At 47.0% G+C, this 115,343-nt stretch carries 106 protein-coding genes, 1 pseudogene and 2 riboswitches (2 of these 109 cut by a window edge); of the genes and pseudogenes, 78 read left to right on the plus strand and 29 right to left on the minus strand.

Features of this window, described 5'->3' with window-relative positions; genetic code table 11:
* The 3 genes from E8L90_RS24540 to E8L90_RS24550 form a co-directional block, all read left to right on the plus strand.
* On the plus strand, positions 1–751 hold the 3' portion of the coding sequence (locus E8L90_RS24540; protein WP_137031729.1) for a TRAFAC clade GTPase domain-containing protein. It extends 515 nt beyond the left edge of the window; 751 of the gene's 1,266 nt are visible here — the last part of the coding sequence; its start codon lies beyond the left edge, outside the window; it ends in the stop codon at positions 749–751.
* A complete protein-coding gene (locus E8L90_RS24545) occupies positions 751–3,249 on the plus strand; it encodes a GAP1-N2 domain-containing protein (RefSeq protein ID WP_137031730.1) in 2,499 nt (832 codons plus the stop codon). The genes E8L90_RS24540 and E8L90_RS24545 overlap by 1 nt, the downstream gene beginning before the upstream one ends.
* Before the next feature lie 206 nt (positions 3,250–3,455).
* Positions 3,456–4,190 (plus strand): MBL fold metallo-hydrolase, encoded by a 735-nt coding sequence (locus tag E8L90_RS24550; protein WP_137031731.1) that lies wholly within the window; start codon positions 3,456–3,458, stop codon positions 4,188–4,190.
* Between the two features lie 118 nt (positions 4,191–4,308).
* On the opposite strand, the gene E8L90_RS24555 is transcribed toward E8L90_RS24550, so the two are convergent.
* A complete protein-coding gene (locus E8L90_RS24555) occupies positions 4,309–4,929 on the minus strand; it encodes a cupin domain-containing protein (RefSeq protein WP_137031732.1) in 621 nt (206 codons plus the stop codon).
* A gap of 129 nt (positions 4,930–5,058) precedes the next feature.
* Here E8L90_RS24555 and E8L90_RS24560 point away from each other — a divergent pair, with 129 nt between their 5' ends.
* A complete protein-coding gene (locus E8L90_RS24560) occupies positions 5,059–10,974 on the plus strand; it encodes an AAA family ATPase (protein ID WP_137031733.1) in 5,916 nt (1,971 codons plus the stop codon).
* 50 nt (positions 10,975–11,024) lie between these two features.
* On the opposite strand, the gene E8L90_RS24565 is transcribed toward E8L90_RS24560, so the two are convergent.
* Positions 11,025–11,381: a response regulator transcription factor gene (locus E8L90_RS24565; RefSeq protein ID WP_137031734.1), complete on the minus strand. Its 357-nt coding sequence runs from the start codon at positions 11,379–11,381 to the stop codon at positions 11,025–11,027.
* Between the two features lie 336 nt (positions 11,382–11,717).
* Here E8L90_RS24565 and E8L90_RS24570 point away from each other — a divergent pair, with 336 nt between their 5' ends.
* The 5 genes from E8L90_RS24570 (at position 11,718) to E8L90_RS24590 (ending at position 16,477) form a co-directional block, all read left to right on the plus strand.
* Positions 11,718–12,482 (plus strand): DUF4097 family beta strand repeat-containing protein, encoded by a 765-nt coding sequence (locus E8L90_RS24570; protein ID WP_137031735.1) that lies wholly within the window; start codon positions 11,718–11,720, stop codon positions 12,480–12,482.
* Positions 12,483–12,730: 248 nt separating this feature from the next.
* The gene (locus tag E8L90_RS24575) at positions 12,731–13,684 is read left to right on the plus strand and encodes an ABC transporter permease (RefSeq protein ID WP_137031736.1); all 954 of its coding nucleotides are present in this window, start codon (positions 12,731–12,733) and stop codon (positions 13,682–13,684) included.
* On the plus strand, positions 13,681–14,622 hold the full coding sequence (locus E8L90_RS24580) for an iron chelate uptake ABC transporter family permease subunit (protein WP_137031737.1): 942 nt from the start codon (positions 13,681–13,683) through the stop codon (positions 14,620–14,622). Before E8L90_RS24575 ends, E8L90_RS24580 begins: the two co-directional genes overlap by 4 nt.
* Positions 14,619–15,377, plus strand: coding sequence for an iron ABC transporter ATP-binding protein (locus E8L90_RS24585; RefSeq protein ID WP_137031738.1), 759 nt, complete (start codon positions 14,619–14,621; stop codon positions 15,375–15,377). The genes E8L90_RS24580 and E8L90_RS24585 overlap by 4 nt, the downstream gene beginning before the upstream one ends.
* 110 nt (positions 15,378–15,487) lie before the next feature.
* Positions 15,488–16,477, plus strand: coding sequence for a siderophore ABC transporter substrate-binding protein (locus E8L90_RS24590; RefSeq protein WP_137031739.1), 990 nt, complete (start codon positions 15,488–15,490; stop codon positions 16,475–16,477).
* An 86-nt stretch (positions 16,478–16,563) separates the two neighbouring features.
* Here the strand turns inward: E8L90_RS24590 and E8L90_RS24595 are convergent, their stop codons facing one another.
* From E8L90_RS24595 to E8L90_RS24625, 7 genes are all read right to left on the minus strand, one after another.
* Positions 16,564–17,220, minus strand: a complete 657-nt coding sequence (locus tag E8L90_RS24595; RefSeq protein ID WP_137031740.1) for a DJ-1/PfpI family protein — start codon at positions 17,218–17,220, stop codon at positions 16,564–16,566.
* A gap of 205 nt (positions 17,221–17,425) precedes the next feature.
* Positions 17,426–18,292, minus strand: coding sequence for an ABC transporter ATP-binding protein (locus tag E8L90_RS24600; RefSeq protein ID WP_137031741.1), 867 nt, complete (start codon positions 18,290–18,292; stop codon positions 17,426–17,428).
* A 176-nt stretch (positions 18,293–18,468) separates the two neighbouring features.
* Entirely contained in the window at positions 18,469–18,762 is a 294-nt protein-coding gene (locus E8L90_RS24605; protein WP_137031742.1) for a YxcD family protein, read from the minus strand.
* A complete protein-coding gene (locus E8L90_RS24610) occupies positions 18,750–19,184 on the minus strand; it encodes a hypothetical protein (protein WP_137031743.1) in 435 nt (144 codons plus the stop codon). The genes E8L90_RS24605 and E8L90_RS24610 overlap by 13 nt, the downstream gene beginning before the upstream one ends.
* A gap of 149 nt (positions 19,185–19,333) precedes the next feature.
* Positions 19,334–19,996 (minus strand): methionine ABC transporter permease, encoded by a 663-nt coding sequence (locus tag E8L90_RS24615; protein WP_137031744.1) that lies wholly within the window; start codon positions 19,994–19,996, stop codon positions 19,334–19,336.
* Positions 19,996–21,033 carry a methionine ABC transporter ATP-binding protein gene (locus E8L90_RS24620; protein WP_137031745.1) on the minus strand — a complete coding sequence of 346 codons (1,038 nt, stop codon included), beginning with the start codon at positions 21,031–21,033 and terminating at the stop codon, positions 19,996–19,998. Before E8L90_RS24620 ends, E8L90_RS24615 begins: the two co-directional genes overlap by 1 nt.
* Positions 21,034–21,075: 42 nt before the next feature.
* Entirely contained in the window at positions 21,076–21,906 is an 831-nt protein-coding gene (locus E8L90_RS24625) for a MetQ/NlpA family ABC transporter substrate-binding protein (RefSeq protein WP_015893854.1), read from the minus strand.
* 102 nt (positions 21,907–22,008) lie between these two features.
* Positions 22,009–22,111: riboswitch (SAM riboswitch) on the minus strand.
* A 220-nt stretch (positions 22,112–22,331) separates the two neighbouring features.
* On the opposite strand from E8L90_RS24625, the gene E8L90_RS24630 reads away from it, so the two are divergent.
* The 11 genes from E8L90_RS24630 (at position 22,332) to fumC (ending at position 35,468) form a co-directional block, all read left to right on the plus strand.
* A complete protein-coding gene (locus E8L90_RS24630; protein WP_173610495.1) occupies positions 22,332–22,688 on the plus strand; it encodes a Na-translocating system protein MpsC family protein in 357 nt (118 codons plus the stop codon).
* 197 nt (positions 22,689–22,885) lie between these two features.
* Entirely contained in the window at positions 22,886–23,959 is a 1,074-nt protein-coding gene (locus E8L90_RS24635) for an ABC transporter substrate-binding protein (protein ID WP_137031747.1), read from the plus strand.
* 75 nt (positions 23,960–24,034) lie between these two features.
* The gene (locus E8L90_RS24640; protein WP_016739577.1) at positions 24,035–24,964 is read left to right on the plus strand and encodes a nucleoside hydrolase; all 930 of its coding nucleotides are present in this window, start codon (positions 24,035–24,037) and stop codon (positions 24,962–24,964) included.
* A 26-nt stretch (positions 24,965–24,990) separates the two neighbouring features.
* On the plus strand, positions 24,991–25,812 hold the full coding sequence (locus tag E8L90_RS24645; RefSeq protein WP_015893850.1) for an ABC transporter permease: 822 nt from the start codon (positions 24,991–24,993) through the stop codon (positions 25,810–25,812).
* Between the two features lie 5 nt (positions 25,813–25,817).
* Complete coding sequence (locus tag E8L90_RS24650) at positions 25,818–26,606, plus strand: ABC transporter permease (RefSeq protein WP_137031748.1); 789 nt, start codon at positions 25,818–25,820, stop codon at positions 26,604–26,606.
* A 15-nt stretch (positions 26,607–26,621) separates the two neighbouring features.
* Entirely contained in the window at positions 26,622–27,683 is a 1,062-nt protein-coding gene (locus E8L90_RS24655) for an ABC transporter ATP-binding protein (RefSeq protein WP_137031749.1), read from the plus strand.
* A gap of 18 nt (positions 27,684–27,701) precedes the next feature.
* Complete coding sequence (locus E8L90_RS24660) at positions 27,702–29,411, plus strand: adenine deaminase (RefSeq protein ID WP_137031750.1); 1,710 nt, start codon at positions 27,702–27,704, stop codon at positions 29,409–29,411.
* Between the two features lie 234 nt (positions 29,412–29,645).
* Positions 29,646–31,130 (plus strand): lytic polysaccharide monooxygenase, encoded by a 1,485-nt coding sequence (locus E8L90_RS24665; RefSeq protein WP_137031751.1) that lies wholly within the window; start codon positions 29,646–29,648, stop codon positions 31,128–31,130.
* A 136-nt stretch (positions 31,131–31,266) separates the two neighbouring features.
* Complete coding sequence (locus tag E8L90_RS24670; protein ID WP_137031752.1) at positions 31,267–32,622, plus strand: MATE family efflux transporter; 1,356 nt, start codon at positions 31,267–31,269, stop codon at positions 32,620–32,622.
* 155 nt (positions 32,623–32,777) lie between these two features.
* Entirely contained in the window at positions 32,778–33,473 is a 696-nt protein-coding gene (locus E8L90_RS24675; RefSeq protein WP_137031753.1) for an MgtC/SapB family protein, read from the plus strand.
* A gap of 606 nt (positions 33,474–34,079) precedes the next feature.
* Positions 34,080–35,468, plus strand: a complete 1,389-nt coding sequence (gene fumC / locus E8L90_RS24685; protein WP_137031754.1) for a class II fumarate hydratase — start codon at positions 34,080–34,082, stop codon at positions 35,466–35,468.
* A gap of 62 nt (positions 35,469–35,530) precedes the next feature.
* On the opposite strand, the gene E8L90_RS24690 is transcribed toward fumC, so the two are convergent.
* The gene (locus E8L90_RS24690; protein ID WP_137031755.1) at positions 35,531–36,298 is read right to left on the minus strand and encodes an SDR family oxidoreductase; all 768 of its coding nucleotides are present in this window, start codon (positions 36,296–36,298) and stop codon (positions 35,531–35,533) included.
* A gap of 165 nt (positions 36,299–36,463) precedes the next feature.
* On the opposite strand from E8L90_RS24690, the gene E8L90_RS24695 reads away from it, so the two are divergent.
* The 6 genes from E8L90_RS24695 (at position 36,464) to E8L90_RS24720 (ending at position 44,041) form a co-directional block, all read left to right on the plus strand.
* Positions 36,464–37,153 carry a response regulator transcription factor gene (locus E8L90_RS24695; RefSeq protein ID WP_217366319.1) on the plus strand — a complete coding sequence of 230 codons (690 nt, stop codon included), beginning with the start codon at positions 36,464–36,466 and terminating at the stop codon, positions 37,151–37,153.
* The gene (locus tag E8L90_RS24700) at positions 37,143–38,252 is read left to right on the plus strand and encodes a sensor histidine kinase (protein ID WP_137031756.1); all 1,110 of its coding nucleotides are present in this window, start codon (positions 37,143–37,145) and stop codon (positions 38,250–38,252) included. Before E8L90_RS24695 ends, E8L90_RS24700 begins: the two co-directional genes overlap by 11 nt.
* Before the next feature lie 114 nt (positions 38,253–38,366).
* A complete protein-coding gene (locus E8L90_RS24705) occupies positions 38,367–39,191 on the plus strand; it encodes a D-alanyl-D-alanine carboxypeptidase family protein (RefSeq protein ID WP_137031757.1) in 825 nt (274 codons plus the stop codon).
* Entirely contained in the window at positions 39,184–39,729 is a 546-nt protein-coding gene (locus tag E8L90_RS24710; RefSeq protein ID WP_137031758.1) for a VanZ family protein, read from the plus strand. Before E8L90_RS24705 ends, E8L90_RS24710 begins: the two co-directional genes overlap by 8 nt.
* Before the next feature lie 394 nt (positions 39,730–40,123).
* A complete protein-coding gene (gene recQ / locus E8L90_RS24715; RefSeq protein WP_137031759.1) occupies positions 40,124–41,899 on the plus strand; it encodes a DNA helicase RecQ in 1,776 nt (591 codons plus the stop codon).
* Between the two features lie 153 nt (positions 41,900–42,052).
* Entirely contained in the window at positions 42,053–44,041 is a 1,989-nt protein-coding gene (locus tag E8L90_RS24720) for a bifunctional metallophosphatase/5'-nucleotidase (RefSeq protein ID WP_137031760.1), read from the plus strand.
* Positions 44,042–44,116: 75 nt separating this feature from the next.
* Here E8L90_RS24720 and lplT read toward each other — a convergent pair whose 3' ends face one another.
* The 4 genes from lplT to E8L90_RS24740 form a co-directional block, all read right to left on the minus strand.
* A complete protein-coding gene (lplT, locus tag E8L90_RS24725) occupies positions 44,117–45,307 on the minus strand; it encodes a lysophospholipid transporter LplT (protein ID WP_137031761.1) in 1,191 nt (396 codons plus the stop codon).
* Between the two features lies 1 nt (position 45,308).
* A complete protein-coding gene (locus E8L90_RS24730) occupies positions 45,309–47,417 on the minus strand; it encodes an AMP-binding protein (RefSeq protein ID WP_137031762.1) in 2,109 nt (702 codons plus the stop codon).
* Between the two features lie 116 nt (positions 47,418–47,533).
* Positions 47,534–48,172 (minus strand): response regulator, encoded by a 639-nt coding sequence (locus E8L90_RS24735; RefSeq protein WP_137031763.1) that lies wholly within the window; start codon positions 48,170–48,172, stop codon positions 47,534–47,536.
* A 19-nt stretch (positions 48,173–48,191) separates the two neighbouring features.
* Positions 48,192–49,571: a HAMP domain-containing sensor histidine kinase gene (locus E8L90_RS24740; RefSeq protein WP_137031764.1), complete on the minus strand. Its 1,380-nt coding sequence runs from the start codon at positions 49,569–49,571 to the stop codon at positions 48,192–48,194.
* Between the two features lie 200 nt (positions 49,572–49,771).
* Here E8L90_RS24740 and E8L90_RS24745 point away from each other — a divergent pair, with 200 nt between their 5' ends.
* From E8L90_RS24745 to E8L90_RS24780, 8 genes are all read left to right on the plus strand, one after another.
* Complete coding sequence (locus E8L90_RS24745) at positions 49,772–52,450, plus strand: sigma-54-dependent transcriptional regulator (RefSeq protein ID WP_137031765.1); 2,679 nt, start codon at positions 49,772–49,774, stop codon at positions 52,448–52,450.
* A gap of 201 nt (positions 52,451–52,651) precedes the next feature.
* A complete protein-coding gene (locus tag E8L90_RS24750) occupies positions 52,652–52,954 on the plus strand; it encodes a PTS sugar transporter subunit IIB (RefSeq protein WP_137031766.1) in 303 nt (100 codons plus the stop codon).
* A gap of 7 nt (positions 52,955–52,961) precedes the next feature.
* Positions 52,962–54,311: a PTS cellobiose transporter subunit IIC gene (celB, locus tag E8L90_RS24755; protein ID WP_137031767.1), complete on the plus strand. Its 1,350-nt coding sequence runs from the start codon at positions 52,962–52,964 to the stop codon at positions 54,309–54,311.
* 21 nt (positions 54,312–54,332) lie between these two features.
* Positions 54,333–55,079, plus strand: a complete 747-nt coding sequence (gene chbG, locus E8L90_RS24760; protein WP_137031768.1) for a chitin disaccharide deacetylase — start codon at positions 54,333–54,335, stop codon at positions 55,077–55,079.
* Between the two features lie 12 nt (positions 55,080–55,091).
* The gene (locus E8L90_RS24765; RefSeq protein WP_137031769.1) at positions 55,092–55,418 is read left to right on the plus strand and encodes a PTS sugar transporter subunit IIA; all 327 of its coding nucleotides are present in this window, start codon (positions 55,092–55,094) and stop codon (positions 55,416–55,418) included.
* Entirely contained in the window at positions 55,415–56,737 is a 1,323-nt protein-coding gene (locus tag E8L90_RS24770; protein ID WP_137031770.1) for a 6-phospho-beta-glucosidase, read from the plus strand. Before E8L90_RS24765 ends, E8L90_RS24770 begins: the two co-directional genes overlap by 4 nt.
* A 13-nt stretch (positions 56,738–56,750) precedes the next feature.
* Positions 56,751–57,590, plus strand: coding sequence for a Cof-type HAD-IIB family hydrolase (locus E8L90_RS24775; protein WP_137031771.1), 840 nt, complete (start codon positions 56,751–56,753; stop codon positions 57,588–57,590).
* A 50-nt stretch (positions 57,591–57,640) separates the two neighbouring features.
* Positions 57,641–57,904 carry an HPr family phosphocarrier protein gene (locus E8L90_RS24780; RefSeq protein ID WP_137033594.1) on the plus strand — a complete coding sequence of 88 codons (264 nt, stop codon included), beginning with the start codon at positions 57,641–57,643 and terminating at the stop codon, positions 57,902–57,904.
* A gap of 65 nt (positions 57,905–57,969) precedes the next feature.
* Here E8L90_RS24780 and E8L90_RS24785 read toward each other — a convergent pair whose 3' ends face one another.
* Positions 57,970–60,141 (minus strand): sensor histidine kinase, encoded by a 2,172-nt coding sequence (locus E8L90_RS24785; protein WP_137031772.1) that lies wholly within the window; start codon positions 60,139–60,141, stop codon positions 57,970–57,972.
* Entirely contained in the window at positions 60,119–60,811 is a 693-nt protein-coding gene (locus E8L90_RS24790) for a response regulator transcription factor (RefSeq protein ID WP_137031773.1), read from the minus strand. Before E8L90_RS24790 ends, E8L90_RS24785 begins: the two co-directional genes overlap by 23 nt.
* A 181-nt stretch (positions 60,812–60,992) precedes the next feature.
* Between E8L90_RS24790 and E8L90_RS24795 the strand changes: the two genes are divergently transcribed.
* Positions 60,993–61,607: a class I SAM-dependent methyltransferase gene (locus E8L90_RS24795; RefSeq protein WP_137031774.1), complete on the plus strand. Its 615-nt coding sequence runs from the start codon at positions 60,993–60,995 to the stop codon at positions 61,605–61,607.
* An 18-nt stretch (positions 61,608–61,625) separates the two neighbouring features.
* On the plus strand, positions 61,626–63,359 hold the full coding sequence (locus E8L90_RS24800; protein WP_137031775.1) for a DEAD/DEAH box helicase: 1,734 nt from the start codon (positions 61,626–61,628) through the stop codon (positions 63,357–63,359).
* A 58-nt stretch (positions 63,360–63,417) separates the two neighbouring features.
* Here the strand turns inward: E8L90_RS24800 and E8L90_RS24805 are convergent, their stop codons facing one another.
* Positions 63,418–63,768, minus strand: a complete 351-nt coding sequence (locus E8L90_RS24805; protein WP_137031776.1) for a DUF779 domain-containing protein — start codon at positions 63,766–63,768, stop codon at positions 63,418–63,420.
* A gap of 3 nt (positions 63,769–63,771) precedes the next feature.
* On the minus strand, positions 63,772–65,292 hold the full coding sequence (gene adh, locus E8L90_RS24810; RefSeq protein WP_137031777.1) for an aldehyde dehydrogenase: 1,521 nt from the start codon (positions 65,290–65,292) through the stop codon (positions 63,772–63,774).
* Between the two features lie 295 nt (positions 65,293–65,587).
* On the opposite strand from adh, the gene E8L90_RS24815 reads away from it, so the two are divergent.
* The 3 genes from E8L90_RS24815 to E8L90_RS24825 all read left to right on the plus strand — a co-directional run bounded on the left by E8L90_RS24815 (position 65,588) and on the right by E8L90_RS24825 (position 68,026).
* Positions 65,588–65,788, plus strand: a complete 201-nt coding sequence (locus E8L90_RS24815; RefSeq protein WP_047070021.1) for a helix-turn-helix transcriptional regulator — start codon at positions 65,588–65,590, stop codon at positions 65,786–65,788.
* An 8-nt stretch (positions 65,789–65,796) separates the two neighbouring features.
* On the plus strand, positions 65,797–66,186 hold the full coding sequence (locus E8L90_RS24820; protein WP_106779201.1) for a hypothetical protein: 390 nt from the start codon (positions 65,797–65,799) through the stop codon (positions 66,184–66,186).
* A 106-nt stretch (positions 66,187–66,292) separates the two neighbouring features.
* On the plus strand, positions 66,293–68,026 hold the full coding sequence (locus tag E8L90_RS24825; protein WP_137031778.1) for a sigma-54-dependent Fis family transcriptional regulator: 1,734 nt from the start codon (positions 66,293–66,295) through the stop codon (positions 68,024–68,026).
* Positions 68,027–68,115: 89 nt separating this feature from the next.
* Here E8L90_RS24825 and E8L90_RS24830 read toward each other — a convergent pair whose 3' ends face one another.
* Positions 68,116–68,862 carry a hypothetical protein gene (locus E8L90_RS24830; RefSeq protein ID WP_137031779.1) on the minus strand — a complete coding sequence of 249 codons (747 nt, stop codon included), beginning with the start codon at positions 68,860–68,862 and terminating at the stop codon, positions 68,116–68,118.
* 181 nt (positions 68,863–69,043) lie between these two features.
* Here E8L90_RS24830 and tnpA point away from each other — a divergent pair, with 181 nt between their 5' ends.
* Positions 69,044–69,442, plus strand: a complete 399-nt coding sequence (gene tnpA, locus E8L90_RS24835; protein ID WP_137031780.1) for an IS200/IS605 family transposase — start codon at positions 69,044–69,046, stop codon at positions 69,440–69,442.
* Between the two features lie 11 nt (positions 69,443–69,453).
* On the plus strand, positions 69,454–70,563 hold the full coding sequence (locus tag E8L90_RS24840; protein ID WP_137031781.1) for an RNA-guided endonuclease TnpB family protein: 1,110 nt from the start codon (positions 69,454–69,456) through the stop codon (positions 70,561–70,563).
* Between the two features lie 299 nt (positions 70,564–70,862).
* On the opposite strand, the gene E8L90_RS24845 is transcribed toward E8L90_RS24840, so the two are convergent.
* The 4 genes from E8L90_RS24845 to E8L90_RS24865 all read right to left on the minus strand — a co-directional run bounded on the left by E8L90_RS24845 (position 70,863) and on the right by E8L90_RS24865 (position 73,282).
* Positions 70,863–71,174, minus strand: a complete 312-nt coding sequence (locus E8L90_RS24845) for an N-acetylmuramoyl-L-alanine amidase (protein ID WP_162309019.1) — start codon at positions 71,172–71,174, stop codon at positions 70,863–70,865.
* Positions 71,056–71,352, minus strand: coding sequence for an N-acetylmuramoyl-L-alanine amidase family protein (locus tag E8L90_RS31450; protein WP_137031783.1), 297 nt, complete (start codon positions 71,350–71,352; stop codon positions 71,056–71,058). Before E8L90_RS31450 ends, E8L90_RS24845 begins: the two co-directional genes overlap by 119 nt.
* 105 nt (positions 71,353–71,457) lie before the next feature.
* The gene (locus E8L90_RS24855; RefSeq protein WP_137031784.1) at positions 71,458–71,994 is read right to left on the minus strand and encodes a hypothetical protein; all 537 of its coding nucleotides are present in this window, start codon (positions 71,992–71,994) and stop codon (positions 71,458–71,460) included.
* A 448-nt stretch (positions 71,995–72,442) separates the two neighbouring features.
* Positions 72,443–73,282, minus strand: a complete 840-nt coding sequence (locus tag E8L90_RS24865) for a leucine-rich repeat domain-containing protein (RefSeq protein ID WP_162309119.1) — start codon at positions 73,280–73,282, stop codon at positions 72,443–72,445.
* A 254-nt stretch (positions 73,283–73,536) separates the two neighbouring features.
* On the opposite strand from E8L90_RS24865, the gene E8L90_RS24870 reads away from it, so the two are divergent.
* The 6 genes and pseudogenes from E8L90_RS24870 to E8L90_RS24895 all read left to right on the plus strand — a co-directional run bounded on the left by E8L90_RS24870 (position 73,537) and on the right by E8L90_RS24895 (position 80,933).
* A complete protein-coding gene (locus tag E8L90_RS24870) occupies positions 73,537–75,165 on the plus strand; it encodes a formate--tetrahydrofolate ligase (protein WP_137031786.1) in 1,629 nt (542 codons plus the stop codon).
* Positions 75,166–75,301: 136 nt separating this feature from the next.
* Positions 75,302–75,401, plus strand: a riboswitch (cyclic di-GMP riboswitch).
* Positions 75,402–75,473: 72 nt separating this feature from the next.
* Positions 75,474–77,447: a methyl-accepting chemotaxis protein gene (locus tag E8L90_RS24875; protein WP_137031787.1), complete on the plus strand. Its 1,974-nt coding sequence runs from the start codon at positions 75,474–75,476 to the stop codon at positions 77,445–77,447.
* Between the two features lie 116 nt (positions 77,448–77,563).
* Positions 77,564–78,421, plus strand: a complete 858-nt coding sequence (locus E8L90_RS24880) for a transporter substrate-binding domain-containing protein (RefSeq protein WP_137031788.1) — start codon at positions 77,564–77,566, stop codon at positions 78,419–78,421.
* 252 nt (positions 78,422–78,673) lie between these two features.
* The gene (gene cshA, locus E8L90_RS24885) at positions 78,674–80,215 is read left to right on the plus strand and encodes a degradosome RNA helicase CshA (protein WP_137031789.1); all 1,542 of its coding nucleotides are present in this window, start codon (positions 78,674–78,676) and stop codon (positions 80,213–80,215) included.
* Between the two features lie 134 nt (positions 80,216–80,349).
* Positions 80,350–80,586, plus strand: a pseudogene (locus tag E8L90_RS24890) (putative PEP-binding protein); the annotation flags it as partial.
* 89 nt (positions 80,587–80,675) lie between these two features.
* A complete protein-coding gene (locus E8L90_RS24895) occupies positions 80,676–80,933 on the plus strand; it encodes an HPr family phosphocarrier protein (protein WP_137031790.1) in 258 nt (85 codons plus the stop codon).
* 51 nt (positions 80,934–80,984) lie between these two features.
* Here E8L90_RS24895 and E8L90_RS24900 read toward each other — a convergent pair whose 3' ends face one another.
* Entirely contained in the window at positions 80,985–82,661 is a 1,677-nt protein-coding gene (locus E8L90_RS24900; RefSeq protein WP_137031791.1) for a sulfatase family protein, read from the minus strand.
* Positions 82,662–82,797: 136 nt separating this feature from the next.
* A complete protein-coding gene (locus E8L90_RS24905) occupies positions 82,798–83,874 on the minus strand; it encodes a YeiH family protein (protein ID WP_137031792.1) in 1,077 nt (358 codons plus the stop codon).
* 128 nt (positions 83,875–84,002) lie between these two features.
* Here E8L90_RS24905 and E8L90_RS24910 point away from each other — a divergent pair, with 128 nt between their 5' ends.
* Positions 84,003–84,899, plus strand: a complete 897-nt coding sequence (locus E8L90_RS24910; RefSeq protein WP_137031793.1) for a LysR family transcriptional regulator — start codon at positions 84,003–84,005, stop codon at positions 84,897–84,899.
* A 40-nt stretch (positions 84,900–84,939) separates the two neighbouring features.
* Here E8L90_RS24910 and E8L90_RS24915 read toward each other — a convergent pair whose 3' ends face one another.
* The 3 genes from E8L90_RS24915 to E8L90_RS24925 all read right to left on the minus strand — a co-directional run bounded on the left by E8L90_RS24915 (position 84,940) and on the right by E8L90_RS24925 (position 88,021).
* A complete protein-coding gene (locus E8L90_RS24915) occupies positions 84,940–86,478 on the minus strand; it encodes a HAMP domain-containing sensor histidine kinase (RefSeq protein WP_137031794.1) in 1,539 nt (512 codons plus the stop codon).
* On the minus strand, positions 86,468–87,145 hold the full coding sequence (locus tag E8L90_RS24920; protein ID WP_137031795.1) for a response regulator transcription factor: 678 nt from the start codon (positions 87,143–87,145) through the stop codon (positions 86,468–86,470). The genes E8L90_RS24915 and E8L90_RS24920 overlap by 11 nt, the downstream gene beginning before the upstream one ends.
* Before the next feature lie 201 nt (positions 87,146–87,346).
* Positions 87,347–88,021 carry a hypothetical protein gene (locus E8L90_RS24925; RefSeq protein WP_137031796.1) on the minus strand — a complete coding sequence of 225 codons (675 nt, stop codon included), beginning with the start codon at positions 88,019–88,021 and terminating at the stop codon, positions 87,347–87,349.
* Positions 88,022–88,351: 330 nt separating this feature from the next.
* On the opposite strand from E8L90_RS24925, the gene eutL reads away from it, so the two are divergent.
* The 21 genes from eutL (at position 88,352) to E8L90_RS25035 (ending at position 108,534) form a co-directional block, all read left to right on the plus strand.
* Complete coding sequence (gene eutL, locus E8L90_RS24930) at positions 88,352–89,002, plus strand: ethanolamine utilization microcompartment protein EutL (protein ID WP_017252519.1); 651 nt, start codon at positions 88,352–88,354, stop codon at positions 89,000–89,002.
* A gap of 35 nt (positions 89,003–89,037) precedes the next feature.
* Positions 89,038–89,523: a BMC domain-containing protein gene (locus tag E8L90_RS31145; protein WP_137031797.1), complete on the plus strand. Its 486-nt coding sequence runs from the start codon at positions 89,038–89,040 to the stop codon at positions 89,521–89,523.
* Positions 89,523–91,016: an acetaldehyde dehydrogenase (acetylating) gene (locus tag E8L90_RS24940; RefSeq protein WP_137031798.1), complete on the plus strand. Its 1,494-nt coding sequence runs from the start codon at positions 89,523–89,525 to the stop codon at positions 91,014–91,016. The genes E8L90_RS31145 and E8L90_RS24940 overlap by 1 nt, the downstream gene beginning before the upstream one ends.
* Positions 91,017–91,064: 48 nt before the next feature.
* Positions 91,065–91,352 carry an ethanolamine utilization microcompartment protein EutM gene (gene eutM / locus E8L90_RS24945; protein ID WP_007720104.1) on the plus strand — a complete coding sequence of 96 codons (288 nt, stop codon included), beginning with the start codon at positions 91,065–91,067 and terminating at the stop codon, positions 91,350–91,352.
* A 9-nt stretch (positions 91,353–91,361) separates the two neighbouring features.
* A complete protein-coding gene (gene pduL / locus E8L90_RS24950) occupies positions 91,362–92,138 on the plus strand; it encodes a phosphate propanoyltransferase (protein ID WP_137031799.1) in 777 nt (258 codons plus the stop codon).
* Between the two features lie 15 nt (positions 92,139–92,153).
* The gene (locus E8L90_RS24955) at positions 92,154–92,978 is read left to right on the plus strand and encodes a hypothetical protein (RefSeq protein WP_137031800.1); all 825 of its coding nucleotides are present in this window, start codon (positions 92,154–92,156) and stop codon (positions 92,976–92,978) included.
* A 4-nt stretch (positions 92,979–92,982) separates the two neighbouring features.
* Complete coding sequence (locus tag E8L90_RS24960) at positions 92,983–93,270, plus strand: EutN/CcmL family microcompartment protein (RefSeq protein WP_007720099.1); 288 nt, start codon at positions 92,983–92,985, stop codon at positions 93,268–93,270.
* A 2-nt stretch (positions 93,271–93,272) separates the two neighbouring features.
* Complete coding sequence (eutS, locus tag E8L90_RS24965) at positions 93,273–93,614, plus strand: ethanolamine utilization microcompartment protein EutS (RefSeq protein ID WP_007720097.1); 342 nt, start codon at positions 93,273–93,275, stop codon at positions 93,612–93,614.
* On the plus strand, positions 93,611–94,054 hold the full coding sequence (locus E8L90_RS24970) for a EutP/PduV family microcompartment system protein (RefSeq protein WP_137031801.1): 444 nt from the start codon (positions 93,611–93,613) through the stop codon (positions 94,052–94,054). Before eutS ends, E8L90_RS24970 begins: the two co-directional genes overlap by 4 nt.
* A 93-nt stretch (positions 94,055–94,147) precedes the next feature.
* Complete coding sequence (locus E8L90_RS24975; protein WP_137031802.1) at positions 94,148–95,608, plus strand: sensor histidine kinase; 1,461 nt, start codon at positions 94,148–94,150, stop codon at positions 95,606–95,608.
* Positions 95,574–96,170 carry an ANTAR domain-containing response regulator gene (locus tag E8L90_RS24980; RefSeq protein ID WP_425267120.1) on the plus strand — a complete coding sequence of 199 codons (597 nt, stop codon included), beginning with the start codon at positions 95,574–95,576 and terminating at the stop codon, positions 96,168–96,170. The genes E8L90_RS24975 and E8L90_RS24980 overlap by 35 nt, the downstream gene beginning before the upstream one ends.
* Positions 96,171–96,312: 142 nt before the next feature.
* Complete coding sequence (locus E8L90_RS24985; protein ID WP_137031804.1) at positions 96,313–97,773, plus strand: ethanolamine ammonia-lyase reactivating factor EutA; 1,461 nt, start codon at positions 96,313–96,315, stop codon at positions 97,771–97,773.
* Positions 97,774–97,793: 20 nt separating this feature from the next.
* Positions 97,794–99,155 carry an ethanolamine ammonia-lyase subunit EutB gene (locus tag E8L90_RS24990; RefSeq protein ID WP_137031805.1) on the plus strand — a complete coding sequence of 454 codons (1,362 nt, stop codon included), beginning with the start codon at positions 97,794–97,796 and terminating at the stop codon, positions 99,153–99,155.
* Between the two features lie 19 nt (positions 99,156–99,174).
* Positions 99,175–100,122 (plus strand): ethanolamine ammonia-lyase subunit EutC, encoded by a 948-nt coding sequence (gene eutC / locus E8L90_RS24995; RefSeq protein ID WP_137031806.1) that lies wholly within the window; start codon positions 99,175–99,177, stop codon positions 100,120–100,122.
* A 20-nt stretch (positions 100,123–100,142) separates the two neighbouring features.
* The gene (gene mdh / locus E8L90_RS25000) at positions 100,143–101,084 is read left to right on the plus strand and encodes a malate dehydrogenase (RefSeq protein ID WP_015893779.1); all 942 of its coding nucleotides are present in this window, start codon (positions 100,143–100,145) and stop codon (positions 101,082–101,084) included.
* Between the two features lie 476 nt (positions 101,085–101,560).
* Positions 101,561–102,931, plus strand: a complete 1,371-nt coding sequence (locus tag E8L90_RS25005; RefSeq protein ID WP_137031807.1) for a helix-turn-helix domain-containing protein — start codon at positions 101,561–101,563, stop codon at positions 102,929–102,931.
* 252 nt (positions 102,932–103,183) lie between these two features.
* The gene (locus E8L90_RS25010; RefSeq protein ID WP_137031808.1) at positions 103,184–103,474 is read left to right on the plus strand and encodes an aspartyl-phosphate phosphatase Spo0E family protein; all 291 of its coding nucleotides are present in this window, start codon (positions 103,184–103,186) and stop codon (positions 103,472–103,474) included.
* A 203-nt stretch (positions 103,475–103,677) separates the two neighbouring features.
* Positions 103,678–105,000 carry a helix-turn-helix domain-containing protein gene (locus E8L90_RS25015; protein WP_137031809.1) on the plus strand — a complete coding sequence of 441 codons (1,323 nt, stop codon included), beginning with the start codon at positions 103,678–103,680 and terminating at the stop codon, positions 104,998–105,000.
* Between the two features lie 79 nt (positions 105,001–105,079).
* Positions 105,080–106,432, plus strand: coding sequence for a helix-turn-helix domain-containing protein (locus tag E8L90_RS25020; protein ID WP_137031810.1), 1,353 nt, complete (start codon positions 105,080–105,082; stop codon positions 106,430–106,432).
* Between the two features lie 760 nt (positions 106,433–107,192).
* Positions 107,193–107,627, plus strand: a complete 435-nt coding sequence (locus tag E8L90_RS25030; RefSeq protein WP_208759444.1) for a hypothetical protein — start codon at positions 107,193–107,195, stop codon at positions 107,625–107,627.
* A gap of 25 nt (positions 107,628–107,652) precedes the next feature.
* Positions 107,653–108,534 carry a DUF4279 domain-containing protein gene (locus E8L90_RS25035; RefSeq protein ID WP_162309120.1) on the plus strand — a complete coding sequence of 294 codons (882 nt, stop codon included), beginning with the start codon at positions 107,653–107,655 and terminating at the stop codon, positions 108,532–108,534.
* An 810-nt stretch (positions 108,535–109,344) separates the two neighbouring features.
* Here E8L90_RS25035 and E8L90_RS25045 read toward each other — a convergent pair.
* The gene (locus E8L90_RS25045; RefSeq protein WP_137031813.1) at positions 109,345–110,307 is read right to left on the minus strand and encodes a hypothetical protein; all 963 of its coding nucleotides are present in this window, start codon (positions 110,305–110,307) and stop codon (positions 109,345–109,347) included.
* Positions 110,308–110,641: 334 nt separating this feature from the next.
* Between E8L90_RS25045 and E8L90_RS25050 the strand changes: the two genes are divergently transcribed.
* From E8L90_RS25050 to E8L90_RS25090, 9 genes are all read left to right on the plus strand, one after another.
* On the plus strand, positions 110,642–111,046 hold the full coding sequence (locus E8L90_RS25050; RefSeq protein WP_137031814.1) for an Rv0361 family membrane protein: 405 nt from the start codon (positions 110,642–110,644) through the stop codon (positions 111,044–111,046).
* Positions 111,047–111,115: 69 nt separating this feature from the next.
* Positions 111,116–111,577 carry a hypothetical protein gene (locus tag E8L90_RS25055; RefSeq protein ID WP_137031815.1) on the plus strand — a complete coding sequence of 154 codons (462 nt, stop codon included), beginning with the start codon at positions 111,116–111,118 and terminating at the stop codon, positions 111,575–111,577.
* Entirely contained in the window at positions 111,553–112,374 is an 822-nt protein-coding gene (locus E8L90_RS25060; protein ID WP_137031816.1) for a hypothetical protein, read from the plus strand. Before E8L90_RS25055 ends, E8L90_RS25060 begins: the two co-directional genes overlap by 25 nt.
* Before the next feature lie 22 nt (positions 112,375–112,396).
* Positions 112,397–112,708 carry a hypothetical protein gene (locus E8L90_RS31260; RefSeq protein WP_341870819.1) on the plus strand — a complete coding sequence of 104 codons (312 nt, stop codon included), beginning with the start codon at positions 112,397–112,399 and terminating at the stop codon, positions 112,706–112,708.
* A 69-nt stretch (positions 112,709–112,777) separates the two neighbouring features.
* Complete coding sequence (locus E8L90_RS31265) at positions 112,778–112,918, plus strand: hypothetical protein (protein ID WP_341870820.1); 141 nt, start codon at positions 112,778–112,780, stop codon at positions 112,916–112,918.
* A 198-nt stretch (positions 112,919–113,116) separates the two neighbouring features.
* Positions 113,117–113,572 carry a hypothetical protein gene (locus E8L90_RS25070; RefSeq protein WP_137031817.1) on the plus strand — a complete coding sequence of 152 codons (456 nt, stop codon included), beginning with the start codon at positions 113,117–113,119 and terminating at the stop codon, positions 113,570–113,572.
* Positions 113,573–113,932: 360 nt separating this feature from the next.
* The gene (locus E8L90_RS25080; protein WP_137031818.1) at positions 113,933–114,241 is read left to right on the plus strand and encodes an aspartyl-phosphate phosphatase Spo0E family protein; all 309 of its coding nucleotides are present in this window, start codon (positions 113,933–113,935) and stop codon (positions 114,239–114,241) included.
* Between the two features lie 305 nt (positions 114,242–114,546).
* Positions 114,547–115,089, plus strand: coding sequence for a DUF4309 domain-containing protein (locus E8L90_RS25085; protein WP_137033598.1), 543 nt, complete (start codon positions 114,547–114,549; stop codon positions 115,087–115,089).
* 87 nt (positions 115,090–115,176) lie between these two features.
* Positions 115,177–115,343, plus strand: the 5' portion of a protein-coding gene (locus E8L90_RS25090; protein WP_137031819.1) for a hypothetical protein. 286 nt of this gene lie beyond the right edge of the window; 167 of the gene's 453 nt are visible here — the first part of the coding sequence; the start codon lies at positions 115,177–115,179; its stop codon lies beyond the right edge, outside the window.

Raw genomic sequence — 115,343 nt, forward strand, 5'->3', positions numbered from 1 at the left:
CCGCAAGTTCCGGGAGAACTACGAGGCGCCTTTGTTTGAACGCGGACAGTTGCTTGATTCTACGCAAAAAGAAAAGCGTCAGGAACCGTTCATCTTCCAGTTCATTTTCAAGGATAGCGACAAGGCACCATTGATCCTGGTGTTTTTTGACGTAGCAGGCGAGGGAATGGTCGACCGCGAGTATTTGGAGCTGTATGCGTCGCATGTGAAAAACTCATCTGGCATCCTGTTCCTGGTCGATCCGCTGCAAATCAAGACGATTCGCGATCGGGTCATGCTGCAAGCAGGGGACGAGCCAGGGGAATTCACGGCAAGATACGACGAGCCGCGTGAGGTCGTCATTACGCTGTTTGAGAACTTCATCGGCTACCAGGAGCAGAGCAAGACCCATATTCCGACTGCTGTCGTGTTGACGAAAAGCGACATGCTGCATCTGATCAAGGAAGACGATGGTGAATACATCAAGTCGAACAGCAATGTTTTCCGCAATTTTGTCCATGAACAATATTTAAATACGGCTGAATTTGAGAACATCGATGGTGAAATTCGCCGATTCATCGAAAAGGTGGATAGACCGTTTAAAGACGCGTTGGATGTTTACTTTACGAATACGGCCTATTTCGCTGTATCTGCGCTGGGGAGCAATCCAGTCAATCAAAGGGTGAGCGGTGTCGTGACGCCGATTCGCGTCGATGAACCGTTTATTTGGTTGATGCACCAGCTTGATTACATCGAGGGGAGGGAGCGGTAGTGAGCAACCGTCAGCCCATTTTGCAGCAGTACTACACCCGCGGGCGACAAGGGGTTTTCCGTTCGAACGAAGGATACGATACTGTCGCCAAAACGCCAGGGCTGGATAACCAATTCATCAAGAAGGCGCTCCATCCATTTTGCGTTTACGATGCGCCGCGACAGCTTCAGGAGCGTGCGGAAAGCAATCTGGCGCTCTATCCAGAGGCGCTCGTCAGCTTTCAGTCCGAATCAGGTGAGATGGTTCTCGGTAGAAGTGTATTTGTCGGAGCGGACTTTACCGGGCAGCGTAATACGTTTTTTAGCCACAACTATGTTATTCCGGTAGCGCGCAGGGATGAGTTTATCAAGAACCCGGGCAAGATCTTCGGAGTGCGCACTTTTGCAGATCGCCACGACGATGCTGCGGGCAAGGAGCTTCCAACCGTCGATGACATCCCTTCAGAAAAAGGCTTGCCGCAAGACCGAAAACAACTGCTAGGGCAATTGGGAGTCGATCAGCGTTTATTCAAGCAGCTCCTCTTTGCGGTGATGTCCTCACTTGCAGCGAAAAAGAAGGTGTTCATCAGCCTGGATGTGGATAGTAGTGCCTCATCCAAGAGTGCTGCTCAATTGTTGGAGATTTTGTACAGTTGTCTGCCTTATGAGATGCGCAGACATTTTGGTTTTCTCACTTTTAGCCACGAGCCGCAAAGCAAGAAGCATATCCATGTCACATTTGTGGAAAAAGGAAGCATACGCCCAGGCGGAGGGCACAGCGACAAAGACTTTTTGTTCGATTTCTCCCTTGGTCGCGTTCAGAACGTCGATTTGCAGGACGGAGGACACGAATACCTCGACTTTGCCTGGGAGTATGTGAATGAGCCACGGATTCTGGATGCGTTCCACGAATTTTGTGAGGAAGTGCTGGCTGGAGCAGACCATGCACTGGCCTTGAACATACGCACGTACTATGAGCTGTGCGCCCTGTATTTGATTGAAAAGGGACGAACGTCCGTGTATGAGAGCAAGCGGGCGGGCGTTTGGCAGGCGTTGAACAGCTATTTGGGGCACAGCAGCTTGACCCGCAAGAAACGGCTGATCGAGCTTCAGGAAATGCTAATGCGGATCGAAGTAGAGGCGCTTTCGTCCAAACAGCTGCCTGACGGTGAGACTATCAAGCAAATGATTGAATCTTACCGTGTCACCAAGCAGGAACGCCTGCAAATGGATTTGATCCGCTTCTTGATGGACGTGTTGATGAAGGCCAAGACCGCAAGACAGAGTAGCTACGTCGCTGAGGTGTACAAGCATTTGTCCAGCAACCGGGAGCTGTTTGGCTTCATGATGCGGACGATTTTCGGCTATCCGCAGTTGGTGAAGCCGCTCTTTGAGGATTATATGACCGAGCGGGTAGCCGCCGTGACCAGCTTGGACCAGATGCTAAAGGAAATCCGGTTTTGGACGGAAACAGAACCGCAAGCTATGCGTAATGCTGTTTTTGTTTCTACCACGACGGAGAAAGTTCTGCGTCTATTTGCACGGGAACGTCAAAAGCTCGCTGCCGCCATTACTATCCACCAGTTCTTTGAAAGCATCGATGGGGCACGCAGCTATGCTGATGAGCTGTTGGATGAGCTGGACAAGTCCTTGATGAAGCTCGTCGCGCTAGACACGATAACCAAGGATGATTTCCAGGTTCTTATCGCCCTCTTGGAGGAGAAGCCACAGAGCTTTTTCGGAACGCTGGATATGGAGAGTCGCCACAAGCAAGAAATGCTCATGAATCTGGCGAAGCTGCATGAAGAGAGAAGCACGCCACACCCGGCAGAGTTTTTCCGGAAATGGGATCGGGAAGCGATTTCTGTGCAACAAAGAATGATCCAGAATATGTTGAGTAAACCGCTCCAGGCTGACGAGTTTCCGCAGGTGCCGCTGGTCTTTTATCAGGAGGATCATTTTGGTCAGGAAGGCTTCCAGTTTGCAGAATTGCTGGAGTATGTTCAGCAAAATGATGGGGAAGCCGTTACGTTGTCCTTTATCCAATGGACGATGAGCCAGCGGATGTTTTTCGAAGGAAAGTATTTGCTGCCTGCATACAGACAAGCATTGAAGGTCTTTTTCCTTGAGGAGAAAGGCAAGAGATTGCGGGATAAAGAATGGCGAAAACGGTGGTATGCGATCCGAAATGCTGATTTCCGCAAGCTTTTGGACGAGGTGCGCAGTAAAACAGCCAATCCGCTTGTGAAGCTGTTTCGGCACAAAGCAACAGTGATATGCAGCGCAGTTGTCTTGCTCGGTGCCGGAGCGTGGGGAGGCTATATGGTTTGGGGAGGTACGGCTGCGCACGTACAGCCACCTGAAACACAGCCTGAACCGATCCGCCCACCGGCTGTGTTCGTACCGGCTTATCGATTGATGGTGGACGAGCCTGACATCCAACCTGTTCGCCGCATTCTTGGGGAGCGAAGCCAAGATGCATCCACGGGTGGGCAGCCTGTTCAGACAACTACACCCTAAACTATGGTGATAATAGCGCCAACGCGGTTTGCTCTAGTTGGAGCGACCGCGTAATTCGGGTGTAATTGCTGTCAAAGAGACGTCTAAAATAATGGTTGACAAATATTTTTGTTTGTGTTATAATTAAATATTTTTATGTTGAACAATATCCTCGCTCCGTGATAAAAAGTAGTTGTGCGATAAAAAGGTGCGAGGAGGAATAGGGTATGAAAGCTAACACAGGTGTGAAAATGATTCCGTTACAAGGAGAGGCATTTGGCAAGCCGATGGTGATCTATCCCACCTTGCTTTGGGATGATGACCGAGCGGTATTAGTAGATACAGGAATGCCTGGTTCGTGGGAGACCATTTGTCAGGAGATGAGCCGTGCTGGCATACCACCTGAGCGTTTACAGGCTATCATTTTGACACATCAGGACCTTGATCATATCGGCAGTCTTCCAGCAATCGTTCGAGAGCTTGGTGGACGAGTTGAAATATATGCGCATGAGCTGGATCGGCCGTACATCGAAGGCACACGTCCTCTCCTCAAAGCAAATCCCAAAAGCATGGCGCCATTACTTGCGATGTTACCTGAAAAGGAACACGAGTACTTGCAATGGCTTTGCGAAAATCCGCCAAAGGCAATGGTGCACAAGACACTGGCAGACGGAGAGATTCTGCCTTATTGTGGGGGAATTCGCATCATTCATACTCCCGGACATACGCCGGGGCATATCAGCCTTTATGTAGAAGATAGCAAGGCCTTGATAGCAGGGGATGCTATGGTGTACATGAACGAAGTACTACGAGGACCAATTCCGCAAAACACGCTCGATATGGAAATAGCAGTAAATTCAATAAAAAAATTCGAGAACTTGGAAATTAATAGCATCATTTGTTATCATGGAGGCATGTGCCAAGACAACGTGCAAGAGCAGCTTTATGCTTTGATACGGTGAAGTGGTTGCATGATCTTGCACGTTAAAACAATGAATCCAGGTTGGTATATGTGGATATAAGAAGCGTGGAGGACACCAAAGTTGGAGTAATCCCTATGGTGTCTTTCGCATTTTATCCTTATAACGTCTTTTCCGCTGTTTGCTCGACTTCGGAATGGGAGATTGGTGCAGTTGGAGAGGTTTTGTAGTATTTCTCCAGCGACTTATCTGAGCCTGTCCAACGAGCCAATGCAGCCAACACAGCGAACATGCCTTTTTGCAGGAAGCGCGGTATGATTGGGAGGTAAAACTGTCCCATCTGAAAGATCGTTCCCAAGAGAAGAATATTTTTCGGGATATTTTGCTTGATAAACGGCAAATAAAAGCTGCGCCCGTCCGTGTCGAGCCCGTATCCACAGCGGACAAACGCTTCAAAAGTACCAGCCGGACGGATTTCGACATGGAAGCTGACGAATTCGTTAGAGGGATTATGAAAGCCATGAACCTTGTCTGTCGGTATGTTTAGCTTCTCTCCCGGCTTCAGGATTACTTTTTTTCCATCAAGGGTTACCTCTAAATTTCCAATTACACCTTCAAAGGTTTCGACAAGTTTTGTATGATAGTGTAGAAAAATCCCGTTATCCGGTGGAAGATCGGTACGGAATAACAAATATTCGCCATTCGTTTCTTCCGTTGTCTTTAAAAAGGTGACCACTTCATTATTGTGTGGGTTACTTACACTGCGACTTAGATTTGACAAAACTATACCTCCTTGAAAAATAGTAAAAAGAGATTATTTTAAGACAGAATATAGATTAAATATAGATTATTTGTTCCTGGGCAACAATTAAAAAGATAGGATGTTCTACCTAAAGATGGAGTGGATAGTATGAGCGGCATGATCGTGGTTCCAGGTTATAGGGTGGCAGAGTTTCTTTCCACTCATTCAAAATTGGGAATGTATCGGGGTTACAGAAATAACGACAATCTCCCTGTCTTATTCAAAGTACCGATAGAAGGACCTTCCCATAAAGAATCTCTGTGGAAACTGAAGCATGAATATCGCATTCTACAATCATTGGAATCCAATTCAGTGGAAACGATCATCGAACTCGTTAATCACAACCGTGAGACGGTCATGATTACGGAAGATTTCGGGGGAGTGCCGCTCTCCTTGCTTATGAAAATGAAAGGACTGTCGCTGAAGGAGATGCTCTTCCTTGCAGTTCGCATGGCTTCCTGCTTGAAGGAAATCCATCAGCACGGAATCATTCATAAGGATGTAAATCCCGATCATATCATGGTTCATCCTGAAACCTATGAGGTAAAGCTTGTTAGCTTTGGGTTGGCGACGAAATGCCACCAAGAATACCGAAGTGTGATGAATCCAAAAGAATGGAAGGGAAATCTTCGCTACGTCTCGCCGGAGCAGACGGGGAGAATGAATCGCACCGTCGATTACCGCTCCGATATTTATTCTTTTGGTGTCACGCTCTACGAGTTATTAACTGGAAAGCCGCCTTTTTTAACTTCGGACATGCTTGAACTCATACATGCTCATATGGCGAGAAAGCCGCTCGCTCCCTCCAGTGTAAAACCATCCGTTCCAGAGGTTCTATCGGACATTGTGATGAAGTGTCTGTCAAAAAATACAGAGGATCGCTACTTTAGCATGTCTGGCTTACTGGCAGACCTCCAGGGCTGTTACGACCAGCTTGAACAAAACGGTTTGATTACGCCTTTTCCGCTTGCTTTAGAAGACCGTGCTGATCACTTGCGGATTCCAGAGAGGCTGTATGGACGTGAGCAAGAAATCCAAATGCTCATCGATGCATTTGAGCAAGTCACGAACGGCGCTACGAGGATGGTTATCCTCAGTGGATCTGCAGGCGTGGGTAAATCTGCTCTCGTGCTGGAAGCGCAGAAAGCGTTTTTGAGGGGACGGGGACGTTTTGTTTCAGGAAAGTTCGATCAATATAATCAAGCCGCACCGTATTCAGCTATCATTCAAATCTTTCAGGATTTGATCAAACAGTTATTGGCAGGCCACGAACGCGAGTTGCTCGCTTGGCGAGAGATGTTACTAGACGCCGTGCAAGGACTTGGTCAAGTGATCGTGGATGTCATTCCACAGCTTGAAGCAGTGATCGGCAAACAGCCTGCCGTACCTGAGCTGCCTGCAGCGGAAGCAAAGAATCGCTTTCAATGGGTGATGCAACGCTTTATTCGGATTTGGGCACGACCAGACCATCCACTCGTTTTGTTCCTGGATGATTTGCAGTGGGCGGATTCTTCTTCGCTTTTCCTGATCCAAGAGATGGTTGCAGATATGCAGATCAGTCATTTTCTGTTGATTTGCGCTTGTCGTGAGCAGGATGGCAGTGTGATGAATCCGTTGATTGCCATTTTGACAGAGACAGGCCTCAAGAGCCGCATTTTGCGCCACTTCACGTTACTGCCGCTTCGAGAACACGAATTCAATGCGTTAGTAGCGGATACATTGCGTAGTGATCCGGACATGACGAAGCCGCTGGCTACGGTTATCATGCAAAAAACAGCTGGGAATCCGTTTTATGTAAGAGAATTCATTAAGACGCTGTATGATCGGGACTTGTTGTGGTATGGGAGAGAAGAACGGAACTGGCAATGGGATTTGGCCGAAATCGAGAAGCTGGGGACAACGGAAAATGTGGCCGATCTGCTCGTAGAAAAAATGAGAAGATTGCCTGATTCTACTCAGCAGCAGCTCGCTTATGCTGCTTGTCTGGGTAACTCGTTTTTGCTTCATTTGATAGCCAAGTCACGGAATCAAACGGAGTCCGAAGCCATCCAGCATATATCGCCTGCGATTGAGGAAGGTCTCATCTATCCGATTGAGGGAGCGGAATATCTGACTTACGCTGCGCTCGTGGAAGAAGAAGTGGCGTCGCAGATGAGAATTCGTTTCCGCTTTGTGCATGATCGAATTCAACAGGCCGCCTATTCGTTGTTAACAGAGACAGAGCGCGGACAGATTCACGTCAAGCTGGGCAGGATGATGTGGGAAATGTCCCAAGGAAGCGAATCGGGCTTTCTGTTCGAAATTTGCGATCATATGTATCGGGGCAAAGATCTACTGGAGGATCAGGCGGAGCGCATGCATGTAGCGCACAGTCATTTGCTCGCTGGACAAAAAGCGAAATCCTCTGCGGCATTTGAGTCGGCCTTGCAGTATTTCCAACGAGGTCTTGAGCTGGTGGGGGAAGAGGGCTGGCAGCGCAATCATGATCTGACCATGGAGTTGTGTGCGTTGTCTGCGGAGACGATGTACCTCTGTAACCAATTGGATGAGGCAAAGCAATTGTTTGAACGCGGGATGCAGCATGCCAAGACAGACCTGGAACGAGTTCGCATTTTGGAAATGGAAATTCGCATGTATACGCGACTGGCTGAATTCCCGCGTGTCATGGAGATCGCAAGCAAAGCCCTGGGGTTATTGGGTGTACCGATTCCGAAAAAGCCTGGCAAGCTCGATATCATTAAGGAAATGTTTCATATCAAGCGCCGCCTCAAAGGCAGAAAAATAGATGAGTTGCTGTATTTGCCGGATGTTCCCGATGAAAATTATCAGATGGCGATGAGTATCATCAGCTACGCCGGGCCATCTGCTTACTATGTCAATCTCAATTGGTTTGCTTTAACGATTTTGCGTGCCCTTCATCTGTCGCTCGTGCACGGAAACACGGTCGCCTCGGCAAATGGTTATACCGGTTACGGGATCGTACAAGCTGCTCAATTCGGAAAATATCGAGAGGCTTACGAATTTGGACAATTGGCTTGCCGTGTAGCAGATGGCTTCGCCGATCCGATAGCCATGACGAAGGCGTATGGCGCGTTTGCCTTGCTGATCAATCACTGGTGCGAGCATGCGCGGACGAACATCCCTCTCCTGAAAAAAGCGATTCAGCTCGGCTTGGACGGTGGTGGCAACATTTATGCTGCCTACAATGCCCATGGGCTTTTGGAGGCCATGCTCTATTGCGGCGTGCCAGTGGAAGAATTGGAGCAGCAAATCGAAGAATATAGCGATATGATTCAACAAATCAAGGTCGTGGATCACGATGATCGGCTCCTGTTATTGCGCCAGGCGCTGCATACTTTTACACGATGGACGGACGATGAACAAACGGCGTTTTGCCATGATGGCTTTGACGAAGTTGCCTATGTAAGCAACCTGCAAAAAGAAGGAAACAGCTACAAGCAGTACATGTACTACTACTATAAATCGATGGTCCATCTCATGTACGGGAACCACCTGCAGGCTGCCGAGCTGCTGGCTGAAGCTGAGCAATGGATGGATTCAGTAAGCGGACAAGTGCTTGTCAGCCAGCATGTTTTTATGCAAACACTGGCATTGACGGGGCTCTATGAGAACGCCAACCGACAGGAAAAATCGAAGTATGGGAAAAAAATCAAAGCAAATATCAAAAAGATGAAGGCGTGGGCAAAGGAATGCCCGGAAAATTTTCAGCACAAATGGTTGCTGATGTATGCGGAGTGGCTGCGTGTCACTGAGAAAAAACAAGAAGCAGGTCCTTTTTATGAACAGGCGGTTCAACTCGCCAAAAAAGATGTTTTCTTGCAAAACGAGGCAATGGCAAATGAATTGGCCGCCCAACATTACTTGGCCCTTGGACTTGAAACGATTGCGAAGGTATATATGACGGAGGCGCACGAGGTTTACATGCTATGGGGAGCAGTCGCCAAGGCACGAGAAATTGGGGAACGGTACCCTTATCTTTTGCAACGGGGAAGAAGCTTGGGAGCTTCCGCCGAGATTGCTACGACTGACCAGACAGCAGACCTCGTCGATTTAATGAGTGTCATCAAGGCGTCGCAAACGATTGCTAGCGAGCTCCGCTTGGAAATGCTGTTAGCGACGATGCTGCGCACGGTGATGAGCAATGCAGGTGCGGAGAAAGGAATCCTTCTGCTGAAAAAAGATGGTGACTGGCTCATCGAAGCTGCAGGCTCTGTCGATTTGGACGTGGAGATCATGCAGTCTGTCCCGTATGAGCAAAGTGGGATGCTCTCTGTCGCTGTCGTGAACTACACCATTCGTACAGAAGAGATGCTGGTGCTCCACAACGCTTCCGTTGAAGGCGTCTTTTTACGCGATGCGTACATTGCGAAGCACGAGCCGAAATCGATCCTATGCTCTCCGCTATGGCAGCAAGGAAAAATGATCGGCGTCATTTATTTGGAGAACAACGAGACGACACATGTGTTCAACGAAAAACGCTCAGAGCCGCTCAGACTGATCCTCTCGCAAATTGCGATCTTTATTGAAAATGCGAGGCTGTATCATCAATTGGAGCAGTGGAATCAATCCTTGGAAAAGATCGTGACAGAGCGTACCAATGAGATTCAGGCCCTTTTGCAGGCCAATAAAAATCTGTTAAACAATGCGGGACAAGGCTTCCTATCCTTTTCCAAAAACCTGCTGGTCCATTCCGAATACAGTCGGGAATGTCTACGGATTTTTGGCAGAGAACTGGCTGGGGTATCGGTCGCCGAGCTACTTTACCCAGATCGCTCAGAGGACAGTATGTTTATTCAATCCCTTTTGGAAAAGTACTTTGAAGCAAAGGACCAAGGGCAAAAAGAACTGTATCTCAGTCTATTTCCTACGGAAATCCAGATCAATGAAATGCCGTTGAAGCTGGCATGTAAGCCGATTTATGAAGATCGGCGAGATTCGCCAGAGGGCTTGATGCTGATCCTGACTGATATGAGTGAGCAACGGGCGCTCAAATCAAAGATGGAGCGAGAATGGCAAAGGTTGAATATGGTCGTAACCGTAGCGATTAGTCTCCCGCTCTTCCAAAAGGTACTGCGAGCTTTTGACGCTTTCTTTGAGGATGGGTGGAAGCAGGTCCTCGGGGAAGAGATGGCGGAATCCGAGAAGCTATTCAAATTGGTCGCTCAGATTCATCAGTTTAAAGGTGACTTCAGCCAATTACACTTGATTCATACACCGCAAAAGCTGCATGATTTGGAGTCATGGTTAATTCAATGGGCAAAATCCGAAGAACGCCTGTCCGGCGAGGATGTGCGCGCCCAGCAGACATTCGCAGGGGTTCAAGCTGCGATGCAGCAGGATTTGTCGATCATGCAGCACAAGCTAGGGGTCGGATTCCTGGATCATAATGAGCATGTGTACACTATTGCAAAAGAACGATGGGAAAGCTTCGAGCACGAGATCACCAGTCTAGTACAGGGGGAAGCTCAGCAGGAGCTGCTCCACCGCATCCGCAAGCTACGCTATCGTCCCGTGAAGGACATGTTGTCCCGTTATGAAGACTATGTAAGTGAGCTCGCCATCCGTTTAAATAAGACGATCGATCGGGTCGAATGGGATGCGGAAGAAGTGCAGGTCGATTCGGAGCGATTCGAGAATTTTGCGAGGAGCCTGGTTCACGTATTCAACAATGCCATCGACCATGGAATGGAAGAAGAGCAAGAACGATTGGCATGCGGAAAAGAACGCAGCGGCAAGATTCAATGCCGTATATGGCAAGAGGATACTTCCTTGTGCGTCACGATTCGTGATGATGGGCGTGGCGGAGATAGGGAAAAGCTAGAGTTAGCATTGGCTGAGTATGTCACGGTACAAGAACGTGCAAGTCTCGTATCGGGCAGAGGAATTGGCCTGTCCATTGTCAAACAAGAGGTTGAACAGTTGGGAGGAACCCTTGAGGTTCATACCCAAAAAGGAGAAGGCACCCGCTTTACTTTCCGAATTCCGTTGGAAGAAATTCGTTAGATCCATAGAAAAAACTGAGGCGACAGTGCCTCAGTTTTTTGTTTGATCGACTAATGAGAATTCGTAATAGAAGCCAAAAGTCGTTCTTCATCGATCGGTTTTAGAATGTAATGGCGCGCTCCAGCGTTGATTGCTTCAAAAACGAACGGTTTTAATCCGTTGGTGCTGACCATAATGATGTTGGCGTCGGGGAAGGTGTCGATGATTTTTTTGACAGTCTCTATGCCATTCATTCCTGGCATATTGATATCCATCGTCACCACGTCGGGGAGGTGGACCGCATACTTTTGATAGGCGTCCAATCCATTCGTCGCTTCTGCAATGACTTGATGGCCCGCCCGTTCCAAAATGATTTTCATGTAATCTCGTACGACAAGGGAGTCGTCTGCTATCAGTATACGAGCCATAAAACCTCCTGTTTCGAAACGGTTAGTGATTCTTAGTAAGTGAGCAGTCTACTTTTACCATAACACTAATAGGAAAAATGTAGCAATCATTTGATCATAAAAAGTGTGGATGAACATAAAAAAACAAACGAATTCCAGATTGTAACGAAACTGGATTTGTTTGTTTTATTTTCCAGTCTACTTGTAGTGTAGGGAAAGACGCGATCTCTACGATGGAATATCCGTCTGCGGACTGACGAGAGAACAACCCTGTAGCCTGATTTCCCTTTTACGCTGTTTTGCTATGATGTTATAGAACTTATCTTGTAAAAATAACCAAGTATCGAGGGGAAACAGATGAAACAGATGAAACAGTGGATAGGAATAGGGCTAATTGCCGTGGGAATCGGCTTGGCCGGATGCACGATCAACAATAACGTGATCAAGATTGACGAAGAAAAAAGACAGCTTGAATTGCCTGCGGAGTCCATCGAGGCGTTGAATATTGTGACGGATTCGGGCGATTTGATCGTCAAAGGTGATGAAAAAGCAACCGCGATTCATGTAGAGGCTGATATCAAATCGAAAAATGTTAAACCCGAGGAAATCATCATTACACTCGAGAAGGATGGGAATAACGCATCACTACGATCCGAAGTAAAGACAGATATCGGTTTAAACTATGTGGATATGACTTTAACAGTAATCGTTCCTGCCCAGCTACCGATCGCCCTTACCGATGGATCAGGAGATATTGAGATGACGAATCTAACAGGAAAACTCACGATTGAGGATGACTCTGGTGATATTCAATTAACGAATACGAACGGAGAGGTAGAGATTCGTGACCAGTCCGGTGATATCAAGATCAAGGACGCGTCGGCCCTCAAACTGATCGAAGACGATTCAGGTGAGATCGTTATGGAAAATACGGGTGGAAACGTAGCGATTCACGATCAATCCGGTGATATGTATATTAGGAAGCATAAGGGTGATGTTACGATATCGGACCAAAGCGGCGATATTGTCATTGATACAATCGAAGGAAATGTGCTGATTGAGAGTGACGGGAGCGGAGATCGGTTCGTTCAAAACGTAACAGGCTCGTACACAGCCAAATAATTAGGACCGTCAGGGTTTTTGCCCTGGCGGTTTTCTTGTTGTGGCGGTATTTTAACAGGTTGAGGGAAAAATTAGCCGACTAATGAAAAAAAGCTTTCCCTTCCGATAAAGAAGTGCTACTATAACAAAGGTAGTTCTAATTGAGAATGAATCTCTTTATTAATGATTATGAGAATTATTCTCTCCGGTAAATGCTCGAGTCAATACGGAACATTACTCCATGAAAAAGTAAGAAGAGTAGGGACGCGATGAAAAAGAGATATTTGGTTGTAGCACTTATTTTGCTATCGTTCGTTTCACTTTTTATTGGCGTGAAAGATATATCCCCGTGGGATCTGTTTAATCTCACAGATGACAAAGTGCAAGTGCTGTGGATTAGTAGGATTCCGCGTTTGATCAGCATTATCATCGCAGGGATCAGCATGAGTATCGCCGGATTGATCATGCAACAGCTGACCCGAAACAAGTTCGTTTCTCCGACGACAGCAGGGACAGAGGACTCCGTTCGATTCGGAATATTGGTTTCACTCTTGGTGTTCGCTGATGCGAGCTCTTGGGTGAAGCTACTCGTTGCTTTTGTATTTGCTCTCTTGGGAACCTTTGTCTTTATGAAGATTCTCGAAAGAATCAAATTTAAGGACTCCATTTTCATCCCGTTAGTGGGACTGATGTTTGGAAACATCGTCGGATCTATCACGACGTTTTTCGCCTATAAGAATGACCTGATGCAAAACATGTCTGCTTGGTTGCATGGAGATTTCTCCACCATTATGAAAGGCAGCTACGAGCTTTTGTACATAAGTATTCCGCTGGTGATTATCGCTTACTTGTATGCGAACAAGTTCACCATTGCGGGAATGGGTGAAGAGTTCGCCATCAACCTCGGGTTGAACTACAAGCATGTCGTCAACATTGGATTGGTCATCGTCGCTTGTGTAACTTCGGTAGTCATTCTCACGGTAGGGACAATCCCGTTTTTGGGGCTGATCATTCCCAACCTGGTTACGATCTACTTGGGAGATAACCTGAAAAAAAGCTTATCTCATACCGCTTTGCTTGGCGCGGTGTTTGTACTTGCTTGTGATATCCTGGGACGCCTCATCATCTTCCCATACGAGATTTCCATTGGCTTGATGGTTGGGGTCATAGGTAGCGGGATATTCGTGTACTTACTCATGAGAAGAAAGGCATATGAACAATGAAAGCGAAGATAGGTGCCCTGTCGATTGTGGCCATTGCTTTGATAGCCATTTTTATGATGATTGACGCCGGTGGCAACTGGGATTATGTCCTTCCTCGGCGGGCTAAGAAAATTCTTGCCATCATTTTAACCGGTTGCATCATCGCCTTCTCTACGATGATCTTCCAGACAATCACGAACAACCGAATCTTGACGCCTAGCATCATCGGCCTCGATTCGCTCTATATGTTCATCCAAACATTTGTGATCTTTGTGTTTGGCTCCACCCATTTCACCTTGATGAACAACAACGTGAACTTTCTGATCTCGACAGGTGGGATGGTGCTTTTCGCAGGCTTGCTCTACAAATTCCTGTTTAAGAGGGAAGGGCAAAACATTTACTTCCTGCTACTCATTGGATTGATCTTGGGCACATTGTTCAGCAGTCTGTCCACGTTCATGCAAGTGTTGATTGATCCGAATGAGTTTCTGGTTGTGCAAGACCGAATGTTCGCCAGCTTCAACAATGTAAAAACAGACCTGTTGATTACGAGCTTTGCTCTGGTCATCGGAATTATGATTTACTTCTGGCGATACATCAAGTACTTGGATGTGTTATCACTCGGTCGGGATCAGGCGATCAATTTGGGGATTCCGTATGATTTTGTCATTAAGCGGTTCCTCGTCGTCATTGCCATTCTCGTATCGATCGCGACAGCGCTCGTTGGACCGATTACCTTCCTTGGACTGTTGGTAGCGAATCTCGCTCATCAGTTTATGAAAACCTATCAGCATAAATACTTGCTGCTGGGCTCGGCTTTAATCAGTGTGATTGCACTGGTTGGCGGTTTGTTGATTGTGGAGCGTGTACTTGCGTTCTCCACGACGCTCAGTGTCATCGTCAACTTTATTGGTGGGGTTTACTTCATCTATCTTCTGTTAAAGGAGAATAAAGCGTGATAGAAGTCCGGAATGTCACAAAACAATATGGTAGCAAAAATGTCGTGGAAAATGTCTCTGTGAAGATTGCCAAGGGGAAAATTACATCTTTTATCGGACCCAATGGGGCCGGAAAAAGTACCTTGCTGTCGATGATTAGTCGCCTATTGACCAAGGATCAAGGCGAGGTTTTCATTGAGGGTCAGGAGATTGGTCAGGTAAAGAGCAGTGAGCTGGCCAAAAAAATCTCGATTCTCAAGCAATCGAACCACATAACGGTGCGGTTGACGATTCGTGAGCTGGTCAGCTTTGGTCGCTTCCCGTATTCACAGGGTAACCTGACAAAAGAGGATTGGAAGTATGTAGACGAGGCTATCCAATATTTGGAGCTTACGGACATTCAACACAAGTACCTCGACCAGTTGAGTGGGGGTCAGCGTCAACGTGCTTACATCGCGATGGTTGTCGCCCAAAATACGGAATACGTCCTCTTGGATGAGCCGCTCAACAATTTGGATATGAAGCATTCCGTCCAGATCATGAAAGTGCTGCGACGTCTGGTAGACGAAAGGGGCAAAACAGTTGTCATTGTCATTCACGATATCAACTTTGCTTCCGTCTATTCGGATTATATCGTCGCTCTCAAGGATGGCAAGGTCGTGAAGGAAGGCACTACAGACGAGATTATCACACGACCGATCTTGAAAGATGTCTATGACATGGATATCCATATCGAAGACATTGAAGAAAATAAAATCTGTGTCTATTTCGCGTAAGCTCCATCTTCCTATCGTTAAAATTTTGATGGCCTGCCGGGGATTTTATTTTTATCAGCAAGCTATCAATAATTTTATATACTTTTACATTCTACATAGAGGTGAGAGAAGTGAACAAAAAATTACTCATGCTGTTTATGGCAGTACTGTTGGCTGTATTCACAGCTGCATGCGGCTCCAATAACGCCGCTCCTGCAACACCTGCGGCAGACGCAACAAAAACACCTGAAGCTACACAAACATCCGAAGAAGTTACGATCAAGCATAAATTGGGTGAAGCAAAATTGAAAAAGAATCCAAAAACGGTTGTAGCATTTGACTACGGTGTTCTGGATTCCTTAGACAAATTGGGTATCGAAGTAGCGGGTGTTGCACAGTCTTCCAATATTCCTGCATACCTGGAAAAGTTCAAAGATGCGAAATACACAAACGTTGGTGGCTTGAAAGAGCCAGACTTTGAGAAAATCAACGCAATGAAACCAGATGTGATCTTCATTTCCGGTCGTCAACAAGATGCTTACGAAGAACTGAACAAAATTGCTCCAACCATCTTCATGGGTGTAGATAATGCGAAGTACATGGAAACTTTCAAAGAGAACATGAAAACATTGGGTACCATCTTCGGTAAAGAAGCACAAGTAGAAGAAGAGCTAGGCAAAATCGAAGCATCTATCAAGGAATTGAATGCAAAAGCAACAGCAAGCGGCAAGACTGCTCTGATCGTTATGGTTAACGAAGGCAAGCTGAACGCTTACGGCGCGGGTTCCCGTTTTGGTATCCTGCACGGTGAATTCGGATTCACACCTGTAGACAAAAACATTTCTGTAGAAAACCATGGTCAAAGCGTTTCCTTTGAATATATTGCAGAAAAAGATCCAGACTATCTGTTCGTAATTGATCGTGGTAACGCGATTTCCAAGAATAAAGAAGTGTCTACTTCTACACAGCAAACAGTAGAAAACGACCTGATTAAGAACACGAAAGCATTCAAAACTGGCAACATCATTTACCTGGATTCTAGCAACTGGTACTTGTCTGGTGGCGGATTGGTATCCACCGCTGGCATGACAGATGAAGTTCTGAAAGAAGTTAAGTGGTAAGAGGCTAGGAAAGACAGTGGCGACAGCCGAGGGGGAGTAAGACATACCCTGGGCTGTCGCCTTTTCATTTTTTAGAACCTGCTGATTTATACCCGGGGCTCCCGTTCTGCAAACTCCTGTAACCTCCCTCTTATTTGTTCTACCAATAAAGCGGGTGCCTTCTTAGGTGAACCCGAGTCAAATGGTGGCTGTGGATCGTATTCCAAAATCAATTGGACGCCTTTACTTCTATCTTCCCCCAATTCCCATGCCACTAATTGGAGCGCCATGTCGATACCAGAGGAAACGCCGGCGGCTGTAACGATTTTGCCTTGGCGAACGACTCTTTCCTCTGTTGGAATGGTTCCAAGTGATTGGAGCAGTTCGAAGGACCCCCAATGAGTGGTCGCTACGGCTCCTTGTAACAAGCCTGCGGCGCTCAAGATCAGAGAGCCAGTGCAAACAGACGTAGTCCATTTCGTCGTTTCATGTATGTGGCGAATCCACTGTAGGGTTTCTTCGTCATTCATAGAATTTTTATAATTGGGCGGACAGCAACCGGGAACAACAAGAATATCAGCGGAAGTAACTTCAGAAAAACTGTAATCGGCATGTAAATAACCCATATGGGAGTCAAGCTGGATTAACCCTTTTTTCTTAGCAACAAACTTCACTTCACATTTCAGCGTAGCAGCGAATACATCGTATGGACCAATTGCATCTAATGCGGTGATGCCATCGTAAAGCATGATTGCAACCTTCATGAGGATATCTCCTTTGAAATGGGGTATTTTTCCTGCAAACAAATAGTAACATACTTATACAGGGTATGTGTATGTTGGAGTTGTGACTATCTGTAAGGTTTTCGAAGCCCGTGTAATGAGGAGAGATAAGCAATCGGTATAGCAAAAAGCCGGTTACACCATAAAACATGGTGAAAACCGGCTTTTTGCGAGTCGAATCTAACAATTATCTGGCTCCAACCAGCTTACGCTCTTCCGCGTAAACAGGTTGGGAAGTGTTTTTTTCGTTTGGTTGCTTTTGATCGACAGCATGACACAGCTCATATGGGAGGCAGAGCGGTACACCCGTGCGAGGATCAATCAGGATGTCTGCTTCGATGTTGAATACCTTACGCAGCATCTCAGGCGTCATGACTTCAGTAGGGCTTCCCTCAGCAACGACGGTACCGCGAGAGATGGCAACCATGTGCTGTGCATAACGGGTTGCGTGGTTCAAATCATGGACGACCATGACGATCGTACGATTTTCTTCGTCATTCAGCTTTTGCAGGAGCTTGAGAACCTCTAACTGGTGAGCCATATCCAGGAAGGTCGTAGGCTCATCCAGGAACAGGATGTCTGTTCCTTGCGCCAGTGCCATCGCAATCCAGGCGCGCTGGCGCTGACCGCCGGATAGCTGGTCAACCGGACGATCATGGAAATCTGTCATGCCTGTCATAGAGATAGCCCAGTTTACGATCTCCTTGTCTTCCTTGCTCAAAGAGCCGAAGCCTTTTTGATGGGGGAAGCGGCCATAGGTAACGAGCTCAGACACGGTCAAGCCATCGGGTGCTGTCGGGTTTTGCGGCAAAATCGCCAATTGCTTGGCGACTTCCTTGGTCGATTGCTGATGGATCGACTTTCCGTCCAAAAATACTTGTCCGCCGGTTGGTTTCATAATCCGCGCGAGAGTTTTGAGGATCGTCGATTTACCAGAACCGTTTGCACCGACCAGGGCAGTGATTTTTCCAGAAGGAATGCTAATGTTCAAGTCTTTGACAATGGAAAGCTCACCGTATCCGATGTCCAGCTTTTGCGTGTATAAGCGCTCCACAATGGGCCAACTCCTTTTTATGAAAGTATGTACATGTATGATAAACACAGACAATGATAATCATTTTCACTAAAATAAAGTATATAACGGAATGAGGTCAAATTCAATATGAAAAAGCCAACCTGCTCACATGCGTGAACAAATTGGCCTTGGGTTAACTTACGTTTGATCAAGCGTTAGTAGGTGATATGAGCGATAATACCTTCTTCGTCGTCCAATACCAGCTCAATACCGGCCGAATAAGGGTTGCGCTGCATCTGAGTCTCCAGGTAGTAGCGAATCGCTTCAATCATATTAATCTCGACGAAGATTTGTTGGCGTTCCATCCAGTGTACCTCAGCAGAGAAGCCATACTCCTCGTCCCACATCAGCTCGACGGAGATGTCTTGTGGCTTCAACTGCTTTTTGTAAGCTGCATGAATGCAAATGGCATTAATGATATCTTGTTCTAAAAATGTTATCTTTTCCATGCGTTCAGTTCCTGTTCCTTCTCACGCTTGTTTTTGAAGTAGACGAACGCTTTGCGGATCAGAATAATCACAGCGAGGATCGCCATCAGGTTGATCATGAAGCCAAGGATGGAGCCCAGGATACCCATGTCACCGAACAGGGATCCGAACAGCAAACCAGCCAGACCACCAATCATGAGACCTTTCATGAATCCGCCGCTTTTGCTTGCTGTAGCAGCAGGGGGTGTTGTCGTGCCTTTATTGGTTGATGCGTTTACATTTGAATCGGCTTTGTTAGGTGTTTGTGTATTGGTAGGAGTCGTATTAGAGTTAAAAGATTTTTTCCCGGACTTATAGCCTTTCGCATCGGCATGATCAATGAATCCTCCAGCCGGCGCGAGTACGAGCATTACGGCAACCACCATCATGATGAGTTTTTTCATGTTATTTGAGTAGCCCCTCTCATTAAAATGACTTATGCATATAAGTCTACATGAATATCAAGCGAAATTCCAACGAGCTTTCAGGGATGATCGGTCTGAATACCTACAAAAAAGCCCCTGACAAGCGATCTCGTCAGGGGTTCTTCGATTTACGCGCTCTTTTTCAGTTTTCGGGCTGCCCAGTTACCCAACGATTGAATGAGCTGGACCAAGACGACGAGGATAATGACGGTAATGATCATGACTTCGATGTCCCATTGCTGGTAGCCGTAGCGCAAGGCGAGATCGCCCAGTCCGCCGGCACCAACTGCGCCCGCCATAGCAGTAGCACCGATCAAACCGATGGTCGCGATCGTCAGGCAGAGGACGATGCCAGGCCGTGCTTCACGCAGCATGATCCGAAAAATAATCTGCGTCCGGGATGCGCCCATCGCTTGGTATGCTTCGATCACGCCGCGATCTACGTCATGCAGGGCCGTTTCCATCAGGCGTGAGATATAAGGCGCCGTATAGACGATGAGCGGTACAATGGCTCCTTCAATCCCAATCGAAGTGCCCACGATCAACTCTGTAAAAGGAATGATTGCAACCATCAGGATAATAAAAGGCAACGAACGCACAATGTTGATGATCGTATTCAGGGTGTGATAAATGATTTTGTTCGGAAAAAGGTGGTTCGCCTGTGTGATGACCAACAAAATCCCGAGCGGAATCCCGATCAGTGTCGCAATGAATAACGAAAACCCAACCATGGTGACGGTCTCTTGCAGGGATTGCCCGAATACCGGAATCATTTCAATCAAACGCTCCATTAGCTACGCACCTCCTCTGGGGACACAATATCTACGCGGTAGACGGATTCACGCAAGAAGCGAATGCCATCTTGAATGGGCTGGTCTTCACCAGAAATGTGCAAAAGCAAAATGCCAAGCGCTGTTCCCTTAATGGTCGTAATCGAGCCGTATAACAGATTGGTGCTAATCGGAAAGCGTGCGGACAAGGTACCTAGAACAGGATCGAGAGCGGCATCCCCGCGAAAAGCAACGCGAACAATTTTGGAAACGGGTCCGGATTCTTTTATCTTGGACAAAATCTCCTGTGGTACCTGATCGTCAAAAACTGTTTTGATAAAATTACGGGTCGTTTGCTCTTGCGGATTGCTGAACACATCCAGAACAGAGCCTTGCTCGATGACGACGCCGTTTTCCATGATGGCTACTTGGTCGCAGATTTTCTTAATGACCTGCATTTCATGGGTAATCAGCACGATGGTCAGGTTGAACTTTTGATTGATGTCGAGCAACAGCCCCAGAATGGATTCGGTTGTTTGCGGGTCGAGAGCGGAAGTCGCTTCGTCACAGAGCAGGATTTCCGGATCGGTGGCAAGTGCACGAGCGATGCCCACCCGTTGCTTTTGTCCACCGGATAGCTGAGAAGGATAAGCGTTTGCTTTATCAGACAAGCCAACCAAGCCGAGAAGGTCTTCTACCTTGCGCTTTATGACATCTTTGGGGACGCGATTCATCCGCAAGATTTCCGCCACATTGTCAAAGACATTATAGGAAGAGAGCAGGTTGAAGTGTTGAAAAATAATCCCGATCTTTTTGCGAGCTTGCCGCAGCTCTTTTTCCTTGAGGGTCAGCATGTTCTGGCCATTGACGATCACAGAACCGCTGGTCGGCTTCTCCAACAGGTTGATGGTACGGAGCAGGGTACTTTTCCCCGCTCCGCTAAAGCCGATCACCCCGTAGATTTGCCCTTTTTCCACCTGCAGGGATACGCCCTTCAATGCTTCTACCTGCTTGTTTCCTACTTGATACGACTTATGAATATCGGTTAGCTGTATCATAACGAGTTCTCCTTGTTGTTCTTGATGTTCCTGGCGTCGATCTTACCAGGACGGCAGTACAGCTCCTTCAAAGCGTTCGTCGATGAATTTTTTCACTTCTTCTGAGCGGTAGATGTCCACCAGCTTTTTGACGGCGGGGTTGTCTTTGTTGGTTTCGTTGACTGCTAAGATGTTTACGTATGGAGAGTCAGCCGTCTCAGCGAAGATCGCGTCTTTTTTCGGGGAGTAGCCAGCTTCCATCGCGAAGTTCGTATTAATCGAAGCAACCTCTACGTTGCTCAGCGAGCGTGCCAAGAAAGCAGCCTCTAGCTCTTTGAATTGCAAATTTTTCGGATTTTCCACGATGTCCAGTGGTGTTGCGTTGTCACCCACGCCATCCTTGAGCTTAATCAAGCCCGCTGCCTGATAGAGCAGCAAGGCGCGTGCTCGGTTGGTCGGGTCGTTTTGAATGCCGACAACGCCGCCTGCCGGGATGTCCTCGACTTTTTTATGCTTGGTGGAGTACAGGCCCATCGGGTACGTCACGGTTTTTCCGACCTCGACGATCTTTGTCTTGTGATCTTGATTGAACTTCGCCAAGAACGGGATGGTTTGGAAGCTGTTTACATCGAGATTTCCTTTATCGAGCGCCTGATTCGGCTGTACGTAATCGTTGAAAACGATGACTTCGACGTCGAGCCCTTTGCCTTTGGCGACTTCTTTTACTTTGTTGAGAATCTCTTCGTGTGGGCCGCCAGTGACACCCACTTTGAGTGAGGTTTGTTCAGCAGCAGTGCCGCCGTTAGCAGGCGCAGCTTCTTGTTTGCCCCCGCAAGCCGTTACGAGCGATGCAGCGAGCAGTAGTGTAGTGAGTAGTAAACCAGTCTTTTTCATGAAAATACCCCTTTTCTCTGGATGTAAGATGGAAAAGAAAAAAGCCTCTTCCGACAGAAGAGGCGAAAACTGCAAGTATGTAACCACACTGCAACAATACCTCTCTTATCTGTCGGAATAAATTCCGCTGGATTTGGCACCGTATCGTTTGCGATAGGTTGCCGAGGTGTCATAGGGCCAGTCCCTCAACCTCTCTTCATAAGAGAATGTGCTATGAAATTATCATTCCAAACATTGTCGTTAATTCTTATTTGGATAGTTGGATTATAACGACTGATTTTTTCGGTGTCAACAGTTTTTGCAAACGAATGACTTGGTGGAAAAATGTGAAATTGATCTAAATACGAATATTCTATTGAAGAATGAAAAAATCATATGTATAATGAGAGCGAATGAACCCGATGCCAGCTATCGCAGGTGATGACATGACTCTCGTGGACTCCAATGAAACTAGAAAAAAGCTGTCTGCCATCTATAATGAGATAGCAAAAGAGTTGTTCGGATTTGGAACGACGTTGCTCCGAGTCACGATTGAAAACCAGATGATTACGTTCCAAGCCAAGCATCGCCGCTCTCCGCGCTCGCAAGCGTTGGAAGGAGAAGCACCGGCTCTCAAGCTCGAAGTCGATTTTCGCATGTCCCTTCTTTATAAGAAGAAACTGCGAGAGCGATTGGAAGAAGAGATGGGGTTGCCGTTGGAAGCTGTGCTACGGGACTATGATGCGCCTACGCAGTGGGCAATCACGAATGTTATTTTAGCTGAATCAGAACTGAATACCTGACGCAATCGTTCGGATTTTCTCTTTTGATCTATCTTAAGGGGGGACCGTAGACTTTGCGTAAAAACGGGTGTCACTTCTCTTTGTTTACGAAGAAAAGTGCTCTTGTTTAGAATGATACGTTCTAATCAAGGGTACTTTTCTTTTTATTGTATCACCATATTTTGTCATCAAATGAACCCAACTGGAGGAGAATTACGATGAAGAAATTACTTGCTGGAATTCTGTCTTTTTCTATGATGTCACTGGCACTCGCTGGCTGTGGCAGCAATGATCAACCACAAGCGGGGGGAGCTGGCGGCGAAGCCAAGGGCGAGCCGCAAAAGCTGGTCATCTCTACATGGGGCTTCTCCGAAGACTTTTTCCGCAAAGAAGTATACGAGCCGTTTGAAAAAGAACATAACGTGAAAATCGTGCTGGAAATCGGGAACAACGCAGAGCGTTTGAACAAAGTTCGCCAAGGAAGCTCCGATGTAGACTTGATCTACCTCTCTGACTACTATGCACAGCAAGGGATTGAGAGTGGCGCATTTGAAAAAATCGACCGCAGCCGCATCCAGAACCTGGATCAAATCTATGACATCGCCAAAGCACCACTGGGCGAGGAGTACGGTCCAGCTTACACGATTGGCCAATTCGGGATTGCCTACAATCCAAAGATCGTAAAAACTGAGATCAAGGATTGGAAAGATCTGTGGAACCCAGAGCTGACAGGCAAGCTGACACTGCCAAGCATTACGTCCACAACTGGTCCGATGGTTCTCGACAGTGCTTCTGCGGTCGCGGGCAGCAAGGAATTTAACGAGGATCAAGCCTTCGCGAAAATGAAGGAAGTCAACAAAAGTGTCGTGAAGTTCTACGATAAGACCTCCGAATACGTGAACATGTTTGGACAAGAAGAAATCGGCGTAGGACCGATCATGGAAATGTACTTCAAAGACATCAAAGCCGCTGTTCCAGAAGCTGTTTTCGTACAACCTGCAAGCGGTGGATATGCGATTATGAATACGGTTAACATCGTAAAAGGCTCGAAAAACAAAGCACTCGCAGAAGACTTCATCAACTACCAGCTGAGCAAGGAAGTTCAGGAAAAATCAGCAAAAGCAAAAATCGATTCCCCTGTAAACAAAACGGTTCAACTGACAGAAGAAGAAGCAAAAGGCGTAACGTACGGGGAAGAAACCGTAAGCAAGCTGCGTAAGCTGGACATGAAATTCGTAAACGAGCACTCCAAAGCATGGATTGACCGTTGGAATCGTGAAATCACGCAATAACGAACGATAGAAAAATAAGAGCGAGGGTATAGGCGTTTGCGAATATACCCTCGTTTTCATGAGGGAGGACTACTTGTGAAAAAGATCATTCTTGACGTGGATACGGGCATTGATGATGCGCTTGGCATTATTCTCGCTGTGAAGAGCGGGCAATTCGATCTAGTTGGCATTACTACGGTGAATGGCAACGTGTCGCTGCGAAAAGCCACAGAAAACACGTGCAAAATTCTCGACTTCTTGCAAGTCGGCGAGCAAATCCCTGTCATCTGTGGAGCGTCTGAACCGTTGTTGCGGCCGTTGTTTTTCGAGCATGCCGTACATGGTGAAGATGGCTTGGGGGGCGCCCTTGCCGGAGTTCCGATTTACAAGGAGCCGACTGCTGGCTTTGCTCCTGATTTCATCGTGGAAAACGTACTCGCTCATTCTGGAGAAATTACGCTCGTCATGACGGGGCCGCTGACCAATTTGGCTTTGGCGGTGAAAAAATGTCCGGAGCTTGTTCAACACGTCAAGGAAGTCATTTTCATGGGTGGAGTGGTCCGGGAGCATGGCAATGTGACGCCAGTTGCGGAGTACAACATGTACGTCGATCCAGAGGCAGCGAAGGTTGTATTTCATGCCGGATTCCCGCAATTGACGATGGTTGGTCTGGATGTGACGCGAAGAGTGCTGCTGAATGAGGAGCATATTCGCGGGCTAGGAGATACGCCGATGGGCGAGTACGTGAGACAGAGTACGTCAGATTACCTTCATCGCTATTTTCAGCGAAATGGCATCTATGCGTGCGCTATGCATGATCCGTTGGCTGTCGCGGTCGCACTCGATCCGAAGTTGGTGAAGACGCAGAAGTTATATGTAGATATCGAAACGAGAAGTGAGCTGTGTGATGGGCAAACGGTTTGCGACTTTCAAAACCGCCTGAAAAAAGAACCGAACATAAACGTCTGTCTGGACGTAGATGCAGATGCGTTCTTTGCGCGTTTTCTCGGCGCATTGAAAGCCTGACGATACCGTGAACAGGAGTTAATCAGATGAGAAAAACGGGTCTTTATTTATTGCTTTTGCCAGGTGTGCTGTTTTTGACGCTGTTCATGGTCATTCCGATCGTGATGACGATTGCATCCACCTTTTATCAAGAGGGTAGCTTTACGATCCAAGGATATCTTCAGTTTCTTACCGACGCGTACTTCCTGAAAATTATGCTGACAACGTTGCAGGTCAGTCTGGTCACGACGATTGCGTGTGTTCTGATCGGTTTTCCTGCCGCGTACTACATTTCCAAGCTCGGCCCACGCAAAAAAGGCATCCTGCTGGCATTGGCGATTTTTCCTTTGCTGACCAGCTCTGTCGTGCGGTCGTTCTCTTGGATGATTATTCTCGGAAAAAAGGGCTTATTGAACAGCTCGCTGCTTGCAATCGGGCTCATCGATAAGCCGTTGGAAATATTGTATACGCCGACTGCGATGATGATTGGTTTGATTCATTTGTTCCTGCCGCTGATCATTATTACGCTGGTAGGGGTGATGGAAAACATCGATCCAGATTTGCTGAAGGCGGCGGAGAGCTTGGGCGCTTCCAAGCTGACTGCCTTCTGGAAGGTCATTGTGCCACTTAGTGTACCGGGACTTATCATTGGTAGCATTCTGGTGTTTGTCGGAAGCTTGACGGCCTACACGACGCCTGCTCTGCTAGGTGGAAAACAGCGGGTTATCTCCACGTTCCTGTATCAAAATGCGATTACACTCAACGACTGGCATCTGGCCTCTGTCATTGCCACGATCATGATTGTCATTACATTTGTCGTCATCTACTTCATGAACAAGCTGGCGACGAAATTAAATCCGAAGGGGTAGAAGCTATGCAGGAGAAAAATCGCGGGTTGGCCCTGTTTACCTCTCTCGTCTTTCTGTTTTTGCTAGGGCCGCTCATTATCATTTCTTTTACGTCGTTTGAGCCGGGGAGCGTCTTGAAGTTTCCGCCGGAGGGCTTTTCCTGGCGGTGGTACGAAAACATTTTTAAGGTAGAAATGTTCATGACGACGTTCAAGACGTCGATGTTTGTTTCCTTGCTGGGCAATCTCTTGGCGCTCTTGTTGGGGATTCCGGCAGCTTATGCACTCAGTCGCTTTGATTTTCGCGGCAAAGGCATCTTGAATGGCATTTTTATCTCACCTGTCCTGATTCCGGGTATCGTGATGGGTTTTGCCATGCTGAAATATGTCATTGTCGTATATAATTTGCCGATTTATGCGGGACTTCTCGTCGGTCATACGGTGCTGATGCTTCCATTTATCATTCGCGTCATTGCGTCTTCCTTGTCCAACTTTGACTTCGCCATTGAAGAAGCGGCGCTGAGTCTTGGGGCAGGTCGCCTTGAAACCTTTTTCAAAGTCGTCTTGCCGAATATTCGCTCCGGGATTATTGCTGCGATTCTGATCGCTTTTCTGGAGTCGTTCAACAACGTAGATATCTCTGTTTTCATGACGGGACCAGGGGTAAGCACGCTGCCGATCCAGATGCTGACGTACGTAGAAAACAACTTCGATCCGACGATCGCCGCGATTTCCGTGCTGCTCATGATTTTTACGGCTATTCTCATGTTCATCATTGAACGTCTGATGGGGCTTTCCTACTTTACAAAACGATAACGGAGGCATCAACTCATGGCATTGCTCACGCTGGAAAACGTATCGGTTGCCTATGACAATCAATATATTTTGCAAAACTTCAATCTCAATATCGAAAAAGGACAGCTCATCTCTTTGCTCGGTCCGAGCGGTTGCGGAAAGACGACGACGTTACGCCTGATTGCGGGTTTTCTGGAAGCAAAAGATGGACGATTCATGTTTGAAGGAAAAGATTATACGCGCGTTCCGGTCAATAAACGCAACTTCGGGTTTGTGTTTCAGAGCTATGCGCTGTTTCCGCACCTTTCTGTTTTTGATAACGTGGCATTCGGTCTGCGCCTACGTAAGGTCAATGAAACAGAGGTAAAGAGTCGCGTACAGCAAATCCTCGAAGTCGTGAGTCTCGGCGGCTATGAAAAGCGTTTCCCGAAGGAGCTGTCCGGTGGTCAAAGACAGCGCGTGGCGATTGCACGGGCACTGGTGATTCAGCCTGACCTGCTGTTGTTCGATGAGCCGCTCAGTAACCTCGATGCCAACCTGCGGATCAACATGCGCGTAGAAATCCGTCGCATTCAGCAGGAGCTGGGAATTACGACTGTATACGTATCGCATGACCAGGAGGAGTGCTTCTCCATTTCTGATCAGGTGGCGATTATGAACAAGGGTGTGATTGAGCAGCTCGACGATCCAGCTACGATTTTTAAATACCCAAAGACGGAGTTTATCGCTCGCTTTATTGGTTTTACCAACTTCATCGACTTCGCAGAGCGTACCGAGCAGAACGGAGAAATTGGCTTGCGTGTCGGTGACCATCATTTTACCGCGTCCAAAAATCCGGGCACGGCGAATCCGTCCGGCAAAAAATGCGCAATGCGACCAGATGACCTCCTCGTGACGACAGAAGAGAGCGCCGAGCCGGGAATGAACCGTCTGCGCGGGACGGTAAAGGTAAGCACGTTTTTGGGACGCAGCTATCAATATGTCGTGGAAACAGAGCTGGGCGACTTCACGGTCAATCAGGAGATGGAGACGCCTTACAAGACTGGCCTAAACGTCAATCTGCTGTTTCCAAAAGACAAAGTGGTACTCGTGGACTAAAGACAGGAGGTTATTTTCGTGAAGGTCGATTTGTTGATTCAAGACGTTCAAGTGTTTAACAGCTATTTTAAAAAGTTCATCAAAGGAAACGTCGCTGTTTTGGATGAACGCTTCTTCTATATTGGTGAGCGGAGTACGGAAACATTCGAAGCTGCCGAGATCGTGGACGGACAAGGCCGCTACATGATTCCTGGTCTGGTCGATATCCACTTGCATATTGAGAGCACGATGGTGACGCCGGAGACGTTTTCCTATGGCTTGATTCAAAACGGAGTGACGACGATCGTACCGGAGCCGCATGAGATGGCCAATGTGTTCGGAATCGAAGGGATCAAAGAAATGATTCGTGCGAGCCGTGATTGTGTCGTTGATATGCTGTACGCGATCCCGAGCTCTGTACCAGCTACCTCAATGGAAACGACAGGTGGGTCTGTCGAGATTGCAGACATGGACGAGCTCTTGCGTTCCGAAGAGATCATTTGCCTCGGCGAAATCATGAATTACGTAGACATCATCAAGGACCCTGACTGCAAGACCAATCGCATCCTGGAGCATATCCGCAAGACATATCCAAAGCTCGTCATCGAGGGGCACGTCCCGAAATTGCTTGATTTGGACCTGCATCGCGTCATTTATGCGGGGGTGGACTCCGATCATACGCACCAGACGCGTGAGGGCATGGAAGCGAGAATTGCAGCAGGCATGTTTCTAGAGATTCAAGAAAAATCGATGACGGATGAAGTTATGGACTATTTGATCAAAGAAGATGTTTCCGAGCATTTTTGCTTTGTGACGGATGATGTGATGACCGATTCTTTGGTCAATCGTGGACATTTGAACCATATCGTGAAAAAAGCCATTCAAATGGGCATGCAGCCAGAACGCGCGATCTACGCAAGTACATTTACTCCAGCCAGACGTATGAACATGACGGATCGAGGGGCGATTGCTCCCGGCAAAATAGCGGACTTCCTGTTACTGTCTAATCTGCATGAGCTCAAAATCGAGCGCGTCTACAAAGATGGGAAGAAGGCTTACGACGTCAAGGAAGAGTACCGACAAGTAGTTAAAGAGAAGCAGTTTCCTGCGCATTTTTATGAGAGCATCAAGCTATCGCCGCTTACAGAGCAAGACTTCCATGTCACAGTAGATGCTCCGGACAATCGCTATCCATGTCGGGTCATGCTCGTTCAAAACGGTTCTACATTTACAGAGGATCACCGTGGAATCGCTGAGGTACGGGAAGGACAACTCTTGTGGGAGGAGAGCCCGTACGGCTTGATCGCCGTCTTTGAACGCTATGGCAAAAACGGCAACCGCGGTTACGGCTTGATCAGCGGTGATACGATCAAGCGAGGTGCGGTAGCTACCAGCTACTCGCATGACAACCACAATCTCTTGGTTGTCGGACACAATCCGCACGATATGATGGTCGCAGCCAATGAAGTCATCCGCAACCAGGGCGGCTTTTACGTAGTCGAGGATGGCAAGGTGATCGCGAGTCTTCATTTGCCAGTCGGAGGCATTTTGACAGAGGAACCATTGGAAAAGACTGCAAAGGAAGTCGAGCAGCTCCGCCGTGCTATGGAGTCGCTTGGTTACAATCACTACAACCCAATCATGTCGATCAGCACGCATTCCTTACCGGTCAGTCCAGCCTTGAAGCTGACAGATCTGGGGTTGATCGATGTAAATGACGGGAAAATAGTTCCGTTGCTGTTGATGTAAAAAAGTTGCTTGCTGAAAAGAAAGTTTTCGGCAAGCAATTTTTTTTGATCTAATAGTCCCGACAGAAGCATATAAATTTTCATGCATGGGTATACACTCCTGAATCCTCTCTATTTGCTGACTGGAATTCGGGCATTTGGTAGGTTTTAGTTTAGGTATTCAGAATCTGGGATACTGGGAAAATTTTCTGTAACATAGTATTCGATCCTAATCCAGAAAAGAGGAGATAAATAAATGGATAACGTAGGGTTGAGAAACAATCTGTTCAGTAAAGGGCTGTCGCTTTTGTTTATGCTGGCAATGATGCTGGTGGCAGGCGCAGCTACTCTCGTGTTCGCTGAGAAAGCTTCGGCTCACGGGTACATCGAATCACCAGCGAGTCGCTCTTACCTGTGTAAGACGGGGCAAAACAAAGGCTGCGGTCAAATCCAGTGGGAACCGCAAAGCGTGGAGGGCATTGGGTCATTCCCGCAATCTGGTCCTGCTGATGGTGAATTTACTGGTGGAGGTCGATATCCTGAGCTTTACGCACAAACAGCAGATCGCTGGACTAAGGTTACCTTGCAGGGTGGGCAAAATGCGTTTACTTGGAATCTGACAGCCCCGCATAGTACAGCGGAGTGGAAATATTACATCACGAAAAAAGATTGGAATCCTAACAAGCCGCTTGCCAGAGCGGATCTGGAACTGTTCTGCTCGTTCCAAGACGGAGGCAAAAGACCGCCACACACGGTAACGCATTCGTGCAATGTACCGACAGATCGTAGCGGTTACCACATTATTTTGGGTGTTTGGGAAATTGCTGATACGGGCATGGCTTTTTATCAGGCCATTGATGTGAATTTGATTAACACGGGAACAGGTATCGTTGAAAAGCCTACCGTTCCAGGCAATGTGACATCTGTATCACAAACAGCTACAAGCATTGACCTTAGCTGGACAAGATCCGTGGCATCTGAGGGTATCAAGCAATACGAAGTGTATCGCGATGGCAAATTCATCGCATCAACGAAAGAAACAGCTTACACGGACAAAAATTTGACGCCTGCTACAGCTTACAGCTACACCATTGTGGCAGTCGATGGCAAAGGGAAAGAGTCTAACGCGAGCAAAGCACTTACTGTTCGCACAAAAACAGAAGATATCGTGGATACAGAAGCACCGACTGCACCAGCAGGAATCATGACTCACCATCCAACGGAGACAGAAATCGACCTCATGTGGAGTCCTTCCCGTGACAATGTCGGCGTGGTGAAATACGAGGTGTACCGTGACGGTTCCCGCGTAGGGACAGTCGCGCAGCCTTCTTTTGTTGATAAAGGATTAACGGCAGGAACATCGTATACGTATACGATCAAGGCAGTTGATGCGGCAGGAAATATTTCCGAAGAGAGCGCACCTTTTGCTGCAAGCACAAAGGAGAAAAAGCCTGAAGTACCAGGTGAAATCGCTGAGTGGGATTCCTCTGCTGTGTATGTACAGGGCGACCGCGTCTTGTATGATGGGCTGGAATTCGTAGCAAAATGGTGGGTAACTGCGGAACAGCCAGACCGTTCTGATGCGTGGAAACTGGTAAGCGATGTCGTACTGTCGTGGGATTCCGGCAAAGCGTATGATGGCGGAGCGCAAGTGAACTACGAAGACAAGCTTTATAAGGCAAAATGGTGGACCAAGGGCGAAGAGCCAGGGAAAGCCGATGTATGGAAGCTGGTTAAATAATGTAGCAAAGCCCGGGTGATCTGCCTGGGCTTTTGTTAGTCTAAGTGCAGCTAGTATTTTGCTGATTCCTACTTGTTTTGCTATACTTATCATTTGAAAGATAAGGCCATCTTATAAGGTTAGAAGGAAATGAAAAATGAATGAAACCTATTCGCTAAAAGAAAAATGGCGACAGTTTTTGGCTGTTTTGCTTCCGATCTTGATATCACAACTTGCGCTGTTTTCCATGACATTCGCTGATACCATCATGTCTGGACATGCCAGTCCGACAGATTTGGCGGGGGTAGCGATTGGGGCTAGTTTATGGACACCTGTTCAAGCAGGCTTGACGGGGATTCTGATGGCTGTCATGCCGATGGTTGCCCAGATGGTTGGGGCTGGGAAAAAAGATCAGGTGCCTTACACGGTTATGCAAGCCTTGTATTTGAGTGTGGGGATTGCGGTCGGTGTCATCATCGTCGGTGGTTTGGTGCTCGATCCGATTCTGAACTGGATGCAATTGGAGCCTGTGGTACGTACGATAGCTCGTGGCTTCCTGCATGCAATCGCAATTGGAATTATTCCGATGTTTCTTTATACGGTGCTCCGTTGCTTTATCGACGCATTAGGACAAACACGGGTAACGATGTTCATTACCCTGCTTTCGTTGCCGATTAATGTCTTGTTGAACTACGCTCTTATCTTTGGTAACTTTGGCTTGCCCAGGCTGGGTGGAATCGGTGCCGGGCTTGCATCTGGCATCACATACTGGTGTATTTTGCTGATTACTCTGTTTGTCGTGAATCGCGTACACCCATTCGTTGAGTTTGGTTTGTTCACCAAATTTCATCGTATCTCGATGAAAGCATGGAACGAGTTGCTGAAGCTGGGGCTTCCTATCGGATTTTCGATCTTTTGCGAGGTTAGCATTTTTGCGGCCGTCACTTTGTTCATGAGTGAATACAGCACGATTACGATTGCTGCGCATCAGGCAGCGATGAACTTCGCATCATTCCTGTACATGGTGCCATTGAGCATATCCATGTCGTTGACGATTGTCGTCGGCTTTGAGGTGGGAGCCAAAAGGTTCCGGGACGCGAAGCAGTACAGTTATTTGGGGATAGGTATCGCTCTTGGTATCGCCCTTTTGTTTGGAATCAGCTTGCTGATGTTTAGCAAGCAGGTGGCTGGTTTTTATACAACCGACATCGAGGTGTTGGAGCTTGCCCAGCATTTCTTGGTGTACTCGATCCTCTTCCTGATCTCTGATGCCGTCGCAGCACCTATTCAAGGGGTACTGCGCGGGTACAAGGATGTGACCATTCCCTTTATCGTGGCGCTGATATCTTATTGGGTGATTGGCTTGCCTTTGGGATACATTCTAGCGAAATTCACTTCGCTTGCAGCATTCGGATACTGGATTGGTCTAATTACGGGATTGGCTGCCGGTGCCATCTTCCTTTTTGGACGTCTGCTGTCGTTACAAAAACGCATGATTCGCAGCCATTCATAAGGAAACAGATAAGCGGAAAATCCCTAGTGTGGGGGTTTTCCGCTTTTTGCATGAAGAATGAAAGCCCCGTTTACACTAGGTGAAAGACCAGATATACTTCTTATCATAGGCGATGGAAGATAACCTGACATCAAAGCAGATGGGGGGAGAGACTCATGTCACTCTCGGTATTCACGACATATGATTTTTTGCTAAAACTAGGAGTTGCACTATTTCTAGGCTTGATGATTGGTATGGATCGGCAGCTCAAGCACAAGCCGCTGGGTGTAAAAACCAGCATGGTTATTTCGGTTGCGAGCTGTCTCATTACGATTGTCTCGATTGAATCCGTGCATCGGTTCTCCTTGCCCGGACACACAAATATGGACCCATTGCGCTTGGCTGCTCAAATTGTGAGCGGAGTAGGTTTCCTTGGGGCTGGTGTTATTCTACGCCGGAGTAATGATGTCATTTCAGGTTTGACCACAGCATCGATGGTTTGGGCGGCTTCTGGACTTGGGATTGCAGTGGGAGCAGGATTTTATTTTGAGGCAGTGACCGCGACGATCCTCATTATTTTGGCGATTAATTTGTTCCCGATCATTCTTCGTTGGGTTGGTCCAGAATCACTCAGACAAAGAGATTTGTCGATCAAGATTGTGGTCGAAGGCGGGGGCGATTTGGATTTGGTGTTCAAGCAAATTAAGCACCTCGAACTGCAAGTGAAGCGGGTGAAGGTCAAAGACTTGGACAATAGTCTGCAAAAGCTGGAAATGATGATTACGGCATCGGAAAACACGTATACAACGGATATTTACAGTCTGCTGAAAGCGGTAGATCATGTCATTTCGGTAGAAGTAGAAAGCAGATAAAAAGGAATACTAGAAGACGGGGGCCATGTGTGGCTTTCGTCTTTTTTAGTTGCTGTCGTGAGGGAAGAAGCGCATTTCCAGTCTACGCTTCGGCCTACGCCCCGCAAGGAGGATTGACTGCACGCTTCGGAATAAATGGCGGGAGCGCTTCAAACGTAGAGTTTCGAGGAAGTCTCTCATAAGTGAAGCTGAAATTCCCCGCCATTTATTCCTGCGCTGGGTTGGGCTTCAGAGGCGCTTGGACTGGAAATGCGCTTCTTCTACGCGGCTTTTTGTTTCCACATTTGAAAGTGAACTCATGGAGTCCCCCTGAATCGCTTACAAAACGTTGTAAAAGCTCCTACTACACATAAGCTGTACGTAAGCACTGTCACATGTCTGGAAGGAGACCGCCCGAACAAAGAGAGGATACAGGCGACTGGAAGACATGTGGCAGGGCTTCCCCCGAGCCCAACCGTTTGAGGACAACATTCTTTTTCATTTTTCCCGAAAAAACACTTCACCCCTTGATAGCAAGAATGAAAATCATTATCATTTAAATGAAGAAGAACTGCTTCAGTTCCTTTTTGACAGGAGTAAAATGTTCGATATTGAGGAGGATGCGAGATGGAATTCAGAATTGAAAAGGATACGATTGGAGAAATCAAGGTTCCGGCGGATAAGCTGTGGGGCGCCCAAACACAACGCAGCTTCCAAAACTTTGAGATCGGCGAAGAAAAAATGCCACTTCCCCTGATTCGCATGTTTGCCATCCTGAAAAAAAGCGCTGCGTTGGCGAATCAAAAGCTGGGCAAGCTCGACAATGAAAAGGCAGAAGCGATTGTGGCGGCTGCAGATGAAGTGATCCAAGGAAAATGGGATGAGCATTTCCCGTTGGTTGTCTGGCAAACTGGCAGCGGCACGCAATCCAACATGAACGTCAACGAAGTCATTGCTCATCGCGCGAACCAATTGTTGCAAGAGAAGGGCAGCTCGGCTCGCATCCACGCCAACGATGATGTGAATAAATCGCAAAGCTCCAATGATACATTCCCGACAGCGATGCACATGGCTGGACTGGTCGCTATCGAGGAGCAAGTACTGCCTGCACTCCAGTTATTAAAGGCAACGTTGAAAGAAAAAAGCAAAGCGTATATGGATATCATCAAAATCGGCCGCACGCATTTGCAGGACGCGACTCCGCTGACGCTGGGCCAAGAATTCAGCGGTTGGGTACGCATGCTGGAAAAGTCCGAGAAGATGATCAAGGAGAGCAATGAGTACCTCCGGGAGCTGGCGATTGGCGGCACGGCAGTAGGAACAGGAATCAATGCGCATCCGCGCTTCGGTGAAATGGTCGCGGCAGAAATCAGCACGGAAACCCACCATCCATTCGTGACCGCAGAAAACAAGTTCCACGCGCTGACCAGCCATGACGAGCTCGTTCATGTACATGGTGCCCTCAAAGCACTGGCTGCGGATCTAATGAAAATTGCTAATGACGTGAGATGGCTGGCGAGCGGCCCGCGTTGCGGAATCGGTGAACTTATCATTCCGGCGAATGAGCCAGGTAGCTCCATCATGCCAGGTAAGGTGAATCCGACCCAAAGCGAAGCGATGACGATGGTCGTATGCCAAGTGATGGGCAATGATGCTGCGATTGGCTTTGCTGCAAGCCAGGGGAACTTCGAGTTGAACGTGTTTAAGCCAGTGATCATCTACAATTTCCTGCAATCCGCAAGATTGTTGGCAGACGCGATGAAGTCCTTCAACGACAATTGCGCAGTAGGCATCGAGCCTGATCTGACAGTGATCAAAGAAAACCTGAACAACTCGCTGATGCTGGTGACGGCACTGAACCCGCATATCGGCTATGAAAATGCGGCAGCCGTGGCGAAGCTGGCTCACAAAGAAGGCATCACACTCAAGGAAGCGGCGATCAAGAGCAATTTGCTGACCGAGGAGCAATTCGATCAAGTCGTGCGCCCTGAACAAATGATTCATCCAAAAGAATAGGATCTTCATAAATAAAACCGATGGTCCCACGTTTGTGGACATCGGTTATTTTTTTATGGCCATTACAGATGCGAACCGCCACTTGCATCAATCAATTGCCCGGTTACCCAACGGCTGTCCGAAGAAGCGAGAAAGGCGGCAATATCCGCTACATCACCAGGCTCTCCCCATCTGTTGAAGGTGGAAAGTCCAGCGGCGTACTTCTGCCCATCCGGATTATTTTGCAACGTACCAGCATTCATCTCGGTGTTAATAATGCCAGGCAGGATCGCGTTTACTGTAATATGACGGCTCCCCAGTTGTTTAGCTAGAGCTAGCGTTAGTGTGTTAACAGCCCCCTTCGATATGCTGTAAGTGAACACACTTGGGGAAGCTGCACGAGTCACAAAGGATGAGAGATTGATGATACGTCCTTCCTCTCTTAAGCGGGGCAAAGCTAGTTGGATCATAAAAAACGGCGCTTTGACATTGATGTTCATGACCTCGTCAAACGATTCTTCGGTAGCCTCTTCTAACGTTAAGATTTGTCCGATCCCAGCATTATTGACGAGAATGTCAAAACGATGATCTCCTGTACGTTTCTGTAGTGCTTCGTCCAATGTCGCATAGAAATCGCGAATGCCGTCAAGAGTACGCAAGTCTGTACCGATTGCGAATGCTTGGCCCCCAGTTCTTTCAATCTCACGTACGACTGCTTCTGCTTCTTCCTGTCTTCTTCCATAGTGTACGGCGACCAATGCGCCATCCTGCGCCAGACGTAATGCGATGCCACGACCAATCCCACGGCTTGCTCCGGTCACCAATGCAATTTTCCCTTTCAAATTACTCATGGTTTCATCTCCCTTGATTGAAATTCAAGTTAGTTATAACACAAGGGGATGTTTGAAATATTGCTCTCTCATTCGCTCGGTTGGTCTTACTTGCTTTACCTTTTCTTTAACAATTCTTGTTATAGTAATGCTATCTATATCTACTAAGAACGCGTTCGGAGGTGTTTGTCTGTGAGGATTTTGATTGTAGATGACGACAAAGAGATTGTAGAGCTGATGGCGATATATTTGAGCAACGAAGGGTATGAGATCGAAAAGGCCTTTGACGGTCTGGAAGCGATGGAGAGGCTGGAGCAGAAGCCCATCGACCTCGTCATTCTGGATGTCATGATGCCCAATCTGGACGGGCTGGAAGTTACCAAGCGAATACGAAAAAACTCGACCATCCCCATTCTGATGGCGAGTGCCAAAACGAATGATATGGACAAAATTCTGGGCTTGATGACGGGTGCAGACGATTATGTGGCGAAGCCTTTTAATCCGTTGGAAGTGATTGCGCGGGTCAAGTCTCTCCTGCGACGGTCGAACTACACGCAGGCAAGCAAACAGGATCATGTGATTGAGGCGGGGCCGTTAATTATCGACAAGCAAAGTCACTTCGTTCAGACAAAGGAAGGCACCCCGATCAAGCTGACTGCATTGGAATTTTCCGTCCTGCATCTTCTGGCAAGTCATCCAAATCGGGTATTCAGCTCGGAAGAAATTTTTGACCGTTGCTGGAAAATGGAGAATTTCGTTTCCTACAAGACAGTAATGGTTCACATCAGCAACCTGCGGGAAAAACTGGAGAAGGCGACCAATGGCGAAAAGGTGATACAGACGGTCTGGGGGGTCGGCTATAAAATTGAAGCTTAGAGCCAAGGATTTTATTCGCATCCTTTTTGATTTGCTGCTCGGCCTTATGGTCATCTATGCTGTTTTTCAAATGGCTGATTTTTTTGCCAACAACTATTTGTACACCATCCCGGAAATCAGAGAGTTCATCTGGAAGTTGCGGATCAACTTCGATATCGACTCCTTTAAAATCCCAATTATTTTGTTGGCAACCGGTATGTTTGCGGCGTGGTCGGTCGTTCGTATCCGCAAGTACCTGGAACAAAAGCAGATGGAGCAAATCATAAATGAGCTGCATTTTATTGCAAAAGGCAACTATCATCACCAGATTTCCATTCGTCCGAACGGCAGCTTGGGTCAAGTTGTCGATAGCATCCATGCTCTGGTCAAAAGCGCACTGGATGCGATGGAGGAGGAGCGGCGGCTGGAACAATCGAAGGATGAGCTGATCACCAACGTTTCCCACGATCTGCGAACGCCGTTAACCTCCATTATTGGCTATCTGGGACTGATTGAGCAGAACAAACACAAGGACGAGGAGATGCTCAAGCACTATGCTCATATTGCCTATGAGAAGGCCAAACAGATGAACGTGCTCGTCAATGATTTGTTTGAGTACACAAAGGTCCGCAATCGCGGGGCGTATTTAAACCGAACGGAGTTTGACTTAGTAGAACTAGTTGAGCAAGTCTCTGTCGGATTTCGGCTCGTGGCGAGTGAGGCAGGGCTGCGTTTAATCGTCGATACACCTGATCAAAAAATCGAAATGGCAGGAGATACCGACAAGCTCGTTCGCGTTCTGGAAAACCTCATTTCCAACGCTGTGAAATATGGACACGATGGTACAGAAATTATTATTCGCGTATTCCAGCAAGGAGAAGGTGTCGCGATTTCTGTCGCCAATAATGGAGCGCCGATCCCGGCTGAATATGTGCAGAACTTGTTTGAACGCTTTTTTCGGGTGGAGGGCTCACGTTCGAAAGAAACAGGAGGCTCCGGCCTTGGACTTGCTATCGCCAAGAGCATTATCGATCTGCACCAAGGCAGCATTTCCGCCGAAAGCACAAAGGAATGGACGACCTTCACGGTTTGGTTACCACGTACAATTTCAAGCCTTTGAGAAAAGCTTTACTTTTTCTTTACCTTTTGTTTCTGTTAATTTTAATCGAAAAGTCTATCCTGACTGCATGAAGGTTACAGCCTTTGTTTTGCAGGTGCAGGAGGGCTTTTTTATATGAGAAAACAAACATGGATTGTGCTTATGCTGACGCTATTCGTCGGTTTGACACTCATTCGCGATACAGAGTTGGTCGAGGCGGATTGGCAACTCAAAGGCCCGATCACGCTACAGGAGAAAACATACGAGAAGGTCGATGCACAGGCAGCTATTCTGATAGATAGCGGTACAGGAGAAATCTTGTACGCACAAAATGCCGATACGCCTTACCCGGTAGCAAGCATGTCAAAAATGATGACCGAATACATGCTCCTCGAAGCCATTAAGGAAGAGCGAGTCGATTGGGACGACAAACTCGTCGTATCTGAGAATGCGGCAGCGACTGGGGGATCACAGGTCCATCTTGTCGCAGGAGATACCTATCCGATAAAAGACCTGTATGAGGCCATGGTGATCAGTTCTGCAAACAATGCAGCGGTGGCAATCGGCGAATATTTGGCAGGTAGCACCTCGGCATTTGCGGAACAAATGAATTTGAAGGCAGCCGAGTTGAATCTGAGGTCATCCTCGTTTGTGAATGCGACCGGATTGGATTCTGGAAATGGACAAAATGAAATGACAGCTCGCGATGTAGGAATGCTCGCGTACCACTTGCTCAACGACTTCCCCGATCTTGTCAATTTGACGGTCGAGCCATCCAATACAAACCTCAAGCTCGACGGGCTCAAAACGGGTTATACCAACGCTGCGGGGTATTGCTTCACGGCTACAGCGAAGCGAGGGGACAAGCGGCTTATTTCCGTCGTGATGGGCGCTGAAGAAGATGCCACCCGTTTTACAGAGACAAAAAAACTGATGGAGAGAGGGTTTGACAATGGATAACGTGCAAAAAATGGAGAAACCGACAGAACTAATTGTTATTGCAGGTTATGCAGTGTTTGCCCTTTACTTGTTTCTCGTCGTGAAGATACTGCTGTTTAAATTCGGCAGCTTGGATAGTACCTTGCTAGTAGATCAGTGGAAAATCACTTGGAGCGATCCGTCTGTAATTGTGGAGCGGTTGCGCTACCGAAGTAATTTGGTGCCGTTTCATGAAATCGAAAACTATGTCAGATCGATTCGAAATAACCAAAGCTGGCATAGTGCGGTGAACTTCGTAGGCAACGTGATCGCCTTCATGCCGCTAGGATTTCTACTGCCACTCCTGTTTCCAAAAAAAGCCGGCTCACTGTTCCGAGTTATCCTGCTATCCCTGATGTTAAGCCTCGGTGTGGAGCTGACACAGCTCGTGATGAATGTAGGAACGTTTGATGTCGATGATTTATTCCTGAATACAACGGGCGGGATGATCGGATATATCGTGTACTTGTTCATTTGGGTAATACAGAAAAAACGGTTCATCTTGTCCGTCTCTTCATAGGCTACTTATTAGGCACCCATGTGGTGCTTTTTTTATTGTAAGAAAAGGTATGGATGAACCAACAAAGCCGGTGAGAAGAAAAAGCACAGGGCTCGCAGACCTTGACAACGCCTACCCAGTCGGAACTTAAAAAAGGGGACCACGCTTGTCGAACACTTCTTCCTTGAGAAACGTCCGCCCGTAGGGTGGCTTTGGCTCGACGGTCCCCTTTTTTAAGTGTAGACGGCCAGTGAATCCCTCCATGCTGGCGTGTCAGAGTCGAAGAGAACTGTGCTTTTTCTTCTCCTCCACCATGTTGACCCAAACACAGCAGCCCCCCTTGTTTTGTCCCAATCCCTATGTTTAAACTAGTAGAAACCCATTGAAAATCCGTCGAAAGAGAAGGTGATTCTCTTTGTTAGATAAAGCGCAAGAGATTCTACGAAAGTACTTTGGCTACGAATCCTTCCGAGAAGGCCAGAAGAAAATCATCACGAGCCTGTTAGCCGGACATGACACCGTAGGCATCATGCCAACCGGCGGCGGTAAATCCATCTGCTATCAAGTCCCAGCGATGCTCCAGGACGGCGTAACCATCGTGATCTCCCCACTCATCTCGCTGATGAAGGATCAGGTCGACGTGTTGGTCAGCATGGGCATTCCCGCCACCCAAATTAATAGCTCACTGGATTATAGCCAGGTTCGCGATCGACTACGTATGGCGGCGCGTGGAGAGTACAAGCTGCTGTATATCGCCCCAGAGCGTTTAGAATCCGAAACGTTCCAAAACCTGATTCAAGATGTTCCGATCTCGTTTGTGGCAGTGGACGAAGCGCATTGCGTCTCGCAGTGGGGGCACGATTTCCGTCCGAGCTATTTGACGATTGCCCGTTTTCTTCAATCCTTGCCCCAGCGTCCGCTCGTCGCAGCCTTGACCGCCACAGCGACACCGGAGGTAACCGAGGACATCAAGCGACAGTTAGAATTACAGGACGAACGCCTTTTTATCACAGGGTTTGGCCGGGACAATCTCATCTTGTCTGTACGCAAGGGGGAGAACCGTCGAGAATTCATCCAGGAGTACCTGCGGGCGAATAAGCAGCAGGCGGGTATTATTTATGCGGCAACAAGAAAAGACGTGGACGCCTTGCATGCAGATTTGGACAAGCGTGGCTTTGCTGTGACCAAATACCATGCAGGACTGACGGAGGAGGAGCGTGCGGCCAACCAGGAAGCATTCCTGTTTGATGACGTCCGTACGATGGTCGCGACTAACGCATTTGGCATGGGAATCGACAAGTCCAATGTGCGCTACGTCATTCATTACAACATGCCGAAGAACCTAGAGGCGTATTACCAGGAAGCAGGCCGTGCGGGACGCGATGGGGAGCCAAGTGAGTGTATCCTCCTGTTTCAGCCCCAGGATATCCAGACGCAAACGTTTTTCATCGAGCAGAATCAACTGCAAGACGAGCGCAAGGAGCTGGAGTACAAAAAGCTGTACGCGATGATCGACTATTGCCGGACGCCGCGCTGCTTGCAGCAAAACATCGTGCAATACTTCGGCGAAGCAGATGCTGTCGCGTGCGGACGCTGCGGGAACTGCACCGATGAGACCGAGCTGTCCGATATTACGCTCGAATCACAGAAGATTTTCTCCTGTGTAAAACGTATGAGAGAGCGCTTTGGTGCCGCACTCGTCGCGCAGGTACTAAAAGGCTCCAAAAATAAAAAGGTCACCCAGTTTTCCTTCGATCAGTTGCCTACGTACGGTTTGATGAAGGAATACAAGGAAAAAGAAATTGCAGACTTGATCCAGCTCCTCATTGCCGAGGGCTATTTACAAGTAACGGAGAGCCAATATCCAATTGTAAAGCTAGGGGAGCGGGCATTGCCTGTTCTGCGGGGCGAAGAGCGAGTCGTGCAAAAAATCTCGATACGCCCTGTGCAACTGACAGAGGATGACGAGTTGTTCGAGCACCTGCGCGCGTTGCGCAAGGAAATCTCGACGCGACAAAAGGTACCGCCATACGTGATTTTCCCGGACAGTACCTTAAAGGAAATGAGCAGTGTTTGCCCGACTGACAAGCAGGCCATGCTCAAAATCAAAGGAGTAGGCGAGGCGAAATTTGAGAAGTACGGGGAACTCTTTCTAGAGTGTTTGCAGAACTATGCAGCGATCAAGTCGTGACATTTACGTCACGACTTTTTTACTATTTTTCCTTTCATATGCCTGCTATAGTTAGATAGCAACCCAGAATTTTCATACATAATAGAATAGGAGGACAATAAGAGCAACACAATCGAGGGGCACTGACAGACTAAGAGAGACAGAGGGGAAAACATGAAAAAACTAGCGAAGGGCTTATTAAGTGTAGCACTTACATCCATGGTGCTAGGCAGTGCGATGATGGGGGTCGCCGCACCGGTAAAAGCCGCAGCAACACCTACCAAAATTACACTGCTGGGTACATCTGACATTCATGGACGATTCATGCCGTGGGATTACGCTTTGGATGGTCCGAATCCAAATGGCAGCATGACGCAGCTGTTCACGATGATTAAAGAGATTCGCAAAGAAAATCCGAATACCGTGTTGCTGGATGCAGGCGATTCGATCCAAGACAACTCGGCAGAGCTGTTCAACGACCAACCGCAGTCTCCTATCATGGTCGCGATGAACGAAATGAACTATGACGCATGGGCTTTTGGCAATCATGAATTTAATTTTGGACTCGATGTATTGGGCAAGGTTAGCAGCCAATACAAAGGCACTGTTTTGGCAGGGAACATTTACAAAGAAAATGGCGAGCGTTTCTTGCCAGCGTACACGATCATTGAACGCGCAGGTGTAAAGATCGGCGTCGTGGGGATGAACACGCCAATGATTACCGATTTCGAAAAAGGAACCGATCATCTGGATGGCCTCGTGATCAAAAACCCGGTAGAAGAAACCAAGAAAGCCGTAAAAGAGCTAGAAGGCAAAGTAGACGTCATAATCGGTCTCATGCACATGGGCATCGAGAATGAAAACGGCATTCCGGGTACTGGCGTAGCAGATATCGCGAACGCCGTTCCAGAACTGACCGCGATCTTTGCAGGTCACATGCACAAGCTTGTGAAAAAGGAAGAGATCAACGGCGTCTTGATTTCCGAGCCGGACAAATATGCTACTCATATCTCCCGCATCGACTTGACTTTTGAAAAGAAAAACGGCAAGCTCGTGCTGACTGACAAGGAAGCGACTGCGCTCCCTGTAAAAGGCGCAGATGGCACACCAGCAGTATCCGATGCAGCGCTGGAGACCAAGCTCCAGCCATTCCATGAGTTCGCACGTGCAGATGCCAACATCGTCGTAGCAGAGCTCAAGGGCATGAACCTGGTTGCGAAAAACGAAATCGAGGGCATCCCGACGGTTCAAATTCAGGAGACGCCACTATCTGACTTTTTCCATGAAGTGATGCTCTACTACAGTAAGGCAGACGTGGTTGCCCACCAGATCGACAACGACAAAGCCAAGCTGGATGTCGGTCCGATCAAGAAAAAGGATATCGCTTACAACTACCAATACGCAGGTGGCGAGATTACTGTTTATAAAGTAACGGGAAAAGACTTGAAGGACTATATGGAATGGGCTGTGGGCTACTTCAATTCCACGCGCCCTGGTGACGTGACCATAAGCTTTGATCCAAAACGTCGCGCTTCCAAATACAGCACCAACGATTTCTTCGGTGGCGTGAAATACGAAATTGACCTGACGAAGCCATACGGCAGCCGCATCACGAACCTGCGCAAGCTCGATGAGACACCGATCAAGGCGGAAGATACATTGAAGCTCGGAATGAACTCATACCGGATGGAAGCTTTGCAGGCAAAAGGTGGCGCGTTGGAAGGACGCAAGTTCGAACAGCTGTGGTCTTCCAAAGACAATACGGCGTTTGGTGAAACGGGTGGAACAATCCGCAATCGTGCTATTGCGTACCTGAAAGAAGTGAAAAAAGGCGTTTACGAGCCAAAAGTACAAAACAACTGGAAGATTACAGGTGTGGATACTAAGGCACCTGAACGCAAGGACGTCGTTGAACTGATCAATGCAGGCATTCTGAGCGCACCGAAAACAGCAGATGGCAAATACACCAATATCGCTTCCATCAACATCAAGGACGCGGTAACCAAAGAAGAAATCACCGAGCTGACTGCAAAAGCAAAAGTCGATGCAGCGAAGTTTTCGACCGTTAAAACAAAAGGCGAATTTTATCATCAACTGAACGAAGCGAGAAAGGCTGCGGAAAAATCGGTCACACCGCCAACCAAAACGCAGCAAAAAAAATAACAGAGATGAACGCAAGAAAGCCGTGACGCTAGTAGTCACGGCTTGTTCTTTTTGTATGAAGCCAATCCCAATCTGTTAACGAACGATTCTTCTGCGATACTTCACCAAGTACAACAGGAACCCGAGCAGCAGCAGCCCTTGACCAACAATCGCACCAGAGATGGAGATGCCGATATAGGTAATCAAGTAGTAAATGCCGGAGCCCACTGCCATCAGCAGATTCTCGATGAAGTTCTGAATCGCAATCGTTTTCCCGGAACCGACCATCCGCTTGCCTTCATCCTGCAAGACGGTATTCATCGGGATAATGAACACGCCGCCCATGAACCCGACGAGAAGCAATAGGCAGATGGCAACAAAGGTGTTGTCCGTCCAAGGAAATAACACGATGATGAGAAACATTCCGAATCCGTATGTCAGCGATCGAGTGAAATGAGTCAAAGGAATGAGCTTCGGAGCGAGAAAAGCTCCGGCGATAATTCCGATGGATGTCGTTGCGAGAATCAGAGATACAGAGAAGCTCTCCGGGTTAATCCCTAGCGCGAGGGGAATCCAGGCCAGAACAGCAACACGCAGGACAGCAGAGGACATCCAGAATGCTCCGGTTCCAATCAGGGAAAAGCTCGTTTCCGGTCGATTCATCAGGTACTGGAAGTCGATGAAAAAGCGTCTTGCTTCTGCCCCATAGCGAATGGATGCATTCCCTCTCATGCGCGGAATGAAGAAAGTCATACCGAGCGACAGCAGATAGATCAGCAGACATATACCTGACGAGATAAGCGGTGCTGTCATGTTCGCGATGGCTCCACCACCACCGATTCCTGTCAAAATCGCAAAGATCGTAAAGGCTTCGATGCGTGCATTTGCATGAAACAGTTCATCTTCATTTCGAGTCAGCTCCGGCAAGATTCCATACTTGGCCGGAGAATACACGACCGCTCCGACTCCTACTGTGAAGTAACACAACATCAGCATCAAGATGCTCGATTGGTCAATGAAAAACAGCAAGACGACACCAAGCGCCTTAATCAGGTTGCCGATCACCAGCACGATTGACTTGGCGTGCTTATCGGCAAAAGGTCCAACCAGTGGAGCGAGAAAAATGTAAGGGAGAAAGAATGAAATCGATACGAGTGCAAGCATCGCGGGAGAAAAACCGTTCTCCCGCAGCAGATTCGCGATGACAAACAAAATCATGTTGTCGGCAAAGGCCGATAGAAATTGAGTGAAGTACAGGGCTTGTAGTGGTTTTAATCGTATGTTCACATCATTTTCCTCCCGTTTCGGCCAGTTGTTTCAGACTGACGTAATCCGTTTTCCCGCTACCGAGAAGTGGTAAATCCTTGATCAGTTGCATCGTCCCTGGGATGAGCAGTGGCGAGTATTGTTTTTCCGTCAAATACGCGCGCAATTGGCTCAGTTGAACCGATTCATCTGTGGTAAATAGCAGGACACGTTCACCTTTTCGCGCATCATTCACTGTGATCGCAGCAAAACCAGAGTGTCCAAAGCATTGCATAGCCAGTTCTTCAACCAGATTGAGCGAAACCATCTCGCCGCCGATTTTTGCGAAGCGCTTCAGGCGGGATTGAATACTGAGAAAGCCGTCCTTGTCAGCGGTAACCAAATCACCTGTGTGGTACCATTCCTCAGCGGGAACAAAGCCTTTTCCATGAATCATATAACCCTTCATGACGTTCGGACCCTTCACCAAAAGCTCTCCGCCAGCATCGATTCCTGCGACGGCTTCCAGCTTGGCGGACATTCCTGGCATCAAACGACCGACGGTTCCTGGTTTGTTAGCTAGCGGGGTGTTGAGCGACAGGATCGGAGCTGTTTCCGTTGCCCCATAGCCTTCAAAAATCCGCACACCGAACTTTTCCATCCACAGCTTGCGCACATCGTCCTTTAGCTTTTCGGCTCCTGCAAATACGTAACGTAAGGTGTAGAAGTTGTAAGGATGGGCCATACGTCCGTAACCAGCCATAAAGGTCGAGGTTCCGAAGAGAATCGTTGCGTTTTGATCATAAACCAATTCGGCAATCGCCTTGTAATGCAGCGGACTTGGATACAGAAAGACCGGAATTCCTTTGATGACTGGCACAAGCGTTCCTACAGTTAGTCCAAAGCTGTGGAACATTGGTAGCGCATTGAAAAACTTGTCGCGACTCGTAATATCGATTGTACAGGTAACCTGTTGGATATTCGCGTACAGGTTGGTATGCGTGAGTACGACACCTTTTGGCTTGCTCTCACTGCCGGAAGTGAAGAGGATCAGCTCGTTAGTAGTAGCCGAAGCTTTTTTCTTCCGTAAATAAGAGAAGAGTGCGGACACTTTGTCAAAAGCAGTCGCTGATGCTTTCAAATCTTCAAGATAAATAATTTTCATGCTCGGTGAAAGACCTGCGACGATGTGCTCCAGCTTCCCTTTTTCAATAAATACGCGCGAGGTCAGGATCGTATCGATATTTGCGGTCTCACAGCAATCCAAAAGGGAACGGATGCCAAGCGAAAAGTTCAGGATGGCTGGAGTGGTCCCGATACGGAACAACGATAGCAACGTTACGAGATGACCCACTGAATTGGGGAGGAATACCCCGACGACAGGTTTCCCCAAGAGCATCGGCTGCAATTTGTTGCCGAGTAAGTAGCTGCCGATTAACAAGGTCTTGTAGTCGATCGCGGACGTCAGGTCCTTAGCGATTTCCATTTTTGCACCATTCAGGCGAGCTGCTTCGAGAACTTCATCAAACAGATTCACGTTTTGCTTCATTCGGCTCTCGAACAAGCCTTCTTGGAGAGTGCGCAGGATACGATCATTGGCAGTGGCTTTTTGCGCGCGCATCGACAGGTTTTGATCGCGCTCGATGGTAAACGGAGTGCCTACTGTCATGGTCACATCAGGGAACCAGGAGAGCTTCAGCTTTCCTTTCAAATACGAGAAGATTGAACGTTCCAGGCCATTAATGATGATCGGATAAACTGTTACACCAGTACGTAGAGCGAGATAGCCGACACCGCTGTAGATTTTCATGATGCCGCCCGTCGTCGTGATCCGGCCTTCTGGAAAAATCACCAGCGTCTGTCCGTTTCGGAGGACGCGGAGCATGTGACGGATGGAGTACGGGTTGAGCGGATCGATCGCGATATGCTTGCGGAAGCGGAGGAAAAACGCAAACCGCTTGGCGATCTCCGTATTGACGACAAAGGTCGCTTCTTTTGGCAAGCAAAAGGATAGGAGTACCGCATCTAGCAAGGAGACGTGGTTGGGAGTGATAAGAGATGGCTTCGATAAGTCGATTTTGGAGAGTCCAAACACACGAGGACGGAACCATAACATCAATATCGTTTTTAAGAAAGAATAAATAAGGGCCATGTGGACCACACCTTTACAAAGGATTATGTCGTTGTTCTATCGTTCTATAGCTTTCATTGTAAAGAGTGGAGCATGTAAAAAAAGTACCAACATTCATTGGTACCTGGTAATAAGACCTAGAATAGCTTTTTTTGGCTGGCCTTTGTGGCCGCTTCCTTGCTTGTTTTGACGCCCATTTTTTTGAGGATTCGGTTGATGTGATTTTTGATCGTACGCTTCGTGATGTGGAGAGATTGTTCAATCTGTGTCTGCGTATGACCTTGGTGGATTAGTTGTAGGATATCCCTCTCTGCGGGAGATAACAGCTTTTGATTTTCATCGTTTTTCAAACGCAAAAATTCGTTGCGCAGTGCCGCAGCTGCCGTAGGGTGAATGGCAGATTGACTGCTGTGAGCAGCACGGATGGCGTCGGGAATTTCCTTGAAGCTCGATTTGCTGATGTAGTTGACGGCACCCGCTGAGAAGGATTCCACGATCACTGCCTCGTCTGTCAGAGAGGTGAGCATGATGATTTTACTGTCAGCTTGGAGTGCCATGAATTCGATTGCCGTCTCGATCCCGTCCAGATTGTTCTCGGTCAAGTTAATGTCCATTAAGACGACATCCGCTTTGGCAGGCAAAAAGCGCTCGATTGCTTCTGCTTTGAACCCTGCTTCCCCTACTACAGTGAGATCCGGTTCTTTGTTCAGGAAGTCAATGAGACCTTTGCGCCAGACGGGATCATCCTCTACTAAAAATACCCTGATTGGATTCATGATTGTGAGCGTCCTTTCGCTATTCAGAGTCGTTTATGATGACGCGCTTTTTCGGGAAGAACAGGAAAACGGTGGTTCCTTTGCCTTGCTCACTGTAGATTTCCAGTTGGCCCTGATGCTTTTGCATGACATTGTAGCAGTAGGAGAGCCCGAGACCAAAGTTTTGCCCTGTCCTTTTTGTCGAGAAAAAAGGATCGAGCACGTGAGGTAGGTTCTCTTTGGTAATGCCTGTCCCTGTATCCGCGACAGTGATGATGAGATGCTTGTGGGACAAAAATAGCTGAAGATGGAGCTTGCCGCCCGACTTCATGGCTTCCAGCGCATTCATGCACAAGTTGGTGATGACTTCGCGCAGTTGTACGCCATCTCCATATAAGCGAAGTGTTTCGTCCAATTCACTAACGACTTCTACCTGTTGTTTCAGGATATAGGGCGTCAGGTTTTGTGTGACTTGCCCGATGATTTGGCCGGGATCACATGGTTCTTCGCGCAGCTCGACGTCCCGCAGCTGGTTTTGAATTCGATTCATCATGTCCAGCATATGCTGCGAGGATTGCATCAGGACAAGCGCGTCTTCTTTTAGCGACGGCTGGTTGGTTTCATCTGCATATGTCTCGATACGGTCGGCATACAGCGAGATTTTGCCAGCTTCATTTTTGATCGTATGGTTAATGATTTGTGCACCGGAAGTCAAGGCGCGCAAGGTACTGTCCAGACGCCTTTTTTCTACGCGGAGACGGACGCCAAGGAAGCCGTATTTCAAACTGATGGCAACGATCAGGATAAACTGGATCGTGACCACGCCAATGTTGTAGCGCCAAGCTTCGTAATCGTTCTGAGTGCGCATGATATAGATGAAAATAAAGACGAAAAACAACGGAACGATGATGAGTACGTTCGTGAAAAAGCTGTTCTTTTTCACGAGTGGATCTTTTTCTCGCATGTACTGTACGACAAGCAGCGTACAGGAGAACAGAAAAAACGGAATCACCCATGCCACCATAATCCAGTAGTTAAAAAGCAGCTCGGGATAAACGGGTGTAATCCAAAGCATCCCAAGCGGCAGGCTGAGAGCGGCATATTGTATCGTCAGCTTTACTCTGCGAGACAAGAATTCAGCTGAGTGCACGGAAAACATGAGAAACGTATAGGGCAAGCCCGCTTGGCAAACAAAAGAAGAGATACGGCTTACTACTATCAGGGTGTTCGTGGCCCCCGGCTTTGCGGCCAGGTAATCTGCAAAATGGGGCATGATCGTCTCGTCAATCGCGCCTGAGATAAAGCCCCCAGCCCCAACAAAGGCAGTCGCGCAAGCCCAGCGGATCGACGTTCGTTTCGGGTCTGTGAACAGTACGAACAGACCTAATGCCCATATGGTAAACACGATGAAAACCATCATGGATTTGCTATCTCCTGTCAATCATTATTTATCTATTATATCGTACACCAGAGAAAGGAGACGGAAAAATAAATCATCGGGACAAAAACGGGGGTGCGGAGGCGAAAAACAGCAAGCAGGTTTTTCCAAATATTCGTGGAATTGAGAAGGACTGGTTGTGCATTTCGTGACTTTCTATCTATTCAACGGTGGGTGATAGAGTGAAACGATTAGATTTAATATTCCAGACGTTAGTAGACGCTGGTCCTGATAAAAAAGTAAGCGCTTCAGAGCTGGCTGAGCAGCTTGGTTTGAGTCGAGCGAATGTGAGCAGCGATTTGAACCGTTTGTGGAAGGAAGGACGAATCGGGAAGGAAGAAGGGCGTCCGACGCTGTTTTTTGCCCAGGAAGGAAACGATTCGCTCTATTTGGCGGAGACGTCGCTGGACAGGCTGGCGAAAACCAACAAGAGCCTGATCACACGTATTGAGCAGGCAAAGGCCGCCGTTTTGTATCCGCCGCGAGGGATGCATTGCTTGATTTTGGGGGAAACAGGTGTAGGAAAATCATGGTTCGCTGGGATGATTCACGAGTTTGCCGTTGATATTGGACGCCTAGACAAGCAAGCTCCTTTCGTGATTTTTAACTGTGCCGATTATGCCAACAACCCGCAGCTCTTAATCAGTCAATTGTTCGGAGTCAAAAAAGGGGCGTACACCGGAGCGGAGATGGACCGCAAAGGACTCGTGGAAAAGGCAGACGGCGGTATTCTTTTTCTCGATGAAGTACATCGGCTGCCGGCGGAAGGACAGGAAATCTTTTTTACGTTTATGGATAAGGGCATATTCCGCCGCGTAGGGGAAACAGAGATGGAGCGGACGGCTCACGTCCAGATCGTCATGGCCACGACAGAAAATCCGGAGTCGAGTCTCTTAAAAACATTCATGAGGCGCATTCCGATGGTCATCAAGCTGCCATCTTTGGTTGAGCGTGGTTTGGAAGAGCGTTTTCGTATTACGATGGAAATTTTTCAAGAAGAAGCTTTTCGGTTAGGGAGAGAGATTCAGATATCGGCCAATGCTGTACAGGCATTTTTGTGCTATCACTGCCCGAATAACATTGGGCAGTTAAAAACGGATATTCAGCTCACTTGCGCCAGTGCCTATGCCGAATTTATTTCGTTAAAAAAGAATCAGCTGCACGTATCGGTTCAGGACCTGCCACATCATGTCAAGCAAGGGCTGCTTTTGGTGAAGGACTACAAGCAGGAGCTAGATGAAATCATTGGAACGGAGCACAATTGCTTTGTCGTGCAGCCATCAAAAGAGGGCATCTGGATCGGACGAGAAACAGGGGATACGACGGACAGTGTCTATGAAAAAATCGAGCAAAAAATATATGAGCTGCAAAACCTCGGTGTGAGTGAAGAAGAATTGGAGTTTGACATCGAGAATTATTTTACGACCTTTATCAAAGGTGTTCATCAACGCGTGAATAAGGGCGACATGGCCCGGATTATCGACCCGTTTATCATTCACCTCGTGGAAGAGATCGTTCGCTTTGCAGAGGCCAAGCTGGAGAAGATTTTGAGCCAGAAGGTGATCTTTGGTCTCGCGCTGCATATTCAGACGTCGAAGGAGCGCCTCGCACAAGGTAAGCAGATCGTCAATCCGCAAATCAACCATGTGCGAATCAAATACAAGAAAGAGTTTGCTGTGGCGCTAGAGTGCGTGCGCATGATAGAAGAAGCGATACTCATGGATCTGCCGATTGGTGAGGCTGGATATTTGACCATGTTTTTCGTGCTTGACGATGTCAGCATGGAGGAAGAACGGGAAACAATCGGGGTGCTCGTGATTACGCACGGTAGCGGCGGTGCGACAGCGATGGTCGATGTGACGAACCGATTGCTGGTCACACAATATGCGAGAGCCATCGATTTGCCGCTCGAAGAAGATTCCATGAGTGTTTTGGAAAAAGCACTGAAAGTAGCCAGAGAGATCGGGAGCAAGGCTGGAATACTGTTGCTCGTAGATATGGGGTCGCTGCTCGGCTTTGGCGAAATTATTGAGCGGGAGATCGGCATTCAGGTCAAGGTCATTCCGATGGTCAGCACGCCGCATGTGATTGAAGCCACTCGAAAGGCTATGCTCGGTCATTCACTGGAGGATGTTTACCGGGATGTCTTGGGCATGTCGCTCTACCAGCGGGAGGAGCAGCCGAAGGAGCAGGTGCAAAGGCATGTTCCGGCTCTGACGATCGTCGCAGCCTGCCTGTCTGGGGAAGGCAGTGCCTTGTTTTTGAAAAAGCTGCTGGAATCGAGGCTCAGGTACGATGATAACGTGCTGGAATTTGTACCGCTGCAACTGATCGATAAGGCACAAGCCCGCAGTCAGCTTCGAAAAATCAAGGAGGAGAGGAAAATTCTCTTCGTGGTGAGCAATTACATTCTCGACCGCGAGTTGCGCCACCATAGCATGGACGATGTTTTGAACGGAGAGGCGATGTCTGATATCCAGAAAGTGATCGATCTGGAAGAGGCCTATCTGAAGATGCAAGAATCGCTTGGGGAGCACCTGCAAAGGGTAGACGGACAAGATATTCTCGCTGACGTGAGGATGTGTGTCGGTCGTATGGAGGAGCGCCTGAACAATTCTTTGGTTTTTGACACGCGAATTGGGGCCTACTTGCACATCTGCTGCCTGGTAGATCGTTTGAAAGCTGGGGCGCAATCCGTAGCGTACATTCAAAAAGACAGTTTTTTGCTGGAGAATCGCAAGCTGTACAGCTTAATCCGACATGAATTGTTGCCGCTGGAAGACAAGTATGAGGTAGTGATTAGCGAAGACGACGTTTGTTTTATCATGAATTTCTTCATACACAATAAAACACTGGCGTAACCAGTGTTTTATTTTTTGACTTTTCTTTACTCAGAATCAAACACTATAGCGTTTACATAAAAACACTAATGAGGATGACAGGCGATGAGGTCGCGAAATATGCCATACTATGCGGTTTTTTTGGTAAGCGCATACATTTTTGGTGTTTTGGCATGTAACTTGCTCTTACAAAAAGGCATATCGTCGAGAGGAGGGGGTACAATGAATATTTTATTGTGTTGTGCAGCGGGTATGTCGACAAGCTTGCTGGTTCAAAAAATGGAGGAGGCTGCCAGAGAAAAAGGGTTGGACGCTAAGATATGGGCAGTTTCCGCAGATGATGTCAAAAATCATATCGATCAAGCAGCGGTGCTCTTGTTGGGGCCACAAGTTCGTTACAAGCTGACAGAGATGAAAAAAGAAGGGGCATCCAGAGGAGTTCCTGTAGATGTAATCAGCACGGTTGATTACGGAACCTTGAACGGGAAAAACGTGCTTGAGTTTGCACTTCGTCTAAAACAGTAGGAGGGGGATGCGTATGGGCGGATTTGTTTCATTTATGGAAAACCGCATGATGCCGATAGCAGGAAAAATGGCGGAACAAAAGCATCTGCAGGCTATTCGTGACGGAATTATCCTTACTTTGCCTTTGTTGATCATTGGTTCACTGTTCCTCATCATTGGCTTCATACCAATACCTGGTTATGACGAATTCATGAGCGGAGTTTTCGGCGAAAAATGGCGGACAAAGCTACTGTATCCGGTAGGAGCTACCTTTGACATCATGGGATTGATTGTCAGCTTTGGCGTCGCCTACCGACTAGCAGAGAAATACAAGGTCGATCCACTGTCGGCTGGAGCGATTTCTGTTGCTTCCTTCTTGCTCGCTACTCCGTATAAAGTCATGTTCACCCCTGAGGGAGCGAGTGCAGCCCAAGAGATAGGCGGAGTCATCCCGGTTACGCTGATGGGCAGTCAGGGACTTTTTGTAGCCATGATATTGGCGATCTTATCAACGGAGATTTATCGTAAAATCATCCAAATGAAAATCGTCATTTCCATGCCACCCGGAGTTCCCCCTGCCGTTTCCCGCTCTTTTGTGGCATTAATCCCTGCGGGTGCTGTGCTTGTCGTTGTCTGGCTGATTCGAATTCTTTTGGAAAACACCTCCTTTGAGAGTATTCATAATATTGTAAAAGATTTGCTTGTTGGACCATTGAGTGTGGTCGGCAGCAGCTTGATTGGCGCCATTATCTGCGTATTGCTTATTCATATACTCTGGGCTGTTGGTTTGCATGGTGCGGCGATAGTCGGTGGCATAATGAGTCCCATCTGGCTGACACTGATGGACCAGAATAGAGCGGCGTTTCAGGCAAGTCCGAACGGTGAATTGCCGAACGTCGTTACCACGCAATTTTTTGACATGTGGATCTATGCAGGGGGATCAGGTGCCACTTTGGCTCTCGTTGTCCTGATGGTATTCATGGCACGAAGCAAACAAATGAAAAACATCGGCAGACTCTCGCTCGGACCTGGTTTGTTTAACATCAATGAACCGGTCATCTTCGGAATGCCGATCGTCATGAACCCGCTCCTGATTATTCCGTTTGTGTTTACCCCTGTCATATTGGTTATTATCAGCTATTTTGCGATGTCTCTCGGATGGGTAGCAAAGCCAAGCGGAGTAGCCGTTCCGTGGACGACACCACTATTTTTCAGCGGGTATTTGGCTACAGGCGGAAAAGTATCGGGGATGGTTCTTCAAGCGGTGAACTTCCTCATCTCACTCGCGATCTACTATCCGTTCTTCCGCTTGTGGGATAAACAAAAGGTAAGTGAAGAAAAAGCTGGTACTGCTTCCGATACAGCTGTGACTATGTAATCGCTAGAGGAGAGGCTATCTATGAAATTGATTGTGAATGCAGACGATTTTGGGTATTCCAAAGGCGTCAATCTGGGAATCGTCGAAGCACATCGGGAAGGAGTCGTTACTTCTGCGACCTTGATGGTCAATATGGAGGGGTTCGAGCACGCTGTAGGGTTGGCCAAGGAACATCCAACGCTAGGAGTAGGCATTCATCTGGTACTCACATGCGGATCGCCAGTCAGTCAGGACGTACCATCACTAACGGATGGAGAGGGGCGCTTTCAACGCGGGCAAGCTCATTTGATTTCTGCTGCACCGGAGGAGATCGAGCTGGAGCTGCGGGCTCAATTGGAGAGGTTCGTGGCGTCGGGGATCAAGCTGACGCATATCGACAGCCATCACCATGTACATGCACATCCAGCCGTTTTGCCGATTGTTCTGAAGCTGGCAGAGGAATATAGAGTGCCCGTTCGCTATCCGTGGATGTCCGGGACACAGGAGCAGCGAGACCAGTCGAGTGTTCCTACGACAGAAGGCTTTTCTCATCATTTTTATGGAGACGACCTCACCGTACAATCCTTCGTCAGGATCATAGAGGATATGGCAGATTATCCTGTGGTTGAGATCATGACGCACCCTGCTTATTTGGACGAAGCGGTACTGACAGGCAGTTCATACGCAAAGCAACGAACCACAGAATTGAAAATCTTAACAGCAGCAGAGTTAAAACAGTACATTCGCGATCAAAAAATACAGCTCGTGACTTTTAGCGAACTTGGATAGGTGGAGATAGATTTGGACCATACAGACGTTATTTTTCAACTAATACTTCACGGAGGAAACGCGCGGAGTCTGGCAATGGAAGCGATCGCTCTGGCTAAAAATAGAGACTTGTCAGGCGCAGAGGATGCGTTGAAGCGTGCAGGGGAAGAGCTCGGTCGTGCACACCAAAATCAAACGGAACTTATCCAGAAGGAGATATCGGGCGAAAAGACTGAGATCAGCATGCTCTTGATTCACGCCCAGGATCATTTGATGAACGCAATTACCGTCAAGGATTTGGCTTCGGAGTTTGTAGAGCTGTACAGCCAAATCCATGCAGGCAAGGAGGCAGGAGTATGAGCGGAATCAAAATTGTGACGATCGGTGGAGGGTCTAGCTATACACCTGAGCTGGTGGAAGGCTTCATCAAGCGCTACGATGAGTTGCCCGTCCGAGAGCTGTGGCTGGTGGATATTCCAGAGGGCGAGAAAAAGCTGCAAACAGTAGGTGCCCTGGCAAAAAGGATGATAGAGAAGGCAGGGGTGCCCATCGAGATTCATCTGACGCTGGATCGGCGAAAAGCACTTGCGGGCGCAGACTTTGTTACGACACAAATGCGCGTGGGCCTCTTGGAAGCGCGAATCAAGGATGAGCGGATTCCTTTGAAATACGGGGTGATCGGTCAGGAAACGAATGGTCCTGGTGGCTTGTTCAAAGGCTTGCGTACGATTCCGGTCATTATGGACATTTGTCATGACATGGAAGAGCTATGTCCAGATGCTTGGCTGATTAACTTCACGAATCCGGCTGGTATGGTCACAGAGGCAGTGCTGCGGTATACCAATCGCAAAAAGGTCATTGGACTATGCAATGTTCCCATCGGGATGAAAATGGGTGTTGCCACGGTTTTAGGCGTCGAGCAATCAAGGGTTCATATTGATTTTGCCGGTTTGAATCATATGATCTTTGGACTGGGTGTGTACCTAGATGGGGAAAATGTCATTTCCCAGGTAATTGATAAAATAACAGGCGACCAATCCGGCATTACGATGCAAAACATTTTGGACCTTGGCTGGGATAAAGATTTCATCAAAGCATTGGGGATTCTCCCGTGCCCGTATCATCGTTACTACTACCAGACGCGCACGATGCTTGAGCATGAGCTGGAAGAAGCGGAGCAGAAGGGTACGCGGGCTGAAGTGGTCAAGCAGATGGAAGCGGAGCTATTTGCGCTCTACGAGGATCCAGACTTAGATATCAAGCCTCCGCAGTTGGAGAAGCGTGGCGGGGCCTATTACAGCGAGGCTGCCTGCAATCTTATTTACTCCATTTACAACGACAAGCGCGATATCCAGACGGTAAATGTTCGCAACAATGGAGCGATTGCCAGCATTCCGGATGATTCGGCGGTCGAGGTAAACTGCGTGATTACAAGAGAAGGCCCGATTCCATTGGCTGTTGGTGATTTGCCTGTTCCCGTGCGTGGACTCGTACAGCAAATCAAGTCGTTTGAGCGAGTAGCAGCTGAGGCAGCTGTAACGGGTGATTACCATAAGGCGCTATTGGCGATGAATATTAACCCGTTGGTGTCGTCTGATGTGGCCGCAAAAAAAATACTCGATGAGATGCTGGAGGCGCACAAGGAGCATCTGCCCCAGTTTTTCAAGCCCGTCACATAAGGATGGGACTCGAGTGAAATACAAACTCCTCGCCTTGGATGTGGACGGAACGATTTTGATGTCGAACCACACCTTATCCAAAGTAACAGAGCGGGCCATTACCCAGTTAGTGAAGCAAGGGGTCCACGTCACACTGGCAACCGGCAGGGCATACCCATCGGCCAAATCGTTGGCGCAACAGTTCCAGATCAGCGCACCACTTGTTTCCCATGATGGCGCATACGTAGCAGATCCCAAGACGGATCAAGTGCTGTATGTACAGCGTATTCCGTATGAGATAGCGGCGAGGATTACAGATATACTCGTATCGCATGGCTTGGATGTCATGCTGCTGCATGAGTCTTATGCTGTCACGAATCGCACCTGGAAGTGGACGGACTTGTTTCCGTTGTTAAATGCCTGGACACTGCGCCAGCTCTGGAAAAATCAATACCCGCTCAAAATACAGGCTTCGCGGTTGATAGCCGGATACGTTCAAAAACATGAAGTGTGTGCTCCGAAAATATTCGTCACGGGCGACGAGAAGCGTCTGTTGACAGCCAGACAAGAGCTGGAGAAAGCCGAGCTGTCGGGGATTCGCGTGACGGCATCGGGCGCGAATAATTTGGAGATATTGCCTGTGGGCATCTCCAAGGCAAGTGGTCTAGCAGTAGTGAGTGAGAGACTTGCGATTCAGCCTGACGAGATCGTTGCTGTAGGTGACAATTACAATGATGCAGAGATGCTCCAATTCGCCGGAATGGGTGTGGCGATGGGCAATGCCCCTGATGATCTGAAACAGCTGGCTCGGCATGTTACGGAAACGAACGATCGGCATGGGGTGGCAGAAGTCATCGAGAAGTTTTTCTTGTAAGAGGTTGTTCAAAAAGTCGTTAAGCACAGGACAGGAAGGGAGGCGTGAAATTGATCCGAATGAATCTGGAAGTAGCCGTGAGTGGAGGTCTCCATGCTCGCCCTGCTTCTGTCTTGGTGAACCTGCTCAATCAATACAGCTCGTCGGTCAAGATGATCTACAATGACAAGCAGGCGAATGGCAAAAGCATCCTCAGCGTAATGGCTCTGGGGGTAAAGACCGGAGATGGAATTATGTTTGAGGTGGAGGGGGCCGATGAGCAAGAAGTGGCTGCCAGTATTGAGGCCCTGTTTGAAAGGAACTTTGCCATCTAACAGGGAGAAAATCACGTAATAAAGCCAGTGCCTGACGATCGGGCACTGGCTTTCCTATTTGATCCTTACGCGTGCTTGCGGAATACGACCATGACTTTGAAGTAATCGCCATCAATATCGATAGACAGCTTGCCGCCTTGCAATTCTACGATACTTTTTGCGATAGCCAAGCCGAGGCCAGAGCCTTCGGTATGACGGGATTGATCAGCGCGCTTGAACCGTTCAAACAGTTCCTGTGCATCAAAGTCGATTTCATAGGCGGAGACATTTTTGAACGTCAGGATGACCTCATCCTGTGTCTCTGCCAAATGGATCAGGACGCGTGTATTCGGCATGGAATACTTCAGAGCGTTGCCAATCAGATTCTCGAATACACGCCACGTTTTCTTACCATCTAGAGGGGCGACGATCTTCGGCTGTTCCGTTGTTACGCGGAAGGTGAGCGTCGATTGCTCGATTTTATCACTGAATTCTGCGATAGATTGGTTGAGCAGGGAAGCTACATTCACTTGCTCGATATTCAGTTCCACCGCGCCGCTGGACATTTTGGCTGCGTCAAACAGGTCATCGATGAGAACGCGCAGTCGATCTGCTTTGCGATCCAAGACATCGACGTAGCTCTTGCGTTCCTCTGGCGTCAGATTTTCTTGTTTGAGCAGGTTCACGTAGTTGATAATCGACGTCAGCGGTGTTTTTAAATCATGAGAAACATTGGTGATCAATTCGGATTTCATGCGCTCGCTCTTCATCTGCTCTTCCATCGCGTGCTTGAGTCCCTTTGTGATGTTGTTCAGAGAGTGCGCGAGATCAGATAGTTTTCCTCTTTGTACCTTCTGAATCGTAGCGTTCAGATTGCCTCCAGCCATTTCGGAGGCACCGTGCATGATGCGATTCATCAGTCCCAAACGGCGTAGGGTGTATGGGAAAACGACAACCATGTAGAACATGCCATACAAAAAGCTGAGAATCAGTAAGCCTCCAGACCCTGCGAATAGGGCGACGAATGCGAAAACGATACTTATTCCGAACATGACCGTCAGGATGAACAACGTGGATACTTTAAAGAACATGCCGCGATTGGCATAGCTTTCTTGAAGAAGGACACGTTGTCTGGCGCAGATACTCTTTTGCCACTGCTGCGTAAATCTTTCGGGTTGGTTGTACATAAGCCATGCCTCCATGAATTGTAGAAGCAGGTAAGCGGTAAACAACGAAACGAAGGCAAGGGTGAAGAAATGCTCCCCATCAACTGGTAAGAAGAAAAAGCGCACGCTTGCCAACATGACCAAATATATCATTCCAAGTACGAACAATAGCGCCATCCGGATATCCAGCGGAATCAGTCGGAACAGGGCTAGGCTTTTGGCTACAAGTGGTACTTCCAACGCTTTGCTGGCTGGCAAATACCAGTAGCAGAGTGCGAGGATGAGCAGCGTGCCCCCGAGCAGGACAAACTCGGCAATCAATCGATCCCGAATGGAATCGTAATAAAGCGCATCTGCGTGGACCTGACTATATCCATCCGGGGAATATGGAACATAAAAGATTCCGCTTAATTCGTTTAGTTGATAAGTGCGACTGATGTTTTCGACAGCTCCATGCGGATTGGGGGAGGTGTCCGGGATATTGATCCAGAAGCGAGCATGTCGATTCAGTTCATCGTCAGAAGGGTAATGACCCAGATTGGTGTAAACTCTGTCGTTCTTCTTATCGGTGACATAGAATCTGTAGGAACCGGACCGCAGTGTAAGGCTGTTTTTTTGTTCCTCGTATGCGGTATCTTTATCAGCGATAGCTTGCTTCACTCGTTCTTGCCAACTATCTACCTCATGAGCGGTTTGTTCTTGCAGGCTGTTTTTTTGTTCGACTTTTAGTCTGTTGACTTCGTCTGTATTTCCATCTTCTGTGGCTTGACGTATTCGTGACGAGAATTCCTCTGCGTTATCCTTCTGGATGGATTTGAGATTGTCCTCATGCTCTTTCTTGAGCTCATTCGCTGTTTTCTCGTCCAGCTTTCCTGGAGTGTAGTCTGCATAATCTACATGAACCTTTTTCACCAGATCAGCAAATGTCTCTAATTCACGATTGAAGCCTGGGCTTTGAAAGTAATTATCCTCTTGGAGATTCTCGCGTTTATGGTACAGATCGGTCATCGTTAGGAGAGCAAGCGAGATACTCACGATCATAACAATGAGCACGGGCACCGCAAAGCGTTTATTTTTCGATTTTGTATCCAATTCCCCATACCACCTTCAAGTATTTAGGTTCCTTCGGGTTGATCTCTATTTTTTCCCGAATACGCCTCACATGGACAGCCACCGTGTTTTCCGCGTTCATATAAGGCTCTCTCCAGACCCGTTCATAAATTTCCTCGATCGAAAACACCCGACCCTTGTTTTCCATTAACAGCTCCAGGATTTTGTATTCGGTGGCGGTCAGGCGAACCTCGTTACCGTCAATCGCTACATTTTTCGTGCTTTTGTTCAAGGTCAAGCCGCGTACCTGAAGCTCATCTTCTGTCATTTGAGCGCTTCCCAGGTTCGTAAAACGTCTTAACTGAGATTTGACCCTGGCGATGAGCTCCAAGGGATTAAAAGGCTTCGTCACATAGTCATCGGCACCGATGTTGAGCCCGAGGATTTTATCGGTATCCTCTGATTTGGCAGAGAGCATGATGATCGGGATGTTTTTTTTCTGCCGGATTTGAAAGGTGGCGGTCATTCCGTCCATTTTTGGCATCATGATGTCCATCAGGATGAGCTGGATATCTTCGCGTTCCAGTACGTCTAGCGCTTCCTGTCCATTACTAGCCTTGAATACGGTCATGGATTCATTTTTGAGATAGATTTCAATAGCATCGCGGATTTCTTCCTCGTCGTCGACTACGAGGACTTGATATTTGGTCATGATTCGTCCCACCTTATGAATGCATTCATGGTACTATCTTAACGCCCAGCTCTAACAAAACAGTAATGAAATGTCTTACAAATTTCTTAATAAACCCCGTTCAGGAAATGCTAGCTGATAGGATCAAACCGATAAATAAGGTAAGATGTGAGGAAGAATACAAGAAGATTGGTGATTGCTTTTGCTGGAATGGACAGGGGAGAGAATTATCCCCAAGCTATTAAAACCTACGAATGGTATGCTACTGGAGCACATAGCCAGATATTATTTTGCCGCGCCTTATGTAAAAGGTCGAGTGCTGGATATCGCTTGCGGTACCGGCTATGGATGTCATATGATCGCAAAGGATCGAAAACGAGAGCTGACAGAACTGATCGGAGTCGACAACGATGAGGCGACGATCTTTTATGCCAATCGGGAATACAACCATCAAAAGATTACGTATCAGCAGGGTGACGCGCTTGATCCGGCGCTTCCCGAGCAATTGGGGTTGTTTGATACGATTTTGAGCTTTGAGACCATTGAGCATGTTGCAGACGATTTGTTGTTTATGGATAACTTGTATCGGATGCTGAAACCAGGTGGTACGCTCGTGCTGTCCAGTCCATTTGGCAGAGGGCGGGGCATGCAGACGAGTGAGCCCTTTCATGTTCATCAGTTGACGCAGGAAGAGTTCGTGGAGCTGTTTGTACGCTATTCTGATGTGGATATTTACTATCAGAGGGGCGTTACGTTTGAAAAAACACCTCGCGATGGCGTACGGTACTTTATCGGCATGGCAGTTTGTACGAAATAATTACGGGTTGATTCAAGAATGGAGATGGCGAAACTGGCTGATTTTTTGGGATTGGGAATACATAAGGAACTAATAGATGCTCTGCAAGCAAACGGGATTACCGAGCCTACACCGATTCAGGAAAAAGCAATTCCTGTTGTGCTGGAAGGAAAAGACGTAATCGCGCAAGCACAGACGGGAACCGGGAAGACACTCGCATTTGTTCTGCCGATCTTGGAAAAAGTGGATTCACAAGCGACGCATGTTCAGGCGTTGATTCTTACCCCTACGCGGGAGCTTGCCTTGCAAATTACGGCAGAGGTAAAGAAGCTGACGGAAAAGCTGGAAGACATCCATGTGCTCGCGGTTTATGGTGGACAAGATGTCAATCAGCAACTGAGAAAGCTGGCAAGAAAAATACAAGTGGTCATCGCGACACCGGGACGTTTGCTGGATCATCTGCGCAGAGGGACGATCGATTTATCGCAAGTTTCGATGTTTGTCCTGGATGAGGCGGATCAAATGCTTCATATGGGTTTTTTGCCTGAGGTAGAAGATATTATGGCAAATACGCCTTTTGAAAAACAGACCTTGCTGTTTTCGGCAACCATGTCGGAACAGGTGCAATCTCTTGCGAAGCGCTTTATGCAAAAGCCAGAAAACATCAAGGTGCAGGGCAAGCGAATTACGTTAGAGGATATTCGCCAAATTGCAGTGGAGACCACAGATCGTGCGAAGCAAGCTACGCTGTGCAGTCTGTTGGATGAACAACGGCCGTTTCTGGCGGTGATCTTTTGCCGAACAAAGCGCAGAGCCAGTAAGTTAAATGCAGAGCTGCAAGGTCTCGATTATATGTCTGACGAGCTGCACGGCGATTTGTCACAGGCGAAGCGCGAGGATGTCATGAAGCGATTCCGGGAGTCTAGGATTCAGTACTTGGTCGCAACAGATGTAGCAGCGCGCGGGCTTGATGTAGAAGGAGTCACACATGTTTTTAATTACGACATTCCAGAAGACGTAGACAGTTATATACACCGGATCGGCAGAACGGGACGAGCCAAGGAAAAAGGAACGGCTTTCACGTTGGTGGCAGGGAAGGATTGGGGGCAACTCAGGGAGATTGAAGAAGGGATCAATCTGTCTCTGGAGCGGCGTGAAATGGATCGCGGGGAATCGGATGGTCAGAAAAAGCAAAAGCCTGAGAGGGAGCGAGCCGAGAAAGCAGATCGGCGCGGCGACAAGCAGGGCAGAGGGAAAGGAAAGTCCGCTGAGGGAAGACAGCAAGGCTCTAGAGAGCGTCGTGATGGAGATGGACGACGTCAAGCAAAGGGTGGCAGTTCTGAGCGTAATTCAGGGAAACGTGAACGCGTAGAAGGTCGCTATGAGAGCAAGGCAAAGGGTAGAGACCGTGCAGCAGGCGGGTTCGAGCGCAAGCCGAAGGAAGGTAACCGAGCAACAACAGGTGGCTTTGAGTACAAACCAAAGGACGGTAACCGAGTAACAACAGGTGGTTTTGATCGTAAGCCAAAGGACGGTAACCGAGCAACAGGTGGCTTTGATCGTAAGCCGAAGGACGGTAGCCGAGCAACAGGCGGTACTGGACGCAAGCCGAAGGAAGGGAACCGTGCAGCAAGTGGTTTTGATCGCAAGTCGAGCAGTTCTGGCAAGAAGCCGGTAAGTGCTCAACGCAGCTCAGCACGCCCGAATGCAAAACAAGGCAATCGAGCAAGCACTGCTCCTGCAAAACGTACTTCTCGTAAAAAATCGAGATAGCCATCCCAAGTAAAAAAAGACCGTTCCAGCCAGTAAAAAGGCAGGAGCGGTCTTCTTGTTATTCCGGTTCCGTGTCTGAAAATACCCGTGAACGTGTGAGGAAGCGTACTCCCTCAGGTCCTTCCAGCGAAAACATTCCGCCACGCCCATTCACGACGTCAATGATGAGCTGCGTATGCTTCCAATACTCATACTGCGCTTTGCCCATGTAGAACGGGCAGCCACCGATCTCGCCCAACAGAACGTCCTGCTCACCCACGAGAAATTCTCCGAGCGGGTAACACATGGGGGAGCTGCCATCGCAGCAGCCCCCTGACTGGTGAAACATTAGGTCACCGTGTTTGGCGTGAAGCCGCTCAATTAATGTCAGTGCAGCATCTGTCGCGAGCACTTTTTCTGGCTGGCTCATTAATCAAAAGAACCCCAGAGCTTGATCGCTGTAGCTGACCAGCAGGTTTTTCGTTTGCTGGTAGTGAGACAGCATCATTTTGTGTGTCTCGCGGCCAATACCGGACATTTTGTAGCCGCCAAACGCTGCGTGAGCCGGGTAAGCGTGGTAGCAGTTGGTCCATACGCGACCAGCCTGGATTTCGCGGCCCATGCGGTAGGCTGTGTTCGTGTCGCGTGTCCATACACCAGCACCCAAGCCATACAGCGTATCATTGGCCATAGCGAGTGCTTCTTCTGTATCCTTGAAGGTCGTTACGGAGACGACCGGACCGAAGATTTCCTCTTGGAAGATACGCATCTTGTTGTGGCCTTTAAAGACAGTTGGCTGGATGTAGTAGCCGCCCTCGAGATCACCTGCAAGCTGTGCTCGAGAGCCGCCAATCAGGCATTCGGCTCCTTCTTGTTTGCCGATATCCAGATAGGAGAGGATTTTTTCTACCTGCTCCAAGGAAGCCTGTGCGCCGATCATCGTATCCGTATCGAGCGGATTTCCTTGCTTGATATTGGCTACGCGTTGCAGGGCACGCTCCATGAATTGGTCGTAAATGCTTTCGTGAATGAGCGCACGGGATGGGCATGTGCAAACCTCGCCTTGGTTGAGCGCAAACAGTACGAATCCTTCAATCGCTTTGTTAAAGAAGGCATCGTCATTTGCAGCTACATCCGAGAAGAAGATGTTTGGCGATTTTCCGCCCAGCTCCAGCGTCACCGGAATGATATTTTGGGAAGCGTATTGCATGATCAAGCGCCCTGTTGTCGTTTCACCCGTAAAGGCGATTTTTGCGATGCGATTGCTGGATGCAAGTGGTTTACCCGCTTCCAGACCGAAGCCATTCACAACGTTAACGACGCCAGGAGGGAGCAGGTCGCCGATCAGCTCCATCAGTACCATGATAGAAGCGGGTGTTTGCTCCGCTGGCTTGAGGACGACGCAGTTGCCCGCAGCCAAGGCTGGAGCCAGCTTCCATGTCGCCATGAGGAGCGGGAAGTTCCACGGAATAATTTGACCAACGACACCGAGTGGCTCATGGAAATGATAAGCGACCGTATCGTTATCGATTTCAGCGAGTGTACTTTCTTGTGCGCGGATCGCTCCGGCGAAGTAACGGAAATGGTCAATCGCCAGCGGGATGTCGGCCGCGAGTGTTTCACGAACGGGCTTGCCGTTTTCCCACGTCTCTGCGTTTGCCAGCATCTCCAGATTGGCTTCCATGCGATCCGCAATTTTTAACATAATATTCGCGCGCTGTGCAACAGAGGTACGACCCCACGCGTCTTTTGCCTCATGGGCAGCGTCCAGTGCCAGCTCAATATCATCGGCTGACGAACGGGCTACCTCGCAAAAGACCTTGCCATTTACAGGTGACACGTTTTCGAAATACTCACCTTTCACTGGCGGAACCCAATTACCCCCGATGTAGTTTTCATAACGATTTTTGAACGTCACCTTGGAACCGGTTTGGCCGGGCTGAGCATAGATCATTGCGAGCGCCTCCTCATTTATCACATATTTCTTTACAGCCCTCTCTAAAAGCAAGTCTCGTACCAACGTGAAAAGCTCGAAATGACAGCGTTTTCTTGAGCAGATGAGGCTAGAAATTGTTCCATAATGGATCATGTTGTGTTCCGTATTGGGACAAAAGATTGGATATCTGTCGGAAAATGACCGATGACGGCTAGGGGTGTAAAACATGTTTGACACGTCTCGTTGTCTTGCTCTATAGTTTGGGTGTAAAAGGTTTTTTACACCCACCTGTAAATGGAAGGTGAACAACTCCATGAAAAATCGAATAAAGGAATTTCGAGAAAAAGGGAACATCTCGCAAGGCAGGCTGGCTGAGCTGTGCAAGGTTAGCAGACAGACGATCAATGCGATCGAGAACAACAAATACGACCCGAGCCTACAATTGGCTTTTGATTTGGCGAGCAATTTAGGGGTAACGATTGACGAGCTGTTTCAACCATACAGTGAGGAGTGAGAGAAGCTATGAAAAAGTTCAACGTGATTGTTTCATCCATCCTATTGTTGGCGATTGCAGGGCACGGAGGCTATCGGTGGGTTCGTTATGAGATGCTGGATGTAAGCACAATCATTTTCGGTTGCATTGCACTGTCGTACTTGTTGAACTCGATCACCTGGGGAGACTACGAGGGCGGGAAATACAGTGAAAGTGACGAATTGGACAAGCATATCAAGACGCAAAGTGCGAGAATCGGATACTATGCGCTTATGGTGCTGTCTGCTGCGGTCCTGTTCCTGTCGGAAGGGGTTACTGCACTCAATGACATTCAAAATATTCCGTTGGCAGTTGTCGTCGGTTTGACGTTCATTGTGGCGCCAATTACGGAATTTTTCTATTCGCGGAAGTTCAGATAAATAGCAGCCAGTCGGACAAATGTGCTCGTGGTACGACTGGTTTTTTCTATAGCAAAGACTCTCATGTTATACTGAGAGGGAATGATTTTTGGGGGAGGGAATCGTGTTGTCGACGATTGTTCAGCAATCTTGGAAGCGCTGTCAGGAATCGAACCTCAAAGCTACGGAGAAGACCAATGATCAAATCATTTCTGCCCGGCGAATCAAAGAAATCATTCAAGATAATCACCCTCTGATTCGTGAAAGTCTCCCGCTTTTTAACAAGCTTGCTCCCTTTTTGTTATCGACGGAACACATCGCACTCTTGTCTGACCGGGAAGGAAATATTATTCAAACGATCGGGGACCCGGTCTTCGCTAACCAGGCACAAAAAGTACAATTGCAAATCGGAGCGAACTGGACAGAAGACCACAAAGGAACCAATGCGATTGGGACAGCACTGATCGCACAACAGCCGATTCAGGTGCAGGGAGAGCAACACTACTTTTTGGAAAATCGCTTTCTTACATGCTCAGCGGCACCTATTTTTTCATCTGCGGGTGAGCTGTTGGGCATCATTGACATTAGTACGCGAAAAGAATATTCCCATCCGTTTGCTCTAACAATGGCTTGCATGATCGCAGAGGCTCTACAAAACCGCTTTTTATTATCAGATGCGGAACGCGTGATTGCCTTACCAGCCTCATCAAGCCGAGGAGACAGTCGAGGAAAGCTGGCACTCGTCGGCTTGGATCGGGACGAGCGTATCGTGGGCCTTAATGAAGCCGCGCAACAGCAGCTCGGAGCGGAAGCCTTGGGAACAAGAGTAGGTGCGGAGCAAGAGCGTGCCAGTCGTAATGTGAAAGATCATCGCCCGCGGTTTTGGTCTATGGCACCCAAAGTACAGCTAAAGCCGTTTCCGCGTCTAGCTGGTTCATGCCCGCTCTTCATACAGGCAAAGATACTCGGACAAAAGGCAGCGCAGGTAGATTTTCCTGTGATCATTTTTGGGGAAAGCGGCACGGGAAAAGAGCTGTTCGCTCAAATGGTCCATGAGACAGGTTCGCGCGCGCATGAGCCTTTTATCGCGTTGAACTGCAGTTCAATTCCAGAAAATTTGATCGAGAGTGAATTGTTTGGATATGAAAGTGGGTCATTCACAGGGGCACATCGGGAAGGAAGGATCGGAAAGTTTGAAGCGGCGAAAAAAGGCACGATCTTTTTGGATGAGATCGGGGATATGTCTTTGCGTGCGCAAGCGGCACTTCTGCGCGTTTTGCAGGAAAAGGTCGTCACCCCGGTGGGGAGCAATCAATACCGCCCCATTTATGCGCGGATCATTGCCGCTACACATCGAAACCTGTCTGAGGAGATCAAGGAGGGACGTTTTCGGGCTGATCTGTACTACCGGCTCAAAGGGGTCTCCATTCATTTGCCGTCGTTGAAAAAGCGCAGTGATATCATCCAGGTGGCGGAGCATCTATTGCAGCAGATAGACACAGAACAACCGTACATACTGACCACCGAGGCAAAGGATAAGCTGTGTGCTTATTCATGGCCGGGCAATATCCGGGAACTGCAAGGCGTGCTGATTCAAGCGGTGTTTTTGGCAGAGGGGGACACCATTGATTGCGATCACATTCAGCTGGAGGGATTGATGGAAGCCGATACGGCTGAGTCTTGGGATCATGCCATTCCTTCATTGCGTGAAACAGAGAGAAAAGCGATCAAAAAGGCACTCGAGAACACTGGCGGTAATGTTAGTAAAGCGGCCAAAATGCTGCAAATCGGTCGAAATACCTTGTACCGCAAAATAGAAGAATACCAGATTGGAGCACCGATTAATCAGGAAGAGTCATAGTGGTGTCTATGACAAGTTTTCCGGGCAGTTCGGCAAAGAGTTGGTGGATCAAATTGTAAATACAAAATAAACGGCAGAAGGGAGACGAGTTACTCTGGCTTTTCTCGAATAAAGAAATCAAGAAGGACAAAATTTTTCTGTGCATCTTCTATTGCCAATGTAGCTTTACTTAGGTGATTAGCAGGTAACTGATTTATGGGAATGCGAGTTTGAAAAGTTCCATCTTGATTGACTTCGATCGTACCCGTCATCAGATCTTGGACACCATCGCTCACAGAATAAGATAATTTTTCAGGATGTCCCACTTTTCCTGTGATTTCTAACTCCTCACCAACCAGCATGTTTGTATAGGGAACAGGGTTATGTATGGTTAGCCAGTCGACACTATTAGTTTTATAAGCTATTTCATGTTCTGTATGCCAGGCATTTTTAGCTTCCTCAGAAGATACCCTAGCAGATACAATGACTTTCCCATGCAAGGTTGAGGGAATCTTTTCTAGTGTGATTTCTCTCAAATATTGGAAGGATTTGCTTTGTGGTTTTATTTCTTCCTGAAACAATATATTTTTAAGATCATCTTGTATTGTTAGGTTATAGGAGTAATCAGGCACTCCATAAAAATGGATAGTCATTACTTTGCCTTCAATGACTGAAAAGTTTTTTGGACTACTAATTTCAGCTAAATTGGACTGATCTTCAAATAGATTCGTAGGATTCTCTTCGACAAATGTAACATAGCCATTTGGATGATCGACAACTCTCTCATTGCATCCAAAGAGAGATAAACAAAGCAACGCGAGTAAAGAAAGATACACCTTAAATTTTATCGTGTGCACAATCGATCAACTCCTCTTTTAACTAGTTCCGAAAGAAGTCTCCCACCTCAAGGAATGTGAAGGTGCGACAGCACAAGTGAGTAGGTGGGAGATGAATTTCGGTTGGCGAAGCCAAAAAGGTTTGCTCTCTATTTTGGGTTTGATATATTCAGTCATAATAAGTATAAGGATTGATATATCAATGGAATTGGACAATAACAACCACTCAGTATTCTCATTGTATTATCATTTGGTGCTTGTCGTGAAGTACAGAAGAAACGTATTGGATGACGAAATCTCTGATTACGCAAAAGATATGTTTGTGAGAATTTCCGACGGTTACAACATCACTCTCTTAGAATGGAATCACGATAGTAACCATGTCCATGTACGGTTCAAAGCTCACCCAAACACTGAAATGACAAAGTTCATCAACGCCTATAAGAGTGCGAGTTCTCGACTGATAAAGAAAGATTTCCCACAAGTAAGAAAAAAACTGTGGAAAGAATTGTCCTGGTCAAGAAGTTTCTGCTTACTTACACCGGGCGGATCTCCTATTGAAGTGATAAAGAAGTACATCGAAAGTCAAGGGATGAAGTGAGGTGAAATGATATGGCTATCCACAACAAAGCATATAAGTTCCGCTTGTATCCAACAGAAGAACAAGCCTATCTCATTCGTAAAACATTCGGTTGTGTTCGTTTTGTCTACAACAAAATGTTAGCGGAACGGAAGGAAACATATGAGCAATTCAAAAACGATAAAGAAGCCTTGAAGAAGCAAAAACTCCCTACTCCTGCTAAGTATAAAGGGGAATTCACATGGCTCAAAGAAGTAGATTCATTAGCGTTAGCGAATGCGCAACTTCATTTGCAGACCGCCTACAAAAACTTCTTTGGTGGGAAGGCAGATTTCCCTACATTCAAGAGTAAGAAAGCTAGGAAATCCTATACGACTAACGTAGTCAACGGCAACATCATGTTGCTGGATGGCTATATCAAATTACCAAAGCTCAAACTCGTAAAAATAAAGCAACACAGGATGATTCCTGATGAACATACGATCAAGTCATGCACGATTTCGATGACGCCTACAGGAAAATACTACGTGTCAATCTTGACCGAATATGAAGCGAATGTTATACCCAAAAAACTCAACACCTTTGTTGGGCTCGATTTTACCATGACCGAATTATATGTCGATAGTGAGGGTGAGAAAGCCAATTACCCACGATTTTATCGACAGGAATTCGTACGGTTAGCGAAAGCCCAACGTGTTTTAGCAAGACGAAAAAAAGGCTCTTCTCGCTGGCATAAGCAACGAATAAAGGTTGCGAAACTCCATGAGAAAATAACAAATCAACGAAAAGACTTTCTTCATAAAAAGTCATACAACCTTGCTAAAACGTATGATTGCGTTGTGATCGAAGACCTCAACATGAAAGGCATGTCCCAAGCACTCAACTTTGGAAAAAGTGTAGCTGATAATGCTTGGGGCATGTTTACGGCATTTCTCCAATACAAGTTGGAAGAACAAGGGAAGAGGCTTATCAAAATAGATAAGTGGTTTCCCTCATCTAAAACATGCTCGTGTTGCGGTCAAATAAAGGAGTCTCTATCTCTTTCTGAGCGTACATTCCATTGCGATTGCGGTTTTGTGGCAGATAGAGACTGGAATGCTTCAATCAATATCAAGAATGAAGGATTACGACTATTAGCGTAATCAAATAAATAGAGCATGGTTCAGGCTCGATAGCTAGGTCAATTTCGTACCAGTAGGTGCGATTACCCTAGAAGCCCCCACTTCAAGCGATAGCTAAGTGGTGGGTAGTTCACTAAACGCGTGATTATGAAGACAAATATAAGACGCATATTTCCATAAAAAGGTCTCCTGAAATGGTTCCGATACCGTTTGGTGAGCCTCTGTTTCCTGGGGTACGTCCGGAAGAATGGAAAAGCACCTTGAGGATTTTTCATTCGGAACAAAATTAAAAATGCTGATTTAAACAGTAACGGCTGCTTTTATTGGAAATAATCAAGCATTGCACGGCGGACACCGCGAGCAAAGTCTTCAGCCGCTTCATCCAACGTTGGTCCGAGGTCTTCCAAGGCTGATTCATTAGTAATGAACTCAACCTCAATCGGTGCTCGTGGGTAGTTACCGCCAGAAGGAAAACGGAGAGCACCTAGTGATCCACGTGGTGTATCCGAATCTTTAAGTACGCCCCTGTCTCGTGTGCCAAGGGAATTGACCACTTCTCGCTGAATGGTTTGCGCAAAGCCTTTGTCTTGAGAACGGTTTCCAGCGATCATCAATTGATACCTTGCTATCATCGTGCCGCGTCAAGTAAACTGTTGCGCCGAAATCTTCGAGAGTCTCAGCAACAGCCTGTGCAAACAACAGGGCTAAGTCTTTCTCGTAAACATCTTCGCCATTCAAAGTGCCGATTGCACCAACGTCTGAACCGCCATGACCTGGGTCGACCAAAAACTTCAATCCATCAAGACTCATAAAACCTTCCTCCCATTTGTTGATGTATTAAGCGACTATGAATTTGAGTGTCATTGTCGCTTTCATCAATAAAGGAGAGCAAATACAACCACACAAAAAAATTATTTATCTATCCCCTTGCATGCTACTCAGTTTCCATTTGTTATCTTCTTTTGTGAACATTAGTTCGAGCGTTCCAGAGTACGTCTCATCGTTTATCCAAACTTCGTAATTTGTAATAAAGCGTCCATCCTTATATATATCGAATGACCTTTGACGAAAAGTGCTTCCTTCGGTTACGAACGGAATACTTATAACCTCGTTATTCGCTTTATAAACAAATTGCTTTCCTTCTACAGCAGCTTCTCTGGAAATGAACTGTTTAACTTTTTCGGTCTCACCTTTCATCATGGCTCGAAACATTTCTCTTGTCTGTAGATCAACGATATCTCGAATTTGGTAGATTTGAGCGTTAGTTTCGTTTTTTTGTTTTTCCTTAACCAAAGAGGCTTCAAGTTCTTTATTTGTGTTTTTTAATTGGGCTATCTCAGCTTGTAACTTTTCAATCTCAGCTTGAGATGTTTTTACGGTACTGTCATTAGAACAAGCTACCATTCCTAAAGCCATTAGGATAAACAGGCTCAGAACTAATCTCTTTTTCATTTCTAAACCTCCAATGATTCCACCTATGGTATTGAAGTTAAGATCAATCCAAACACATAACTATCATACGTCAAATTTACCACTATTTTATATAATCCATATATTGGAGTAGTTATAGTTTCTATAACACAAATCCAAAAAATCAGACCAAGCGTACTATCGTTCCTTGGTTTTCTAGAACGCAATTAAAAATGTAATTTTCATGGAAAAGCGGTTGCCTTTTTCCTGGTTTATTTACCTAGTATGTTGGGACGGTGAAAATTATGAAAGATGAATTACTGATAGAAGAGTGTAGGAGAATTTTAAGAAGGATCGCATGGCGACTACAGTATAGAACACGGAAGATTTCCAACGGAGAGCTTCACTACAACTATTACACGAAATAAAGAAAACTCTTTGTCTAAGAGGGATTGAGGCTGTCGTGGAAGTTGGCAGCCTCTTTTTTAACCTAATTTCCATCATTAATTTCATTTCCATTTTCAGCGACTTTAATGTCTTTTTTCAACAAAGCTAAGTCGCTAATGCTTTTTCGATCAACTAGCAGAATTGATAATTCATCAAGACTGAGTAACGGTTTTATAGAAGTTACCTTTGTGCCTCTTATATCTAAATAATTTAATTTAGTTACAGACTGAATAGATGTAATGTCTGTGATGGGAGCATTCATCATTTGTAAACGTTCCAAATTCGGTAGTTCTTTTACAAAATCCATCGAGTCAATAGGATTATTTGATACATCTAAGAAAGTGAGATGGGGTAGTTTAATCGATGATAAAGCAGTTATTTTATTATTTCGAATGGTTAAGTGCTGAAGAGATTTACTATTCTCAAGCATTTTCAAATCGGATAAATCTCCCTCATTCAGTGAGAGGCTTATTAGTTTACTGTTATTTAAAATAGGTAGCTGAGCTTCCTGAAAACCAGTGATTGAAAGATATTCAAGTTCACTCAAATCCTTTAGAAATAGATAATCTTTAACATTGATTCTATTCAAAGATAGCGTTTTAAGGTTTTTCATTTTAGATAGGACAGCTAAATCAATGGGTGCATCTCTTTGTTCAAGAGGAATATTGTCTATATCTAATGTGAGTTCTTCGCTATTAAATAAATCCTCCATTTTGATGTCCTGCTTTTGCTTATTCAGTGATTTAGATAAAGATTCTAATAATAACGGGGAGACACTCTCCGCTTGGGATTGTTCTTTCGGCAATTCATTCAAATTCGTTTCGTTGGCTTCGCATCCAGTTAGTACACCTAAAATGATCAAAAGAGTTATAAGCTTTTTCAAATTCATCCCCCATTTTTCAGGACATCCTAGCGGCTAGCCTGTCATTAACTGTATGACGTTGAATTCCATAAAATGGTTTCCGGATTTTTCATTGGATCTGACAACCTGATACGCTATGCATTCTGAACGTTTGTCGGAATGTGGGCTTTTTCTTTTGCGTAATGTGTCGAAGAGGAGAGGAGAAAGGATGATTATGCAGAATGTAGAAGATTGGTAACTGGTGCATTACATTCTGGTGTGGCAGGGAGGCAAAAATGAAGTCTATTGTTGAAATTGCCAAGAGTGCAGGTATCGAAGAACAGCATTTGGAGCTATACGGAAAATATAAAGCCAAACTATCAGATGAACTATGGGAGCAAGTGAAGAATCGTCCTGATGGCAAACTGATTCTTGTTACAGCAATGAACCCCAATCCGGCGGGAGCAGGCAAGACGCTCACGACGATTGGTCTGTCACAATCATTGAATCATCTAGGGAAGAAAACAATGGCTGCGCTTCGCGAGCCGTCCTTGGGCCCTTGCATGGGGATCAAAGGAGGCGCAACGGGAAGCGGCCAAGCACAAATTCTCCCGGCTGATGAAATTAACCTGCATTTTACAGGGGACATTCATGCGATTACAGCTGCACATAACTTGTTGGCAGCGATGATCGACAATCATATTTTCCATGGCAATCCGCGTGGGCTGAATCCAAAGAAAATCGTCTGGAAGCGAGCCATGGACATGAACGACCGCGCACTGCGAAACATCGTGGTTGGTCTGGGTGAAGGCAATGGGATGACGCGAGAGGATGGCTTCATGATTACGACAGCGTCCGAAATCATGGCGATCTTGTGCTTGAGTGAGAATCTGGCAGACTTGCGCGAGCGGTTGAACCATATCATTATTGGCTACGATTTCAATGATCAGCCTGTACGGGCAGAAGAAATCAACGCGGTCGATGCGATGTGCGTTCTTCTGAAGGAAGCGATCAAGCCCAATCTCGTACAGACAATCGAGGGAACTCCGGTCATCATTCACGGCGGACCTTTTGCCAATATCGCGCATGGGTGCAGCAGCGTGATCGGAACCAAGATGGCCTTGAAGCTGGCGGATTACGTCGTAACAGAGGCGGGATTTGGTGCGGATCTGGGAGCAGAGAAGTTTTTTGACATCAAGTGCAGAAAAGCAGGTCTGACTCCATCGGCTGCTGTCGTGGTCATTACGGTTCGCTCGTTGAAATACAACGGCGGGGTAAAAGTACCTGACCTGGCAGTGGAGAACTTGTCTGCTCTGGAAAAAGGCTTCGAAAACGTCAAGCGCCATCTGGAAAACCTCCAGAAGTTCGGTGTGCCAGCAGTGGTGGCTATCAATCATTTTGCGACGGATACGCAGGCAGAGGTCGATGCTGTCATTGCGCTGTGCCAAGCGGCTGGAGCCGAAGCGGCGCTCTCGAAAGTGTGGGCAGAAGGAGGAGCAGGCGGTGTCGAGCTGGCTGAAAAAGTGATTCGTGCAGCAGAGCAGCCTTCATCCTTCCGATTCTTGTATGAGGAAGACCTCAGCATCAAAGACAAAATTGAGACAGTCGTGAAAGAAGTATACCGTGGATCAGGGGTTGTGTTTTCGCCGCTTGCATTAAAAACGATGCAGAAGGTCGAAGAAATGGGAATGTCCCATCTGCCTGTGTGCATGGCGAAAACACCGTACTCCTTTACGGACCGTGCTGATCTGTTGGGGGCACCTGTTGACTTCACGATTCAAGTGAGTGAAGTGCGCATATCAGCAGGAGCTGGTTTTATCGTGGCACTGACCGGAAGCTTGGTTACCATGCCAGGCCTCCCGAAAAAGCCGGCGGCGGAATCGTTGTATGTCGACGAGGATGGGCAAGTGATCGGATTAAGCTAATCAAAAAGTTTGACGAAAAGTTGACAACTGTAAAAGGTTGTCAGCTTTTTTCCATTTTGAGGTTTATTATCGAAAGGTTATGGGAATAGAAAGGTGAGTTTGAAAAAAAGAGGATTTTCATTGAAAAAACAACAAGGAATGACAAAGGCAAACCTGCTGAAAGGCAGGGACGCAAAGCCACGGGTCTAAGGTCGAAAGTCAAAGGCTTTCGCAGCTAGGACAGCCGGGTTGCCAAACCGTAGTCATAATGGGCTGTCGGTGGGCAGTCTTTTTTTTGTTGAAAAAAGAGAAGGGAGAAGGGATTCGGTATGAAAAATAGTTTGAAGAATAAGCTAATTATCATTTTGTGCCTGCTGTTGGTTATAAGTTTGGGTACGGTTTGCGGTGCAAGCTATTGGAGTGCTTCTAATCTTTTGGCAAACAGTCTCGACAAAGAAGCTGAGCTATCAGCTAGCAATCTCTCGATTCGTATCGATGGTTTCTTTCAAGAGAAAATTGAGATTGTAAGAGCGATAGGAGGGTTGATGTCGGCAGATCAAAATGTCGAGCACGACCTGAAAATCATTCAAGAAGCCCAAAAGAAAAACCCCGAGTTTGAGACGTTCTTCTTTTCGCATGATTTAAGCGGTAAGAAAGTGATCAATTTCAAGGGTGAAGTGACCGACATCTCGGATCGTCCGCATATTAAGGAAGCTAGCAAAGGGGAAGGGAAGGTCGTTGTCTCTGAGCCAGTCATTTCGAAGCGGACAGGGAATAACATCGTGACACTGGTCGTTCCATTGATGAAGGACAATCGTCAATACGGTTACATCGGTTCTACGATTCCAATCAATGAGATCCAAAAAAAGGTGTCTGAAGAGAAATTCGGCGAATTAGGTTACGCCTTTTTAGTAAGCAAAACAGGAACATTTATTTATCATCCGAATAGCGAGTTCATTCTGAAGGAATCGATTCTCGACATGGGTATTCTTGAGCTTCAGACTGCCTTTGAAGATATCAAGCAAGGGAATCATGGAATCGCCCAATATAAATACGAGAATACAGAGCGATTTGCTTCCTATGCGCCAACCAATTTGAACTGGGGGATATACATCACTGCGCCCGTAGCGGAGCTGCATGCACCTGTCGATCAACTGTTAGTCCGATTGACGGTTATTTCCCTCATCGTATTGGCGCTTGGGGTTGTCCTCATCTATTTCTTGGCTGTACGCATGGTAAAACCAATTGAGCGTCTGAATCACGCAGTAAATGTAGTGGCGAAGGGGAACTTGAAAGAGACCGTAACGGTTGACGGAAAAGACGAAATCGCAGTTCTGTCCCGTGACTTTAACCAGACAGTATCGCACTTGAAAAATTTGATCGAAGACGTATCGCTGTCGTCTGATCAAGTACAGCGTTTTAGTCAGGAAGTATCAGAAGGCATAAAACAAGCGACGGAAAACATCAACCAAATTGGCTTGTCTATTGCGCAGATTTCTGAGGGAGCAGAGGCGCAGGCAGCCAGCTCGCAGGAAGTTGCATTATCGATGACTGACATGGCAGCAGGCATCGTGAAAATCGCGGAGACGTCTGCACATGTTTCAGAGGCTGCCCAAATAGCAACAGAGCAGGCTGAGCAAGGGACTGCTGTGGTAGAGCAGGCAGTTCTCCAGATGGGAAGCATTGGCGAGGGAACATCGAAGGCGACAGTAGCCATCGAGCAGCTCAACAATCGCTCCAAAGAAATCGAAGGCATTCTCGATACAATCAGTCAGTTGACTTCGCAAATCAATTTGCTTGCCTTGAACGCTTCGATTGAGGCAGCACGCGCGGGCGAGCATGGACGTGGGTTTGCTGTAGTTGCAGGTGAAGTGAAAAAACTGGCGAACCAATCCGAGGAATCCGCATCCAAAATCGCGATGCTGATCGGGGAAATCCAGCAGGATACTCATCACGCGGTAGAAGTTATGACCGAGGGCAACCAAAACGCACAGCAAGGTATTCAACTGGTCGAAGAGGTTCGCGAAATCTTTGGGAATATTTTGGAGTCTTCCCGGAACGTTGCCGCGCACATTTTGGAAGTATCCGCAGCATCTGAGCAAATGTCAGCAGGCTCCCAACAGGTGAGTGCTTCTGTAGATGAAATGCATACCATTGCAAAACATGCTTCACTCGACGCGCAAACAGTGGCAAAGGCAACCGAAGAGCAACTTCAAGCCATCCAGGAAATTGGACAGTCTGTCGAGCATTTGAACACAGTGGCAGAAGAATTACAGCAAGGAATCCGCAGGTTTACTGTGTAAGAGGCAGCTCAGCAGATTGTAAGTCCTCTTCTTTGAAAGGGGGGATGCCATAAAGGGATGATGGAGTTTGTTTCTACTAACTAAATTCATTACCGAACAACAGGAGGAGAAACCAGATGAAAAAATTTACAAAAACAATCTTGGCGAGCACACTCGCTGCAACTATGCTCATGACATCAGGAACAGGTGCTTTTGCCGCAACAGCGGTTAAGCCTGTCCCAACGGTAGCTGCTGAAGCTGCTAAAAAACCGCAAGCGAAGAAGTTTGAGTCTCGTTTGGACGAAATCATTGCGAGAGGCTACATCCTCGTAGGTACTCCAGGGGACTACAAACCGTTTACATATCTGAATCCAAAGACGAACGAATTTGAAGGCTACGACATCGATGCGATGAAGGAATTCGCAAAAAGTCTAGGGGTAGAGGCGCGTTTTGTTCAAACCTCTTGGCCGACACTGATGGACGATATGTTGGCAAATAAATTCGATATTGCTGTCGGAGGCGTTACGCGCAACACAGACCGCCAGAAAAAAGCACACATGAGCGATCCATATATTATGTTCGGTAAAGCTCCGCTCATCCGTGAAGTAGACAAGGACAAATACAAGAGTGTAGAAGACATCAACAAGCCAGAGGTGCGCATTGGTGTGAATCCAGGAGGCACCAACGAGAAATTCGTTCGTGAGCACCTGACAAAAGCAACCGTGACTGTTGAACAAAACAACCTCGACATTCCTGGTCTGGTAGCAAGCGGTAAGTACGATGTGATGATCACGGACACGCTGGAAGCGATTGTATATTCCAAAGCAGATTCCCGCCTGTATGCCGCTCTGACTGACAACCCGTTCACGAAGAGCGAAAAAGCGTACATGATCCAGCGTGGAGACACCATCTTCGCTAACTATCTGGATGTGTGGATGGACGAAATGAAGCTGCAAGGAAAATTTGATGAACTTTACAAAAAATGGGTAAAATAATCCGATGATAGAAAAGCAGCCCTCTCGAGGGCTGTTTTGTTGTTTTTACAAGATACGTCACTAAAAAATCAGGCAATTTGGGTATATAAGCAGTTTGCTTTTTCGAGCATTGCATGGTACGATTACAGCTATGTTCTTTAGGGTGCTACGTACAATCGGGGATAAAAGGGCATGTTCCGGATCGTAAGGAATAGTGCCCTTTTTTTTGAGAATTTTATAGATGAAGGTATTGATAAAGGAGACTGACATTCATTGGCGACTTTTAATGATTTTGGCTTACATCACTCCATTGTTAGAGCGTTGAGCAACATGGGCTTCGAAGAGGCTACGGCTATTCAGGATCAAACGGTTCCTGTAGCACTGCAAGGTCGTGACCTGATCGGTCAAGCACAAACAGGTACAGGTAAAACGGCTGCATTTGGTATTCCGCTGATTGAACGCATGGATGAAACAAGCGGAAATATTCAAGGGGTTGTATTGACCCCAACTCGTGAGTTGGCTGTTCAGGTTGCAGAAGAGATTAATAAAATTGCCCAATTTAAAAACATCTCTGCCCTGCCAATCTACGGTGGTCAAGACATCACGCGTCAAATCAAGGCGTTGAAAAAACGCCCGCAAATCATCGTAGCAACACCTGGTCGTTTCATGGACCACATGAGAAGAAGAACGATTCGTCTGGATGCCATCGAGGTAGTTGTTTTGGACGAAGCGGATGAAATGCTGAACATGGGTTTCATCGACGACATTAAGGAAATCTTGAAAGAGGTTCCAGAAAGTCGTCAAACCCTGCTGTTCTCCGCAACGATGCCGAGAGCGATTCAGGAAATCGCCCAACAGTTCATGAACGAACCAACCATCATTCAAGTAAAAGCAAAAGAAGTAACGGTACCAAACATCGAGCAGCAATATATGGAAGTAGCAGAAAGACAAAAATTCGATGTTCTGTGCCGTTTGCTGGATATTCATTCGCCTGAGCTGGCTATCATATTTGGTAGAACCAAGCGCAGAGTGGATGAGCTGTCCGAAGCGCTGACCAAGCGTGGTTATGGAGCAGAAGGTATCCACGGAGACTTGAACCAGGCAAAACGCGACAGCGTACTGCGCAAGTTCAAGGAAGGTACAATCGAAGTATTGGTGGCGACTGACGTTGCAGCCCGCGGTCTGGATATCAGCGGCGTTACGCACGTATTCAACTTTGACATTCCACAAGACTCCGAAAGCTACGTTCACCGTATCGGAAGAACGGGACGTGCTGGTAAAACGGGTCTCGCGATCACATTTGTTACTTCCCGTGAAATCGACCATCTGCGTCTGATTGAGCGTACGACCAAGCGTCGCATGGAGCGACATGCTGTTCCTTCGATGGCAGAAGCGTTGGAAGGTCAACAAAAAATGACGGTAGACAAAATCCTGGAAGCGTCTGGTAGAGATGATCTGTCTGCTTACAAAACATTGGCAGAACAATTGCTGGAGGATGTTGATTCCGTAACGTTGGTATCCGCAGCACTCAAGCTGTTGACCAAAGAGCCGGATACAACTCCTGTTCGCTTGACAGAAGAGGCTCCTCTTCGTGTAGGGAAGAAAAAGCTGCCTCCAAAAGGAAAAGGTGGCTTCGGCTCCGGTTCTGGTTTTGGTGGAAAGCGTCCATCTCGCCCACGCAATGGAGAATACCGTCCACGCAGCGGCGAATCTCGTCCACGCAGTGGCGAATCTCGTCCTCCACGCAGCGGTGACTCCCGTCCACGCAGTGGCGACTCCCGTCCACGTGGCGAATCTCGTCCTCCACGCAGCTAGGAATCGAACGATATTGCAAGCAAAGGCTGGTGTGCACATGTGCGCATCGGTCTTTTTTTTTGTTGATCTGCCTGTATGGCTCGTTGTTTTGGAAACGCTTTTCAACGCTTGGGGATTGATTACTACTTTATTTATTCCGACAGGCGAAAGCGATTTTGGAAGAAGAGAAAAAACCCCTGGTAAATTGCGGAATTGGAGTATCCGATCAGTACGAAGTGGGTATCATGATTGAGATCCCTGCTGCGGCATTGCGGGCCGATCAATTTGCACCCGAGGTTGACTTTTTCAGCATTGGAACCAATGATTTAATACAATACACAATGGCAGCCGACCGTATGAACGAGAAGGTCGCTTATCTCAACCGGCCTTATCTGGGTCTGGATGAATTTAGTAGAAGTGCAGAGAGCTTGTGTTTTTGAAGGAATGGCTTGAGAGAGTGTAGCGAGGGAGGCAGATCAGAATGGTAGAGAAAAAAATAGTGGTTCAATTGGCGAACGGCCTGCATGCACGTCCTGCGGCGAACTTTGTGAAGGTGGCCACGTCCTTTTCCAGCGACATTAAAATCATCAAAAATGAGAAAAATGTAAATGGCAAGAGCATCATGGGCATTATGGCAGCAGCGATTGGAAAAGGGAAAGAAATTACCCTGATCACGGATGGTGCCGATGAACAAGAAGCGATGACAGCATTGGAAAAAGCATTGACCGAACAGGCATAGGGAAGAGAAAGCCCCTCGATTTGAGGGGTTTTTCTGTTGTTCCGGGAAAGTTCACGTAGACAGCAGGTGTGCGAAAGGATACGAAAAGGGTGTCAGTCGCTTTTGGGCTCGTTGTTCTTCTAAAAGCAGCTCCATTTTTAGGCGGATGCGCTCCGAGTGTGTGGTTTTGTAGAGTGGGTTTACCAAATTCCGTGTTTCCAAAGGATCGGCAGTGAGATTGTACAATTCGTAATCGGTCATCGTGGGGTTGTATACATCCCCGGCAAAATAGCAGGAGTATTTCCATAAAGCGCTGTGCCCGGCGGAATACATGTAGGCGAGGACCGTTTCTATCCGATTCGGCGGAATGACAGAGTCATAGGGCTGGTGTTGCACGCTTACTTGATGCTGTCCTTTGGTCACATCGTCGTCTGTCATGAAGTAGAGCGGATCGCTTGCGATAGAGTCCGTATCGTGGGACAAGATGAGGGGAGTAAGATCACGACCGACAAGAGGGCGTACCTCGCTATGTGTATAGGTCAGCTCCTCCCCAAGCCTGTCTGTGTCTGCTCCGACCATCCCGAGTAGTGTCGGAAGAATATCCACATGACTGGTTAACGACTCTGTGGAGGTTGCGAGTGGAAAAAGGAGTGGGTTGTGGATAATGAGGGGAACGTGAATCGCCTCTTCATAGGCACAGTACCATTTTTGATGCAGATTGCCGTGAGCCCCCAACAATTCTCCGTGATCGGATGTGAACACGACCAGTGTCTCGGGATAAAACGAGCTGCCGACGAGTGCTTCAAGAACACGCATGACTTCCCGATCGGCGTTTTTTTGGAGTTGATAGTACAGTCTTCGGTAATGGGCTTGGTCCGCAATGGGCTGGAACGCCTGTGGATATACCTCCCGATAACTCGCTTGGCAGCGTGGCTTTGTTGCTAGTGACTCGTGCTGAGTAGGGGGCGGGGCAACTGTGGGAACGGACTTATCCACATGGAAGCGAAAAAACGGTGAGCTCGCAGAGATATCCCCATAGATGGCGATATCATGTGGATTGACGAAAGACGCCACGATTAGCCAAGGATGGTAGCTTTCAACGGAGTGTTTTTCCTGGTCTAATGCATGGAGCAGCTCAATGACTTCGCTGCTGTACACCACATCACGACCATTTACGCCGATGGCTGCGGACGAACCGGAGTTATGCGGCGCTATCCCGTGTGGTTCAGGCCCTATCCAGCTAGAGAAGCCATAACCGTCCAGCCGATCAGCAAGGAAGTATAAGCGTTCCTTATCTGAATCAGGAACCCCTGTTCCAGGGATATAGCTGGGGATAGGAAAATGGGTACCCGGTACCCAGATGTCGGCATCGGATATATGCCACTTGCCTTTATAGAAACACCGATAGCCCGCTTGGCGAAAATAATTTCCCATCGTCGGGACGGTATTGCGATCGAGCCAGAACATGTCGCTGTCGGGAGATCTTTTGGCGGCGCCGCTGGTCTGGGTGACGCCGTGCAAAGAGGGGTACTGACCGGTAAACAAGGTGGCTCTGCTAGGGCAACAGGCTGTGGAACCAACGTAATGACGCTTGAATTCCAACCCATGCTCTCGCAAAAAAGCATGAGCGTGGAGTGTATCCTCGCTCCATTCACGTATCGCAGGCTCTTCATAAATGGGGGGAAATCGTTCCTGATCCACAATGATGAATAAGATATTCGGTCGTCTTCTCAACCATTTTCTCGACATATAGATCCCCCTCAGCAAAGATGTACACATCTTTATCAACATATGGGGATAATCTTTGTCCTTATCCACAAAAAAAACTCGCCGATCATCAAGAAATCGGCGAATCGAACCTGTACATTTGGTTATCCACAGTTTTTTATACGAAGGCAAGGGAGAGCACCGACAAAAGAATCGAGGTAATACTCATCGCAATCAGTGGGCGCGCCGCTTTTGTTCGAAGTGCACGCAGATCGACATTGAGGCCAAGTCCGACCATCGCCATGGTGAGCACAAAGGTTGTGATATTGGCGACACCACTATGGAACGCTTCTGAGACAGGGATGTATGTGCCGAGAACATAGCTTCCAAAAACACTCATGGCGAGGAAGCCGATGAGGAACCAAGGGAATTCGATCTTGGTGCCGCTTTGTAATTTCCCGGAACGTTTCATCCAAACCATCAGGATAAAACAGAGTGGGACCAACAGAAGCACACGCCCCAATTTTGCCAGCAGCGCAATCGCTAGCCCATCTTGACCCGCCGGAGCAGCAGCCAACGCGACATGAGCAATTTCATGCAGACTAATTCCTGACCACATGCCGTATTCGACCGGGGACAAGGGAAGGAATGGACGCAGGATCGTGTAGGATATGGCAAATAAGGTTCCGACGAGTGCGATCATTCCTACCCCGATAGCGGTATCTTCATCCTTGGCAGCAATGATAGGGGAGACGGCTGCAATTGCCGCTGCTCCACAGACACCTGTACCGACTCCGAGCATGAGGGAGAGGGAAGTGTCTGCTTTCAGCCACTTGGCTATCAGCATTGTAACCGCGATGGCAAAAATAATGACACCAGCGTCATAGATGAGAAGCCCGAGGCCTTGATTCAAGACGACGTCGATATTGAGCTTCAGCCCGTACAAAATAATAGCCAGACGCAGTAAACGTTTGGCGGAAAATTGAATCCCTGATCGCAATGCTCCTGGATATCCACGAAAATGCCGGTATGCGACCGCGATCAGGATCGAACAGGCGAGGGGGCCAACTTGTTGAAAGCCAGGTATTTTTGCTAAGCCGTAGCCTGTCAGGGCGATGAAAAAAGTAAAAGCGATTCCAGCTATCCACAGCGAGAAGGATGCGGGGGTGCTTTTGTTGTTTTTTGCGGGCTGTACGCTGGCATTGCTTTCATTGCTTTCATTCAATGGCACGCTGTTTTTTATCTGAGTTGCCATTGCCATCACTCCTCGAAAAGTTTTACAAACTCAGCATACGGCAACTGTTATAATAAGAAAAATAAATCATTGGAATGATCATCATAAGTGAAATGAATGGTTAGTGGTGGAAGGGAGAGTGAAGGCAGTTGGATCAGCATTTGCTTGTGTTCGTGACCGTTGCAGACAGACAGAACTTTTCCCGAGCTGCAGAAGAGCTCCATATGACGCAGCCTGCCGTTAGTCAGTATATTCATGCCCTCGAGCGCACGATAGGGACAAAGCTCCTGGAGCGAAGCAACAAATATGTTCGCTTGAATAAAGCGGGGGAGATTGTCTATCATCACGCTCGGGAAATCTTGGGCTTGTACACGCGGATGCAGAGTCTCGTGGATGATTTGATGAACACACCGAGCGGGCATTTGACTATTGGCGCCAGCTACACATATGGAGAGTATGTGCTGCCTCACGTCATTGCGCGTCTTCGTCAGTATTACCCAATGATTACCCCCACGATTACAATTCACAATTCCACAGTCATTGCGGAGCTGGTGGCGAAGCGACAACTCGACGTCGGGATTGTTGAGGGGGAGTATGTGGACGAAAAAATGTGTGTGGAGCCGTTTGCTGATGATCGTATGTATGTGATTGCTTCTCCAGCGCATCGATTGGCCGGGCAGACTGAGGTCAGTATTGACGAGCTGACGAAGGAAACATGGATTGTGCGGGAAGAAGGGTCGGGCACGAGGGAAGCGGCTGAAAAAATGTTTCACCAGATGCAATTCACACCGCACAAGCGAATGGAGTTCGGCAGCACACAGGTGATCAAGGAGTCAGTGGAGGCTGGCTTGGGAATTAGCCTGCTGTCTTATTGGGCCATCCGCAAAGAACGCAAGCTCGGCACGCTCTGTACATTGAAGGTGACGGGGACACCGGTTACCCGTGATTTTTCGCTCCTCACGAAATCCGACGAGTTCCATACCAAAGCATTGGACATCTTCATGGAGCTCATCCGCACGCATGTGCCGGAGGGGGCCCATACGTAAAAGAGGAAGCGGCACGATTCATCGGTGCTGCTTCCTCTGCTCATTTGAGTGTAAGACGAAAGGTTGTTCCTTCGGGAGAAGTCCGAATCAATTCGACATTTCCGCCGTGTGCCTTTGCCAATAGGCGGGAGATCGTCAGGCCCAGCCCTAGGCCTTGCTTCTTTTTGCGTTTGCTATCTCCGCGATAGTACCGTTCGAAAATGAAAGGAACCTCTGGCTCAGGAATTCCTTTTCCGTTGTCGGTTACATCGATAGAGAGGAAGTCGCTTTGGTTGTGGACGTCGATCTTGATTTGCGTTGCATTTGCGGCAGCACTGTTCCCTAATAAATTGAGCAAAATTTGTTTGACATGTGATTCATCGCATATCCATACGATTTCAGGTCCAGTCGAGTTAACTGTCACAGATACGTCTGTAAATGAGGGCAAGGCTTGTACCTGTGCGACTATTTGATCCAACGTACTGTTGATCTGAACGGATTGCTTCTCGAGGAAAACCTCCCCTGCTTCCATCGACGAAAAATCGAGCAGGTCATTGACCATTGTCTGGAGTCGTTTGGCTTCATCCATGCTGATTTGCATGAATTCATCCGCATCTGCACCCTTCACAACGCCGTCTTTCACCGCTTGAATCATCCCGCGGATCGAGGTGACAGGGGTACGCAGCTCATGGGAAACACCAGCCAAAAGGTCGGTACGCATCCGCTCCAACTGTCCAAGGCGGTTGGTCATTTCGTCAAAGGAATGGACCAGTTGGCTAATTTCTGCCTCTTTTATTTTGGTGGTATCGGGCAGTGAGGGCGCATAGTTTCCGGTAGATATTTGCTCGGCTGCCATTGCCAACTCCCGGAGTGGCTGCGTCAGGGACCGAGACAAAACATAGACGATGGCCCAACCGCACAAGGTGATGATTCCGATGGAAACCATGATCGTGATATAGGTGTGGACCAAATCATTGTTAAGGGGGGTACTGACGTAATAAGTGCCTGCGACTGCATTGTGTTCATAGTAAGGGACACCTACACGCAGCCAGGTAGCTCCCTTTGTGGCAACGACCTCCCGTATTTCCTTTGTTTTGTCCACAGGCTGGGCAGGAGTAGGTAACTGCGCAACGGTAGCGATCGTCGTCTGATTCAGCATATCCTTCTTGAACGTCTTGCCCGCATCATCGTAAATCTGTACCACGTGATCGATTGGGACAGTCGGCATGACTCGAAATGCGATCATGGCGGTATTGGCTGCGGGTGTTGCGGTGTCAGGAATAGCCGGAGACGCAGGGCCAGTCACAGCAGTGACAGTCTGACTGGAGATACCAACAGTTGTTCGTGCCAAATCCTCTATCTTTACAGAAGAAGTCGAGGTGTCCTTGGCAAGCAACACCTTGGTATACGAATCAGCGAGCAACTCTGTTCTTGCTTCCAATACTTGAAACTGTTGTTCTGTAGCTGCTTTGTTAATCCAAAAGATGCCAAAAAAGCCGATACCAAAAAGAATGACCGATAATATCAAGGCATAGCGCCATGTCCAGTAACGCAAGAGCGGCACAGCAGTTCTAGTAGAAGTAGATCGTTTAGTAAACACGCAGGCTGTACCCCATTCCTCTGATCGTGCTGATCTCCCCTTCGGAAGTCGGCCAAGGCAACAAGCTTTTGCGCAAACGTTTCACAGCGGTATCCACAGAACGATCCCCTCCTTCAAAGTCCATTCCCCACACTTGATCCAGTAATTGATCGCGGCTGAAGCATTGGTTGGGATGTCGCGCCAGGAAAACGAGCAGCTGCCAATCCCGTGGCATTAAGGAAAGCGGAGTTTTCCCGATCAACGCATTTTGGGCCGAAACATCTATCGAAAGCGTGCCGAGCCTGATTGTATCCGCTTCTGAGAGATAAGAGGAACGACGGAGCACAGCTTGAACACGGGCAAGCACTTCTTCTGGATCAAATGGCTTGGCGATGTAATCATCTGCACCTTGTGCCAGCCCTTGGAGCTTGTCCGGCACGGTACCGCGAGCCGTGATAATAATGACCGGGCAACTGCCGTATTGGCGAATCTGATCGAGTATATCCAAGCCGTCGTGATCGGGCAGCATCAGGTCAAGCAGGACAAGGTCTGGTTTCCAGGAGAAAAAAGTCGGGATTGCCTCGTGATTACCCTCATTCCATTTTACCTCATAGCCCGCCCGTTCCAGATAGACCTGGACAAGTCGGGCAATCGGCATTTCATCCTCGATGAGTAGAATTCGTTTCACGAAGAAATACCTCCTATCTATCTCAAGTCAATTTGTTCTTATCATAGCAATGATAGACACCATTTCGACTGACATCATTTGTAAAGAATGTTCTTGTTGTTTAGCATAATGGAGTTGTGTGTCCGTTAAATGGCGAAGGGAATAACTAAACCTCTGGCAGTTTCCTGTCAGAGGTTTTTGTGTGTGTTTGAAAGGCAACGCTTATTTTTTGATGGCAGCTACTGAGACTGTTGTACCTTTTGTGATCTTGCCTTCTTTTTCGAGCTGTTTGATCAATTCGTCAACGGTGATTCCTTTCTCTTTTGCCAATTGCTCCAAACTGATTGCAGGTTGAGTAAAGGAAGCTGCTTCACCAGTGGCGATCGTGCCTTCTTTTTCAAGCTGCTTGATCAACTCTTCCACAGAGATGCCTTTTTCTTTCGCTACTTCTTCCAGATTGATAACTGCCGTGGAAGCTTTCATTGCCAGCTTGCCATCTTCTTTAAGCTGCTCAATCAACTCTTCTACGGAGATGCCTTTTTCTTTCGCCATTTCATCCAGGTCGATCGGCTTACTATTATCGCTGTTGGCATCGAATTTCATGAAGGAGAAGCTAGTTGTCAGATCGCCGTCTTTCGTGATAGTGGCTGCTCCTTTTGTCAGTTTGCCTTCCTTTTCAAGCTGCTTGATCAACTCTTCCACAGAGATGCCCTTTTCCTTTGCTATTTGCTCCAGGTTAAAAATCGGTTTTAGAAGAGCATCTGTACCATCTGTGCTCACCATTTTCAGTGGAGCAGAAGAACCAGTCGTTTTCGCCGTTTCACTTGCCGCAAATGCGGAACCTGCCATTGCAGATACTGCCAAAGCCATAACTGTCATTGCCATTTTCTTTTTCATTGTAAAATTCCTCCTTGGGGGGTCTTAAGATTGTGGTGAGCCTTGTTTGCGGGCTTGCCCGTCTCGGCTACAACACAAATTTAACGGGGGCTTGTGTCCGGAATATGACCGGAATATGGAAAAGTGACGGAATGCCGAAAACGCTTGCATTTTTCCCTACCTTGTTCTAAATTAGAGACAGGTAAAAGAGCATGGAAATAGCGTGTAATCTTCTACCCACAAGTGAATAATCAAAAGGCAAAGGTGCCCTTGAACACGGCTTATTTTTTCGTGTTTAGGCACCTTTTTTTGCTTTTGATCAGGGATGTTGTCTTGAAAGGAGTGACACGCATGGAAAAACCAATTCGAGCGACGCCGCTTGCGATCCGACTGATTCCCAATGTCGATCCACAATTTGCGGAGAAGCTGAACCTGCCTTCTCATATCCGAAGTCTGGGGCTATTGACCTCCACGATTGACGATGTGGGGTATACGGCCATTGATGAAGCGACCAAAAAGGCAGCGGTAGAAGTTGTGTATGCCAAGTCGTTTTATGCAGGCTCAGGTCATGCGTCTGGACCGTTGTCCGGCGAGTTCATCGGGATGATCGGAGGCGCGACGCCATCGGAGGTGCAGAGCGGACTGGATGCAGCCGTTGCATTTATGGAGAGCGGAGCATGCTTTTACTCTTTGAATGATGAAGGGACGCATGCGTATTACGCCCATGTTGTGTCGCGGACGGGCAGCTACTTGTCTCAAACCGCCGGAATCCGCGAAGGTGAGCCACTCGCTTACTTGATCGCTCCGCCGCTGGAGGCCATGTATGGTATTGATGCCGCCCTCAAGGCTGCAGATGTACAAATGGTTCAATTTTTTGGTCCACCGACAGAAACGAACTTTGGGGGAGCACTACTCACTGGCAGCCAATCGGCATGCACGGCAGCCGCTGATGCTTTTGCCGAGGCCGTAAGAAGTGTCGCCCAACAGCCTGTCAAACGATAATAGGGATTTTCCCTCTTGAAGGGGAGGTAATGTAAATGCGCGCTACAACATATTCACTCGGCATGATCGAGACGTTGGGCTTGCCTGCTCTCATCGCTGCCGCAGACGCTGCTGCCAAAGCGGCGGACGTCAAAGTCGTCTCATATGAAGGAGCGGACGCAGGGATCGTTACCGTGTATGTAATCGGAGATGTCTCCTCCGTACAGGCAGCAGTAGATGCTGGCGCTGACGCTGCGAGACGTGTCGGAAGATTGCTGCACTCACACGTAATTCCACGTCCTGATGAAAATGTTCCAAGAATGCTTAAAAACCTGCTAAAACCAGAGGTAAAAGAAGAGGTTAAGGCAGAGCCGGCTAAAGCGCCAGTGTCCGAATTGCAAGATCAGTCCATCAGTGACCTGCGCAAAATGGCGCGTTCGTATGCGGACTTCCCGCTGACAACGAACGAAATCAACATGGCGAAGAAAGAAGATCTCATTCGTTTGTTGGAAGAGAAACAAGGCGGAGGTGACAAAGCCTAATGACACTCGACGCTGATCTGTATTCCATACAGGAAGTGCGTACCTACCTCGCACAAGCGAAGGAAGCACAAGCCAAATTCGCTACCTACAGCCAAGAGCAAGTTGACCGGATCATCGAAGCTATGTCCAAAGTGGGCGTAGAAAATGCTGATCGACTGGCAGCAATGGCTGTAGAGGAAACAGGCTTTGGTAACGTCGCTGACAAACGGATGAAAAACCTGTTTGCTGCACAAGATGTGTACGCATCTGTAAAAGATGTAAAAACAGTTGGTATCATTCGTAAGGACGAAGAGAACAAGGTGTGGGAAGTGGCGCAGCCATTTGGTATCGTAGCAGGGGTTGTACCTTCCACTAATCCGACGTCCACGGTTATTTATAAATCGATGGTCTCCCTCAAGGCGAGAAATGCGATTGTCTTCAGCCCGCATCCGTCGGCAGCAAAATGCACGCTGGAAGCAGCGCGACTGATGGCTCAGGCGGCAGTAGCGGCTGGAGCACCAGAAGGCTTGATCCATTGCGTTACGAAGCCTACGCTTCCTGGTACAAATGAGCTGATGAAGCACAAGCTGACCAATCTGATTCTCGCGACTGGCGGAACTCCGATGGTACGCGCAGCATACAGCTCCGGTAAGCCAGCATATGGTGTTGGACCTGGTAATGTACCCGTTTACATCCATCACAGTGCTGACTTTGCTGCTGCTGCCAGACGCATCGTGCAGAGCAAGACGTTTGACTATGGTACAATCTGCGCTTCTGAGCAAGCATTGGTAGTAGAGGAATCCACCAAACACCAATTGATTACTGCCCTGAAGCGTGAAGGCGCCTACTTCCTGAACGAGCAAGAGAAGGAAAAAGTAGCTGCAATCATCATGGTAAACGGCTCGCTGAACGCGAAGATCGTTGGCCGCTCTCCGCAAGTGATCGCTCAAATGGCGGGTATTACTATCCCTGCTGATGCGCGTGTCCTGATTGCGGAAGAGAACAATGTAGGCAAAGCGTATCCGATGTCCGTTGAAAAACTGGCGCCGATCCTTGCCCTCTACACTGTTCAAAACGACAGCGAAGCGATTGCTCGTTGCCGCGAATTGCTGGAACATGGTGGTCTTGGACATACAGCGGGTATTCACGCCCAGGATGACAATGTCATCGCAGCGTATGGTCAAGCAATGCCAGCATCCAGAATTCCGGTAAATACGGGTACGACCTTCGGAGGAATTGGTGCAACGACTGGTGTACAACCAGCGTTCACGCTTGGATGCGGTTCTTTAGGGAACAACATCACGTCCGATAACATCGGTGCGAAGCACATGTTCAACATCAAGCGTGTTGCATTTGGCATCAAAGAAATGCCACAATCAACGCCAGTATCAGCAGCTCCTGCGACACAAGCGGAAGAAGCTGTCCTACAGGCTGTCTCTTCTATGAATGTCGGCTTGAGCCGCGATGAGATCAAAAACATCATCAAATCGGTGTTAACAGAAATGACGACTTAAGTCGTAAAACACTAAAATTTTGGAGATATAATTAAGGAGGAAATGAAAATGGCTGGAGAAATGTCCGCATTGGGAATGGTAGAAACAAAAGGTTTGGTAGGAGCAGTTGAAGCTGCTGACGCAATGGTAAAAGCAGCTAACGTAAAACTGATTGGTAAAGTACACGTAGGTGGCGGTCTCGTAACTGTTATGGTACGTGGTGACGTAGGTGCAGTAAAAGCTTCCACAGACGCAGGTGCCGCTGCTGCTGAAAAAGTAGGAGAGCTCGTATCTATTCACGTAATTCCACGCCCTCATGGAGACATTGAACTGATTCTGCCGAAACTCGAAGGATAATAAATCCCTATGGCAGTGATTACAGAAGCATCCTTGAGAGCGATGCATAAATCAGGTATTCCAAACCCCTTTCTCGTTGAGGAAGGGGATAAAATAACACCAGCAGCGGCAGATTTCTTGAAAGGAAGAGGGATTCAAGTGAAACAAGTTGATCAGAGCCAGCAGCCTTCCACCAATCAAGCTGCCGAGGCAGTGCGAGAAATTCCTTTGGGCGTATCTAACCGTCACATTCATTTGTCGCAAGCAGATGTCGAGAAGCTTTTCGGAGCCGGACATCAATTGACGCCAATGCGTGATCTGTCGCAACCGGGCCAGTTTGCTTGCCAAGAAACAGTCACTATCGTGGGACCAAAAGGCAGCATCCACGGGGTTCGCGTTTTGGGACCAGCTCGTGGCGCGACACAAGTGGAAATTTCCAGAACAGACGGCTTTGCAGTAGGTGTTCAAGCACCTGTGCGTATGTCTGGAGATATTGAAGGAACACCAGGTATGGTACTCGTTACGGCAAAAGGGACAGTCGTGATGGACAAAGGCGTAATCGTAGCGAAGAGCCACGTTCATATGTCTCCAGCAGATGCCGAGCAATATCAAGTGAAGGATGGCGATACGCTGATCCTGGCGACGCAAAGCGATCGTCCTATCATCTATCCAGATGTAGTCGTTCGTGTGCATCCGCAATTCGCACTTGATTTCCACGTGGATACGGATGAAGGTAATGCCGCTAATTTGAAAACGGGAGACCGGGTAAAAGTGATCGGCAAGAACGGGCAATTTTACTCCTTCTAACGGAGGTAGAGCTTGATGGACATCAGAGAAATGGTGGCGTCGATTACAAAAGAAATTTTGCAATCGATGAATACAGAAAAGAAAAGCGAGGCGCCTCGTGTCCTGTACGTTTTTTGCGACAGCCAGGCTCATGAGGCGTTTCAGGATCATTTTATTCAACTGAAAAACCACGGGATCTGCCATGACATTCTCTTCCTGGACGGAGAAACCTCTTCTTGGTTGGGCATGCACAAGATCGAATGTGGGGGAGCAGGCAGAATCCTTACAGCAGATGAGTACGCTCCTGCTCCGTTGGAAGTGCCGAAAGATTATGTCGGTATTGTGATTCCTGAAATCGATTTGGATAATGCAGCGAGAATTGCTTCCGGTCTAAAAGGAACGATCAAAGCGGAAATCGTCTTTTCCGCATTGGTGACGGGTAAATTCGTCATCGCTGGTTCCGATGTGCCAGGAATCAAGCGCGCAGACCGTCGTACCCTGCAAACATTGACACTGACACCTGCTTATGAAAAGCTGTTCAACCGTCACGTAGAGGGCATGAAAGAGCTGGGTGTGGAGTTTGCGGAGCAACGCCGTCTGGCAGATCGCGTAGTTTCGAAGCTGAAGTCTCAGCTACAAAAAGTGGAGACTACTACCAAGACAGAACAACCGAAATTGACTCCTTTGGATGAGCAAGAAGCCGTCTTTTCCGGGAAGCTGTTGACAGCAGACTGGATCAGATCGCAGCCTGAGCTTCGCGATACGACTTTGATCGTGAAAAAAGGGGCAATTGTTTCTCCGCTTGCTTATGACAGCATGAGAGAACGCGGCATTACGGTCAGCTATTTAGGAAAAGGGTGATCGCATGTTTTTGGGAAAAGTGATCGGCAGCGTCTGGGCCACGCAAAAAGAAGCAGGTATGGAAAATCTCAAGCTCATGGTGGTTCAGCCGATTGATTGGCGTGGCGAAGAAGGCGGACAAACCGTTATCGCAGCGGACAGGATCGGTGCGGGAATCGGGGAGCAGGTTATCGTCTCTCGTGGGACGCCTGCCCGAATCCTTTTCTCCGGCACCAGTGTGCCGATCGATGCGATCATCGTAGGCATCGTGGATTCGTTTGAGGTGCCGGGTGCCGCAGGAAGAGAGGAATAGGAATGGAACAGGAACGTTCACGAGTCATCCAGGAATTCGTACCGGGGAAACAGGTCACGTTGGCTCATGTAATCGCAAACCCTGACCCAATGCTCTATACCAAGCTAGGTATCAATGAGGCCGGTGCAATCGGCATTTTGACTTTGACGCCTACCGAAACAGCCATTATTGCCGCGGATATTGCGACAAAGGCTGCTGGCGTCGAGCTTGGGTTTCTCGATCGTTTTACAGGTTCACTGATTGTCGTAGGAGATGTATCCGCTGTGGAGATGGCAGTCGAAGCGGTCAATCAGGTACTGAGCGAAAAACTGCGGTTTACACCGGCATTGGTGACGAAGTCATGATCGGCCGTGTAATGATTATCGGTGCAATCGAAGCAGGAAAGTCTTCTCTGGTGCGGGCGCTGTTCAATGACGAACAGCCTGCCCGGAAGACACAAGCGCTCGAATATCGGGACTGGGCGATTGACACTCCGGGTGAGTACAGCGAAAACCCGATGTTTTATCGCACGCTTATGGCTACCTCTCTTGAGGCGAAGATCATTGTGATGGTACAAGATGCTACGCGGGAGCGCAATTATTTCCCTCCTGGCTTTTCACAAGGGTTTCCGCAATCGTGCATCGGGGTTATTACTAAAATGGATCATCCTGATGCAAATGTGGAGAGGGCAGAACAATTCCTGCGTCAATCGCTCGGCAATACGAAGATTTTCCGGACCTCCTCGCTCACGAGTGAGGGAGTGCCAGAATTGCGAGCGTATTTGCAGGAAATTGTAAACGAGTAAGCGTGATTAACCAGAATTACACCCCTTTCCGCCGTAGCGTGTCTGTGAGAAAATGAGGTCATATCAACTCCTAGCAGGTGAAAAGAGGTTCACATGCAATCAATACGAGAAGTGTGCAAAGCGTCCACGACGTTGAGTGATGACGACATTCGGATTGTGGAGGATCTGGCTTCCAAGCTCCAGATTTTTGCTGATCTGTCTCAAGCGGACATGTTTATCGATTGTCCAACGGTAGATCGGAGCGCTGCGATGGTAGTCGCACAAGCTGCACCGAGTACGGCACGCTCTATGTACAGTGGAACGGTCGTAGGGCATTTGGCGACGGCGATTAATGAGCCAGCGGTTATGTATTGTCTGACTACAGGCAAGCCCGTCATCGGTTCACGTGGGGTTTCACAGGAGCAGGTCGTGATGCGACAAAGCGTCGTACCCATCACGAATGCGGATGGAAAAACAATCGGGACCTTGATAACGGAACAGGATATATCCAAACAGGTGGAACAGGAAAAGAACGTCGAGATGCTCAAGGAAACAACGGAGCACTTAAGTGAGACGCTCATCCAGTTCGCTGTGCCTGATCTGCCCATTTCGTCGCTTTTGCACGAGGGCATGATTTTGTTTGATCAGAGTGGGGTTATCACGTACGCCAATGGCCGTGCCCACAAGCTGCTCTCCTTGATTGGCTTTGAACGGCCGGAAAAAGGCGAGAGCATTGAACGTATTTTTTCCTGGAGAGTTTCCCCGGAGAATTTTGTACGCAACGGGGGTTATATTCAGGAGGAGCTGTCAAAAGGCAAGCATTTCATCATGATGAAAGCGGTTTCGTCCGTCCGCAAACAAGACATCATCGGGGGATTCATTCTCCTGCGAGACATATCGGACATTCGGGAAAAAGAAAAGCAATTAATGATCAAATCCGCGGTGATCAAAGAGATTCACCACCGGGTCAAAAACAATTTGCAAACCATCTCTAGCCTGTTGCGCCTGCAAATGCGGCGTTCGCAGTCCAACGAGATTGAAAAGGTATACCGGGAAAGCATCAATCGCATCAACAGCATCGCCATTATTCACGAATACTTGGCACAGGATGGTCTGGAGCAGATTGACTTCAAAGAGATTTTAACCAAAATATCGAAAATAATCGTCTCTTCGATGAGACGTTCTGAGCAAGCTATACACGTCGTGGTGACGGGCGAATCGGTGTATCTGCCGTCCAACAAAGCAACATCGTTTGCCTTGATCGTCACCGAGCTGATTCAAAATTGCATGATTCATGGTTTTCATGAGCACCAAGAAGGGAAAATCTCTATTGCACTGGTTGCCAAGGAGGACTTCGTGAGTCTGTCTGTGACAGATGACGGGGTAGGCATCGAGGACATGGAGCAAATCCACAAAAAGGGCCATCTCGGCCTGAAAATTGTCGATACACTGGTCAGGGAAGACCTCGAAGGCACGATGCATTTCCGCAACACTGGGAACGGAACAGAGGTTACCATCCTCTATCCGATCCAAAAGGAGGATGAAGATGACACAACCGAAGATTATGGTGGTTGATGACGAGCCGATTATTCGCATGGATTTGCGCGAGATGCTCGAAAATGAAGGGTATTTAGTGGTTGCCGAGGCGAAAAACGGAGAAGAGGCAGTCGAACAGGCCCATCGTCACAAGCCCGATCTGATCATCATGGATGTGAAAATGCCTGTCTTGAATGGAATCAAGGCAAGCAGTATCATTCGTTCCTTTTCAGACAGTTCCATTCTTCTCTTGACGGCTTATAGCCAAAAGGAACTCGTCCAGGATGCCAGAAAAGCGGGTGTGACGGCTTACTTGGTGAAGCCGGTGTCGGAGGATGATTTGATTCCCGCAGTAGAAATCGCCCTCAGTCAAAAGGAAAAAGTCGTTTCGCTGAAGCAGGATATAAACGATCTGAAGAAAAAGATCGAGGATCGCAAGGCAGTGGAAAAGGCAAAAGGAAAGCTGATGAGTGCCCTATCCTTGGAAGAGGATGCGGCTTACAAATGGATGCAGCAAGTAAGCATGCAACGGCGCATGCCGCTTGTGAAGCTGGCAGAGGAAATTTTGTCGGGCGAGCAGGCCATTTTTACCCAAGACTAGTACTGACGTTATCATAAAAAGCAGTGACAAGTAGATACGAAGAGAGCAAAGGCGCTTGAATCAGACCGGGAGCAAGGAACCGGCTGTTCAAGCGTTTTTTCGTAAGGCCCGTCTGGCACGCCAATGGTTCAAGGAGGTTCATATGGACGAACAATGGATCCAAAGCGTCGGGATCGATGTGGGAACAAGCACGACCAAAATGATCGTAAGCCGATTGCGATTGGGTCGCATGTCCAGCACGTTTTCGCTGCCGCGTTATCAGATCGTGGAGCGACAATTGCTGTATGCGAGTGAAGTACATTCCACACCGCTCATCGGATTTGATGAAATTGACGCTGACGGAATCGGAGCGATTCTTGCAGCCGAGTACGACAAGGCACAAATCAGCTTGTCTCAAATCAAGTCCGGGGCGGTCATCATTACCGGAGAAACAGCCAGCAAAAAGAACGCACAGCATATCGTTCATCTGTTGGCTGAACGCTCCGGGGATTTCGTGGTAGCGACAGCAGGTGCTGACCTCGAAGGCGTGCTGGCGGGCAAAGGCGCTGGCGCAGAAAAACGCTCGCAAGCCATACAAGGTGTGATCGTCAATGTCGATATTGGCGGAGGAACAGCGAATGCAGCCTACTTCCAACGTGGCCGAGCGATTGCAACGGTTACATTCCACGTCGGAGGAAGACTGATCCGTCTCAGTCCGCAGGGTGTCGTTCAATACGTGTCGCCGAACATTCAACAATGGCTGTCGGCAAAAGGATTGCGTATCCAAGTCGGACAGGAAATCGGATTCGCGCAGCTCACAGAGGTTGCTGAACAGCTGGGACGCAGCATGCTCGATTATTTGACGGGGAAAGAGCGCCAAGTATCAGGCTTGCTCGTAGTGGGACCGCATTTGCGCGATTCCATCCCGGTTGACGAATTGACTGTCTCAGGCGGTGTGGGTCTCCTCATGAGCGGACCTCCCGTCCAAAATATTTCGGATGCGAGCCGATACGGCGATTTTGGCCCGCTGCTTGGATATGTACTCCAGCAGGAGCGCGAAAAAGGGACGTATCCGGTACAGTGGCTAGACCCGGATCAAACGGTACGGGCAACAGTAATTGGCGCAGGGATGCAGAGTACGGAGATTAGTGGTTCAACCGTGCATATCAAGCCGGAGCTGTTGCCGATCAAAAATATTCCGATTCTCAAGCTGGAGCTTACCGAGGAACAATTGGCAGATGCCACACGACTGCGACAAGAAGTGGCTGCTATCTACCAACTGGGTGAGCGTCTGTTTGAAAAAACGACAGGGATTCCTTTCGCACTCGCGATCTCCGGCATCGGGTACTGCTCGTACGCTTTGCTGCAGATGCTGTCCCAGGAGCTGTCGGAGCAATACCGGGCAACTTTCCCCGAGAGTCAAACGATGGTCGTGATCTGTGAAACAGATATGGCGAAAGCGCTCGGGCAGGCCTTGGCGCTGCGCTGCAAAGGGGCACCGGAAATCATTTGCATCGATCAGGTGCGTGTGGAATACGGCGATTACATTGATCTCGGTGAGCCAATCTCGGGAACGATCATTCCCGTCGTTGTCAAAACACTCGCGTTTGATGAAAGGCCGTAACGTAAGAAGGGGTGGACGTGATGAACACGAAAACGACTGTGCTTGGACAGACCTATCAATTTCGCGATTTGAAAGAAGTTTTCGCGAAGGCTAATGAAGATAAATCAGGCGACCAGTTGGCTGGTCTCGCCGCTGCTGATTCCCGGGAACGTGTAGCTGCCAAGCAAGTTTTGGCGGATCTGACGCTTGCGGATATCCGTAACAATCCGATGGTTCCGGCAGAAGAAGACGAAGTATCCCGTGTGATCGAAGAAGGCATCAACGAAAAAATTTATAGCGAAATCAAAAACTGGAGTGTAGCAGAACTCCGCGAGTACATTTTGAGCCATCAAGCAGGCGATAATGAACTCAAGCGAATCAGCCGCGGCTTGTCCAGTGAGATGATTGCAGCGACTGCCAAGCTCATGAGCAACCTGGACTTGATTACGGCTGCGTCCAAGATTAAAGTTGTGACGCATGCCAACACCGCAATCGGTCAAAAGGGCATATTGGCTTCTCGTGTACAGCCGAACCATCCATCCGATAACGTACAAGGTATCAAGGCATCCCTGTACGAAGGATTGAGCTACGGAATCGGCGATGCGGTTATCGGGATCAACCCGGTTATCGATACAGCGGACAGCGTGAAGGATATTTTGAACATGACCAAAGACGTGATGACCAAGTTTGATATCCCGACGCAAAACTGCGTATTGGCTCACGTATCTACGCAAATGCGTGCCATCCGTAATGGGGCACCAGCAGACTTGATTTTCCAAAGCTTGGCGGGTAGTGAAAAAGGCAACAATGCATTCGGTATTGATGTAGCGCTGTTAGATGAAGCAGACGAGCTGATGCGCAAAGAGGGTACTTCCTATGGACCGAACTTCTGGTACTTCGAGACAGGTCAAGGCTCTGAGCTGTCTTCCGAGGCGCATCACGGCATGGACCAGGTAACGATGGAAGCGCGCTGCTACGGTTTGGCTCGCAAATACAATCCGTTTATCGTGAACACGGTAGTTGGATTCATCGGACCTGAGTATTTGTACGACAGCCGTCAAGTAATCCGCGCAGGCTTGGAAGACCATTACATGGGCAAAATGCACGGTTTGCCGATGGGCTGTGACGTATGCTACACGAACCACATGAAGGTCGATCAGAACGATATGGACAATCTCGGTATCTTGCTCTCGTCGGCAGGCGTTAACTTCGTCATCGGGGTAGCTATGGCTGACGATGTCATGCTCAACTATCAATCGACGAGCTTCCATGATATTGCCGCGTTCCGTGAAGTGATGGGACTGCGACCTGCTCCTGATTTTGAAAAATGGCTGGAGAAAATGGGCATCATGGAAAACGGTAGGCTGACTGCAAAAGCAGGCGATCCGACAATCTTCATGTAAGATCAGGAGGTGAAAGACGATGGAACAACAATTAGATTTCTTGGTAGATAAAGTTGTAGCAGAGCTGCAAAAGAAGCTGGGTGAGGCCACAGAACCAGCTCCGTCACCAAAAGCAGAGACAGGCACAGGCTTGATCCAACTGAGATCGGAACCAAAGGCTGAGCCAGTATCGAGCGCGACGACCGCTCCGACGCAAGCGCCAGCGGTGAATGAGCACCTCGCTCCATCAGCAGAACCTGAGAGAACATCACATGTACCGAATCCGAAGTACAAGGAAGGCTTGGATGAACTGCTGTCCAGCACGCCAGCGCGCATCGGAGTTTGGCGTGCAGGTGTGAGACCTTTGACCAAAACGATGCTCGAATTGCGTCGCGACCATGCTGCGGCTGTAGATGCTGTATACGGTGAAGTCAGTCAAGCGGTGCTCGATCAGTTCTCCCTGTTCACAGTGGAAACACAGTACGACAACACCGAAAACTATTTGAAGCGCCCAGACATGGGGCGTATCCTTACAGACGAAGGCGTGCGCTTGTTGCAAGAGCGCTGCCAAAAGAAACCACAGGTACAAATCGTCGTTTCAGACGGCTTGAGTGCTGCTGCGGTTGACGCAAACCTGAAAGACGTGCTTCCATCCCTGATGGACTCTCTGAAAAGCTATGGACTGACCTGCGGCACCCCGTTCTTTGTCCAAGGCGGACGCGTAGCCAGTATGGATCACGTCGGCGAGATTTTGGAGCCAGAAGTATTGGTGCTCCTGATCGGGGAGCGTCCAGGATTGGTTACGGCGCATTCCATGAGTGCATACATGTGCTACCGTCCACGCAAAGGTATGGTAGAATCAGAGCGTACAGTGATCTCGAATATTCATCGTCAAGGTACATCTCCGGTTGAGGCGGGTGCCCACATCGGGACCATTCTCTCCAAAATGCTGGAGCAAAAAGCAAGTGGTGTAAAACTAGTCTTGTAACATGACGAGGAGGATTCAGCATGACATTTCGCAGAAAAAAAGTAGCCGTCATCGGTAGTGGTTTTACAGGAGCGACAACTGCGTTCATCATGGCGCAAAAAGAGCTGGCTGACATCGTTTTGGTCGATATCCCTCAATTGGAAAACCCAACGAAGGGGAAAGCACTCGACATGATGGAGGCTTCTCCTGTTCTCGGCTTCGATGCTAGCATTACAGGTACTTCTGACTACAAAGACATCGAAGGCTCCGATATCGTAATCATCACAGCAGGGATTGCCCGCAAGCCAGGCATGTCCCGCGACGACTTGGTAGCAACGAATGCAGCCATCATGCGCTCTGTTGCTGAGCAAGTGAAAACATACGCACCAAACTCCATCGTACTCATCCTGTCCAACCCGGTAGATGCGATGACCTATACATTCTACAAAACGTCCGGCTTCCCGAAACACCGCGTTATCGGTCAATCCGGCGTGCTGGATACAGCTCGTTTCCGTACGTTCGTAGCGATGGAACTGAATGTATCTGTAAATGACGTAACAGGCTTCGTATTGGGTGGTCACGGTGACGACATGGTACCACTCTTGCGTTACTCCTACGCTGGTGGCATCCCACTCGAAAAATTGATCCCACAAGATCGTCTGGATGCTATCGTTGAGCGTACACGCAAAGGCGGCGGCGAGATCGTAGCTCTCTTGGGTAACGGTTCTGCTTACTATGCACCTGCGGCAGCTCTGGTAGAAATGGCAGAAGCGATCTTGAAAGACCAGAAGCGCATCCTGCCATCTATCGCTTTACTCCAAGGCGAGTATGGCTACAACGATATCTACCTGGGTGTACCAACACTCTTGGGTGGAAACGGTATCGAGCAAGTCATCGAGTTGGATCTGACTGCTGCTGAGAAAGCAGCCTTGGATAAATCCGCAGACTCCGTTCGTGCGGTTATGAAAGTAGCTATGCCATAAGCACGGGTTTAAAATGAAAGCTTCGCCAGATGTTTTGGCGGAGCTTTTTTTTCAATGTGGATAGAGTAGCTGTAGTGGTGGGGAAGAAGCGGATTTCCAGTCTACGCTTCGGCCTACGCCCTGCTGAGGGCGGGAACTGTTCGCTCCGAAATAAATAGCGGGAGCGCTTCAAAAGTAGAGTTTCGAGGATGTTTTTTCAGAGGTTGAAGCTGAAAACACCCGCTATTTATTTCGGAGCTGGGTAGGGCTCCAGAGGCGCTAGGACTGGAAATCCGCTTCTTCCTACGAGGCTGTATTCCCTTGAACGATTCAAGAAGAAGTAAATGTCACGGAGTGCAAACACCTGTAAGACATTGGAGGAATTGTGCGAAAAGTGACGAACTAGTTTAAAGAAATATGAAGAATTGTAAAGATGAATCTTCCAAAAAAATATATTTTATTGTAAAATAAAGGAAAAAATTAGGAGATGATTCTTTATGGGGGGGCTGCAAGGGACAATGCACTGGTCGCTGCGGTCAGAGATTGAAAGACACCGTAGAGAGTGCGGCTATACCTTGAGTAAATTAGGTGAATTAACGGGCATCAACCATGGGAGTTTGAGCGAGATTCTGAACGGAAATCCACCGCGGGCTATGACCATTGGTCAATTGGATGCGCTAGCGGCGGTGTTTGGTCGCGAGCCAGGTTGGTTGTACGAATTGTATACGGAAGAATGCATAACAGAGGGACGAATATCGCGCCCTCGGTTGATACCTTATTTAGTTCGATGCGCGGAGGTTGGGCGGAAGGATTGTATAGACGAGGTTGTTCCTAAATTGTTGGAGAATCCAAAGAATATCTCGACCCTTTTTGCCGTAGCAGAACAGCTATACGAGGAAGGGAAACAGAAACAGTCAGTACCTTTCTATGAATACGTGATTGAAAACGAAAAAGATAGTTACTCTAACCAATTTGTGATGAGTCAGTACAGACTTTTTCGAGTAGTAGTGCAAGGTACGAATTCTGAAGAAAATTGGAAGGCTGTCATTCGATTTGATCCGTATCGAAGACGCCTACCCGAAAATAACCAGTTAGATGCACTACTACAATTAGCAAATGTTTGTTATACTATCCACAAATGGAGAGAAATGGATAAATACGCCGATGAATTAAGGGAATTGGCTACTATTATCTATGAGGATGAGTTGCGTAGACGAAGAAGCAACAAGGCCAGTGAAATGCTTTCAACTGAACGTCATTTGGTTGTGTACTATGGACAAGCATTTCTCATTAAAAGTATAGCATTAGAAAAACAGGAGTTGTACGAAGAAGCGAAGCGATATGTTGATGGATACGCTGATTTAAGCTGGTTTGAATTCTTGGACGAAATTGGTCAAATCGAAATGCAGAAATTTCGATCATGGGCGACAGCGAATTTGTACACGCTGAACATACTTATGGGGAATAGTGATGTCATCCCTGATTATATTCATTTCCTTTCTGATCATCCGAAAGAGGTCCTTTCAGGTTTAGTAACGATTGTGAGTGCTGCCAATCAATACGGTTTTTCGATCGATTCGATATTTGAGCAGTTTGCAGAACATATTGATCGTTTTGAGGATCGTCAGGACGCTATCGGCATGAGCGAACATATGCAGTTTCGGAATGAAATGGCGATTTACTTGTTTAAAAGAGGGAAGTATGCAGAGGGGCTTAATGAAACGCTTCGATGCCTTAGCCTGTCTGATACCATGAAAGATTACGATAGCTTCAAAAAATGTACAGCGCTGTTTTGGACGCATCTGCAATATGCGTCTGATCAACAGAAAGGCAAGTATCAAACTATCCTTACGAAAGGAGCTGTATAGTGATGAAGGGGATTTTACTCTCACTTGCTCTCGTTTTGGGTTTGGGTGTCAATGGTGTAAGTGAACCAGCAAAGATAGGAAACGATGTAGTAGTCACTAATTATGGTCATGGAATAGGTGGCTAAATAGATCGTACCCAGGAAACATCCCATCGATGGGATGTTTTTTTCTATTCTATTTTTCTTAGTCGGTGAATTTCTGCACATCCCTGTATAGTAATTATATGTAATAAATTGTAAAAGAGAGGGGGCGTTGGATATTACTGCTATCGCAAATATTTTAGATAGGGATGTTTCTTTTCACCCTGGAAACTCCCCCAAAAAAGGCACAGCATCAGCCCCTAAAAGTAAGTGTACGATCCGGGGCATGGTAAAGGAAATCGGTTGCCACTTAGAGTTGGATAATAGAATCGATCAGCTACGACGGGAAATGATGGAGTTGGCGGGAAATTACGGTCTCTCACATGATAAAGTTTTGGCTGTGAGCCAACAATTGGATAAATATATTGTCATTGCACAAAACAGGCTAAAAACGGAAAAGTAAGTCCTTCGCACACCTCAAGGCCCCCAAACCCTTTCATTAACCTCTATCGCTGTATTTACCGACTCTAGATAAATCTGAGTCAAAGTTCCGAGCTGGATGACGAATTGATAGAAAGGTCATGTAGTGCATTTTGAAAAACTACAAAAATTGTAAAATCGGTAAAAGATAGAAAGGAAGATCCTTATAGGGGGCTGCAAGGGACAATGCATCGGTCGCTACGGTCAGAAATTGAAAAATGTCGGAGAAAGCACGGTTATACATTAAGCAAATTGGGTGAAATAACTGGCATTAACCCCGGGAGTTTGAGTGAGATTCTCAATGGGAATCCGCCGCGTGCAATCACCATTGGTCAGTTAGACGCGCTAGCCAAGGTGTTTGGTCACGATCCGGGTTGGTTGTATGAATTATACCCGGAAGAATGTATATCAGAGGGGAGAATATCGCGCCCCCGATTAATACCATACTTGATTCGATGCGTGGAGGTTGGGCGAAAGGATTGCATAGAAGCTACTGTCCCCAAAATGATGGAGAATCCGAAAAACATCTCGATTCTGTTTGCTCTTGCAGAACAGCTATATAAGAAAGGGCAACTGAAAGAGTCAGTGCCCTTTTATGAATATGTTATCGAGAATGAGAAAGATAGCTATTCTGAGCACTTCGTGATGAGCCAGTATCGGTTATTTCGTGCGGTACTGGGGACAAATGCGGAAGAAAATTGGGAGAATGTGATTCGGTTTTCTCCGTATCGCAATCGGCTTCCAGAAAACTACCAACTCGATGCCTTATTCCAATTAGCACGGGTTTGTTTTGCTTTGCAAAAGTGGAACAAATCAGGGGAGTACGGTGACGAGTTACGGCTTCTTACAGAAACTGTTCACATGCATGAATTGGACAGGTTGAAAAGAAACAAAAAAGGGGAACCCCTGAAACCAGAGCGTCCTCTTGTCTATTATTACGGAATGGGACATTTATATAAAGGTGCAGCACTGGAAATGCAAGGAATGTATGAAGAGGCGAAGCAGTATGTGCAAGTTTACGCTGATTTAGGATGGTTTGAATTACTTGATGAAGACGGACGTAAAGAGGTAGAGAGATTCAAAGTATGGGCAAAGGCGAACTCCTATACACTGGAGGTATTATCTGGGAATACAGACGTCTTAGAAGAGTATGTAGACTATCTTGAAAGTCTGCCCGCCAATGAAATTCTTGCCGGTATGATTTCTATTATGAAATCAGCTAATACCCACCATTTTTGTGTAGATGATATATTGGATCGCTTTTCTTCGCAAATTGCTAGTTTCGATCAATTTACAGAAGCAATAGGATTAGATCGACACCTCCAGTTTCGGTATCAGACAGCCATTTATGAGTTTGGTAAAGGGCGGATCGAGAGAGGGATTGAAGAAAGTATATATTACCTTTCTCTCGCCGATTTGATGAATCGACATGACGAGGCTCTTACATACATAGCATTGTTTGGATGGTTAGGGAATATGAATAAGCGAATAGCTAACCAAAACAATTAGGTAACTAGTATCCGTCAACGTTCTTGTAAATATAGCGTAGAAGGTTTTGGCTGTAAGCCAGACGAAAGTATAATCCTTTATGGGGGGGCTGCAAGAGACAATGCATCGGTCGCTGCGGTCAGAAATCGAACAAAATCGGAAAAAGCATGGCTACACATTAAGCAAGCTGGGTGAATTAACTGGCATTAACCCAGGTAGCTTGAGTGAGATTCTCAATGGAGATCCGCCGCGTGCAATCACCATTGGTCAGTTAGACGCGCTAGCCAAGGTGTTTGGTTACGATTCGGGTTGGTTGTATGAATTATACACGGAAGAATGCATATTAGAGGGGAGAATATCGCGCCCCCGATTAATACCATACTTGATTCGATGCGTGGAGGTTGGGCGAAAGGATTGCATAGAAGCTACTGTCCCCAAAATGATGGAGAATCCGAAAAACATCATGATTCTTTTTGCCCTTGCAGAGCAGCTATATGAGAAAGGGCAAATGAAAGAATCGGTGCGCTTTTATGAATATGTGATTCAGAATGAAAAAGATAGCTACTCTGACCACTTTGTGATGAGTCAGTATCAGTTATTTCGTGTTGTACTTGGGACAAATGCAGAAGAAAATTGGGAGAATGTCATTCGGTTTTCTCCTTACCGAAACCGCCTTCCTGAAAACTACCAACTTGACGCCTTATACCAATTGGCGAAGATCTGTTTCGCTTTGCAAAAGTGGGAGAGATCAGAGCAGTACGGTGACGAATTAAGGCTTCTGGCAGACACTGTTTACAGGCATGAATTGGACAGGATGAAAAGAAACAAAAAAGACGAATCTCTGAAAACGGAGCGTCATCTTGTCTATTATTATGGATTGGGCCATTTATATAAGAGCGTTTCACTTGAAATGCAAGGACTGTATGAAGAGGCGAAGAAGTATGTGCAAGTTTACGCTGATTTAGGATGGTTTGAATTACTTGATGAGGAAGGACGTAAAGAGGTAGAAAGATTCAAGGTATGGGCAAAGGCGAACTCCTACACATTGGAGGTGTTGTCTGGCAATGCTAGCATCATTGAAGAGTATGCTGACTATCTCGATAGTCTTCCCACCAATGAAGTTCTTGCCGGTTTAAATGCCATTATGAAATCCGCTAACACCTACCATTTTTGCGTGGATGAGATTTTAGAGCGTTTTGCCTCCCGCATTGCTAGTTTTGATCAATTTACAGAAGCAATTGGATTGGATCGACATCTTCGGTTTCGATATCAGATGGCTTTATATGAGTTCGGTAAGGGAAGGACAGAGAGAGGAATTGAAGAAACGATATATTGCCTTTCTCTAGCGGATTTGACGAATCGACACGACGAGACCCTTACATACATAGCACTGTTTGGATGGTTAGGGAATATGAATAAGCGAATAGGTAACCAAAACAGATTAGGCGGCTAGTATACTGTTAGGTCATTGTAAATATATCGTAGATTGATGAAACATCCTTTGGCAGGATGTTTTTTTATTCCATTTTTTGCAGTAGGTAAAAATCTGCATAACAACTTATGGTCAATTATGTAATAAATCTCAAAATAAGGTGGTTGGGATAATGATGTTCGATAAAGCAATAGAAAACTAAGAGCATCTATAAAAAGAGGAACCACAGGTGCCACTATAAGCAAGTGTATAATCCGGTGGTAAAGGAAGGAGGGTGAGTCTTATAGCAGCAATTGCATTTAAAAAGGGCGTTCCACCCCTTCGACAGGTTAAAGGAACGCCCGCAGGAGGAGCAGTTACAGCTTCTATAAGTAAATGTATCACGCTACCTCTAGATCGGGAAGGAGTAACCTATCACATTGTGGAACAATTGCGCGGACAAATGGTGCAATTGTATTTAGATTAAGCCAGCAGTTGGATCAGTACATTTAAGGAGATAGTAAAATTACTGTTTGGATTTGGATAAAATTACCGACTGTCAGGTTTGTCAAATGCGAGGTAACGAAACTGACTAGCAGATGAGCAAGAAATCAAAAAACAAGCTTTGCGAATTGTCCATTTCAAGTAAGAAAGTTGTGAATGTGTTACCTCAAAGGGTTGTCGTCACTGATAGTAACAACTGATAAGGCGGTTGGAATTTGAGGTGTGATCGGCATGGTGAACATCGAAAGACTTTCAGATGAAATATCAAAAAAATAAGAAAATAGGAGTTGGAAAAGTTATGATCTCAACATTAAATCGGCTCACACGCTTTCTATTATTAGTTCTAGTTGTAACAATTTTTGCGAGTACGCCACAGGTGGCAGATGCTAGGATCTGCGCAATAGCTCCTTCCAACATGATGATGCAGGATAATAAAGACACTGCATGGAATAATGTTCAACCAACTGCAGAATGCGATCCCAAACCTGCCAGCCCGGTAAAGTTAGATGACAAATACTTGAAGAAAAACAATGTGGATGCTCACAAATTGAAGAAGGCTAATGTGCCGAAGGGTGCTAATATTTCCCATTATGATATATATGAAGACAAATATGATGACTATCTTTGGTTAGGAAAAAAGAAACAAGGAAGGAATGAATGGATACAGTTGTTTTTTGACATTATCGATGCCGCTGACATGTTCCCTTTGAGTAGAAATATAACTGAACATTAGACTTAAAACGGAGGTGATGGTGATTATGGATGTGACACTAACCACCGAGGACAATGAAGAAACATGTATAAGTGCAGAATTTTGGTGTTTGGCAGAAGATCAGTTTGATACCCAGATATTATCAGAAGAGCTGTGTCTGATCCCAACATCGACAAGAAAAAAAGGGGAATTAACTCAAAGGAAAATACCTGCTCCTGATACGAGTTGGGAAATTTCAACATCATATGAGGCCTCACTCGATATCAACAACCAGCTTCTCCCGCTCCTTCGTATGCTAGACGGGAAACAAAAAATTTTAAAAGATTTAAAACAAGAACATAATCTCATCTATGGAATCGAATTCTTCATCTATGCGTACGAGAGACAAATCCCTCGAATGAAGCTGACACAAGAAACGATCCAATTTATGAGTGAGATCGGAGGAGTGGCGATGATAAACATCATCATCTATCCTGACGATCTGCCTCCAAACTTGGAACTCAAAGCTCCCCAAGGTACAAGTATCAAGGTAGCCTTCCTGGTCAAAGGAGCTGACACGCAACCGAATTTGAACCCACAACTTCTTCAAGTTTCCCCACACGCATCTTGGATACAAGGGGAACAGACGTCGGATGGGGCAGTATGGTATCTCGAAACGTTAGAGGAAGAAACAGATGATACAGAGGAATTACTGCTGGCAATGATAAACACGTTGAAAGAGGAAAAAGAGTCACTTATCAGTCAGAAGGAAGAACAAAACCTGTCATATGAAATCGTCGTGTACGCTCATGTCAGAAATCGGCAAGAGCCTGCGATCACTGCAAAAGAAAACGTCTTCTCATTTTTGCATGAGATCGGAGCTACGCTTGAATTCGTATTGTTCTACGCGGCAGAAGAAAATCGGTATGAAGACGACGGATTGATATAAGAGACAAAGATCTCTTGATGTCCAATTTTATGAAGTAAACTGGAAGAGAAGATAACTGATATTACAATGGAAATCGGGGGCTTAGGTGCTCCCTATTTCAATGCAATACTATTCATTCCTCGTTTTTGTGATTTTTCTTCATATCACGAAAGTATATAACTTCATCGAGAGCAGACTCAGCCCACTCGATTTCGCCATAGTCGTTGGTATGGGGGGTTTTTGGCTATTACTTAAATGTTGTGAATACTTATCGGGTGTATTGGAAAAGGTATGTATCAAATTCAAAATGAAAGTATGGCAATTGTATGTGTTCGCATTGATCTTGTATTTTTTATTTTAGTTTCTTATGTACCATACTTTGATCAAACGAAAGTGTGAACAGATTCCCCACGCTCGAAAGTATCTTCTACCCTTGAGACTGGAATGTATTTTTCTGCCTGACTAACTAACTCCTTCGTCTTAGGGTATCAAACCAGCCTGCAGACATGGTGCTCGCGAAAAGGGAGAGGAAAATAATTGAAGAAGGGATTTTATAAAACACTACGAACTAACTTCGATCCCCCCTCAATACTTCACTTGGGATGAAGTCGCCATCCATCAAATGATCCCGCTAAATACTATGAATCGAATAATATGAATAACCTGATTCCTCTCCTTAAACATAATGCAGCCAGAGATTTAATAGTCTAGGGGTACATCCACATGCCCATCAAGCTAAGAACCACCTGTCTGAAAAATTAGTCCATAAAAAAAGAGGCGGTTCTCCCGCCTCTTCTCTTTTACTTGTGTACCCCAGTTGACTCTGTTTTACTACCATTCCGTTTCTGTTTTGTGTTCAATCACTTGCACTACTTTTGGTTCAACTGCTTTCATCATTTCTTTCAGTGCTTTCTCGGTGATCGCTACTCCATCCCCTTGAAGTTGTCCTCTAGCCTGTGTTTCTGCAATCACATCAATCACCTGTTGTTTCGAGACATTTTTAGATGCTGCAATCTCCACAACAGTTTTACCTTTTGCTAATTCTTGTTTTAATTCTGTCGGGCTGATTTTTAGTAAAGCAAACAGTTTTTCATCGTTTAAAAAGTTATCAGCCGTATAATCAGGCTTACCATTTCTAGAGAATAGGCCTTCTACTTTAATGTTTGAAGGTGTATCAGAAGGTGTATCAGCTGTAGGAATACCTACGATCTTAGTAAGACTAATGGTATTGTCCTGAACAAAAACCTGAAAGACCGGTTCTTTGAACATCTCATTGGTGTAATTCAACATCCATGTTTTTTGGTTTGGATTCTCCATTTGCTCGATAGCAACCTTGTATTGTTCGACGTTGCCATACATTTTATTAATAAGATCAGATACCTTCGCCTTGATTTCCTGATCGCTTAAAGTAATGAGTGACTTCTCCTTAGGCTCCCAATTCTCTTGAATCACGTGTTCAATCTCATCCGTACTACCGTTTGTATGGAGGGTAATCTTTTTGCCGGTTCCTCCCTTTTCCTGTAGGACGATACTTGTTTGCTTCATGTTGATTACATTTTTCCCTTTGGATACATCACCTTGAACGTTGCTTGCATCGATAATCTCAAACGATTTTGTTTCAGGATATGCGAGATACAGCTTCTCGAGCGTTGATTTGCCAACCTCATCCGCCTTGACTTGTTCGGCAGTCATCGGTGTTCTTGGAGGCGTGTCAATCACGCCAGAAGCCGCAAATGCTGCAACTGGAACCAACATCGCAGTAGCAACGATTCCACCAATTAATCGTTTTTTCATAATTAATTCGCTCCTTTTTTGTTGTAAATAATGTGAATCGAATTGTTCTATTTGTTTTTTGAATAAGCAGCTTACACACTATATTGCCTCTTTAGCGGAAAAAGGTTCGGTTCATATCTTATTTTTTTGCATCGTGAGCAGACCCTATATCCATCAAGCGAAGGAAACTACTATTCACGAAAGAAGAAATCGGAATCCCTCACCCGATCAGTGGAAGACGGATAAGCGGTGTAAACGGCTTATCGTGTCAGTGGTTCTTTAGTACCATTTATCGAACTGGTAAAACATGTAAAAATATACGTATAAACACTTTGGTTGATTGGGAGGTAAGAGCATGAAAAAGTCTGCTAAAGTTGCTGCAATTCTACTACTTGGTGCTGTTGTGGTTACTGGCGGTATTTGGACTTCCAACACTTATGCTTCGGTTAATGAGGAAAATGAAGTAAAAGAAATGGTTCAAATCTATTTGGAAGCTCTTGAGAACGGAGACACTCCAACTATGGTTGAATACACAATTGATGAGCGCTTTGATAATGATAAAGACAAACAGAAAGTGTACGAAAGTTTTGGTACTCAAAAGATGGATATAGATATGGATTCCGTATCGGTAGAAAAGATTGAAGATGAAAAAATGAGTGTTACGTTTCATTATTCGAACGAACATGTTTCGGAAGATATAACTCTTCCAGTTGTTAAAGAAAATGATCAATGGAAAGTAGTAATTGAAAATACAACATAGTACAACAGCAATCTCTGAACGAGTTTCCGAAGCCGATTGGCCTGAATAAAGACACGTGGAGGTAAAAGTATGAAAAAAAGAAATGTAATTCTTTCTGGTCTTTTTTTAGTCGGCGTTGTCTTCGTAGGTAGTAGTCTATACGCGAGTGAAGATGTAGCGTCGTATATAAAAGGTAATCACATGAAGGCAATTCATGCTATGGGAATCGAAGTGGAAGATCAAAAATTGGAAAATATGGCTACTATAACTGATGAGAACGGCAAGAAATGGGTATTCAATGAATTTACAAAAAGTACGAACCTCATAGAAATAATGAGAGAAAAATATGAAGAGGATGTAGCTGGTCCGTTTATTAGCGTTCAGGACGAAATTATGCAAGAGTACGCTAAACCTGGCGATTCCATTCCGACTATCCTGTTGGATGAGACATTAAAAGAAGGCTATTTCGCGTTCATCAGAGAAGATGGGGAAGCCTTATCCTTCAAAATCAAGTATGACAATGGGTCATGGGAATACGAGTTGGAAAAATAATATCGAAATTGCTTCTAGTTAGCCATGTAGCTCTACTACTGATTTATCATTTGGTTGAAAGGGGAGCACTAACGATTAGCATAAAAAATTTTAAATCTACGAAAAAAATAGCACTAGCTACTATTGGTTTTATAACAATTGCAGGACTTACTGTTTACTATATAGGTGACTTGAAAAAACAGAGTTTTCTTTATTCCAGTGATTCAGATTATAGAATCGTTTATGGTGAAGCATATTTTAGCAAGGCATTCACTGACGTGGAGGGTCTGGCTGAAAATGCAGATATCATTGCAGAAGCTGAGGTTATTTCTCAAGAGAGTCACCCTGAGTATGAAAACCTTAGTGTATATACCGTCTCTGAATTAAGATTAACGGAAGTCTATAAAGGTAATGTAGAGATAGATGATACAGTATCTGTACTGGAAACCGGAGGGGAATTCGATGAAAGAGAGGTGGCCAAATATATCCCATCAGGAAAGCCAGGATCTCGATCAGGGAATGATGATCTTGGGGTAATAACGCAAGGGATTGAAGGAAGTGTTCCTATGAAAGAAGGAAATAAATATTTTGTTTTCTTAACAGAAGATGACGATGATGTCTATAACGTAGTAGGAGTAGTTCAAGGAAAGATTAAAATTAATAGCGAAAACACTCTGGTATCGCAAGTTTCTCCAGAAACCATAGATCATGGCAAACAGCATGGTGATCTTTATTTCCTCCAAGAAAATTATTCAGGGCTGAATATCTCAGAACTTAGAAACGAAGTTGAACACCTCATTGCTTCCTCTCCCAATTAGAATAAAAATAAGAAGGAGATGGGTGGCAGTCATTAATTTCATTGGAGGGTGTGAGCACAGCGTGAGTAATTCTATTGACCGTATTTTAGAAAAGATCAAGGAAACTAGAGAAACACTAAACGGGGATTTGCGTATTATCGGCGAGGAGTTTGAATTCATTTTTTACAAATCTAACGATCCTGGCACCGAGATAGAGATGCTAAAATCGTTTGATTTACCCGAGGATTACGTCAGCTATTTATGTCAGTACAGCAGAGCCACGCTATTTCGAGACTTAGAATTTGGCAGCAGTCGCTGCACGATATTAAGCCCTCACAACGTCATTGATTACTGAAAAGGGTATAGTATCGACCATCCTTACTATCCTATCGCTTGGAGCAGCCACTCATTAGGCTGTGTGTGCGTGGATCAAGACAGAAGACATAGTGGTAAAGGCTATCTTACATGGATTGAATCGATGGACCCCGACAACCCGATTGATATAGACCTGACATTTACGGAGTGGTTGGATAAGCTCATCGAACATGAGGGGAAGGAATTCTGAATTCCAGCTTACGAAGAATAGAAGTGCACGCGAGAATATTTGAATAACGAAGACTATAAAGACTTGATTAGAAATGAAACATAGCTTGGTAAGATTCCAACATGAAAGTGAACGCTCTTAATAGGCGTCATTTGAGTTCATATTTTTAAACTTGAAAACCAATGGATTAAATCCTACTTTGAGATAGGAGGTTTCCATTTGAAAAAAACGATATTAATAGTATTTCTGATTCTCCCACTTCTTTTACTCGTTGCTTGTTCCGAAAAGGAATGGTCCTACAAGTACGAAGGAGCTACTGACAATTGGAATGGAGTTACTGAAATTCTTCCCGATAAAGAGAATGGTGCACGCTTTGTAGGGAAAATTAAGTATTTAGGTGAAGGCAATATTCGGAAACTTCAATTTGTTTCTGATTTAACCCAAACAAGTCAACAAACAGGTAGTGTTCCAACCCCCAATTTCACAGAGGGTCATATCATCATCTTTCAAGATGTACCTAACACGGATAGCACGAAAAATGATTTTAAGAATGGAGTAACGGACGAAGAAGTAAAATCGTTTTTTGGTGACTATCCTGTTTTCAAAATGAATTGGACTGATGAGGAAGGTATAGATCATACCGAAACTATTTACCTAAAGTATGTGGCTCAATAAACGATCCGTCATCTAGGTGATGGACCCCGACAACCCGATTGACATTGACCTGACATTTACAGAATGGCTGGAAAAGCTCATCGGACATGAGGGGAAGGAATTCTGGATTCCAGCTTACGAAGAATAGCCACAGACGCGAGAAATCGCGTCTGTGGCTATGAAGAACGCCCCAATGTGTTTTCCGTCGAACAACACGACGGGACTCTTAATACATAGCAATGTTTAGGTCATGGTGAATATACCGTAGATTGATGAAACATCCTCTGTCAGGATGTTTTTTTATTCCAACTTTTGCAGTCGGTCAAAACCTGCATAACAATGTATGGTTAATTATGTAATAAATGCAAAAATGAGGAGAGGGTGAGACTTATAGCAGCAATTGCATTTGAAAAGGGCGTTCCACCCCTTCGACAGGTTAAAGGAACGCCCGCAGGAGGAGCAGTTACAGCTCCTATAAGTAAAGGTATCACGCTATCTCTAGATCGAGAAGGAATAACCTACCACGATATTGATCATTTGAAAAATATTGTGGAACAATTGCGTGGCCAACTGGTGCAGTTGTATTTAGAGAAGCGTGATTTGTTGGATGCTGAAGTCGTGGAATTAAGCCAGCAGTTGGATCAGTACATTCTGGTTATTCAATCAAAAATGATGAAAAAAGATAGATAATAAGGTGCTTTTGTTACAGGAGGAATCTACAAATTTATACATTCCCGACATATGAAAAAATGGTATATTATTACTATTCAGTAATTTGGTTGAATTACGGCTCTTTCATCAGCCCTTTTCGTTCTAGCTCCCAAGGCCAGGAAGAATAATATCGAATTTGCCTCCAGATAGCCGGTCAACACTAGCAGCTTAACCGGCTATTTTTTGTGTCCAGCACTCCTTAACCTTGTAAACCCTAGCCTATGATCTATTTTTTCAGCATCTCGGATGAACTCCTACCACTGACCAATCAATTTATGAGGAGTGTGGTTGATTTGATTAAAATATGTCGTAATGCTTTACTTGTGGTTGTTCTTAGCTCAATAACTTTATTTGGCTGTTCCAATGTTTCTGAAAAAACTGAAGATATTCCTGTTACTTCTGCTCAATCGGACACTTTGGAGAAGGTGAAAAATGGACAATTAGAAGGTGTCTTAATAGGCATTGGAGCAACAAAGAAAGAGGTTTTGGATAAAGTCGGAACCCCCATCGAGGGTAGAAATTCTGAGTATGGATTCACAGTATATTATGATGGATTTAATTTACAATTCGAAGACTATGCGAATTCAATTGATGAAGTAAAGGATACGAGTAAAGTCGTCCTAATGAATGCCGAACCAAAGACTGTTGGAATGACTGGAAAACCTGAGGAAATCAAAAAAATAGTAGGCGAGCCCTCCAGAGAGTTTATGGATGACACAGGTGATGATACGTTTATATTGGAATATGAAAATAATGGGAACCTACTAAGATTTACGTTTGATTCAAAAGATAGTTCAGTAAGGTATGTTACCCTTCGAGTCAAATAAGCCAGACTACGATAATGACCCTTCTTATGCATCAGTCGATTACAATGACGAATATCAAGAATGAAGATATGTAGGAGGTGAGATAGTATGAAGAAAAGAAGTGTATTCATTTTGGGTCTTGTTCTCGCAGGTGCAGTTTTCGCTTACAGCAATCTATGTACAAGTGAAGATATTGAGCAATACGAAAAGGGAAATCACTTGATAACGCTTCGTTCATTGGGAATCGAAGTAAATTCAGATGAATTGGCACCTAT

Origin of the sequence: Brevibacillus antibioticus (assembly GCF_005217615.1) — a bacterium.
Lineage (GTDB): Bacteria > Bacillota > Bacilli > Brevibacillales > Brevibacillaceae > Brevibacillus > Brevibacillus antibioticus.

What these genes read in the sequence shown, in the direction of transcription:
- E8L90_RS24550 (WP_137031731.1), top strand. Translation starts at nt 3,456, where the DNA reads ATGAAAGCTAACACAGGTGTGAAAATGATTCCGTTACAAGGAGAGGCA.
- E8L90_RS24560 (WP_137031733.1), top strand. Translation starts at nt 5,059, where the DNA reads ATGAGCGGCATGATCGTGGTTCCAGGTTATAGGGTGGCAGAGTTTCTT.
- E8L90_RS24565 (WP_137031734.1), bottom strand. Translation starts at nt 11,381, where the DNA reads ATGGCTCGTATACTGATAGCAGACGACTCCCTTGTCGTACGAGATTAC.
- E8L90_RS24570 (WP_137031735.1), top strand. Translation starts at nt 11,718, where the DNA reads ATGAAACAGATGAAACAGTGGATAGGAATAGGGCTAATTGCCGTGGGA.
- E8L90_RS24575 (WP_137031736.1), top strand. Translation starts at nt 12,731, where the DNA reads ATGAAAAAGAGATATTTGGTTGTAGCACTTATTTTGCTATCGTTCGTT.
- E8L90_RS24580 (WP_137031737.1), top strand. Translation starts at nt 13,681, where the DNA reads ATGAAAGCGAAGATAGGTGCCCTGTCGATTGTGGCCATTGCTTTGATA.
- E8L90_RS24595 (WP_137031740.1), bottom strand. Translation starts at nt 17,220, where the DNA reads ATGAAGGTTGCAATCATGCTTTACGATGGCATCACCGCATTAGATGCA.
- E8L90_RS24605 (WP_137031742.1), bottom strand. Translation starts at nt 18,762, where the DNA reads ATGGAAAAGATAACATTTTTAGAACAAGATATCATTAATGCCATTTGC.
- E8L90_RS24610 (WP_137031743.1), bottom strand. Translation starts at nt 19,184, where the DNA reads ATGAAAAAACTCATCATGATGGTGGTTGCCGTAATGCTCGTACTCGCG.
- E8L90_RS24615 (WP_137031744.1), bottom strand. Translation starts at nt 19,996, where the DNA reads ATGGAGCGTTTGATTGAAATGATTCCGGTATTCGGGCAATCCCTGCAA.
- E8L90_RS24620 (WP_137031745.1), bottom strand. Translation starts at nt 21,033, where the DNA reads ATGATACAGCTAACCGATATTCATAAGTCGTATCAAGTAGGAAACAAG.
- E8L90_RS24625 (WP_015893854.1), bottom strand. Translation starts at nt 21,906, where the DNA reads ATGAAAAAGACTGGTTTACTACTCACTACACTACTGCTCGCTGCATCG.
- E8L90_RS24630 (WP_173610495.1), top strand. Translation starts at nt 22,332, where the DNA reads ATGACTCTCGTGGACTCCAATGAAACTAGAAAAAAGCTGTCTGCCATC.
- E8L90_RS24635 (WP_137031747.1), top strand. Translation starts at nt 22,886, where the DNA reads ATGAAGAAATTACTTGCTGGAATTCTGTCTTTTTCTATGATGTCACTG.
- E8L90_RS24645 (WP_015893850.1), top strand. Translation starts at nt 24,991, where the DNA reads ATGAGAAAAACGGGTCTTTATTTATTGCTTTTGCCAGGTGTGCTGTTT.
- E8L90_RS24650 (WP_137031748.1), top strand. Translation starts at nt 25,818, where the DNA reads ATGCAGGAGAAAAATCGCGGGTTGGCCCTGTTTACCTCTCTCGTCTTT.
- E8L90_RS24655 (WP_137031749.1), top strand. Translation starts at nt 26,622, where the DNA reads ATGGCATTGCTCACGCTGGAAAACGTATCGGTTGCCTATGACAATCAA.
- E8L90_RS24665 (WP_137031751.1), top strand. Translation starts at nt 29,646, where the DNA reads ATGGATAACGTAGGGTTGAGAAACAATCTGTTCAGTAAAGGGCTGTCG.
- E8L90_RS24670 (WP_137031752.1), top strand. Translation starts at nt 31,267, where the DNA reads ATGAATGAAACCTATTCGCTAAAAGAAAAATGGCGACAGTTTTTGGCT.
- E8L90_RS24675 (WP_137031753.1), top strand. Translation starts at nt 32,778, where the DNA reads ATGTCACTCTCGGTATTCACGACATATGATTTTTTGCTAAAACTAGGA.
- fumC (WP_137031754.1), top strand. Translation starts at nt 34,080, where the DNA reads ATGGAATTCAGAATTGAAAAGGATACGATTGGAGAAATCAAGGTTCCG.
- E8L90_RS24690 (WP_137031755.1), bottom strand. Translation starts at nt 36,298, where the DNA reads ATGAGTAATTTGAAAGGGAAAATTGCATTGGTGACCGGAGCAAGCCGT.
- E8L90_RS24705 (WP_137031757.1), top strand. Translation starts at nt 38,367, where the DNA reads ATGAGAAAACAAACATGGATTGTGCTTATGCTGACGCTATTCGTCGGT.
- E8L90_RS24710 (WP_137031758.1), top strand. Translation starts at nt 39,184, where the DNA reads ATGGATAACGTGCAAAAAATGGAGAAACCGACAGAACTAATTGTTATT.
- E8L90_RS24720 (WP_137031760.1), top strand. Translation starts at nt 42,053, where the DNA reads ATGAAAAAACTAGCGAAGGGCTTATTAAGTGTAGCACTTACATCCATG.
- E8L90_RS24730 (WP_137031762.1), bottom strand. Translation starts at nt 47,417, where the DNA reads ATGGCCCTTATTTATTCTTTCTTAAAAACGATATTGATGTTATGGTTC.
- E8L90_RS24735 (WP_137031763.1), bottom strand. Translation starts at nt 48,172, where the DNA reads ATGAATCCAATCAGGGTATTTTTAGTAGAGGATGATCCCGTCTGGCGC.
- E8L90_RS24740 (WP_137031764.1), bottom strand. Translation starts at nt 49,571, where the DNA reads ATGATGGTTTTCATCGTGTTTACCATATGGGCATTAGGTCTGTTCGTA.
- E8L90_RS24750 (WP_137031766.1), top strand. Translation starts at nt 52,652, where the DNA reads ATGAATATTTTATTGTGTTGTGCAGCGGGTATGTCGACAAGCTTGCTG.
- celB (WP_137031767.1), top strand. Translation starts at nt 52,962, where the DNA reads ATGCGTATGGGCGGATTTGTTTCATTTATGGAAAACCGCATGATGCCG.
- chbG (WP_137031768.1), top strand. Translation starts at nt 54,333, where the DNA reads ATGAAATTGATTGTGAATGCAGACGATTTTGGGTATTCCAAAGGCGTC.
- E8L90_RS24770 (WP_137031770.1), top strand. Translation starts at nt 55,415, where the DNA reads ATGAGCGGAATCAAAATTGTGACGATCGGTGGAGGGTCTAGCTATACA.
- E8L90_RS24790 (WP_137031773.1), bottom strand. Translation starts at nt 60,811, where the DNA reads ATGACCAAATATCAAGTCCTCGTAGTCGACGACGAGGAAGAAATCCGC.
- E8L90_RS24800 (WP_137031775.1), top strand. Translation starts at nt 61,626, where the DNA reads ATGGAGATGGCGAAACTGGCTGATTTTTTGGGATTGGGAATACATAAG.
- E8L90_RS24805 (WP_137031776.1), bottom strand. Translation starts at nt 63,768, where the DNA reads ATGAGCCAGCCAGAAAAAGTGCTCGCGACAGATGCTGCACTGACATTA.
- adh (WP_137031777.1), bottom strand. Translation starts at nt 65,292, where the DNA reads ATGATCTATGCTCAGCCCGGCCAAACCGGTTCCAAGGTGACGTTCAAA.
- E8L90_RS24815 (WP_047070021.1), top strand. Translation starts at nt 65,588, where the DNA reads ATGAAAAATCGAATAAAGGAATTTCGAGAAAAAGGGAACATCTCGCAA.
- E8L90_RS24820 (WP_106779201.1), top strand. Translation starts at nt 65,797, where the DNA reads ATGAAAAAGTTCAACGTGATTGTTTCATCCATCCTATTGTTGGCGATT.
- tnpA (WP_137031780.1), top strand. Translation starts at nt 69,044, where the DNA reads ATGGAATTGGACAATAACAACCACTCAGTATTCTCATTGTATTATCAT.
- E8L90_RS24840 (WP_137031781.1), top strand. Translation starts at nt 69,454, where the DNA reads ATGGCTATCCACAACAAAGCATATAAGTTCCGCTTGTATCCAACAGAA.
- E8L90_RS24845 (WP_162309019.1), bottom strand. Translation starts at nt 71,174, where the DNA reads ATGATAGCAAGGTATCAATTGATGATCGCTGGAAACCGTTCTCAAGAC.
- E8L90_RS31450 (WP_137031783.1), bottom strand. Translation starts at nt 71,352, where the DNA reads ATGAGTCTTGATGGATTGAAGTTTTTGGTCGACCCAGGTCATGGCGGT.
- E8L90_RS24855 (WP_137031784.1), bottom strand. Translation starts at nt 71,994, where the DNA reads ATGAAAAAGAGATTAGTTCTGAGCCTGTTTATCCTAATGGCTTTAGGA.
- E8L90_RS24870 (WP_137031786.1), top strand. Translation starts at nt 73,537, where the DNA reads ATGAAGTCTATTGTTGAAATTGCCAAGAGTGCAGGTATCGAAGAACAG.
- E8L90_RS24875 (WP_137031787.1), top strand. Translation starts at nt 75,474, where the DNA reads ATGAAAAATAGTTTGAAGAATAAGCTAATTATCATTTTGTGCCTGCTG.
- E8L90_RS24880 (WP_137031788.1), top strand. Translation starts at nt 77,564, where the DNA reads ATGAAAAAATTTACAAAAACAATCTTGGCGAGCACACTCGCTGCAACT.
- E8L90_RS24895 (WP_137031790.1), top strand. Translation starts at nt 80,676, where the DNA reads ATGGTAGAGAAAAAAATAGTGGTTCAATTGGCGAACGGCCTGCATGCA.
- E8L90_RS24900 (WP_137031791.1), bottom strand. Translation starts at nt 82,661, where the DNA reads ATGTCGAGAAAATGGTTGAGAAGACGACCGAATATCTTATTCATCATT.
- E8L90_RS24905 (WP_137031792.1), bottom strand. Translation starts at nt 83,874, where the DNA reads ATGGCAACTCAGATAAAAAACAGCGTGCCATTGAATGAAAGCAATGAA.
- E8L90_RS24925 (WP_137031796.1), bottom strand. Translation starts at nt 88,021, where the DNA reads ATGAAAAAGAAAATGGCAATGACAGTTATGGCTTTGGCAGTATCTGCA.
- eutL (WP_017252519.1), top strand. Translation starts at nt 88,352, where the DNA reads ATGGAAAAACCAATTCGAGCGACGCCGCTTGCGATCCGACTGATTCCC.
- E8L90_RS31145 (WP_137031797.1), top strand. Translation starts at nt 89,038, where the DNA reads ATGCGCGCTACAACATATTCACTCGGCATGATCGAGACGTTGGGCTTG.
- E8L90_RS24940 (WP_137031798.1), top strand. Translation starts at nt 89,523, where the DNA reads ATGACACTCGACGCTGATCTGTATTCCATACAGGAAGTGCGTACCTAC.
- eutM (WP_007720104.1), top strand. Translation starts at nt 91,065, where the DNA reads ATGGCTGGAGAAATGTCCGCATTGGGAATGGTAGAAACAAAAGGTTTG.
- pduL (WP_137031799.1), top strand. Translation starts at nt 91,362, where the DNA reads ATGGCAGTGATTACAGAAGCATCCTTGAGAGCGATGCATAAATCAGGT.
- E8L90_RS24955 (WP_137031800.1), top strand. Translation starts at nt 92,154, where the DNA reads ATGGACATCAGAGAAATGGTGGCGTCGATTACAAAAGAAATTTTGCAA.
- E8L90_RS24960 (WP_007720099.1), top strand. Translation starts at nt 92,983, where the DNA reads ATGTTTTTGGGAAAAGTGATCGGCAGCGTCTGGGCCACGCAAAAAGAA.
- eutS (WP_007720097.1), top strand. Translation starts at nt 93,273, where the DNA reads ATGGAACAGGAACGTTCACGAGTCATCCAGGAATTCGTACCGGGGAAA.
- E8L90_RS24970 (WP_137031801.1), top strand. Translation starts at nt 93,611, where the DNA reads ATGATCGGCCGTGTAATGATTATCGGTGCAATCGAAGCAGGAAAGTCT.
- E8L90_RS24975 (WP_137031802.1), top strand. Translation starts at nt 94,148, where the DNA reads ATGCAATCAATACGAGAAGTGTGCAAAGCGTCCACGACGTTGAGTGAT.
- E8L90_RS24980 (WP_425267120.1), top strand. Translation starts at nt 95,574, where the DNA reads ATGAAGATGACACAACCGAAGATTATGGTGGTTGATGACGAGCCGATT.
- E8L90_RS24985 (WP_137031804.1), top strand. Translation starts at nt 96,313, where the DNA reads ATGGACGAACAATGGATCCAAAGCGTCGGGATCGATGTGGGAACAAGC.
- E8L90_RS24990 (WP_137031805.1), top strand. Translation starts at nt 97,794, where the DNA reads ATGAACACGAAAACGACTGTGCTTGGACAGACCTATCAATTTCGCGAT.
- eutC (WP_137031806.1), top strand. Translation starts at nt 99,175, where the DNA reads ATGGAACAACAATTAGATTTCTTGGTAGATAAAGTTGTAGCAGAGCTG.
- mdh (WP_015893779.1), top strand. Translation starts at nt 100,143, where the DNA reads ATGACATTTCGCAGAAAAAAAGTAGCCGTCATCGGTAGTGGTTTTACA.
- E8L90_RS25005 (WP_137031807.1), top strand. Translation starts at nt 101,561, where the DNA reads ATGGGGGGGCTGCAAGGGACAATGCACTGGTCGCTGCGGTCAGAGATT.
- E8L90_RS25015 (WP_137031809.1), top strand. Translation starts at nt 103,678, where the DNA reads ATGCATCGGTCGCTACGGTCAGAAATTGAAAAATGTCGGAGAAAGCAC.
- E8L90_RS25020 (WP_137031810.1), top strand. Translation starts at nt 105,080, where the DNA reads ATGGGGGGGCTGCAAGAGACAATGCATCGGTCGCTGCGGTCAGAAATC.
- E8L90_RS25030 (WP_208759444.1), top strand. Translation starts at nt 107,193, where the DNA reads ATGATCTCAACATTAAATCGGCTCACACGCTTTCTATTATTAGTTCTA.
- E8L90_RS25035 (WP_162309120.1), top strand. Translation starts at nt 107,653, where the DNA reads ATGGATGTGACACTAACCACCGAGGACAATGAAGAAACATGTATAAGT.
- E8L90_RS25045 (WP_137031813.1), bottom strand. Translation starts at nt 110,307, where the DNA reads ATGAAAAAACGATTAATTGGTGGAATCGTTGCTACTGCGATGTTGGTT.
- E8L90_RS25050 (WP_137031814.1), top strand. Translation starts at nt 110,642, where the DNA reads ATGAAAAAGTCTGCTAAAGTTGCTGCAATTCTACTACTTGGTGCTGTT.
- E8L90_RS25055 (WP_137031815.1), top strand. Translation starts at nt 111,116, where the DNA reads ATGAAAAAAAGAAATGTAATTCTTTCTGGTCTTTTTTTAGTCGGCGTT.
- E8L90_RS25060 (WP_137031816.1), top strand. Translation starts at nt 111,553, where the DNA reads ATGGGAATACGAGTTGGAAAAATAATATCGAAATTGCTTCTAGTTAGC.